Below are 112,667 nucleotides of genomic sequence, written 5' to 3' on the forward strand. Positions count from 1 at the left end.
CCCCGCGCCCACCCTCCGGCGGCGAGCACGGGCCTAGCCGCCAATCCGGCTCCAGCCGTCGCTACCGCGCCGCGCGCGTTGGCGGGTGGCCTGCCGCAGCCCCAGACCCTGGAAGACCTCGTCGCGCTCGCCTCGCGCCAGCGCGACATCACCATGAAGCTGGCGCTGGAGCGCGATGTCCGGCTGGTCAAGTTCGAGCCGGGCCGGATCGAGTTCGCGCTGGCCAATTCGAGCAACCGCCATTTCGCCACCGACCTGTCGAAGCGGCTGAAGGACTGGACCGGCCAGACCTGGTTGGTCGCCCTCGCCAACACCGAAGGCGCGCCGACCCTGCGCGAGCAGGCCGAGGCCGCGCGCGACAAGCGCGAGAGCGATGCCGCCAGCCACCCGGTGGTTCGCGCCGTTCTGGAACGCTTCCCCGGCGCCCGCATCGTCGACGTCCGCGACCCGCGTGCCGCCGAGGCCGAGCAGCAGGCGAGCGCGACGGCCGGCGACGAGTATCTGCCCGAGGCCGAGCCGCTGTTCGACGACAGCGAGCCGGATTTCGAGGGCTTCGAGTTCTGGACGGACAACTGAGCAAGAGGGAGCGCCGCGATGCGCGACATGATGGGCCTGATGAAGCAGGCGCAGGACATGCAGAAGAAGATGGCCGACATGCAGGCCCAGCTCGACACGCTCGAGTTCGAGGGCTCGGCCGGCGGCGGGCTGGTCACGGTGGTGATGACCGCCAAGAACGTGCTGAAATCGGTGAAGATCGACCCGAGCCTGATGGTCGCCGGCGAGCAGGAGATCCTCGAGGACCTCGTGATCTCCGCCTGCAACGACGCCCGCAACAAGGCCGAGCGCGCCGTCGCCGACCGGATGGCCGAGGTGACGCGCGGCCTGCCGATCCCGCCCGGCATGAAACTGTTCTGAGTCCGGCTCGCGCACCGTCATTCCGGGCAAGCGCAGCGACGTCCCGGAATCCATCGTAGAGCGCCGCGCCCCTCAATGGATTCCGGATCGGCGCCGCTTGCGCGGCTTGTCCGGAATGACGGCGCTATTCCCTATTTAGGCTCGCCATGTCCCGCACCATTGCCGGCCCCGAAATCGAGCGCCTGATCCAGCTCCTGGCGAAATTGCCGGGCTTGGGGCCGCGCTCGGCGCGGCGCGCGGCGCTGCATCTCGTCAAGAAGCGCGAGCAGTTGCTCGGCCCCCTGGCCGAAGCGATGGCGGTGGCGCGCGAACGAATCGTCGTCTGCTCGAGCTGCGGCAATGTCGACACCAGCGACCCGTGCGGGCTCTGCCGCGATCCGCGCCGCGACGACAGCGTCATCGTGGTCGTCGCGGACATCGCCGATCTCTGGGCGCTTGAGCGCTCCGGCGCGGTCGGCGGGCGCTATCACGTGCTCGGCGGCGTGCTCTCGGCGCTCGACGGCATCAGGCCGGAGAATTTGACGCTCGACGCGCTCGTCGCCCGCGCCTCGGAACCGGCGGTGAAGGAAATCATCCTAGCGCTCAACGCCACGGTCGAGGGCCAGACCACGGCGCATTTCATCACTGACCTTCTGGCGCATCTTGAGGTCAAGGTGACCAAGCTCGCCCATGGCGTGCCGGTCGGCGGCGAGCTCGACTATCTCGACGACGGCACGCTGGCAGCGGCGATCCGCCAGCGCACGGGGTTCTGAAGGCCCAGGGCGACATTCTCGGCGGGAGCGCAGCGTAGAGCCGGGAAACTCGCAACCACGAGCGGACCCTGGCGGGAGCCTCATCCGGGGCGAAATGGTCGGCTCAAGCCGACCATTACCCGCCCCCCGTCGCTCAGACCGAGCGCATCAACCCGCCATCGACGCGCAGATTCTGGCCGGTGATGTACCCGGCGCCCTCCGAAACGAGGAAGGCGACCGTTGCGGCGATCTCCTCGCTGGTGCCGTAGCGCTGCATCGGCACGCCGGCGCGGCGTTCCTCGGTCTGCGGCAGCGAATCGATCCAGCCGGGCAGGACATTGTTCATCCGGACATTGTGCTCGGCATACTGGTCGGCGAAGAGCTTGGTGTAGGCGGCGAGCCCGGCGCGGAACACCGCCGACGTCGGGAAGGTCGCTGCCGGCTCGAAGGCCCAGGCCGTCGAGATGTTGACGATCGCGCCGGATTTCTGCGCCGCCATCACCGGGGCGACGAGGCGTGTCGCGCGGATGACGTTCATCAGATAGACGTCGAGCCCGGTATGCCATTGCTCGTCGGTGATCTCGGTGATCGGCGCGCGCGGGCCATGGCCGGCGCTGTTGACGAGCGCGTCGATCCGGCCCCAGCGCGCCATGGTCTCGTCGACGAGGCGCTTGAGGTCGTCATTCGACTGGTTCGAGCCGGTGACACCGAGGCCGCCGAGCTCCGCCGCCAGCGCCTCGCCCTTGCCCGAGGAGGACAGGATCGCGACCCTAAAGCCGTCCTGAGCCAGCCGCCGCGCCGCGGCGGCACCCATGCCGCTGCCGCCTGCCGTGACGATCGCTACTTTTTCTGCTGCCATCGCGTCCACCATTCGTTTTACAAGCGGCTCCATGCACAAAGCCAGCGCCATGCACACCCTGTTCTTGGCAGCAGGCACGAGCCTTGGCCAGCGAGTTCGTCACCGCTCAGACTGTAGGAAATCTACTGGCTGATGGAACCTTCACGCCGCCTGCCCTCGCTCAATGCCCTGCGCGCCTTCGAGGCCGCCGCCCGCCATCTCAACTTCCGACTGGCAGCGGAGGAACTTGGCGTGACGCAGGGCGCCGTCGCACAGCAGGTGCGCGGCCTCGAGCGGGACCTCGCCATGCAATTATTCGAGCGGCTGCCGGGCGGTCTCGCCCTGACCAGCGCCGGCCGGGGCTATGCCGCGCAGCTTGCCCGCGCCTTCGCTGTGATCGCCGAGGCGACCTCGGCCTTGCGCCCGCAGCCGCTGCGGCTGACGATCAGCGTGACGCCGAGCTTCGCCTCGAAATGGCTGATTCCGCGCCTGCCGGCGTTCACCGCCGCCCATCCGCAGCTCGACCTGCGCATCCTCGCCAGCGACAGCCTCGCCAATTTCCAATCCGACGGGGTCGACATCGCGGTGCGGCAAGGCCGGCCGCCCTTTGGAGCCGGGTTGGTAGCCGATCTGCTGTTCCCGCAGGATGTCGTCGCCGTCTGCAGCCCCAAGCTCCGTGCCGGCGCCGCGGCCACGCTCGACGATGCCGAACTGGCGCAGCTGGTGCTACTGCATGACGGACATGACCTCTGGCCGGAATTCATCGAGCGCGCTCTCGCACGGCCGATGCCGCCGGGCATGCGGAGCATGCGCTTCAACCAGACGGCGCTGGCCCTCGATGCCGCCCTCGCCGGCCAGGGCCTGGCGCTCGCCAGCCGCTTCCTCGTCGAGCCCGACCTCGCCGCCGGCCGGCTGGTGCAGGCCTTCCCAGCGACGATGCGCGGCAGCCTCGACTTCCATGTCGTCTCGGCGCGCAAGCCGCGCCATCCGGAGCCGACCGCGATGGTCAGGTCCTGGCTGCTGGCGCAGCGCGGCCGAAGCGACGAGCCGTGAAGCCTGCGCGCATTCAGGCGACAACGCGCAAACAGGAAGGCCGCGCTTGCGGCGCGGCCTCGTCGATTCCCGGAGTGGGCGGCGGATCAGAACTTGTAGGCGACGCTGGCGCGGACGGCGTGCGAAGTCGGCTCATGCTCGGCAGTCAGGCCGAGATAGGCGTTTCTCGCGACGAAATCGAAATTGCCATAATCGGTGTAGCGATAGTCGAGGCCGAAGATGAGATTGTCGGTCCAGGCAAAGTTGACGCCGCCGCCGACGGTCCAGCCGGTCCGGGAGAACCTGCCATTCTCGCCGAAGCCGAGCGCCGGGTTGAAGTAGCCGTATTCGAAGCGGCTGAAGGCGGCGCCGGCGGCGCCGTAGATCATGAAGCGGTCGAAGGAATAGCCGATGCGGCCGCGCACCGAGCCCTGCCAGTCCTGCTCGACCCTGAACAGCCCGCTGCGCTGATCGCGACCATTGATCGCCTCGATATCGCCTTCGACGCCGAGGACCACCGAGCCGATCTGGTAGTTGAAGCCGGCATGGACGCCGCCGATGAAGGAGGACGGGCTGTAGTCGAAGGAGATACCGACCGGCACGCGGCCGACCGTGGTGTAGAGGTTCTGTCGATCGGAGCCCCAGGAGTAGCCAGCCTGGCCGCCGACATAGAAGCCGGTCCAGCTGTAGAGCGGCGGCAGGGCCGGAGCGAGCGGCAGGTACTTGCTCGACGGCAGATCGGCGGACAGAGCAGCACCGCTGCCGAGCAGGAGGAAGGTCGCGACGGTGGCTTTGAGGAGCGTCTTCATCGGGCACTCTGGTCGTAGAAGGAGATGGGGCAGTTCGCCCCGCCTTTCGCGCCGTTTAAGACGCGCTGGCCTGCCACGATAAGAAACCGTTAAGGTTAACAAAGCTCTAAGCAGATTATTCGAGCGTCAGGAGCTGGAACGATCCGGGTCGCCCGGCGTTCCCGGCAGGCGGGGCCGCATCGATCGGCGGAGACGGGCATGGCGTATCTGAAACGAATCACCGGCGCTGCCGGATTGGCGGCGCTGGCGCTCGGCTATGTCCACGCGACCTTCACCCGTCGCGTCCGCGATCCCTTGCGCCAGGCGCGCCGCGGCCGCGGCGCCGCCTCCCCGATCGCCCTCCCCTGGCGCGGCTGGAAGGACGTGCTGGGCCGCTTCATCGTCCGCATCCAGGAGGCGCGCGTGCTCTCGCTCGCCGGCGCCGTCGCCTTCTTCACCTTGCTCTCGCTGGTCCCGGCGCTGTCGCTGCTGGTCACGATCTATGGCGGGATGACAGATCCCGCGACCATCGCCGCGCAGCTCGACGATCTCACTTTAGTCTTCCCGGAAGCAGCGCGCGAACTGATCCGCGAGCAGGCCGTACGGCTTGCGGGCCGCGATGCAGCAAGCCTGTCGCTGACCTTCCTCATCAGCTTTGCGGTGGCGACCTGGAGCGCGAATGCCGCGGTGAAGGCGATCTTCGACGCGCTCAACATCATCTATGGCGCGCGCGAGCAGCGCGGCTTCCTGAAGCTCAACCTGATCTCGCTGGCGACCACGCTGAGCGGGCTCCTGCTGCTCGTCCTGGCGCTGACCGCGATCGCCAGCCTGCCGGTGGTGACGGCCCTCTTCCCCTTCGGCCACGAGCTGGAGACCATCGTGCGCCTCGCCCGCTGGCCGGCCTTCTTCGTGATCGGCACGATCGCGATCGGCTGCCTCTACTGGATCGGCCCCGACCGCAAGCCGCCGCGCTTCGCCTGGGTCCTGCCCGGTGCGGCAGTCGCCTCGCTGCTCTGGGCGGCGACGTCGAGCGCCTTCTCCTGGTATGTCAGCACGCTCGGCAACTACACCGCGACCTATGGCTCGCTGGCGACCGTGGTGGTCTTCATGACCTGGCTCTGGCTCTCGGCGACGATCGTGCTTGCCGGCGCCGAACTCAATGCCGAGCTGGAGCAGCAGAGCCGGCATGGCGCCGCGATTCCGCCGACCGCGCAACTGGCGCGGAGGGTCGCCGGGCGCGGCCGCTGAGGGCTCCGAAGCGGACCGTGCGCCCGCGAAAGGCGGAGCTGGCGCAAGCTTCGATTGCAACTGCGCAATCTCGGATTTGCCGCGCCCGGGGACGACAAGAGGGGGCTGAAGCACCATTTTAGGCCTAGGCGGCATTGGCCGCAGTCATTTCGGAGCCCGCCATGGCCGTCACCACAACCACCCAGCCCCGCGCCAACGAGTCCCTCGACGCCCCCGTCCATATCGGCACGGTCAGCCTGCGCGTGCGCGACTTGCCCGGCCTGACCGCCTTCTATCGCGACGCGATCGGCCTTTCCGTGATCAGCGAGAATGAGCGGGAAAGCGTGCTCGGGGCCGGCGGGGTGCCGCTGGTCAGGCTGGAAGCGGGCGCGCAAGCGCCCTCCTCAGCCGCGGGCCTGTTCCACCTCGCGCTATTGCTGCCCTCCCGAGCCGATCTCGCCAACTGGCTCGGCCAAGCCGCAAGCCGGCGCCTGCCGCTCGAGGGAGCCTCAGATCACCTCGTCAGCGAGGCGCTCTACCTTTCCGATCCAGAGGGCAACGGCATCGAGATCTATCGCGACCGCAGCCGGACGGAATGGCCGCGCGGACCGGGGGGCGAGATCAAGATGGCGACCGACCGGCTTGATCTCGACGCCTTGCTGCGCGAGGCCGACGCTGGCGACTATGCCGGCATGCCCGCCGGAACGGTGATGGGCCATATCCATCTGCGCGTCGGCGACGTCGCGGGCGCCGAGGCCTTCTATCGCGACAAGCTCGGCTTCGAGGTGATGGTGCACTATCCCGGCGCGGCCTTCATGGCGACCGGCGGCTACCACCACCATATCGCGGCCAATATCTGGCACAGCCGAGGGGCCGGGCCGCGCCGGGCGAATGAGGCCGGGCTTTCGCGCTTCGAACTCGTGGCCCGTGACGATGCGGCCTATGCCGGCCTGCGCGAGCACATTCTGGCGGCCGGCGGCGACGAGGCCGGCGGCGCGCCGGGGATCGCCGACCCCTGGGGCAACCGGGTCGAACTCAGCCGCTGACGAAAAAGGGCGCCTTCCCTCTCCGGAAAGGCGCCCTGCTTTCGTTGGGAAGCGTCTCAGAGACCTTCGAACAGCGCGCTCGAAATGTAGCGCTCGGCGAAGGAAGGGACGATCACGACGATCTTCTTGCCGGCGTTCTCCGGCCGGGCGCCGATCTCGAGCGCGGCGGCGATCGCCGCACCCGAGGAGATGCCGGCCGGGATGCCCTCGCTCTTGGCGAGCGCACGCGCCGTCTCGAAGGCGGTCTGGTTGCCGACGGTCACGACCTCGTCGATGACGCCGCGGTCGAGGATGCCGGGCACGAAGCCGGCGCCGATGCCCTGGATCTTGTGCGGGCCGGGCTGGCCGCCGGAGAGCACCGGCGAATCCTCGGGCTCGACCGCGACGATCTTCACGCCGGGCTTACGCGCCTTCAGCACCTGGCCGACGCCGGTGATGGTGCCGCCCGTGCCGACGCCGGAGACGAAGATGTCGACGTCGCCATTGGTGTCGTTCCAGACCTCCTCGGCCGTCGTCTTGCGATGGATCGCCGGGTTCGCGGGATTCTCGAACTGCTGCGGGATGATCGCGCCGGGAATCTCGGCCTTGAGCTCCTCGGCCTTGGCGATGGCGCCGCGCATGCCGCCGGGGCCGGGGGTCAGCACCAGCTCGGCACCGAGCAGGGCGAGCATCTTGCGGCGCTCGATCGACATGGTTTCCGGCATGACCAGGATCAGCCGGTAGCCGCGCGCGGCGGCGACGAAGGCGAGCGCGATGCCGGTATTGCCGGAGGTCGGCTCGATCAGCGTGCCGCCGGGCTTCAGCGCGCCGGAGGCCTCCAGCGCATCGACCATGCTGACGCCGATACGGTCCTTGACGCTCGAGATCGGGTTGAAGAATTCGAGCTTGGCGAGGATCGTGGCCTTGACCCCGCGCTCGGCAGGAAGCCGGTTCAGCCGCACCAGCGGCGTATCGCCGATCGTGTCGGTGATCGAGTCATAGACCCGGCCACGGCCGGGTGTCGGGACTGGGTTGAGCTTCTGCGCGGCGTCGGCCATGGCGGCCTCCCTGAGTCAAGATCAGTAGGTTCGACGACAGGCTAGCATCAAATTACAGAATCTGTCGAGAAACAGATAAATTTACATTCTATATTGTAAAATCTGCGCCAATATCCTTGCCGGCCGCCGCGGCGAGGCTTTCAGCCTGCTGGCAGAGCTCGGCCACGGTGACCGCGTCGAGCGCCGCAAGGCACGCGTCGAGCGCGCTCTGGACAGCCGGACCGACGACGCTCTCGACCAGGGGCGAGCGCGGCAGCGGCGGCAGGTTCTCCTCAGAATTGGCCTGCATTGCGGCACGGACGATCGCGCCTGCAGTGATGCGCCTACGCTCTCGGGCGAGTTCATAGCCGCCGCGCGGGCCGCGCACACCCTTGAGGATGCCGGCCTTGACCAGCGCCTGCAGCATCGTCTCGAGATGGCGCGGCGGCAATTCGTGGCGGGCAGCGAGCGCCTTGGCCGCGACCGGAGCCGGGCGGGCATGCAGCGCGATATCGACCACCGCTGCGATGGCGAGCAGGCTGCGGCGCGAGAGCTGGATCATGACCGGGCCTCGCGGGCAGAGGAGGCCACCGGATCCGTCACCCCGGTCGAGCCGAAGCCGCCGGCACCACGAACTGTGTCGTCGAGCAGTTGCACCTCGACGAGCCTGGCCTGCGCCACCGGCGCGACGATCAGCTGGGCGATGCGGTCGCCATGGCGGATGATGAATGTCTCCTGCCCAAGATTGACGAGGAGGACCTGAACCTCGCCGCGATAGTCGGCGTCGATCGTGCCGGGCGCGTTGAGGACGGTCACGCCATGGCGCAGCGCCAGCCCCGAACGCGGCCGGACCTGTCCTTCGCTGCCCGGCGGCAGCGCAAGAACCAGTCCGGTCGGCACAAGACCGCGCGCACCCGGCGCCATTTCCAGATCGCCGGCCGGCAAGGCGGCCCGCAGGTCGAGCCCGGCGGCGCCTTGCGTCTCATAGGCCGGCAGCGGCAGATCCTGCGCATGCGGCAGGCGCTTTATGCGGACGGGCTCCATCGGCGCTCAGCCCTTGTCCGCCAGCAGGGCGGCGAGATGCTCGACCAGCCGCGCCGCGACCTCGGCCTTGGGCAGGGTCGGCCAGCTCTCGACGGCATCGGCGGTGACGAGATGGACGGTGTTGGCGTCGCCGCCCATGACGCCGGTCCCGCCGACATCATTGGCGACGATCAGGTCGCAACCCTTCTTCGCCAGCTTGGCGCGGGCATAGGCGATGACGTTCTGCGTCTCGGCCGCGAAGCCGACGACCAGCTGCGGCCGGTCGATCTCGCGGGCCGCGATGGTCGCGAGGATGTCGGGATTTTCGACGAGGGCCAGGCTCGGCGTGCCGTGCTCGCCCTTCTTCATCTTCTGGTCGGCTGCCCCGGCGACGCGCCAGTCGGCGACGGCGGCCGCGAAGATCGCGATATCGGCCGGCAGCGCCTGTTCGGTGGCGTCCAGCATGTCGCGGGCACTCTCGACATGGATGGTCGTGACGCCCGCAGGATCGGGAATGCCCACCGGACCGGAGATCAGCGTGACCTCGGCGCCGGCAGCGGCCGCGGCGGCAGCGATGGCGTGGCCCTGCTTGCCGGAGGAGCGGTTGGCGATATAGCGCACCGGGTCGATCGGCTCATGGGTCGGCCCGGAGGTGACGAGCACGCGCTTGCCCGCCAGCGCCCGGCCAAGCGCCGTGCCCTGGCCCGGCAGGCGGCCGAGAAAGCCTATCGAAGGCGGCTGGCGCTGCTCGCCGGCCAGTGCCTGCTCGATCGCCGCCAGGATCTCGTGCGGCTCGGCCATCCGGCCCGGCCCGCTCTCGCCGCGCTCGGCCATGGCGCCGGAATTCGGGCCGACGACGAGGACTCCATCCTTCTGCAGCAGCGCCATGTTACGGCGGGTCGCCGGATGCTGCCACATCCGCGGATTCATCGCCGGGGCGATCAGGATGCGCTTGTCGGTCGCCAGAAGCCCAGTGGAGGCGAGATCGTCGGCATGGCCGTTCGCCATCTTGGCGATCAGGTCGGCGGTGGCGGGGGCGACGACCAGGAGGTCGGTCGAGCGCGACAGCGCGATATGGCCGATATCGGCCTCGTCGGTCAGCGAGAACAGGTCGGTGAAGCAGCGCTCGCCGGCGAGCGTGCCGACCGCGAGCGGCGTGACGAACTGCTCGCCCGCGCGCGTCAAGATGCAACGGCTGGCGATGCCGCGATCCTTCAGCCGCCGGATCAGTTCCAGGCACTTATAGGCGGCGATGCCGCCACCGATGATCAGCAGGATGGAGCGGGAAGCAGACAAGGGCGGGCTCCTGGGCCAGGACGGCCCGTGTCGTAGCATCCGGCGGGCCGGGATGTCATCGGGGCGCCGGGGCGGAGGAAGCTCCCAGGGCTGCCGCGCTGACCGCTCCCGGTACCGGACTCGCGGCCGCATCATCGGCGACCGCGCAGTCCCGGCCGCCCGCCTTGGCGAGGTAGAGGCGGCGGTCGGCACGGGTAAAGAGCTCGGAAAGCGAGTCCCCAGGCTGGTGTTCCGCGATCCCGAAGCTCGCCGTGACCGCGCCACCGCTCGGCGCAAAGGAAACGACCAGGCCGGACAGTCCGCTGCGCGCCCGCTCCGCCAACGCCTGGCCGGCGGCTTCTGCCGCTCCCGGCAGCAGGATCGCGAATTCCTCGCCGCCGATCCGCGCGACCAGATCGTTCTCGTGGCTCAGACGGCGCAGGAGCCTTCCGAACGCGCTCAGCACCTCGTCGCCGGCGCCATGGCCATGGCTGTCGTTGATCCGCTTGAAATGGTCGAGATCGCAGACGAGCAGCGCACAGGGCGCATCTCCCGTGGCAGCGAGCACGGCGCCGGCGCGCTGCTCGAAGGCGCGTCGGTTGAGCAGGCCGGTCAGGCCGTCGCTGTCGCGCTCGCGGCGCAGATCGTCGATCACGTCGGACAGCGTCGCCGCCAGCAACGCCGTCGCCAAGGCGGCGCCGAGCACGGCAAGCGACAAATGCATCGCCTGCCAGAACAGCGAGTCCTGGAAGATCCTGACATCCCCCGGCGCCTCCACGCCGATCGTCAGGATGGTGCGTGGAAAGAAGTGCAGGCCGAAGACGAACAGCACCCAGAACAGCACCCGGTCGACCGGTCGGCCACGCATCAGAGGTGTCAGCTGCAGGCTCGAGACCAGGAGGACGAAACCGTAGCCGAAGTTCTGCAGATAGACGCGCGCCAGCAGGTTCGGCACGAGATAGGCGAAATACCAGAGGCCGCCCATCACCGCTGCGAAGGCGCACAGATGCCAGGCCCGCCCGAGCCGCTTGCCGGAGCGGCGTAGCACGCCTTCGGCTGCGACCTGGACGGCCAGCGTGTAGAACACTCCCGACAGAACGGCGTTCGCCGGCACCGATGGCGGCCAGAAGAAGACCTGGATCGTCACTGCGATCGCGAACAGCGCCGGAGCCGCGGCCAGCAGCAGGAGATAGTGGCGCCTCCGCTCGATCACCCAGGCCCAGAGGAAGGCGAGACTGAAAACGCATAGAACGGCCGGCCCGATCAGGGCCATCGTCACTCCGGACTCCAATTCCCCTGCGATCCTTCCTGCAAGCGGCGAAGCGTGCGGCGGCTATGGCTTGCGCGAGAAGAAATGCCCAGCGATGGCGATGCGGGGCAGCCCTGCGCCCCGCGCCGACACGATCGGCCAGCAGGCCGCCACTCTCAACGGAAGGGCGGCTCGTCGAAGCTCCTGAGCTTGCGCGAATGGATCGAGGAGCCGGCCTCTTTCAGGCGTTCCAGCGCGGCGAGGCCGATCTTCAGATGCTCGCTCACCGCCCGCTCATAGAAGGCGTTAGCGGCGCCGGGCAGCTTGATCTCGCCATGGAGCGGCTTGTCGGAGACGCAGAGCAAGGTGCCGTAGGGCACGCGCAAACGGTAACCCTGGGCGGCGATGGTGCCCGATTCCATGTCGACGCCGATGGCGCGAGAGAGGTTGATGCGCTTGCGCTCCTTGGTCCAGCGCAGCTCCCAGTTGCGGTCGTCCTGCGTCACCACGGTGCCGGTGCGCAGGCGCTGCTTCAGCCGGTCGCCCTTCTCGCCGGTGACGGCGGCGGCGGCCTCCTGCAAGGCGACCTGGACCTCGGCCAATGCCGGGATCGGGATGTCCGGCGGGACGAGCTCGTCGAGAATGCCGTCCTGGCGCAGATAGGCGTGGGCGAGGACGTAGTCGCCGATGATCTGGGTCTGGCGCAGGCCGCCGCAATGGCCGACCATCAGCCAGCAATTCGGCCTGAGCACCGCGAGATGGTCGGTGATATTCTTGGCGTTGGAAGGACCGACGCCGATATTGACCAGCGTCACCCCCTCCCCCTTCGCCCGGATCAGGTGATAGGCCGGCATCTGGAAACGGTGCCAGGGCGCGGACATCACCCGCTCGGCGGCGCTGACGTCGATGCCCTCACGCTCGATGCGGACGCCGCCCGGCGCAACCAAGGCCAGCGCCGTGCCGGCCTCGATCTCGGCCAGGGCCAGCCGGACGAACTGGTCGACATAGCGGTGATAATTGGTCAGCAGCACCCAGGGCTGGACCGCGCGCCAGTCGGTACCGGTGTAGTGGACAAGGCGGCGCAGTGAATAGTCGACCCTGACCGCATCGAAGAGCGAAAGCGGGCGCGGCTCGCCCTCGATGATGTCGAACGAGCCGTCGGCGACCTCGTCGCCGACCAGCGAGAGCAGCGGCGTCGGGAAATGCCGGGCCAGCTCGGCCGGGCTGACCTTGCCGCGACCGAGCTCATCGCCGCCGTCGAGGGCGTAAGGGTACGGGATCTCCTGTGCGCTGACACCGGTCTCGATGGTGGCGCCGTATTCCTCGACCAGCGGCCGGAGTTGATCGAGCAGATAGGCGCGGAACTCGGCCGGATGCGTCACTGTCGTCGAATAGACGCCGGGCATGGCGAATTTGGCGTAGCCGCGCCGCGTCGCCGCCGGAAGCTTCGACGGCTCGTAGGTGACGCGCAGCATCGGATAGCGGTAGAGCGCGCGCTCTTCCGGCGTCGGCGGCTCCTGCGTGGTGAAGAAGCGCTGCAGGTCGTCGCACAGAGCCTGCTTCGCCTGGCTGTAGAGCGCCTCGAGCCGGTCGACGGCGGCTTCGGGGGTGGCGGCGATCTCGAATGTCATGTCGCGGGAAAGTCTCCGGTTCAGGTGCCCGTCGCAGCGACGGGCGGCCGGCCTGCTGACGAGGCCTGTCTTGCGATCCTGCCACGCTCCGCGCTTCGCAGCCATGCCGGCGATGCGCGCCGGCCAGAGATACACCGGGAGGATGACGATGAAACTTGCGAGCTATCTTCTCTTCGACGGCCAGTGCGAAGCCGCCTTCACCGACTACCAGCGGATCCTCGGCGGCCGGATCGAGGCCATGCTGCCCTATGAAGGCTCGCCGGTCGACGTCGCGCCGGAATGGCGCTCCAAGATCATGCATGCCTGCCTCGAACTCGCCGATGGCCAGATGCTGATGGCCTCCGACGCGCCGCCCGGTCAGAGCAGCGGGCCGATGCGGAGCGTCTATGTCAGCGTCACCGTGAAGGAGCCCGCCGAGGCCGAGCGCATCTTCGCCGCGCTGGCCGAAGGCGGAATGGTAATGATGCCGATGGCAGAGACCTTCTGGGCGCCGCGCTTCGGCATGCTGGGTGACCGCCACGGGGCGCTCTGGATGATCGGCTGCGAACCCGCGGCCGCCTGAGCCGAACCGACGGGCAAGGCGCCGCTGCGGCGCTCGACTACGGGCTGCATCGCTGTGCACTTGGAGCGGTAGGATTGCATCGATCGAATAATTGGATACAATTATTCGATGAACACTCCTCCCCTATCCGCCACGACCACCGCCGCCGCCCTCGCCGCGCGCCTGCGTCAGGAGATCGACCAGGGACGCTGGCAAGCCGGCGAGCTGCTCCGCCAGGAGCAACTCGCTTCCGAGTTCGGCGTCAGCCGGATCCCGGTGCGCGAGGCGCTGGCGCAGTTGCAGAGCGAGGGCCTGCTTCGGATCGAGCATTATCGCGGCGCCCGCGTGAGCTGGCCGACGCCGGCCGAGATCGACGAGATCTTCGATCTGCGCCTTCTGGTCGAAAGCGATCTCATCGCCCGGGCCTTGCCCCGACACGGCGAGCGGTCCTGCCGCGAACTGGCGAGATTGCAGGACCAGCTCGAAGACGCGCAGGACCGGCTCGGCTGGATCGGCGGCGACATCGCCTTCCATGAAGCGCTCTACCGTCCGGCCGAACGCCCGCGCAGCCTTGCGCTCTATCGGCAGCTGCGCGCGCCGATCGACCGTTTCAGCGTGCAGCAGCTCGGCCCGGAAGCCCGCAAGCAGGGCTGGGCCGAGGAGCACCGGCAACTGATCGCAGCCGCGGCGTCCGGCGACGCTCCGGCTGCACTGGCGACATTGGCGGCACATCTCGACGCAACGCGCATGGTCGTCCTAGCGGCCTGCGCCGACCTCGGAGACAGATGATGGCGAATCACGGCGCGACGATCGAATGGCAGCGCGGCGATCAGGATTTCCTCGACCGGCGCTATAGCCGGGCGCATCGCTGGCGCTTCGACGGCGGGGCGGAGGTTGCGGCCTCGAGCTCGCCGCATGTGGTGCGCGAGCCCTTCTCGAACCCGGCCAATGTCGACCCCGAAGAGGCCTTTGTCGCGGCGCTGTCGAGCTGCCACATGCTCTGGTTTCTCGACCTCGCCGCGCGGGCTGGCTTCCGGATCGACAGCTATCGCGACGCCGCCGAGGGCGTGATGGCGAAGAATGCCGAGGGCAAGGAGTGGATCGCTCGTGTGATCCTGCAGCCGCATATCGCGTTCAGCGGGCCGTTGGCGCCAAACGAGGCCATGGTCGAGGCGCTGCATCACGAGGCGCATGAAAACTGCTTCCTCGCCAATTCGGTGCGCAGCACGGTCGAAACCCGAGGCAGCTGGGAATATAGCGCCGACAGCTGAGGGCTGAGGCCGGTCGCATGCTGTCACGCAGTACGGCAGTCTGCCGTCAGGCTGCCGCGAACTCCGCTTCCGCGGCGAGTTGCATGACGAAACCGAGCTGCCGATCGACGCAGGCCTCGCGCTCATAGCCCCTGACGATGGTGCGCCGCGCCTCCTGCCGCAGCGCCGCCAGGCCGGTTGTGCCGGAGAGCCCGGTGAGGACGCGGTCTGCCAGTGCCGCCTCGTCGAAAAAGGGCGCGAGCAGGCCGTTGACGCCATCCCGGACCACCTCGCGAACCGGCGGCGTCGCCGAGCCGACGATCAGGCAGCCGCAGGCCATCGCTTCGAGCAGCGACCAGGACAGGACGAAGGGCACGCTCAGATAGACATGGGCGGCCGAGACCTGGAAGAGTCGCACCAACTCGGCATGGGCGAGCCAGGGGATGTGGACGATGCGTTCCGCCAGCCCGGTCTCCGCCAGCATGACCTCGCGCCAGAGCCGGCCATCGGGCCGCGGGCGGCCATAGCCCGGCCCGTCGCCACCGACGGCGACGAAGACCGTATCAGGCCGCTGGCGCGCGATACGGGCCGCGGCGCGCATGAACTGCGGATAGCCGCGATAGGGATCGAGATCGCGGGCGGCGAAGGTGACGACGGGGTCGCCTGCCCGGAGCACCCGGCCGTCGGGCAAGGTGAAGACCGCCTCCGGATCGGGCCGGCAGGCCGCGACGTCGATGCCGTCATGGCAGAGCGCGATGCGCTCGCGGACCGAGGCCGGATATTGCTGGCGCTGCCAGCGCGTCGGCGCATAGGCGAAATCGAGCGCCTCCAGCGTCAGCAGCTGGGCGGCGTTGCGCATCCTGATGCGCCGGCGCTCGGCCTCCGTGACCTCGGAAGCAGATCCGAAATCGAGATCGGAGCCGGTGGCGTTGTAGAAATACTCGCAATAGCCGAGCAGCGGCACGTCCGGCAGAACGTCCTTGGCGAAGAGCAGGCCGCCCCAGCCGGTATGGCCGACGATGACGTCCGGCCGGTCATGGCGAGGCAGGCGCGAGAGCTCTGCCGCCACCGCCTCGCCGGTGCGCACATGATACTCGGTCGCCGCCAGGGCGGGATGCGTCGTCGCGGTCTCCCCGACGGCATAGGCGATCTGATGGACGCCCGGCTGAGCAGGCTCGGGCCACTCCGTGACCAGCGTGACCTCGGCGCCTTCGGCGGCGAGGCGCGCGATCAGGTGAGCGAATTGACCAGATCCTGAACGATGAACGAATAGGACGTGCATGAGGCGAGCAGAATCCCTCCATAGCGCAGCGCGTCACCCCAGCTCTGTTCGAGCCGGCGCAGGGTATCGTGGGTGGTCTGGAGATCGGCGACGAGATCGCTGTCGAGCCCCTGGCCGAACTGGCTGCTCTCATCGAGCATGCGCAGCCGCTCGACCAGCAGCTGTCCTTTCGGCGAGAGCGAAATCCGGGCAAGCCGCCGATCGCGCGGCGAGGCACCCCTGTCGAGATAGCCGCTCTCGACCAGCTGCTTGAGATTGTAGGAGGCGTTCGAGCCGACATAGTGGCCGCGGTCGAGCAGGTCGCGCACGGCGACTTCGCCGCTGCCGATGGTGAACAGCACCATCACCTGCGAAGGCGAGATGTCGTCGACGCCGAGCCTTCCCAGCTCGAGCCGGAGATAATCGAGGAAGCGCCGGCTGGCCCGCTCGATCATGCGGGCGAGCTCGAGTTGCGAGACCAGCGCGCGCCCCGGAGCCGAATCAGGATCGCTTCTTTCGACCCCCTCTCCATGCTCTCCATTGAAGGTCTGGCCGAGGAATCTATCGCCGACATGCGGTTTGAAATGCATTCCCTACTCCGCCTGATCTCGAGATGGGCAGCCTACCCCTGCGAACCACTCCGCACGTCGAATAGCCTAGACGCAAAGCACATGCCACCTCAAATAGCAGCGGATTAATATTTTAACAGTTGCTCTATAGTCATAAACTGTTTCAAATTTTGAAATAGCACACTTTTTCGCCATACTCTGAGATATTTTCTAGCATTTCCAAAGACGTATTCTGTCATACTATGGACACGTCTTTCGTGGCACGCTGATCATCATCCAATCACCTACTGCTTCGTTCACAGGCGCGCAGCCGCCGCTTCCGCGCCGGAGAGATGCATGAAGATTCCGACAGCGAAAACCGATGCCCTGATCCGGGACCTGCAGCGCTCGTTCGCCGGCGGCCTGGCCTATGCCGGCTTCCTCAGCCTGTGCGTCAACGTCCTGCTGCTGACCGTGCCGCTGTTCATGCTGCAGGTGCAGGACCGCGTCATCGTCAGCCGCAGCTACGACACGCTGACCATGCTGCTGGTGATCGCCGTCGGCGCGCTCGTGCTCTATGGCGCAATCGAGTTCATCCGCTCGCTGACCTTCCAGACGATGGCGAGCATTTTTGCACGTCGGCTCAATTTGCCGGCACTTCAAGCGGCTGTGTCAGCCGCGCTGGAGAGCGGCTCGGGCCAGGCGACGCAGGCGATCCGCGATCTCAACGACATCCGCACCTTCATCGCGAGCTCGGCGATCGCAACGCCGCTTGAAGCGGCCTGGTCGCCGATCTTCCTTGCCGTGCTCTTTGCGTTCCACCCGGTCTACGGGCTGGTCGGCGTCGTCTCGCTCCTGATCCTGCTGATCCTCGGCGTGCTCGCCGACGTGCTGACGCGGCGCGTCCTGAAGGAGGCCAATGAGGAGGGCGTCACCTCGATCAACGAGGTCGGCGCCAGCCTGCGCCATGCCGAGACGATCGAGGCCATGGGCATGCTGCCAGCCCTGGCGGCGCGCTGGCGCACCGGGCAGATCGCGATGCTGGAGCATCTCGACCTCGGCATGGCCCGCGGCAAGTTCATCGCCGCGCTGACCCGCTCCAGCCGGATGACGATGCAGCTCGCGATCTACGCCACCGGCGCCGTGCTGATCATCCGCAACGAGGTCTCGATCGGCACGCTGATGGCGGCGAGCATCCTGCTCGGACGCCTGCTCGCGCCGTTCGATTCGATGATCACCGACTGGCGGCAATGGGTCACCGCCGCTCAGGCCTGGAAGCGGGTGCGCGAGCTCCTGCAGTCGCGCGCCTCGCAGCGCCAGAGCGTGCCGACCCCGGCGACGCAGGGCGACCTCGTTGTCGACCGGGTGATCTATGCCCCGCAGGGGTCTGAGCAGACGATCATCAAGGGCGTCTCCTTCAGCCTCGAGCCCGGCGAGGTGCTCGGCGTCGTCGGCCCGTCGGGAGCCGGCAAATCGACGCTCGCGCGGCTGCTCGTCGGCGTGCTCAAGCCCAATGCCGGCGGCGTCTATCTCGACGGCCACAACGCCTATCTCTGGGAGCGCGGCTCCTTCGGCGCGATGGTCGGCTATCTCCCGCAATCGGTCTCGCTGCTCAACGGCACCATCGGCGAGAACATCGCAAGGATGCAGAAGCCCGATCCGCACGCCATCCTCGAAGCGGCCCGGATCGCGGGGGTGCACGAGCTGATCGGCCGGCTGCCCCTCGGCTACGACACCAATGTCGCCGATGGCGACTTCAAGCTTTCCGGCGGCCAGCGCCAGCGCATCGGCCTGGCGCGGGCGCTCTACGGCTCGCCCCGGCTGATCGTGCTCGACGAGCCCAACGCCAATCTCGACGCCGAAGGCGAGCAGAGCCTGATCCGCGCCATCAACGCGGCCCGAGACAGCGGCGCCATCGTCGTGCTGATCGCCCATCGGCCTTCGGTGATGCAGACGGTCGACAAGATCCTGGTGCTGCGCGAGGGCCGCGTCGCCCAGTTCGGTCCGCGCTCGGCCATCGCCGGCATGATCACCCCCGGCGGCGTGGTCGAGCTCGAGCCTGCGAAGCAGCCCACCCCCATTCGCGAGGCCAGCGCATGAGCAAGCTGCCGATGCTCCGCAAGCCTGGAACCGCCCTCGTGCCGCTCGCCGCCGAAGCGGAGCCGGCCGAACGGACCCCCTCGCTGCGCAATCTCGTGCTCGCCGGCGTCGCAGCAGTGGCGATCGGCTTCGGCGGCTTCAGCGCCTGGGCGATCACGGCCCGGCTCGACAATGCCGCCGTCGCCGCCGGCACCGTCGTCGTCGACAGCAAGCGCAAGACCGTCAGCCATCTCGAAGGCGGCATCCTGAAGACCCTGCTGAAGGCGGAAGGCGAGCGCGTCGGGCAGGACGAGCCCCTGCTGCGGTTGGAGGATGCTAGAGCGCGCGCCGAATTGCAGCAGCTGCAGGGCAAGCGCGTCGGCCTCGAAGCCCGTCTCGCACGCTTGCGGGCGGAACAGGGCGACCTCCAGGAGATCACCTTTCCCAAGGACATCGGCGAAGGGCACACGCCGATCGCCCGCGAGGTGGTGACGGCCGAGCGCACCCTGTTTCGGGCCCGTGCCAAGGTCCATGCCGGCAAGGTCGGCATTCAGCAGCGCGTCATCGAGCAGCATCAGGCCGAGGCCGAGGCGCTCCAGGCCCAGATCGAGGCGGTGCGCTACCAGCGCTCACTGATCGACGAGGAGGTCAAGGTGATGACCGACCTCTACGAGAAGCGCTACGCAAAGCGCTCGCAGCTCGTCGAACTGCAGACCAAGCAGAGCGAACTCAGCGGCCGCGGCGGCGAGATCGCCGCCCGCAAAGCCAAGGCGGAGCAGCAGGTCGCCGGCGCCAATCTCGAGATCCTCTCGATCAGCCTCGAGCGCCAGAGCGAGATCGCCAAGGACCTGCAGGACAGCCAGCTCCAGCTCTCCGAGGTGGTCGAGCGCATCGTCCAGGCCGAGGACGTGCTGCGCCGGCTCGTCGTGACCTCGCCGCAGGAGGGCATCGTCGCCAATATCCGGATGCGGACCGCCGGCAGCGCGATCGCGGCCGGCGAGGCGATCCTCGACATCGTGCCCGAGCAGGAGCCGCTGATCGTCGAGGCGCGGGTCGACCCGCGCGACATCGATTCGGTGCGGGTCGGGGCCGAGACGCGGATCCGGCTGACCGCCTTCAACGCCCGGCTGATGCCGCCGCTGCTGGCGAAGGTCAGCTATGTCGCGCCGGACCAGCTCGTCGACGACAAGACCGGCGTGCCCTACTTCATCGTCCGCGCCGAGATCACCCCCGAGAGCCTGGCCGAGAACAAGGTCACCCTCCATGCCGGCATGGCGGCCGAGGTGCTGATCGTCAACGGCCGGCGCTTCGCCGCCGACTATCTGCTGTCGCCCTTCAAGGACAGCTTCAACCGCGCCTTCCGGGAGGATTGATTTCACGACGCCGATCAAGCGTTTGCGCCTGCTTGCCCGGATTTGAATCGAAACCTGAAACGAAACAATCGTATAAATAGGTCAAAAATCGAAACAACATCGAATATAAATCTACGCTTAGACAATACATATAAGCATAAAATCGATTTTGCATCGCAAAATGGTCACAATAAATTCCTTGCTGCGTCGCACATATTGAATAATCTCCGACCGTCGAGCGATGATACGTCTTTCGACTTCATCGGAAACGCACCTTTTATCCAGCATCCATTGCGACGCTGATCCGCGATGCTGGTGGTGCCCCAAACTGCCTAGGAGGTGACGAATGGCCACGATCGAAGGAAGCGCATTCGACGACTTTTTGATTGGTACCCGGTTCAGCGACGTGATCATGGCGGGCGCCGGCGACGACATCGTCAAGGGCGGCGACCAGGTCGATTCCCTGTTCGGCGAAGAAGGCGACGATCTGCTTTACGGCGACGGCGGCAACGACTTCCTGTCCGGCGGCGAAGGCGATGACGCCCTGTTCGGCGGGCTGGGCGACGACGTCCTGGACGGCGGCGTCGGCAATGACGCGCTGTTCGGCGGCGAGGGCAACGACGTGCTCTCGGGCGGCGACGGCAACGACATCCTGCGCGGCAATGCCGGTGACGACGTGCTGCGCGGCGGTGAAGGCAACGACATCCTGCAGGGCGGTCCGGGTGACGACATCCTGCAGGGTGGCAATGGCGACGACCTGCTCCAGGGCGGCGATGGCAGCGACGTCCTCCAGGGCGGCGACGGCAACGACGTCCTCCAGGGCGGAGCGGGTGACGACCTGCTCTTCGGCGGTGCCGGCGACGACGTTCTTGCCGGCGGTGCCGGCAGCGACGTCTTCGTCTTCACCGGCGGCGGCGGCAACGATGTCGTGCTCGACTTCGAGGCCGGTCAGGACGTGCTGCAGATCGCCTCGGGCATCAACGGCACCGATATCGGCTCGGCCGAGGACGTGGCGGCCCGCGCCACCACGGTCGGCGGCAACACCGTCATCGACCTCGGCGATGGCGACACGCTGACCTTGGTCGGCGTCACCGCAGACGACATCCAGGCCGATCCGAACTCCTATTTCACGGTCGCCTGACGAACTGCGGCACCGGCCTTCCGGCCGGTGCCGCCCCTTCCCCCTGCCGGATCATCCACGATGCTCACCCTCGCGCCCGCGCCCGTCGCGGAGGGCCTGAGCCCGCAGCTGCATCTCTCGCGGCTGAGCGGCTCGGTCTTCCTGCTCAGCTGGACCATCGACGCCCCCGTCGTCAGGCGCCCGACCATCGCCTTGTCGGCCAGCGGCAAGAGACTGGCCGCGGCATCGCTGGCGCTCGGCCTCGACGACGGGCGGGTCCGTCTCGTCGTCGCCTTCCGCCATGGCGGCCCCGGAGAGCTGGTCGCGACGCTGGCGGATCACGGCCCGGGAGGTGACATCACCGCCCGCTTCGATCCCGGCCTGGTCCATGCGATGGCCGAAGCCGGCGAGGTCGCGCGCGACACCACGCCCGCAGCCCGGCGGATGCTCGCCAACGCGCTGATCGGCCATTGGCCGAGCCTGTTCGGCCTCAGCGAGACCGCAAGCTACCTCACCTTTCTGCGGCAATTCCTGCTTCTGCTCGCCCGCAAGCCCACCCCCGCCAATCCGGTCGCCAAGCTCGGGGACGGCAAGATTCTGATCGAATCCTCCGCGCCCGGCCGCCTCTCCGGCATCCGCGCGGCCTACCGGCTCGACCGCGCCGGCCTCGCCCGCCTCTCCTGCCGACAGCGGCTCGGAGCAGCCGACCGTACCGGCGCGCGTGCCCTGCACCTGATCGTCGACGAGTTTCCGGCACAGGCCGGCGGCCTCCTGATCCTGCAGGGCGATTCCGGCCTCGTCGTCCGCAGCGTCCCGGCGCGCCCCGCGATCCCGTCTCTCGGCCGCTGGTGGAACGGCAAGGCAAGCGCGCGCGACGGCCTGCGCAGCTGGCTGGTCGAACAACTCTCCGAATCGTCCGAGCAGGGCCGGCTTCTGGCCATCGAGATGCAGCGCCGCCTGCCACTGGCGGTGCAGAACATCAGGCGCAATGACGACCTGCCCTCGGCGGAGCTCGACCTTGCCGTCTCGACCCCGGCCGGGCTGCTGCTCGGCGGCTGGTATCGCGATCCCGAGGGCCTGCTCGACGAGATGCTGCTTCATCGCAGCGAAGGCGATCCGACACCGATCCTGGGCCGCCTCGAACGCTTTCCGGCGCTGCTGCCCGGCGCGACGGCGGGCGAGCGGAAGCCGGCGACCGGCTTCGCCGCGCTGGTGCCGGGCTATGCCGGGGGCTCGCCCGTGCTGCAGCCGCGCGCCGAGCTGCGCCTGAAATCCGGCACCTCCCTGTTCCTGCGCCCGGCACTGCAGCCGGCCGATGCCGCCACCATCAGGGCGCGGGCGCTCTCAGCCATGCCGCCGCAACATCTCACGTCCGAAATCCTCGAGCGGACGTTGGCGCCGGTGCTCGCCGCCTGCCAGCAGCAGTTGCGCGAGGCCCTGCCGGAGCCGCGGCTGAAGCGCTTCGGCAAAGCGCCCGCCAACCCTTCCGTCTCGGTGGTTATCCCGCTCTACCGCGTCTACGATTTCCTGCGGGTGCAGGTCGCCGCCTTCGCCGCGGACCCCATTTTCGCCGGCGAGGCCGAGCTGATCTACGTGCTCGATTCCCCCGAGCACGAGGCCGAGGTCGCACATCTCCTAGGCGGGCTCTTCCTCGCTTACGGCCTGCCGATGCAGCTCGTGGTGATGGGCCGCAATGGTGGCTTCTCCGCCGCCTGCAATGCCGGCGCTGCAGCCTCTCGCGGCGAGGCACTGGCGCTCGTCAACTCCGACGTGATCCCGACCGGGGATGGCTGGCTGCCTGCATTGGTGCGCAGGCTCGACCGCGGCAACCGCATCGGCGCGGTCGGCCCGAAGCTGCTCTATGACGATGGCTCGCTGCAGCATGCCGGGCTTTTCTTCAAACGCGACAGCAAAGGCACCTGGCTCAACCATCATTACTTCAAGGGCATGCCGAGCCATTACGGTCCGGCCAATGCCGAGCGGCCGGTGCCCGGCGTCACCGGTGCCTGCGTGGTGCTGCCGCGGGCCCTTTTCATGGAGATCGGCGGCTTCGACGACGGCTATGTCATCGGCGACTACGAGGACAGCGACCTTTGCCTGAAGATCGGCCGGGCCGGGCTCGGCGTCGTCTATGTGCCCAGCGTAGCGCTCTACCATCTCGAGCGGCAATCGATCTCGAAGAGCACCGATTACACCCGCGGCGTCGCCTCCCAGCACAATGCCTGGCTCCAGACCCGGCGCTGGGACCGCCAGATCGAGGCGCTGATGGCGGCCTTCGACGGCCCAGCCGCAGAGCTGCCGGAACAGGCGCTGCCAGAGCAGAGCCTGCCGCGCGAGCCCCAGTTCTTTTCCCGCGCCAACCTCCGGAGAGCGACAGCGGCATGACGGCGACATTGGCCCTGAGACAGAATGCGCCGGAGCCGGCGCCGGTGAGCGAGCGCGCGCAGCGCGAGCTCGACTTCCTGATGCGCCAGATCCAGAGCAACCGCTTCCTGCCGCATCCGCCCCCGGATTCGATCTTCGTCGGCGACGGCGACTACCGCGCCATCGGCGCCGAATTCCTCGGCCATTTCGTCAGGCTCGGCCGGCTGCAGCCGCATGAGCGGGTCTTCGACATCGGCTGCGGCATCGGCCGCATGGCGGTGCCGCTGACGCAATATCTCGACCCCGAGCGCGGCAGCTATGACGGCGTCGACCCGGTCATGGACGGCATCCTCTGGTGCGCGCAGACGATCACGCCGGCCTATCCGCGCTTCCGCTTCCAGCGGCTCGACATCGCCCATCCGCTCTATAATCCGCAGGGCTCGCTGCCCGGGATCGAGGTGCGCTTCGGCTTCCCGAACCAGAGCTTCGATTTCATCATCATGACCTCGGTGGCGACGCACCTGCCACCGGACGAGCTCGTGGTCTATCTCAACGAGGCCGCGCGTCTGCTCGCGCCGGGCGGACGGCTTTTCCTGACCGCCTTCGCGCTCGACGGCCAGAGCACCGGCCAGGAGCGATTGAAGTTCCGGCGCTGGGGCGAGGGACCGGGCTGGTACGCGATCGAAGAGGCGCCGCTGGCCGCCGCCGGGATCGACGCCGGCTTTCTCCTGGAGCATGCCACCCAAGCTGGACTTGCGGTCGAACGGCTCGGCCAGGGCCATTGGCGCGGCGTCAGCGCGGCGCATTACCAGGATCTGCTGATCGCGGTGAAGCCGGGAGAGGCGCGATGAGCCGGCGCATCCTGGTCGTCGCGCACAACCACCCGTCGCTGCATCCCGGCGGGACCGAGATCTTCGCCCATGATCTGACGCAGGCCTATCGCGACGAGGGTTGCGAGGTCATGTTCCTCGGCGCGACCAATGCGATCCACCGCGAGCCGCATCCCGGCACGGCCTTCCAGGCGACCGGGGAGAATGGCGACCTCCTGTTATGGAGCGGCCATTTCGACCGCTTCCATCTCAGCCAGATCGACCATTACGGCACCTTGCAGGATTTCGGCACGCTGCTGACCGAGTTCCGGCCGGACGTGATCCATGTCCACCATCTCGTGCTGATCGGCGCGGAATTCCTGGCGCTGGCGCGGCGCCTCCTGCCGCAGGCGTCGATCGTGATGACGCTGCACGACTACTACCCGATCTGCCATCATGACGGGCTGATGCTGCGGCCGAGCGACAAGCAGCGCTGCACCGGCGCGACGCCCGCCGCCTGCCATTCCTGCTTCCCCGAGATCGGCGCCGACCGCTTCCTGCTGCGCGAGCGCTTCCTGAAGACGCATCTTGCCGCCGTCGACCGCTTCGTTGCGCCGAGCCGCTTCCTGCGCCAGCGCTACATCGACTGGGGCATCGCACCGGGCAAGATCGAGGTCATCGCCAATGCACGCCCGGCGCAGGCGGCAGTGCCGCATCGCCACACCCATGGCGCCCGCACGTGCTTCGGCTATTTCGGCAACCTCAACCCGTGGAAGGGCATCCTTCCCCTGCTGCAGGCGGCGAAGCTGCTGCACGGCGCCGGCGAGACCGGCATCGAGTTGCGCATTCATGGCGGCGCGCCGTTCCAGAGCGAGGCTTTCACCACCGCCCTCGACAAGGCTCTGGCCGAGGCCGCCTCAAACGTCATCCATTGCGGCCCCTATCGCCGCGACGAGATGGGGGAGCTGATGGCCGAGGTCGACTGGGTGGTGATGCCCTCGATCTGGTACGAGAACGCGCCCCTCGTCATCCAAGAAGCCTTTCAGCATCGCCGGCCGGTGATCGCCAGCGGCATCGGCGGCATGGCCGAGATGGTCCGCGACGGCGTCGACGGGCTGCATGTCCGGCCGGGCGACCCTGCCGCCCTCGCCGCCGCCCTGCGGCGAGCGGCCGGAGACAACGGACTCTGGCAACGGCTCGTCGAGAACATCGAACCCTCACCCGGCATGGAAGACTGCGCCCGGACGCACCTGGCGCTGTTCGACCGGCTCAAACTGGCGGAGGCGGCATGACGATGGCGCAGAATTCCGAAGGCGCGGCCGTGACCGAAATCGCGCCCGCAAGGCTCAACGGCCGCGTCGATGCGCTCGACGGGAACCGGCTGCATGGCTGGATCTGGGACGAGGCGAGGCCGGAAGAACGGCTCACCGTGCGCCTCGTGCGCGACGGCGTCGCCGTACAGGAGGTGGTGGCCGATCAGAGCCGCGTCGATCTGCGCCGCAACGGCATCGGCGATGGCCGGCACGCCTTCGCCATGGAGCTCGACGACAGCGTGGTCGCGGCGCGCGCCGATCTCGTCATCATCGGCGTCTCGCCTAGCACCGGCGTCGCGCTCGAACTGCGCCTGCCGCCGCCGGCGGAACTCGCCGCGGAAGCCGCGATCGCCGTGCCGCTGGCGCGCTTCTTCGACCGGGTCGAGGCACTGATCGTCCTGCAAAGGCGCTCGCAGCTCACGCAGAAGGAGCTGCTCGACAAGGTCGGCGAACTCGGCGTGCAGCTGGCGCAGCATCGTCAGCGCGAAGCCGAGACAAGGCAATCCGAGGAGGTCGAGGGCAATGGCGCGATCGCCGCCCGTCTCGCCGAGATCGACGTCTTCCAGCTGCGCTTCGACCAGACGCTGAAGAGCTTCGACGACCGGCTGGTCGCGATCCGCAAGGAGGCGCGGGCGCCGCTCCGGCAGGTCACAGTGATCCTCGGCTTCCTTTCCGGCCTCGCCGCGCTGCTTTCCTTCGCCACGCTCGCCGTCACGCTGGTCGGAGGCTGAGCGGTGAACGAGGTCATCATCCCCCAGCAGACGAGGCTCAGCCCGGCGCCGACCGTCGCCTGGACCCCGCTCGGCGAGAACGCGATCCTGGTGATGAGCGCCTGCGACGCGATCCCCGGCAAGGTGCCGGTCGCGGTCGACGGCAATCCGCGCAACAAGGCGCAGACCATGGCGCTGACCTGGCGCCGGCCGCAGGCGGATGCCTCGCAGGCCGTCGGCTTCCTCTGCCTGGCGCCCGCCCCCTCGCATGACCGAGCCGGCGGCGGCGCGATCCTGCTCGGCCGGCCCGGCCGGCCGTTGCGGCTGATCCTGGCGCCGAAACCCCTGCCCCTCCAGGCCTTCCTCGCCGCACTTGCCGACGAGGCCGGCCAGTCTTTCCCGACCGTGGTCGACGGGCTGCTCGAAGTGCTGCTCGCCGGCAAGTCGAACCCGCGGCGGCTGCGCGCCGTCGGCATGCTCCTGCAATCGGTGGCCAAGCCCGGCGGCTTCGTCGAGGTGATGGGACCGCAGGACGACAGCATCTTCGTGCAGGGCTGGACCGCGAACTTCGCCGCCGGCCGGACCCAGCTGCTGATCGCCCATGGCGGCCTCTCCTCGGCCATGCTGGAAGCCGGCACCTTCGAGAGGGACGATCTCGGCGAGGGCGCACGCGGCTTCTTCGGCCTGATCGAGGAATGCGAGATCCGTCATCCCAGCGAGATCGAGCGGCTGTTTTTCCGCGGCAATGACGGCTGGCGCGCGCTCGAAGTCTATGAGCGCCACGTCCTGCTCGAGCCGGTGACGGTGCCCGGCCATCTGCGCGACGGCCTGCAACGCGGCAGCGCGCCGCCGGCGACCGCCGAGAAGCTGAAGCGCGCCTCCCAGCGCTTCGACGGACGCGACACGGTCTGCCTGCTCGAACAGCCGGTCCGAGCCGGCATCGACGATGCGACCGTGGTTGAGGGCACCGGCGTGCTGATCATCGGCTGGCTGTTCGACCGCGAGAACAAGGTCGTGGCCGCGACCCTGCGCACCGGCAACCAATCCTGCACGCTCGACAAGAGCTGGACGCGCACGGCGCGCCCGGATGTCGCTGCCGCCTTTCTGGAAGATCCGCGCTTTGGCCCGGCATTGGCCGGCCGGCGCAACAGCCACGGCTTCATCGTCTTCGCGCCGAAGCTCGCTCCCGAAGCGGGGCAACCGCTCTATATCGAGTTCGAGATCGAGGGCCAGGGTCCGGCCTTCCTGCCGTTGTCCCCGGGGCGCGCGCCGGCCCGGCGGGCACTGGAGCGCGTCTTCGGCCTGCTCGACCCGCGCTCCTCGACCGCAAGCTCCGTGGTCGAGAAGCAGATCGCCCCGGCTTTGCAGGCGGCCGAGATCGCGCCGCCGCGGGCGATCGAGAGCCATGATGTCGGCAGCTTCAATGCCGATGCGGCGCTCGGCCTCGTCATCGGGCTCGACCATCGCCAACGCGAGCTTTCTAGCCTGTTCGCCCTGCTCGCCATCGATCCCGAAGTGCGCAGGCTGCCGATCGTCGTGGCGGCACCGGGCGAGAGCTTCGACCGGCTCGGTGCCGAGGCGCGGCGGCTGGCGCGCTTCTACGGGCTGTCTATCCGCCTCGTGCTGGTCGAAGGGGTCGAGGACAGCTGCGACGCGCTGGAGGCCGGGCTGCACGCCTGCCGTTTCCAGACCGCCGCCCTGCTCTCCGGCGCGGCGCAGATCCGCATGCCCGGCTGGCTCGGCCGGCTGGAGCGGGCCTATCGCGGTCGCGGCGGGCACTGCGTCGCCAGCCCGACCTTGCTGTTCGAGGACAATTCGATCCGCTGGGCCGGCGCCTGGCTCGAAGGCGAAGGGCCCGAGCGCCGGGTCTACAACCGCTTCGTCGGCTATCCGCTGGAGGCGATCGGCAGCCTCGGCCCGATGGAGGTCGCGGCCGGTGCGACGGAATGCTGCGTGCTCTCGCGCGCCGCCTTCATCGAGGCCGGCGGCTTCTCGCGCAACTACTTCACCACCGGCGAAAAGGGCCTCGACCTCTGCCTGAAGCTCAGGATGAACGGCGCGCCCTCGCTCTGGGTGCCGGAGGTCGAGATCTATGTCGTCGAGGACAATGAGGCCGCGCGCGCGCCGGCCGGTGTCCTCGCCAGCCTCGCCGACCGCACTTCCTTCGACCGGCGCTGGGCGCTGGCCATCTCCAACATGAGAGGATGAGCATGCGTATCCTCGTCGTCTCGCACGGCCACCCCTCCTTCTCGCTCGGTGGCGCCGAGATCGCTTCCTACAACCTGCACAAGGGCTTCCAGGCCAGTGCCGAGGTCGACACCCACTACCTCGCCCGTGTCGGGGCGCCGACGCCGCGCCATGCCGGCACGGCGCTGATGAGCCTGCGCCAGCGCGGCGGCGAACTGCTCTACTACGCCGAGGAATACGACCACTTCCTGATCTCCAACCGAGCGACCGAGGAGATCGAGCGCGATTTCGTGCGGGTGCTGCGCGACCTGAAGCCCGACGTGGTGCATTTCCACCATTTCATCGGGCTCGGGCTGGAATGCCTGTTCGCGGTGCGCGACACGCTGCCGGACGCGCTGATCGTCGTGACCTTCCACGAATATCTCTCGATCTGCCACCACCATGGGCAGATGGTGAAGACCGGCGCCTTCAAGCTCTGCTACCGGTCCTCGCCGAGCGATTGCAACGCCTGCTTCCCGGAGATCGCGCCGGCCCGCTTCCTCGCCCGCGAGACCTTCATCAAGGGCATCCTCAACCTCGCCGACCATTTCGTCTCGCCGAGCCGCTTCCTGGCCGAGCGCTACCAGCAATGGGGTCTGGCGGCGGAGCGCTTCTCGGTGATCGAGAACGGCATCGACGTTGCCGAGGTCGCGCCGCCGCGGCCGTTGCCGGACAGCGAGGGCCGGCGCTCGCGCTTTGCCTATTTCGGCCAGCTCACGCCCTACAAGGGCGCCGACATCCTGCTCGACGCGGTGACCCGCATCCCGGACTCGGTCTGGGGCGAAGACAGCGTGCTGCTGGTCTATGGCGGCAATCTCGAGCGGCAGCCGGAGGCCTACAAGAAGAAGTTCGCCGACCTCGTCGAGGCCGCCGGCCGGCGGGTGCGCTTCTGCGGCGCCTTCCAAAACCACGAAATGCCGAACCTGATGCGCTCGGTCGACTGGGTGGTGATGCCCTCGGTCTGGTGGGAGAACTCGCCGATCGTGATCCAGGAGGCCTTCTTCCACGGCCGGCCGATCCTCTCCAGCAATCTCGGCGGCATGGCCGAGAAGATCACCGACGAGGTCGACGGGCTGCATTTCCGCTCCGGCAGCCCCGAGGATCTCGTCGACTGCATGACCCGTGCGCTGAGCGAGCCCGGGCTCTGGGAGCGCCTGCGCTCCGGCATCAAGAAGCCGCTCAGCCATGTCGACTGCGCCAACCAGCATCTCGCGCTCTACCAGCGCCTGATCGCTGCACGGGGCATGCCGGCTCCGGCCAATCGCGCCGCCGCGCCGATGATCGCGTGAGCTGCGCGAAGACAAGAAGGGAGAACGCAACCATGGCCCGCATCCTCGTGATCAGCCCGTCGGGCGAGGTCTACGACCACGACAATGTTCGCTGGTACAGACACGCCGACCTGCAAAGCCACATCAACCACTATCACAACATCGGCGACGCCTTCGTCTTCGATTCCTCGCTGAAGCTGCTCAACTTCGAGAAGCTGGAGGAACTGCCGATCACGCGCATCGACCCCCAGCAGATCGACCGGCTCAACGCCGAGTTCGACTATGTCTTCCTGCGCGGCTCCAACTATGTCCACGCCGAGATGAACTGGAGCCGGACCGCCGAGGTGCTGCGCCGGCTCAAGCTGCCGGTGATCGCCTTCGGCATCGGCGCGCAGGCCCCGGTCAGCGGCAAGCTCGAACTCAGCGAGGACAGCAAGACCGTCCTCAAGCTGATCGCCGACTCCACCGCTTCGGTCGGTGTCCGCGGCACCTATTCGGCGGAGGTGATGAACGAGCTCGGCATTCGGAATGTCAGGATCATCGGCTGCCCGACGGCTTTCCGCAACAACCGGCCCGATCTTGCCATCCGCCTGCCGGCGCTCGATACGGTGAAACAGGTCGGCGTCACGCTGCGCCGCGAGGTCTCCAAGCACTACGCCAAGGACATCAAGCGCTACCTCAATGTCCACCGCGACCTGGTGAAGGCGATGGCGGAGCGCTTCGAGGTCACGCTGATGTCGCAGGGCGAGGTCGAGGAGAAGAAGCTGGCACTCGGCACGCCCGAGCAGAAGCAGGAGGGCATGGCGGCGCTACGCGAGAACGGCTGGGCGACCGCCTGGTATCTCGACGAGCGGATGGAGGAGCTCTACCGCGACCGGATGTTCTATTCGGACGTGGTCGCCGAATATGAGCAGCTTGTGCGCCGGCTCGACCTCGTGCTCGGCTACCGTCTGCACGGCAATCTGATGGCGCTCGCCAACGGCACGCCCTCGATCTACTTCACCTATGACAGCCGGACCGTCGAGTTCGCCGAGACCTTCAGGATCCCGAGCGTCGACGTCTTCGGCGACAAGCCGTTCACGCTTGAGGAATACTGGGACCAGACTCTCTTCGACCGCTTCAACGCGGCCTATGCCCAGACCTACCGGGCAATGAGCGCCTTCCTCAGCGAGAACAAGATCGACCACAAGATGGCGAAGCCGGCTGTGGCCGCCCCCTCCGCGCCGCCGGCTCCCGAGCCGGAAAGGAAGGTGGCATGAGGGTGGCCCACCTCCGCCTCGCAGGGCTGCCGGCAGCGGTCATGCTGCTGGCCCTACCCTGCGCGGCATTCGCCCAGGCCCCGGCCTATCGCCTCGAGGTCGCGCCCGACGCGGCGGAAGAGACGGTCGTCTCCTGGGCGCGCGAGCGCTGCGAGGAATGGGACCTGCCGGATGCGCCCTTACGCGCCTTCCGCGACGACAAGGGCGAGGTCGTCGCCTTCGCCAGCCATTACCGTGGTCGCCCGCTGATCGGCCCCGCCCTGACCTCGGTCAGGAAGAGCTGCGCGATCTCCTTCCAGGCCAGGAACAGCGCCGATCCCGCCGAGTTCAGCGACAAGAGCTGGATCGCCGCGACCTGGACCGGCGATGGGCGACGGGTGCAGGCGCTGATCCATGCCGAGTACCACGCCGACAAGCATGCCGGCGCCTGCCGCTTCAAGGACGCGATGAGCTGCTGGTACAATGTCGTGACCGCCGCGCGGTCGAGCGATGGCGGACGCAGCTTCAAGGTCGACGAGCCCCATCCGCTGGTGGCCGCGCCGGCCTTCAAGCAGGATGTCGGCCAGGGCCGGCATCGCGGCTTCTTCAACCCCTCGAACATCGTCGAGAAGGACGGCGCCTGGTACGCGCTGATCGCGACGACCGGCGGCGAGGGCCAGAAGAGCGGCGTCTGCCTGTTCCGCACCGCCGACATCAAGGACGCCACGGCCTGGCGCGCCTATGACGGCAGCGACTTCACCATCCGCGCGCTCGATCCCTATCGCGAGGATGTCAGCCAGGCGAAGCCATGCAAGCCGCTGAAGCCGCTGCCGACCACGGTCGGCTCGGTCACGCGGCACGAGGCAAGCGGGCAGTGGCTGGCGATCTTCCATCTCGGCCCGGATCCGAGCCAGGGCATCGCTGGCGGCCGCGTCGCCTATAGCTGGTCGAGCGACCTCAAGCGCTGGTCGCCGCTGCAGACGCTGATGATCCACCCGACGATGTGGAGCAAGAACTGCGGCGACAAGCAGCGCTACGCCTATGGCGCCGTCGCCGACCCGGCCTCGCCCTCGCGCAATTTCGAGACGACCGGCGACGAGGCCTTCCTGTTCATGAGCAAGATGCGCGTCACCGACTGCAAGGTCGGGCCTGAGCGCGACCTGGTACGCGTCAAGGTTCGGTTCGTGCCTGAAACCCAGCGGAGCACGCCTTGAAGATCCTGCGCGCCACGACCAACGAGGTCGCCATTTCCGTCGCCCGCAAGCCCGAAGGCAGCTGGCCGGCGCTGAGCCTCAGGCTCGACGGACACGACTACGCGACGATCCATCCCGCTGCGCTGGTCGCCGGCGATGCGACACAGGCCGAACTCACCATTCCCCTGCCGAGACTGCCCGGCGGGCGCCCCCACTCGGTCGCGGTCGCAGACGCAGCAACGGGCGCGCTCGCCCCGGGCTCGAACCTGCGTCCGATCGCGACCGAGACCAAGCTCAGGGCGCTGGTAATCTACCCCGCCGGCGAGGTCTACGAGCACGACAAGGTGCGCTGGTATCGCGCCCCGATGGAGAAGCTGCTCGCCGATTATTTCAACATCGGCGACATGATCGTCTACGACTCGACGCTGAAGCTCCTGCGCTACGCGCATCTCGAGCCGATGAAGATCATGAGCCCGACCGAGGCCGACATCGAGCGCTATGCCAGCGAGTTCGACTATGTCTTCGTGCGCGGCTCGAACTTCATCCATGAGAAGATGGAGTGGTTCCGCGCCGTCGAGGTGCTGGAGAAGGTGAAGCTGCCGGTCTACGCCATCGGCGTCGGGGCGCAGGCCAGCCAGAACCGCAAGATCGAGCTTTCGGAAGGATCGAAGCGCTTCTGGTCGATCGTCGCCGAGCGCTCCGCCGCGATCGGCGTGCGCGGCGCCTTCTCGGCCGAGACGCTGCGCCAGAACGGCATCCGCAATGTCGAGGTCGTCGGCTGCCCGTCGATCTTCCGCACCCGCAATCGCGATCTCCAGATCCGCGTGCCCGACCAGCGCGAGATCCGAAAAGTCGCCTTCAGCCTGCGGCGCGAGGCCGACCACAGCTACACCGCCGATCCCGAGACCTATCTCCGCAACCAGAAGGCTGCGCTGCTCAAGGTCGATGGCCAGAGCGAGATGGTGATGTCCTCCCATGGCGAGCAGGAGGAGAAGGCCTTCTTCCTGCGCGACGAAGCGGCGAAGCAGAAGGCCGTCACGGAATTCGTCCGTACGAAATGGTGGGACGGGCCGGACGACCAGGCGATGCGGCGCATCTACGAGAAGCAGCTCTTCTCGTTCTTCGATGTCGAGCGCTATGACCAGTTCGCGCAATCGATCGACCTTGCCGTCGGCTACCGCGTCCATGGCGTCTTGCCGGCCGTCGCGCATGGTGTGCCGGGTGTGCTCGTCGCCTATGACACGCGCAGCCAGGAACTGGCCGAGACGCTGAAGATCCCGGTCGTGCCGGAGGCGGCGCTCGCCGAGGGCGGCTGGCGCGCCGTCTACCAGGAGGCGGCGCTGAACGGGCTCTCGAAGAGCTACGCCCAGTCCTACGACCGGATGCGGGACTTCCTCGAGAAGAACGGCGTTCCGCACCGGATGTGAGCGAGAGCCGGCGACGACCAAGCATGGGCGCAAGCGCGCCGGTCGCCGCCCCGAAAGGCGCCACGCCTTTCCAGCAGAAGGAGACGTAAACGATGAAGATCGAATACGATGCAGGCACGGCCCTCTCGATCATGCGCGCCAACCCGGCGCGCGGCTGGACCTCGGGAAAGCCGGAGCGCATGGCCAAGGAACGCCTGACCACAGGCGACTTCCTCAAGGTCGAGCACCGGCCGAAGTTCCAGATCGACCCCTCCTGGCCGATCTTCACCATGGGGTCCTGCTTCGCGCGCGAGGTCGAGAACATCCTGATGATGCGCGGGCTGCCGCTGCTGCTGCGCGGGCATGGCGTGCCGGCCGAGCATTTCGAGAGCTGGAACGAGGAGAGCGGACGCGGCGGCGGAGCGAACCGCGGCGAGCTCTCCCGCGGCGCGCTCAACAAATACTCGGTGCGTTCGATGGCGCACGAACTGAAGCGCGTCCTCCTCGGGGAGAGCTATCCCGACGAGGGCCTGATCGAGCTTTCGCCGGGGCAATGGTTCGATCCGCATGCCAGCGGCCTCAGACTGCTTAGCCGCGAGGAGGCCTTCGCCAACCGGCAGCGCCTGACGACGGCGACCGCGACGATCAAGGATGCCCGCATCTGCTTCTTCACGCTCGGCCTGACCGAGACCTGGCTGGATTCGCAGACGGGACTGGCGATGAACATCCATCCCGGCCCGAGCTGGCTGGCAAAGATGCCGGAGCGCTTCCGCTTCGTCGACTACGGCTATGATGCGACGCTGTCGGACATGCTGGAGATCATCGGGCTGATCCGCGAGCACTGCAATCCGGAGATGCGCTTCATCGTCACCGTCTCGCCAGTGCCGCTCGGCGCGACCTTCAAGGAGGCCGATGTGATCGTCGCCAATAGCGGCTCGAAATCCGTGCTGCGTGCGGTCGCCGAGGAGCTCTACCGGCGCTTCGACTTCGTCGACTACTTCCCGAGTTACGAGATCGTGCTCAACTCGCCGCGCGCCATGGCTTTCGAGGACGATCAGCTCCATGTCGCCCGCGAGATGGTCGCCCAGGTGATGACGACCTTCCAGGCGAGCTATCTCGGCGCCCCCGCGCAGCCCCAGGCCGCCTGACGGTGAGAACCGTCTAGGCTGCGGCGGGCTGCCGCTGACGAAGATGGCGCGGTCGGCGACGGCCGCGGCCACGGATCGACAGAGGCTCCTTCCAGGCCTCGCCTATCGCCCGCGCGCCCGAACATCGAGACCGCCTGTTCTTCTACGGGAATACGTTTCCATACGAAGTAAAGCACACCCGCCGAGGTTAACCCGTAAGAGATATTGAACCTGCCGGGTCCGGCCTTCACTATTGCGCAACACTTCAACGGGCCGACCGCCGCAGCTGAACAGAACCGGATCTGCAATGCCCTCGGCCGAGCTGGGATCAGTCAAGTCCGCGATGCGCGTGCTCGACCTGTTCGAGTATCTGCGCCGCTGGAACGCCGGCCAGACCCATGCCCGGATCGCCGCCCAGCTCGGCATACCGAAAAGCAGCCTGACCCAGCTGCTCAAGACCTTGGTCTGCCGCGGCTATCTCGAATACGACCCGGTCAGCAAAGGCTACTTCCTCGGCCCGGCCGTGGTCGCGCTCGGCCAGCGCAGCGCCGAGACGCGCGATCTCGTCAGCATCGCCGAAGACGTGCTGGCCGACACCGCCCACGCGACCCGCGAGACCTGCGCCCTCAACCTGCTGAAGGGCGACGTCTCGGAGGTGGTGGCGACCGCAAGCGGCTCGCACCGCCTGCACTACACGATGCGAAAAGGCGACACCGCACCGCTTTACGCCACCTCAGGAGGCAAGGCGCTGCTCGCCCATCTGCCCGAGGAGATGCGCCGCGACTATCTCGCGCGCGTCAGCTTCGAAAAGATCACGCCGCGGACGATCGACTCCGTGCCGGCGCTGGAGGCGGAGCTGGCGGAGATCGCCCGGACCGGCATCGCCTTCGTGGTCGAGGAGTTCATGCCGGGCATCGTCGGCATGGCGCGCCCGATCCTCGGCCGCTCCGGCTTCCCGCTGGCGGCCGTCAACATCGCCCTGCCGATCGCGCGCTATGATGCCGCGCTGAAACGGCGCTGCCTCAACGCACTGGAGGACGCCGTCCTGATGCTCAGGGAACGTGCTGGCCTCGGGTGAGCGGCGTGCACCCTTTTTCCTGTTGAGCACCGCAGACGGCTTCTTCGGTGCGATTGCGCCCTGCAGAGCTAAACCGGCTTTCCCTCGAGAAAATCGACGATCAGCTCGCGCTGCGCCATGAACATGTTGACGCCAGTCTGGGTCTTGCAGCCGAGGCGGCGGCCAGCTTCCAGCAAGGGCGAGACCTCGGGCGCCGTGATGACGTCGCCGATGAACATGTCCGGTGCGAGCTTTTCCACCTCGACCGGCAGAGGATCGTCGGGGCGCATCCCCATCGGCGTGGCGTTGGCGATAACCCCGAAACCGGACGGGTCGGCCGATCCCGCCCGGACGCGCCCGGGATGGGCGGCGGAGAGCCGAGCGACCAGCGCATCGCGCCGGCCGGCATCCATGTCGTGGATTGCAAGCTCGGATGCGCCAGCGTCGAGCAGCTGCAGGCCGATGGCGCTGCCAGCCCCGCCCGCGCCGATCAGCAGGGCATGCTTGCCCTCCGGCTCACCGCCGGCCTGCCGCATGGCGCGCACGAAGCCGACCCCGTCGAGCATGTCGCCATGCCAGGCGCGATCCTTGCCGCGGCGCAGGACATTGGCCGAGTCCAGCAGCCGAGCCCGGTCGGACAGCGTCGTGCAATGCTGCCGGGCAGCGAATTTGTGCGGGATCGTTACGACGATTCCGTCGACGTTCAGCACCGGGCCGAGCGCCGCGATTAAGCCGTCGACATCGTCGGGCAGGACATGGATCGGGATCAGCGCCGCGTTGATGCCGCGCTCGACGAAGCCTCTGGTGATGCCGGACGGAGACTTCACCTGGGCGATCGGGTGGCCAATGATAACGAAGATCCGGGTCTCGCCGCTCAGCATATCCAGCATCGCATCCTCCATTCGGCCTTGGCGCCCGTTCGGCATCCATGCCCTTTCCTGCTTTCGGATCTCACGCCTGAGTCTGTTCTGCCGATCTACCGAAGGGCCGGCGCCGCTTTCCGATAGAAGGCGATGGTACGCGCCAGCCCCTCCACCAGCCCGGTTCGCGGCAATGGGCCGAGCACCGAAGGCAGGGTCGTATCGGGAGCGAGTTCCGGGGCGGTAGGCAGGCTCGGCCCGGCGGCGCTCAAACGCGCATCGGGAACCTGACGCCGGATCTCGGCGATGACTTCGTCGACGGTCGCGACCTCGCCGACCAGATTGAAGGCATGCGCGCCGGCAATGTCGCGTGCAACCGCCGCCTCGAAGGCAGCCGCGAGATCCTCGACATAGAGCAGGTCGGACTGGCCAGTGTAGATGAACTCATAGGCTTCGCCGGTCGCGGCCGCCTCGGCGGCGAGGCTCGGGCCGGCAGTGAGGCCGAGCTCGCGGCCGGGCCCGTAGACCACGAAGGGGCGGAAGCCGACGCTGGCGATGCCGTGATCATGCCAATAGGCGCGGGCGCTGCCTTCGGCGGCGAGCTTGAAGGCGCCGTAATGGGTGATCGGCAGCGGCCTTGCCCCATCCTCCGGGCCGAAGACGCCGGCCGAGCTGGCATAGACGACCTTGGCGATGCAGTGCCGGCGCGCAGCCTCGAAGACGTTGAGCGTGCCGATGACGATGACCTCGGCACCGAGGACCGGCTGCTCGCGACAGGCCGGCGTCAGGATCGCCGCGAGATGGACGATGGTATCGCAGCCCTTGGCGGCGGTATGGACGGCCTCACCGTCCCGGATGTCGCCCATGCGCCAGTCGATCCCGGCGGCCGCCTCGCCAGCCAGCGCCCGCACGAGCCGGCTGTCATCCTTGATGTCGAAGATGCGGACCTTGTGGCCGGCCGCAAGCAGGCTGCGGACGATCCAGGCGCCGATGAAGCCGGTGCCGCCGGTGACGAGGATCTGCATGGAAAATCCCGTAGCTGTTGCTGAGGAAAGGACAATGCACGTGATGTCGGAGCTTTGCCGGCGCCGGTCAATCCTAGGCCACGCCTCGTTCAACCTCTCTGCCGGGGCTTCGGCGGCCTGCCCGCCAGGTGTAGCGAGATCAGCCCACCGGCGACGATCAGCGCGGCGCCGACGACGGTGAAGACATCCGGCACCTCGCCGAAGATGGCGAAGCCGAGCAGCGTGGCGGTCAGGAGCTGGGCGTAGGAATAGGGCGCGAGGCGCGAGGCGGTCGCCCGGGCATAGGCGGCGATCATGGCGAACTGACCGGCGGCCTGGCAGATGCCGGACAGGCCGAAAAGCAGCCATTGCTCGCCGGTCGGAGCCTGCCAGAAGAAGGGCAGAGGCAGCGAGGACAGGGTGAGCGCCACCAGCATGGTGTAGAGCAGCACGGCGCGCGAACTCGCCCTTTGCGCGACGATCCGGGTCATGACCTGGCCGGTGGCGGCGAAGAGGCCGCCTAGCGCCGGGATCAACAGGGCCCACGAAAAGGCGCTCCCGAAAGGGCGCATGATCGTCAGCACGCCGAGGAAGCCGAGCAGCACCGCGAGCCAGCCCCAGCGATTAACCGGCTCCCCGAGCAGGAATTTGCCGAGCGCCATGCTGAGCAGCGGCGCGATGAAGAGGATGGTGGTGACCTGGGCGAGCGGCACATAGGCCATCGCGACGATGACGCAGATGCCGCCGAGGAAGGGAAAGATCGAACGCAGCAGGAGGAGCTTGACCGGGCCGCGCGTCAGGGCGGCCCGCCATTCTCCGGGCCGGAGGATGAACAGGAAGAGGGCAGCGAAGACCACGCTGCGCCCCCACATCGCGATCACGGGATTCGTCTCGACGACGACGAGCTTGGAAGCGGCGTCGCCGACAGCAAACAGGCTGAAGGCGGCCAGAGCCAGCGCCAGCGCGGCAAGGCCACCATCGGAATGCGTGGCTTTAGGTAGCGGAGGACTCACCTTGCGCGCTCGCCCCGCAGCCCAGGCGGGGGATGCTCGATATCGGAGATGGTCATACCGGGCGCGATCTCGCGGCTGCCCCCAGGCGCTTTGCTTCGTCGCTGCCGAACATCGCCTTCCCCCCAGGGGCCGGGGCCCGTCCTGCCGCGTGCCGAATGGCGCGCAGGCGGAAGGCTTCCGACGGTCGCCGCGATAGGCGCGACGACGATCCGGCTATAGGCAACGCAGCGTCAGGCGACAATCAGGCTCGCCCTGCGGCCAGTGCAGGGCCGCCCTCCATGCGCGGCCGGGCTCAGTAGCTGATCCGAGCAACCGCCCGCAGATTGTCCGGCGTCGTCGTCGGAAAGCCGAAGAATTCAAGATAGGCCGGGATCTGCTCGAACAGCATGTCGGTGCCGACCTGCGTCTGGCAGCCTTTGGCCTGGGCGGCCGCGAGGAAGGGCGTGACCTCGCTCTTCAGCACGACCTCGCCGACGAAACTCTCCGGCGCAATCCGCGAGACGTCCATCGGCAGGGGATCGCCATCGTTCATGCCGAGCGGCGTCGTATTGACGACGATATCGTAGCCCTCGGGATCGCGCGTGCCGAGCTCCAGCGCGAGCACCGGATAGTGCGCGCGCAGGCGCCGGGCGAGCCCTTCCACGGCAGCGCTGTTGAGATCGAAGAGACCGAGCGCGGCCGCACCCGCTCCCGCCAGCGAAGCGGCGATGGCCGCGCCGACACCGCCGCTGCCGACGACCAGCGCTCGCGCGCCCGCCACCTGACGGCCCTTGCGCAGCACGCCGCGAACGAAGCCTTCGCCATCGAACATGTCGCCGCGCAGCGTGCCGTCCGGCCTCAGCAGAACTGCATTGCAGGATCCGGCGATGCTCGCCGCGGTCGAGAGTTCGTCGACGAGGCCCGTGGTCGTGACCTTGTGCGGCATCGTCACCAGCGCGCCGCGGATGTTCTTCAGGCGGAAGAGCGCGGCAAGCACCTGCGGATAAACATCGGCCTCGACCGCCATCGGCATGACCACCGCATTGACGCCGATCGACTCGAAATAGGGATTGTAGATCAGCGGCGCCTTGAAGGTCGTCGTCGGGTAGCCGAGATGGGCGATCAGGATGGTGTTGCCGTCGATCATGATCAGCCGATCGTGACGACGGCGCCGGTGCTGGCGGCCTGCTTGACGGCCTCGATCACCTTCAGCGTTTCCAGCCCCTCGCGACCGGAGACGATGGGCCTGGCCTCGCCGCGGATGACCTCGCCGAAATGGCGCACCTGGACGCGCAGCGGATCCTCGGCGACGAAAGGCACGCGCTCGCGGCGCAGCGGCTCCCACCAGCTGCGCTTGCCCGGATTGTACCAGAGCTCGAGCTGCGGCACGGTCAAGGATCCATGGGTGCCGCCGAGCTGGTAGCAGGACTGATCCTGCTGCTGCGGGTAGACCGGGTTCTCGCCGGTGGTCATCTCCCAGCTCCAGGGCGCGACGACCGAGTCGGAGACGTTGACCGTGCCGAGCGCGCCATTGACGAAGCGCAGGATGATCACCGCCGTCTCCTCGACGGCATTGCCGCGGACGATGTTCGATTCCTGCGCCTGCACCGAGGCGATCTCGCCGCAGAGATAGCGGAACAGGTCGATGTCGTGGCTGAGGTTCATCATCACCGGGCCGGCGCCCTTCTCGCGCCGCCAGGCGACGTCGAAATAGTCGTCCGGCTTCATCAGCCAGAAGCTGCCATGCAGCGTCAGCAACCGGCCGAGCCGCCCGGCCTCGACGATCTCCTTGGCCTTGCGGATCATCGGGTTGTAGCGCCGGTGATGGCCGGCGAGGAGCGGGATTCCGGCCTTCTCGAACGTCGCGACCAGTTGCTGCGCCGCCGCGACGCTGTCGGCGAGCGGCTTCTCGATGATCGCCGGGAGACCGGCTGCGGCGGCTTCGAGGCCATTGGCGAGATGCAGGTTGTTCGGCGTCGCGATGACGACGCCGTCCGGCCGGGCACGCGCCAGCATCTCGGCGAAGCTCGGGAACCAGTTCGTCCCGAGCGACGAAGCGAGCGACGTGGCGCTCGGCGAGGGATCGACGATCGCAGCGAGCTCGAGGCTCGGCTCGGCCGCGATGTGCTGGGCATGCCGGTTGCCGATCAGACCGGCACCGATGACTGCTAGTCTGACTGGCTTCATCGGCTTTCCCCTATTTGCCGTCGATCAGCGTGGCGAGGCGCCGCAGGGCAAGCGAGTAGCCCTGGGTGCCGAAGCCGGCAATGACACCGTCCGCCCGCAGCGAGACATAGGAATGATGCCGGAAGGCCTCGCGCTTGTGGACATTGGAGATGTGGACCTCGAAGACCGGTCCGTCAAAGGCATTGAGCGCGTCGAGCACGGCAACCGAAGTGTGGGTGAAGGCGGCCGGGTTGATGACGATGCCGCCGGCGGTCTCGCGGGCCTCGTGCACCCAGTCGATGATCTCGTATTCGCGGTTGCTCTGGTGGAAGCGCAATTCGAGCTTCAGCTCGTCCGCCAGCGCCCGGCACTCGGCCTCGACATCGGCCAGGGTGGTATGGCCGTAGATGTGCGGCTGGCGCTTGCCGAGCAGGTTGAGGTTCGGACCGTTCAGGACATAGACGAGGCGGCTCACGGCGGGTTTCCCGGGCTTGCGGATTGCGGTTCGCGGTCGCGCTGCCACCGGCGGCGGCCACGCCTCTCATCCCTAACCTTGCGGAGGGGCTTGGTGAAGGGCCGAGAAAGAACCGCGCCGGCCCGAAGCCGGACCGGCGCGCAGTTTGGGAGGTGGCGGTCGGCCCAACGCCGGCGTGGTCAGGAGGTCAGAGCCCCCGCCGTCATGCCCTGGACCATGTAGCGCTGCAGGAAGATGAAGGCGACGACCAGCGGCAGGCTCGCCAGCACCGAGAAGGCCATCATCGCGTTCCAGTCGGTGACGAACTCGGCCATCAGACTGTAGATCGCCATGGTCAACACGCGGTTCTCCCAGGACTCGATCAGGACGACCGCGAAGAGGAACTCGTTCCAGGCGAGCAGGAAGGTGTAGAGCCCCGCGCCGACGAAGGCCGGATAGGAGATCGGCACCAGGGTCCGGAAAATCGCGCCGAGGCGCGAGCAGCCATCGACCATCGCGGCTTCCTCGATGTCGCGGGGAATGTTGATGAAGTAGCTGCGCAGCATCAGGATGCAGAACGGCAGGGTGAAAGTCAGGTAGACGATCACCAGCGAGGTCCGCGTGTCGTAGAGCCCGAAGGTGATGAAGATCCGGAAATAGGGAATGCAGAGCAGCACCAGCGGGAACATCTGCGTGGTGATGAGGAACATCAGCACGGCGCGCTGCCCGGCGAAGTTGAAGCGCGCCAGCGCATAGGCGGCCATCGCGCCGAGCACGAGCGAGAGCAGGGTGACGACGAGCGAGATCACCATCGTGTTGAGGAAGACGACGAGATAGCGCGGCGTCGTGAAAATCTTCTTGTAGCCGTCGAGCGTGAAGATCTGCGGCAGCCAGTCCGGCGGCATCTGCATCACCTCGATGTTCGGCCGGAAGGAGACCGAGAGCATCCAGGCGAGCGGGAAGAAGACGATCAGGATCGCCAGGATAAGGAGGGCGTAGGCCGTGGTGTTGAGCAGGCGCTCGCGCCCCCGCTGGCCCAGCCTGCCCGAAATGACCATAGGCATCGCTTTTTCCCGTAGAGCTTAGACGTTGCGCATCGTGCGGCGCACATAGATGGCGCTGACGATGAAGAGCACGACGAACATCACGACGGCCTGTGCCGAGGCGTAGCCGAACTTCAGCTTCTGGAAGCCGTCGAAATAGATCGCCGTCGCCAGCACTTCCGAGGAATGGGCCGGGCCGCCGCCGGTCATGACGTAGACCGGATCGAAGGCGCGGAAGGTCCAGATCGAGTCGAGCAGCACGATGGTCGTCATGACGCCGCGCAGCTGCGGCAAGGTAATGTGCCAGAACTGCTCCCAGAGCGTCGCGCCGTCGATCTCCGCGGCCTCGTAGAGCTGCTTCGGGATCGCCTGCAAGCCGGCGAGCAACATCACCATGAAGAACGGGAAGGCGCGCCAGACGTTCATCGCCGTGACCGAGCCGAGCGCGGTCGAGGGGTCGCCGAGCCAGGAGATCGTGCCGTTCGGATCGAGCAGGCCGAGCGAGACAAGCAGGCCGTTGAAGACGCCGAAAGGCTGCAGCATCAGCACCCAGATCATGCCCGCGACGGTCGGCGCCAGGAGCCAGGGCACGATCAGGAGGCCGCGCGCCAGGCTGCGAAAGGTGGCGTTGAGATGCATGTTGAGCAGCAGCGCGAGCGCCAGCCCGATCACCAGATGCAGCACCACGCTGAAGAAGGTGAAGACGACCGTCTGGATGAAGGCCTTCCAGAACAGCGGGTCGTTGAACAGCGCGACATAGTTGCCGAGCCCGACCCAGACCTCGCGCTGGAGGTTGCTGTCATAGAAGCTCAGGCGGACGACGTCGCCGAGCGGATAGACCAGCAGCGCGACCAGGATCAGCAGCGCCGGCCACAGGAAGGACAATGCGAGGAGCTCTTCGCGATACTTCTGTTTGAAAGTCAGCATGGCACGCCGATCATGCGGGGCCGCTACCCGTCTTTTTCGGGCAGGCGGCCCCTGTACGATGGGAGAGGGGCGCGAACGCCCCTCCCGGACGGATGGGCGTTACTTCGCGGCCGCGGCGAAGATCTTGTTCCATTCGGCGGCGGCATCATCCAGAGCCTGCTTGGCGGTCTTCTTGCCCTGCACGACGTTCTGGATTTCCGTGCTCATGATCTTGTTCATCTGCACGGCGTTGGGCATCACCAGGAACGGCGAGCTGGCGTTGGCCGCCGCCATCTGGGTAACGAAGGCCTGGAAGAGCGTGCGCTCCTTGAACCAGTCCTGACTGGAGACGTCGGTGCGGGCCGGGAAGGCGCCCGTGCCCTTGGCCCACATCTCGATGCCCTTCGGACCGGACATCCACTTCATGAAGGTCCAGGCCGCGTCCTTGTCCTGAGCCTGGGACGAGATGGTGTTCAGCGAGCCGCGCACCATGGTGCCGCTGGTCTTGCCGACCGGCAGCGGGGCGATGTCGTAATTCAGCTTGGGATTGAGCTGCTTCTGGATCGCGATGCCCCAGGGCCCCTCGAACATCATGGCGACGTTGCCGGAGGCGAAGTTGGCGCGCTTCTCCTTCTCGCCATTGCTGAGCACGCCGGGAACGGAGACCTTGTCCTTGTTGATGCGGTCGACATACCACTCGATGGCGGCAACGCCTTCAGGGCTGTTGAACACCGCCTTGTTGGTCTCGGCGTCGATGATCTTGGCGCCGGCCTGCAGCAGCAGCGGGTATATCTCGTAGGTCATGTTGGTCGGCGGCTCACCCTGCAGCGTTCCGGTGATCGCGAACTGGCGCTTGTCGGGATTGGTCAGCTTGCGGGAGTATTCCGCGAACTCGTCCCAGGTCTTCGGCGGGCCAGAGAGGCCGGCGGCCTTGAACAGGTCCGTGTTATAGAACAGCGCGACCGCGCCGCTCTCGATCGGCAGATAGTACTGCTTGCCGCGCCACTTCTGGTGGAAGGTCACGGGGATGTTACCGAAGAACTCCTTCGGCTCCTTGGCGATGCGCTCGTCGATCGGCTCGATCATGCCGAGATCGGCGAACTCCGCCACCCAGTCGACCTGCACGAGCAGCACGTCGGGCAGCTTCTTGGCCTGGTGCAGGACGATGGCGCGGTCATGGAAGCCGGAGAAGGGGGAATCGACCGGCGTCAGCTTGATGTCGGGATGGTCCTTCTCGAAGGCGGCCTTAAGCTCGCCCATGAACTTCTCGCCGACCTCGGTGCCCTTCCACTGGCCCCAGCGCACTTCCTTCTGCTGGGCAAGCGCCAGCGTTGGCAGGCTGATCATCGAGGCGAGCGACAGCGCCGCGAACTTCAGCAAGGAAGACCTACGTTGCAGATCCATGATCGTTTCCTCCCGGGTTGATTATCATTGTCCGCGAGCGCCGTTCGGCGCCTTCGGGTAGCGGGCGCGCCCGTCGTTGCGGGCGCGCCGTCGTCCATCGTCCTCCTTCAGGCCGCGCGGGCCTTGCGCAGCGCCTCAGGCACCGGCGGCGCGACCTTCACGAGCGTCGTGTTGTCGGTGACGAGCTTGCTCGTTGCGCCGACATTCATCCAGGTGAACATGTTGCGGAACATGTCCTGGAGCGACTTCATGATGTCGGCCTGGGCCTGGGCCGGCATCTCCCAGAACGGCTTCTTCATCACCTTCCAGGACTTCTTGCGGGTGTTGTAGAAGAACTGCGCGTCGGTCTCGCCCTCGGCCCGCTCATTGGCGTGGTTGGCGAAGGTGTATTCGCGGATCTGGTCGCGCAGCGCCTGCGGCAGGCTCGGGTGGTCGAAGATCAGGTTGTTGAAGCCGAGCGCGAGGTGGACCTCGACGGTTTCCGCTTTCGGCAGCATGGCGAGCTGCTCGCCCGGCAGGGTCGAGGCGCCGTGCTGGACCGCGCCGGCCATGTTGTAGTCCTGGCGGCAGATGGTCGAGATCGTCTTCAGCAGCTCGTAGTCGACATTGACCGCGGCCAGCGTGCCGTCCGGCAGGACCTTGCCGCCGTGATAGGTGCCGGAATTGATCGAGATCTTGCTGACGATCGGCAGCTTTCTGCTGCGCTTGGCCATCTCCTCGAGATAGACCTTCATGAAGGAGCGCAACTCCTCCGGCGTCGTGTTCTCGTGGCCGACCTCGCCGATTTCGGCGCCGAGGGAGATCGTGATCCCTTCCGGCTCGATGCCGCGCACGAACTCGGTGAAGTGGGCGGTCAGCTCGGCGTTGACGCGCTGCTGGTCCTCGACCGTCGCCAGGGCCAGGTCGACCACGGTCGAGGCGTCGATATCGATGCTGTAGAGCCCGGCCGCGACCTGCTCGCGCATGATGTTCTCGAGCTTGCGCACCTCCGCCTTCGGGTCGGCGAGATAAGCCTTGGCGTTGATCTGGTCGTGGTCGGCCTGCAGGAAGACCGGGCCGACATGGCCCTCGCGCAGGGCCGCGGCGAGCACGCCGGCGGCGTATTCGATCGGCGGCTGCTGGGCATAGAGCGCCTCGCCGACGGCCTGCTCGAAGATGAACAGCTTGGAGTCGAGTTCCTTAGCGGCCCGGAACACGGCCCGGCAGGTATGATAGGTCCAGCCGCGCAGGTTCATCGCCGGCACGGTCTTGCCCGACCATTTTCCTGCGGCGCAGGCGAGATAGAGCTCCTGCACCGAGGAGGGCACGATGCCGGCGGCGAGCGCCGCCTCACGGATCGCCCAGATCGCGACGGCGCGCGTCTCCGGCTCGGCGATCGCCGCGGTCTCGGCCCAACGGTCGATCATCTCGTCCGGCGGCCGTTGGCTCTTCGAGAAATCAGGGTTGGGGCCCGAGAGGTCGACCTTGATCGCCTTCAGATCCGCCAGGAGTTCGGTGATTGAGGAGCACGCCATGAATGCTGTTTCCTTAGCCGGCTATAATCACAGGTTCGCGCCGTCGCAGACAGGCGCCTGCAGCGTCCGATCGATCGACCGATGCGTCGCAGCTCCGCCGCCTAGAACAGGCGACACGCAGCGATCGCCGCCAGGGCAGCGTCCGCAAGGCCCGCGCACTTTTCGCAAGCCCTGCCGCACCCGGCCGATGATGAAGGTCGAAAGATCCGGCCTCCCGAAATTCTTCTTTTCTGCGCCTAGTGATGCATGCGCGTTTCGATATCGCAAGCGCTATTTTCGTTTTCTTACATATCTCGGCCAGAGCCAAGCACGCCTCGACCTTTCGCGCCTGGCTTGAAAGCGCCAGCGAGAATCCTTGCGAGCGCAATCAGGGCCTTCGGGCTCGGATCAGACCGGATGGACCGCGCCGGATGCCAGCATCGCCTCGATCGCGGCGCGATCGCCCATGCCGTCCCAGCCGCGGCCGCGCTGCGCCTTCACGGCCGCCGCAGCCGAGGCGAAACGGGCGGCTGCGATCGGATCACGCCCCTCGCTGAGCCCGAGCGCATAGGCGCCGTGGAAGGTGTCGCCACAGCCAGTGGTGTCGGCGACATCGACCCGGAAGGCGGGAACCGCGACGATTTCGCCGTCGATCAGCCAGAGGCTGCCGCTGGAGCCACGGGTGACCGCGACGACCCTGGAGGCGTCGCCGGCACATTGGCGCAGCAACTCTTCCGGGCTGCCCTCGCCGGCATGGTCGCGCAGGCCTTCGCTGGAGAAGACGACATGATCGGCCCGGTCGATCAGGGCCTGATTGTCGGCGGTTGTACCGCCATCGGCGTCGAGCACGGTGACGACGCCGGCGGCTCGCGCGCGATCGAGCGCGATCAGCGCCCCGGCCGGCCAGCGGCTGTCGACGAGCACGGCTCCAGCCTCGTCCAGCCGATCTTCCGGCAGCACCGAGCCATCGAGCGACAGGCCGTGCCGGTCCGAGACGATGCTGCGCTCGCCCCTTGCGTCGACCATCACGATGGCGCGCAGGGTCCGGCCTTCGGGGAGGACGGCGACGCCGCCGCAATCCACGCCATGCTGGCGCAGCGCGGCGATGCCGGCCTCGCCGGCAGGGTCGTCCGCCACACGCCCCCAATAGGATGCTGTGCCGCCGAGGCGGCAGATCGCCACCGCCGCCGTCGCAGCCGGCCCGCCATAGCGCTTTTCATAGGCGAGAACGCCGGTCTTGATGCCGGAAGCCGGCAAGGAGGCAACCTGGAAGACCTCGTCGAGGACGAGGTTTCCGACGCAGACGATCTTGCGTTTCATCGAACCGGGATTCCCGCTTGCGGCGACCGCCGGGCCGGCGCCGGCAAATCCCGGATGCTCGACGGACAGGTCGACCAGGATGGCGACGAAGCGGGATGATGCAGCAATCTTTCCTTTTCGCAACCTCGATATTCGAAAACGCGCATTCCGCTTGACGCGGGACGAAATGTGCTCCTTACCGCTTGTCATGGCCCAGCTGAGCAAACGCCATAGCGAGATTCTCGACATCCTCTCCCGGCGCGGATACGCCGCGATCGAGGAGTTGGCGGCGGCGTTCAACGTCACCCCGCAGACCCTGCGGCGCGACCTGCAGGACCTGTCGGACCGCGGCTACCTGCGCCGCCACCATGGCGGGGCCAGCGCCAATCTCAGCACAGTCAACGCCGATTACGATTTCCGGCATGTCGAGACCGCCAGCGAAAAGGCGGCGATCGCCCGCGCCGCGGCGGCCTTGGTGACGCCGGGCAGCTCGCTGTTCCTGACGCCCGGCACCACGGTCGACGCGCTCGCAAAGGCCATCGCCGAGAAGCGGCCGCGCGGCCTGCGCGTCGTCACCAACTCGACCGCGGCAGCCTCGATCCTCGACAAGTGCCCGGAGATCTCGATCCTGATCACCGGCGGCATGTGGCTCGGCCAGAACCGCGCCATGGGCGGCATGCACGCCGCCGCCTTCATCGAGAATTATCGCTGCGACCTGCACATGACGAGCATTGGCGGCATCGATTCCGAGGGCAATCTGCTCGAATATCGCGACGACGAAGCCGTGGTCGGGCGCGCCATGCTGCGCAATGCCAGGCGCGCCGTGCTGCTGGCCGACCACACCAAGTTCAGCCGCGCCGCCATGTCCCGCCTCGGGCATCTCAGCGAGATCAACACCCTGGTGACCGATCGACAGCCACCGGCGGGAACGACGCGGATGATCCGCGAAGCCGGCTGTGAACTCATCGTCGCGAATGACGAGCCATAGAGTCAGGCCCGCCGCCGCCGGGGACCGACCAGCCAGGAAAGGGCCAGCCGAACCGTGTTCAAGCTCGCGATCATCGACTTCGACGGCACCATCTGCAGCACGCATGGCGCGGTCCGCCATGTCATCGATCTGACTTTCGCCTCCTTCGACCGGCCGGCGCCCGACGCGGCCGTGGTCGACGTCGCGATCGGCAGCGGCGCGGTCGCGAGCGACCTCTTCGGCGGGCTGCTCGGGCTGGAGCCGGACGATCCGCAGCGCGCGGCCTGGGCCGGTCGCTATCGCGAGATCTACAATGGCGGCGAGGGCCTCGCCCTCACCGAGCTCTTCCCGGGCGTGCGCGAGGGGCTGGAAAGCCTCTCGGCGGCGGGCTGCCGCAGCATCGTGCTCTCGAACAAGGGCGAGGCGTCACTGGCACCCGCTCTGGAGCATTTCGGCATAGACGGGCATTTCGAGATGGTGATCGGCGATGCCCCCGGTTTCGTCCGCAAGCCCTGCCCCGACAGCTATCACAGTCTGATCGCGCCGCGCTTTCCCGATATTCGCCCTGAGCAGACCTTCATGCTCGGCGATACCGAGACCGATATCCGCTTCGCCCGCAATATCGGCGTGCCCGCCTTCTGGGCCCGCTACGGCTTCGGCAATGCTGCAACCTGCGAGGCGCTGAAGCCGGAGCGGACGCTCGACGCCTTCAACGAGGCCGCGGATTTCGCGACGGCTGCGGCCTGAAGAGTGTTCAGCTCCGCCCGGCCGCAAGCGCAGTGTCGATTTCGGCGGCGACCGGAAGATCGGCACCGCGGCGGGAGACGGTGATCGCGGCCGCCGCGGCCGCGTAGCGCAGCAATTCCTCGATCTCGGGCAGTGCCAGCGCCGCGATGGCATCACGCCGCAGCCTTCCGGTCTGCGAAAGCTGCGCCAGCAGCGCGGCATGGAAACTGTCGCCGGCGCCGACCGTGTCTCGGACTTCTGCAGGGCGGGCCGCGACGGCGACCGTGCCGGCGCGCGAAAATGCAACCGCGCCTTCGGCACCGCGCGTGATCACGACCAGCGCCGCACCGCAATCGAGCCAGTACCGGGCGGCATCGTCGAGCGAGAAGCCGCCCTCCCAGGCGAGGCGGACATCCTCGTCGCTTGCCTTGACGATGGTCGCGCAGCGGCAGAAGCGCTCGCCCATGGCGCGCCAGCGCGCCATGTCGGGCTCTACGCCGGGGCGCAGATTGGGATCGATACTGATCACCCGCCTTCCGGCCTCGCGCTCGGCGAGGGCCGCCAGCGCCGAGGCTGCCGGCTCGGCGACCGTCGAATAGGAACCGAAGGTCAGCGCCTCGACCTCCGCAGGCAGGGTTTGCGGCATCTCGGCCGGCGTGAGCGAGCGGTCCGCCGCGCCCTCCCCATGGAAGGCGTAGTTCGGCTGGCCATCGGCGCCGGTGGCAACGACCGAAATGGTCGACAGCCGCTCGCTGCGAACGAGAAAGCCCGTATAGACCCCTTCCGCTGCCAGGCGCCCGGCCAGCATCTGCCCGAAATGGTCACGCGAAACCCCGCCGAGAAAGCCGGCCGCCACACCGAGGCGGGCAAGACCGATCGCGACGTTGAAGGGCGAACCGCCCGCGACGGCGCGGGCCGGGACCTCGCCGCCTTCGGCGGCACCGACGAAGAGATCGACCAGCGCCTCGCCGCAGACCAGAATCATGGCTGGCTCCGTCCCGAGCGCTCAGGCGACGCCGCGATCTCCGCGCCGATCTGGTCGGCGACGACGCTGAGGCTGCGCGAGGGATAGCGCAGGGCGATGTCGAACGGATTCAGCCCGGCGCCGAGCGATGCCGCCTCGGCCTTCAGGATGCCGACGACGCCCGGCAGGCGCTCCTCGCCGAGGCGCTCGGCCAGGGTACCAACGCTGAGCGCCGCGACCGCTCGCCCTTCGGCATCGAAAACAGGCACGCCGACGCCGGCCATACCCTGGATCAGGCCCGTATTGAGATTGACCCAGCCCTGCTCGCGCGCCTTCGCCAGCGCCATGCGCAGGCCGGCTTCATCGAGGAAACCACGGTCGAGCAGGCGCGGGATGTTGAAGCGGATCACCGCCTCGCGCTCGGCCTCGGGCAGATGGGCGAGGATGGCGAGGCTCCCCTGCCCCAGGCCGAGCGGAACCTTGCCGCCGATATCGCCGGTGAAGGAGCGGATCGGGAAAGGTCCCTCGATCCGGTCGAGGCAGACGGCGTCGTAGCCATTGCGGACCAAGAGGAAGATCGTGTCGCTCAGCGTCGCGGAAAGGCGCAGCAGCACCGGCCGGGCGAGCTCGCGCAGGCCGCCGGCCTGCCCGGCCCGCGCCGCCAGTACGAAGAAGTCCAGCGCCATGCGGTAGCGCTTGCCGCCCGCGACCTGCTCGACGAAGCCCTCGGCGATCAGGTCGCGCAGGGCACGATGGACGGTCGGCTGGCTGCTGCCGGCCATGTCGGCGAGGTCCTTCAGACGGATACCAGCCGGATCCCCGCCGGCGAGCAAGCGCAAAAGGCCGAGCGCGCGGCGCAGGCTGGAGACGGTCTCGGGCGAATCGCTCATCGCGACACGATAATTTGCGAGCACCTCTAAGCCAATTAATTTCATATAACGGAATTATTAAAACAAAAATTCTCTTCAATGAAATTCCAGATTGACGAAATTGGTACCCTGCCGCCTTTTTTTCGCCATCGCGTTCACAAGCCCCGGCCGATAACGGGGCACACCATGCGGGAGTGGTGATGGGCTTCCTGACGCTGGAGAAGCTGAGCAAGATCTACGGTGATCTCGCTGCAGTGCAGGATGTCGACCTTGCCGTCGACAAGGGGGAATTCGTCTCGCTGCTGGGCCCTTCCGGCTGCGGCAAGACGACGACGCTGCAGATGATCGCCGGGCTGGTCGAGCCGAGCGCCGGCACGATCCGGCTCGATGGCCGCGACATCACCCGGCAGAAGCCCAATCATCGCGGGCTCGGCATCGTCTTCCAGAGCTACGCACTGTTCCCGCACATGACGGTGGCGCAGAACGTCTCCTTCGGCCTCGAGATGCGCAAGGTCGGCAAGGCCGAGCGCGACGAGCGGGTGAAGACCATGCTCGGCCTCGTCCATCTCGCCCGGTTCGCCGAGCGCTATCCGCGCCAGCTCTCAGGCGGCCAGCGCCAGCGCGTCGCCATCGCCCGCGCCCTCGTCATCCAGCCGCCGGTGCTGCTGCTCGACGAGCCGCTCTCCAATCTCGACGCAAAACTGCGCGAGGAGATGCAGTTCGAATTGCGCCGCATCCAGCAGAGCGTCGGTACCACCACGATCATGGTCACCCATGACCAGGCCGAGGCGCTTTCGATCAGCGACCGCGTCGTGGTGATGGAACAGGGCCGGATGACGCAGATCGATGCGCCCTACCGGCTCTATGAGCGCCCAGCGACTCCGTTCATCTCCTCCTTCGTCGGCAAGATGAACCGGCTGGAAGGCGTCTGGCGCAAGGGCGCCGCGGAGGTCGCAGGCGTGACGCTCCCGACGGAAGCCGGCGGCTTCGCGGAGGGACAGGCGATCGCGCTCTCGATCCGGCCGGAGAAGATTGCCTTGCGGCCGCAGGGCCAGGGCCGGCTCGACGGCACGATCCTGCATCGCTTCTTCCTCGGCAGCTACTGGCTGTTCACCGTCGAAACCCCGGCCGGCCCGTTCTCGGTCTCGGTACCGAACGATGGCGACGAGCCGGCACGGCAGGGCACGGCAGTTTCCCTCGACTGGGCGCCGGCCAGCCTGCGCGTCGAGGCGCTGGCGGCCCGGGGAGCCGCGGCATGAGCAGCGCGCGCGCCACGAGCACGCCCTGGCTCCTGGTCGGCCCCGGCGCCCTGTTCTTCCTGGCGCTGGTCATCCTGCCGCTGGTGCTGACGGTGATCCTCAGCTTCCATGCCTTCGACCACAGCACTGGCATCAAGAACGAGTTCACCCTCGCCCATTACGCGGCGGTGCTGTCGGACGACTACTATCTCGGCATCTTCTGGCGAACGTTGCGCCTCGCCGCGCTGACGACCCTGATTTGCGCGCTGATCGGCGCGCCGGAGGCCTACATCCTCTCGCGGATGCGCGATCCATGGCGCTCGGTCTTCCTCCTGGTGATCATCGGGCCGCTCTTGGTCTCGGTGGTCGTCCGGGCCTTCGGCTGGAGCATGCTGCTCGGCTCGACCGGGCTGGTGAACCAGGCGCTTCAGGCGCTGGGTTTCGGGCCGGCACGACTGCTCTACACGGAGACGGCGATCGTCATCGCCCTCGTCCATGTGATGCTGCCCTTCATGGTCATCCCGGTCTGGACGGCGCTGCAGAAGCTCGATCCGGCGGTCGAGGCTGCGGCCTGGAGCCTGGGCGCCTCGCATTTCACAGCGCTGCGCCGGGTCGTGCTGCCTCAGGTCTCGCTCGGCATGCTCTCGGGCAGCCTGATCGTCTTCGGGCTCTCGGCGTCGGCCTTCGCCATTCCCGGCCTGCTCGGCGGCCGCCGGCTGAAGATGGCCGCGACGCTGGTCTACGACGAATACATGCACGAGCTGAACTGGCCGCTCGGCGCCACCATCGCGATCATCGTGCTCGCCGCCAACCTCCTGATCATGCTGGCCTATAACCGCGTGGTCGAAGGCCGCGCCCGCCGGACCCTGGGGTGAGCGCCATGCACAGGAACGGCCCCGTCGCGCTCCTCTTCCACGGCCTCGTCGTCGCCTTCGTGCTGGCGCCGCTCGTCGTCATCTGCCTCGTCGCCTTCACCCCGGAGAACACGCTCTCGATCCCGACCACCAGCCTCTCGCTGCGCTGGTTCCGCGAGATTTTCGCGCATCCCGATTTCGTCGCCTCCTTCGTCAACAGCCTGTGGCTGGCGACGCTGGCCGCGACGCTCTCGGTCGCGATCTCGGTGCCGGCGGCGCTCGCCATCGACCGCTACCAGTTCCCCGGCCGTGATGCGCTGAACGCGCTCTTCCTCTCGCCACTGATCATCCCGCATCTCGTGCTCGGCGTCGCCTTCCTGCGGCTCTTCGCACTCATCGGCGCGACCGGCAGCTTCGCCTGGCTGGTCGCAACCCATGTCATCATCGTCACGCCCTATGTGCTGCGGCTGGTGATGGCCTCCTTCACCGGGCTCGACCGCTCGGCCGAGCAGGCGGCAATGACGCTCGGCGCCTCGCACTTGACGGTGTTCCGGCGCGTCACCGCGCCGATGATCCTGCCCGGCATCACCGGCGGCTGGCTGCTCGCCTTCATCAACAGCTTTGACGAGCTGACCATGTCGATCTTCGTGACCTCGCCGCAGACCGTGACGCTGCCGGTCCGGATGTACATGTACGCGACGGAATCGATCGATCCGATGATGGCCGCCGTCTCGGCGCTGATGATCGCGCTCACCGCCGGCGCCATGCTGGTGCTCGACCGGGCCTTCGGGCTCGACAAGATCCTCGTCGGGCAGAAGTGAGGCGCGCCATGCCGCTGCTGCACCGCATCGCCCGCAAGGACCACCGGCCGATCGGCTTCGTCCTCGACGGCGCGCCCTGCGAAGGCCGCGAGGGCGACACGCTGCTGACCGCGATCCTGGCGCAGCGCGAGCATCTGCGCACCAGCGACTTCTCCGGCGAGCCGCGCGCCGGCTTCTGCCAGATGGGCGCCTGCCAGGATTGCTGGGTCGCGCTCGAGAGCGGCGAGCGCCTGCGCGCCTGCTCGACGGCGCTCGTCGCCGGCATGCGCATCGTCACAGGCCATCGGAGGGCAGCATGAGCGAGCGCCCGCAGCCGCTGATCGTCGGCGCCGGCCCCGCCGGCATCCGCGCCGCGCAGGCGCTGGTCGCGGCCGGCCTGCGCCCGCTCGTCGTAGACGAAGCGCCCGCCTGCGGCGGCCAGATCTATCGCCAGCGGCTGGTGCCGGATGGCCGCAGCAGTCGTGATCTCTACGGCTCGGAGGCGGTGAAGGCGGAGGCTCTGCATCGCGATTTCGCGGCGCTGGCGGGACGGCTCGACTACTGGCCGCAATCCCTGCTCTGGAACCTGCGCGACGGCCGCGCCGACATCATGGTCGAAGGCACGAGCCGGCAGGTCGCCTATGACGGGCTCGTCCTCGCCACCGGCGCGACCGACCGCATCCTGCCGATCCCCGGCTGGACGCTGCCGGGTGTCTTCACCCTCGGTGGCGCGCAGATCGCGCTGAAGAGCCAGGGCTGCGCGATCGGCAGCAGGATCGTCTTCCTCGGCTCGGGGCCACTGCTTTATCTCGTCGCATGGCAGTACATGAAGGCCGGCGTCGCGGTCGCGGCCCTGCTCGACACCGCCCCCTTCTCCGCCAAGCTCGACCTTCTGCGCGGCTTGCCGCTCTTTCCGGAGATCGTGCTGCGCGGCCTGCGGATGACGGCCGAGCTCAGGCTTGCCGGGGTCGCACTGCATTACGACGTCCGGAATGTCCGGATTCTCGGCGGCGACCGGGTCGAAGGCGTCGGCTGGGGCGCTGCGGACAGCGAACGCCGCCTCCCCTGCGATGGTATCGGCTACGGCCTCGCGCTGCGCTCGGAAACCCAGCTCGCCGATCTCGCCGGCTGCCGCTTCGCCTTCAATGAGCGCGACCGCGCCTTCCTGCCTGAGCGCGACGCGGCAGGGCGCACCAGCATGCCCGGCGTCTATCTCGCCGGAGACGGTGCCGGCATCGCCGGCGCCGACGCAGCCGAGCGAGCGGGCGAGCGGGCGGCGCTGGCCTTGCTGGAGGATCGTGGCCTGCCGCATGACGCGGCCCGGTCGCAGGCTCTGGAAACCGAACTGGCGCGCATCGGCCGCTTCCGCGCGGTGCTGGAAGCCGCCTTCCCCTTCCCCGCGCATTGGGCGACGGCGATCGCCGACGACACCACCCTCTGCCGCTGCGAGGAGATCCGCGCCGGCGAGGTCCGCCGCGCCATCGCCGGCTTCGGCGTGCACGAGCTCAACCGGCTGAAGGCAGTCAGCCGCATCGGCATGGGCCGCTGCCAGGGCCGCATCTGCGGCGCCGCCGCCGCCGAATTGCTGGCGCATGAGACCGGGCGCGAGCTTGCGGCGATCGGGCGCCTGCGCAGCCAGGCGCCGGTCAAGCCGATCCCGCTGACGCTGGCGCTCGATGCCCATCGCGAGGCGGCGGAATGAGCAGGCATCTCTCGATCGATGTCGCGATCATCGGCGGTGGGCTGGTCGGCTCTTCGGCCGCGCTGGCGCTGCGCGGAATGGGCTTTTCCGTCGCCCTGCTCGACAAGGGCTATTGCGGCGCGCAGGCCTCGGGCGTGAACTATGGCGGGGTGCGCCGTCAGGGCCGTCCGATCGAGCAATTGCCGCTGTCGCAGCGCGCCCATGCGGTTTGGCCCAAGCTCCAGGCGCTGATCGGGATCGATGGCGAATTCCTGCGCTCCGGCCATCTCAAGCTCGCCCGCAACGAGGCCGACATGGCGACGCTCGAAGCCTATGCCGGCGAAACCGCCGAGCAGGGCCTCGATCTCGAACTGATCGGCCATAACGGCCTGCGCGAACGCTTCGGCTGGATCGGCGACGGCGTCGTCGGCGGCTCGTTCTGCGCCGGCGACGGCCATGCCAATCCGCGGCTCGTCTCGACCGGCTTTGCCGCCGCCGCCCGGCGCGCCGGCGTGCATGTGCTGGAGAACACTCCGGTCCGAGGCGTCGCGCGCCGCGGCGAGGGTTTCGCGCTCGAAGCGGGCGAGGGTCTTTCGCTCGCTTCGCGCTTCGTCCTCAACTGCGCCGGCGCCTGGGCAGGGCCTTTCGCCGAGAGCTTCGGCGAGCCTGTGCCGCTCACACGCATCTACCCGTCCATGGTCGTCACCGAGCCGACGGAAAAGGTGATGTCGGTCAACATCGGCATGGAAGGCGGCGGCATCTATGCCCGCCAGGTCGAGCGCGGCAATCTCGTGGTCGGCGGCGAGCGCGCCCTGCCGCTGGCGAATGCCGACTTCTCGCGGCCGCGCGGCGAAGGCGCGCTGGCGATCATGAACAATGCCGCCGCCCTGTTTCCGGGGCTGCGCCATGTCCAGGCGATCCGGTTCTGGAGCGGCACGGAAGGCGCGATGCCCGACCGGAACCCGGTGATCGGCCCGAGCCTGACGACGCCGGGCCTGATCCACGCCTTCGGCTTCACCGGCGCCGGCTTCCAGATCGCGCCGGGGGTCGGCGAGGTGCTCGCCGAGCTCGTCCGCGATGGGCAGACCCAGACGCCGATCGCGGCCTTCTCGATCGGCCGCTTCGCAGCAACTTCCGCCCGCACCGACGCTGGCTCGGGTGCGGGGCAAAACCAAGAGCCAAACCAAGCAGGGGAGATCAGATCATGACGAGCTATCGCAGCATCCTGGCGGCCGGCGTCGGCGCCCTCGCGCTTACAGCAGCCGGCGCCGCCAGCGCCCAGACCAAGACGCTCTATGTCGGCATGAACGGCGGCAATTTCGAGAAGACCTTCACCCAGTCGGTCTTCCCGGAGTTCGAGAAGGCCAACAACGTCAAGGTCGTGGTCGTGCCCGGCACCTCCTCCGACATCCTCGCCAAGGCGACCGCGGCCAAGGACAAGCCGCAGATGCACGTCATCTTCCTCGATGACGGCGTCATGGTCCGCGCCATCGGCGGCGGCCTCTGCGAGAAGCTGAAGAGCGGCCCGGAAATGGCCGAGCTCGCGCCCGGCACCCGCATGAAGGACGACATGGCCGTCGGCATCGACCTCGGCATGACCGGACTCGGCTACAACAAGAAGCTGTTTGACGAGAAGGGCTGGGCCGCGCCGACCTCGTGGATGGATCTCGCCGACCCGAAGTACAAGGGCAAGGTCGTGTTTCAGTCGGCCTCGGCCTCCTCCTTCGGCCTGCACGCCTTCCTGATGTTCAATCGCATCCAGGGCGGCACCGAGGCCAATGTCGAGCCGGGCTTCAGCAAGTTCCGCGACACGATCGGCAAGAACGTGCTCGAGTTCATCCCGAGCTCGGCCAAGATCGCCGAAATGGCGCAGACCGGCGAGGCCGCGATCTTCCCGCTGACGCCGACGGCGATCTCGACGCTGAAGGAGAAGGGCATCGGCGTCGAATACGCCCAGCCCAAGGAAGGTTCAGTCGTGCTGATGGTCGCACAGTGCGTGATCGCCAACAATTCCGAGCCGGAGCTCGCCCAGAAGCTCGCCGCCTACCTGCTCTCGGCCGAGGCGCAGTCCAAGGCCCTGGCCGCCGGCAACATCGTGCCGTCCAACACCAAGGCCAAGGCCTCGACGCCGGAAGCCGAGAAGAAGCTCGAGACCTTCCACGCCAATATGAAGACCGCGGTGACGCTCGACTGGGACGCGATCAATGCGAAGCGGCCCGAGTGGAACAGCCGCTGGAACAAGATGATCGAGCGCTGAGGCAGCCAGGTCGGCCGGGCCAGCCTACCGCTCGATCCTGGTCGAGAGAATGATCGAGGACATGGTGCGCTCGACGCCGTCGAGCGCACCGATCCGGTCGATCAGCGCGTCGAGCTCGCCGATCGACGGCGCGACCACCACGGCGATCATATCGAAATGCCCGCTGACCGAATGCAGCGTGCGCACTTCCGGAATCCGGCGCAGCTCGGCCTCGACCTTGGCGGCGAGCTTGGTCACCGCCGTGATCAGGATATGGGCCTTGACCTGGCCCTTCTCGTAATCCTCCGACAGCCGCGCCGTATAGCCGCCGATCACGCCGCGGCGCTCCAGCCGCTCGATCCGGCTTTGCACCGTCGTGCGGGAGAGCCCGAGCTTGCGGCCGAGCTCGGCCACCGGCGCGCGGGCGTTCTCGGTCAGCAGGATCAGGAGCTGTCGGTCGGTCTGGTCTATCGGCATAATGCGCATAGCTTACGGCGTATCGCCGAAAATTCCCATATGAATCGTCGCGAAGCCTACTTCTATCTGACGAAGGCACCGGCCAAGCTTGGCACCGAAATTCGTTAGGAGAAGTCTCATGAAGAACGTCGTCGTCATCGGCGCCGGCAAGATCGGCGCGACCATCGCCGACCTGCTGGTCGCCACCGGAGATTACCGGGTCACCGTGGCGGACCGTTCCGAGGAACAGCTCGCGGCGATCCCGGCCGGCGCCGCGCTCGCGACCCGCAAGCTCGACATCACCGATCCCGCCGCGCTGCGGCAGGCGCTTGCCGGCCAGTTCGCCGTGCTCAGCGCCGCCCCCTACGACCTGACGACGCGCATCGCCGAAGCGGCGGCCGAGCTCGGCGTGCACTATCTCGACCTGACCGAGGACGTCGCCTCGACCCGCCGGGTCAAGGAGCTCGCGCTCGATGCCAAGGCAGCACTGATCCCGCAATGCGGCCTGGCGCCCGGCTTCATCTCGATCGTCGCCGCAGATCTCGCGCGCGATTTCGAGCAGCTCGACAGTCTGCGCCTTCGTGTCGGCGCCCTGCCGCAATACCCGTCCAACGCGCTGAACTACAATCTGACCTGGAGCACGGACGGGGTCATCAACGAGTATTGCGAGCCCTGCGAGGCGATCGTCAACGGCGAGCGCATCCTCGTCCCGGCGATGGAGGAACGCGAAGAGTTCTCGCTCGACGGCATCACCTACGAGGCCTTCAACACCTCGGGCGGGCTCGGCACGCTCTGCGACACGCTGGCCGGCAAGGTCCGCACGCTGAATTACCGCACCATCCGCTATCCCGGCCATTGCGCGATCATGAAGGCGCTGCTGCAGGATCTGCGCCTCGCCGACCGCCGCGACGTGCTGAAGGATATTTTCGAGAACGCCCTGCCGAGCACGCTGCAGGACGTGGTCGTGATCTTCGTCACCGTCAGCGGCAGGATGAACGGCCGGCTGACCCAGCAGACCTACGCCAACAAGGTCTACAGCGCCGTGGTCGGCGGCAAGATGCGCTCCGCCATCCAGATCACCACCGCCTCCGGCATCTGCGCCGTGCTCGACCTGCTGGCCCAGGGCAAGCTGCCGCAGAAGGGCTTCGTCAAGCAGGAGGATATCGGCCTCGACGCCTTCCTCGCCAACCGCTTCGGCCGCGCCTATGCCCGCGCCGAGGATGTCGGCCAGCAGCTGGACGCGGCCTGCGCCGCCTGAGGCGCGCGAAGCATAATCGACGCAAGCTCGCAAGCGTGGGGAACGCTGGGGAAACATGACGGGTTCGGGCTGGCAACGGCCCGGGCCCACGCTACAAAAAGAAAAATAGTTCCAGGGGGGACGAAACCGGAATGGCCAAGCGCGTTCTGATCGCGGAATTCATGCACGAGACGAACACCTTCAGTGTTCAGCTCACCGATGAGGCCGTCTTCCGCCATCATGGCGTCTTCCGCGACAATGAGGTGCCCGCCGCCTTCCAGGGTACGCGCACCTCGATGGGCGCCGCCTTCGAAGCCGCCGAGAAATTCGGCTGGAGCCTCGTCCATCCGCTCGTCACCGGAGCTAACCCCTCAGGCCGTGTCACCGACGCAGCCTTCGACGTCTTTGCCGGCATGATCCTTTCCGCCTGCGAGGGGCTGGACGGCGTGCTGCTGCATCTCCACGGCGCGATGGCGACCGAAAGCTCGGACGATGGCGAAGGCGAATTGCTGAAGCGCATCCGCGCCAAGGTCGGTGAGGATGTGCCGGTGGTCGCAGTGCTCGATCTGCACGCGACGCTGACGCAACTCATGGCCGACAACGCCAACGCGCTGATCTCCTACCGGACCTATCCACATATCGACCAGTACGAGCGGACCTGGCAGGCGGCCGAACTGCTGGAGCGGGCGATGCAGGGCGAGATCAAGCCGCGCGTCGCCGTGGCGCGGCGGCCGATCCTCTATGCGCTCGATGGCGGGCGCACGACCTCGCCACCGTTCAAGGAGCTGCTGCGCCGTGGCGATGAGCTGGAGGCGGCTGGGGACGCGCTCGTGGTCAGCGTGCAGGCCGGCTTCTCCTCCGCCGACGTGCACGATATCGGCCCCTCCATCGCCGTAACTCATGACGATCGCGGCAAGGCGCAGGCCATCGCCGAGGAGTTGATGGACTATGCCTGGGAGCAGCGGCGCTTCTCCTCGATCCATTTCGCGCCGCTGAAAGAAGCGATGGCCAAGGCCAAGGCGGGCGAAGGCACGCTCGGGCCGGAGGCCGGCGGCAAGCCGCTGGTGATCTCCGACTATTCCGACAATCCGGGCTCCGGCGCCTATGGCGACGCGACCAACCTGCTGCGCGCCGTGCTCGACGCGGGCCTCAAGAATGTCGGCTTCCATGCGATCCGCGATCCGGAAGCGGCGCTCGCGGCGCAGGCCGCCGGCGTCGGCAACCGGGTGAAGCTGAAGCTCGGCGGCAAGGTCGACCCGAACACTGGTGGCGCGCCGCTCGACCTCGACGCCCATGTCGTGGCGCTCACCGACGGGCACTTCATCTGCTACGGGCCGATGGGCGGCGGCGTCTGGCGCAATTACGGGCTCTCGGCCCTGCTGCGCGTCGACGATGTCGAGATCATCGTCATCACCCATAACGGCCAGGCGACCGATACGGCACAGTTCACCTCGCTCGGCGTCGAGCCGACGCGGAAGTCGACCCTGATCGTCAAGTCGATGCAGCATTTCCGCGCCGCCTTCGAGCCGATCGCCCGCGAAGTGCTGGAGGTCGACAGCGGCGCGCTCTCGACCCGCAACTTCAAGGATCGGCCTTATCGCAAGGTGCGCCGGCCGATCTTCCCGCTGGACGACATCTGAGCAGGCTGCAAGGTTTCATGCCGACCGGCCGTGAAGCGCCGGCGGCGACAAGACGGAGGAAGGCATGAAGGCGATCGGGAGCAGGCTGGCGGCGGGAGCCGACGCATGAGCGTCAAGGCGGACATCGTGCTGCGTGGCGGGCCAATCTGGTGCGGCCGAGAGGAAGGCGTCGTCGAGGCGCTGGCGATCTGGGGCGACAAGGTCCTGGCCGCCGGCAGCGAAGCCGAGATCGCCGGTCTCACCGGAGCGCAGACCAAGATCATCGACCTCGCCGGCCGGCTGGCGACGCCGGGGCTGAACGATTCCCATCTGCACCTGATCTCGCTCGGCATGACCATGGACTGGGTCGATGCCCGCCCGGCCAATGCGCCGACGCTGGCAGCCCTGCTCGCAGAGATCGCCGCCCGCGCCGCGCGGCTGAAACCCGGCGAATGGGTGCTGGCGCGCGGCTATGACCAGACCAAGCTCGACACCGGCCGGCATCCCCGGCGCGAGGAGCTCGACCGAGCCTCGCCGGACAATCCGGTGATGCTGGTCAGGACCTGCGGCCATATCTCGATCTGCAACTCGCTGGCGCTCAAGCTCGCCGGCATCGACGAGGCCTCACCGACCCCGCCGGGCGGGCTGATCGAGCAGCAGAACGGCAAGCTCACCGGCCTGCTCGCAGAGAATGCCCGCGCGCCCGTCACGGCGGTGATCCCGCCGCCGACGGAGGAAGACCTCGTCTCCGGCATCGAGCGCGGCGGCCATTACCTGCTCTCGCTCGGCATCACCTCCTGCATGGATGCCGCCGTCGGCCAGAAGGGCGGCTTCGGCGAGATCGCCGCCTACCATCGCGCCAAGCGCGACGGGCGCCTGCCGGTCAGGACCTGGCTCGCCTTGCTCGGCGACGAGGGCCGCTCGATTGTGCCGCAATGCCATGCCGCCGGGCTGATCTCCGGCACCGGCGACGAGATGCTGATGGTCGGCGCGGTCAAGATCTTCCTCGATGGCTCCGCCGGCGGGCGCACCGCCTGGATGAGCGAGCCCTATCTCGGCGAGGACAAGACCACTGGCGTGCAGATGCTCTCGAACGAGGATCTCGAACGCCAGGTGCTGGATGCCCATGCCAAGGGCTACCAGCTTGCCTGCCATGCGATCGGCGATGCGGCGATCGAGCAATTGATCACCGCCTATGAGAAGGCTCTGGCGGCCTATCCCGATCCCGACCGGCGCCACCGCGTCGAGCATTGCGGCTTCTCGACGCCGCAGCAGCATGAGCGGATGGTCAAGGCCGGGATCTATCCCTGCCCGCAGCAGGTCTTCATCCATGATTTCGGCGACGCCTACGTCAAGGTGCTCGGCGAGGAGCGGGCGCTGCCGAGCTATCCATTCCGGACCTGGTTCGACCTTGGCCTGAAGCCGGCGACCGGCAGCGACGCGCCAGTCTGCGACCCGAACCCGTTCCCGAACTTCCACACCATGCTGACCCGGCAGACCTGGCGCGGCACCGTGATGGATGCCGGACAGCGCGTCTCGATCGAGGAAGCGCTGCAGGCCTACACCGAATATGGCGCCTTCTCGCAGAAGCAGGAGACGGTGAAGGGCAAGCTGGCACCGGGCTTCCTCGCCGATGTCGCGGTGTTCTCGCGCGATCTTCTTGCTGCCTCGCCGGAGGATATCCTCAAGGATACGCGCTGCGACCTCACCATCCGCGGTGGCGAGATCGTCTACGACCGCGCAAGCGCCGGCTGACGGCGCTCCGCAAAGAGAAGGGGGAGACAGCGGCCGAAAGCCAGCTATGGTTCGTATACAAATGGTTCGTGCAAGAAGCGGGCACCAAGCCGGAAAACCGGCAAGCCCGCCGCGATTTCAACCGAATTTGGGAGGATTCTACGTGTTGAACAAATGGTTTCTGACGACCGCGCTGACGCTGGCGGCCTTCACCGTGCAGGCGCAGGAACAGCCGCGCCGGGGCGGCACGATCCGCTTCACCGCGCCCTATGCGACGTCCTTCACCAGCAATGACAGCCATGTCTCGCCGCAGATCCAGGACGAGATCTACACCTATGCGCTGCACCGCTCGCTCTATCGCTGGAACGCGGCGGAGAACAAGCCGGAGCTGGAGCTCGCGACCGCCGTCAGCAAGTCGGCGGACGGGCTGACCTGGACCTACAAGCTGCGCGACGACGCGATCTTCCACAATGGCCGCAAGATGACGGCCGACGACATCATCTGGAGCTATACGCGCATCATGGACGGCTCGAAGAGCTATCCCGGTGCCCGCCATATCCGGCGCATCAAGGGCGCGGTCGAGGTCGAGAAGGGCCAGGCCAAGGAGATCTCCGGCCTGAAGAAGGTCGACGACCAGACCATCGAGATGACGCTCGTCGAGAAGGCCGATCCAGGCTTCTTCCTCTATTACGGCCAGACCGCGATCTATCCGGCGAAGGAAGCGCAGGAGCCCGATTTCTTCAACAAGCCGATCGGCCTCGGCCCGTTCAAGTTCGTCGAGCACGTGCCGGGCTCGCGCATGGTGCTCGACCGGTGGGAGAAGTACTTCAAGCCCGGCAAGCCCTATGCCGACAAGGTGGTGATCTCGCCGATGGGCGAGGCCGCCTCGCGCGACATCGCCTTCCGCAACAAGGAGATCGACGTCTCGATCCTCGGGCCGACGCAGTATGTCGCCTACCGGGCCGACCCCAACCTGTCGAAGGGCATCTTCGAGGTCGCCGAGGTCTTCACCCGCAATATGGGCATGAACCCCACCTTCAAGCCCTTCTCCGACAAGCGCGTGCGTCAGGCGATCAACCACGCGATCGATTCCGAGCTGATCATCAAGCGCCTGGTTCGCGACAAGGCCTACCGCGCCACCGGCTGGCTGCCGCTCTCCTCGCCGGCCTATGACAAGGAGATGAAGCCCTACGCCTTCGATTCCGACAAGGCGAAGAAGCTCCTGACCGAGGCCGGCTATCCCGACGGCTTCGAGTTCGAATGGACGGCAACGCCGAACGAGAGCTGGGGCGTGCCGATCGTCGAGGCGGTCATCCCCATGCTGGCCAAGGTCGGCGTCAAGGTGAAGATCAAGCCGATCGAGGGCTCGGCGCTCGGCGGCACGGTCCAGAAAGGCGACTTCCAGGCCTATATCTGGTCGAACACCTCCGGGCCGGACCCGCTGACCATCCTGAAGTGCTACCACTCCGCGACGCCGCAGAGCGCCTGCAACTACACGACCTACAAGAATCCGGAGGTCGACAAGCTGATCGACGAGGCCAGCAACACCGACGATCCGGCCAAGCGGAACGATCTGCTGAAGAAGGCCAATGCGATCATCTATGACGACGCACCGGTGTGGTTCTTCAACTACAACAAGGCCGTGATGGCCTATCAGCCCTGGCTGAAGGGCCTGCAGCCCAACTCGACCGAGCTCGCCCTGCAGCAATATGACGAGCTCTGGGTCGACGCCTCCTCGCCGGCGGCGAAGTAGACCGAACCTGCGCGCATGTCCGGCGGCGCCAATGCCGCCGGACACCCGCCAGCAAGCGCCTTGCCGCCCGGATCTACCCGATCCGAGCGGAACCGGCCCAGGAACCCGGCATGCTGCAATTCGTCTTCCGGCGCCTGCTGCAGGCGATCCCGATCCTGCTCGCCGTCGCGGGCCTGATCTTCCTGCTGTTCAGCGTCATTCCCGGCAATTTCGCCTCGACCCAGATCTCCGATGGCCGCGCCGTCATGGACGCCGAAGCGGTCGAGCGGATGAACCGTCAGTTCGGCCTCGACCAGCCGCTGGCGACGCGCTTCGCGAACTATGTCGGCAAGCTCGCCATGCTCGATCTCGGCACCTCGTTCCGGACCCGCCAACCGGTCTGGACGCTGATCGGCGAGCGGCTCTGGCCGACCATGCAGCTCGCCTTCGCCTCGATGATGTTCGCGATCCTGATCGGCGTACCGCTAGGCTTCCTCGCGGCGTTGCGGCCCGGCGGCGTCGTCGACACCGTCTCGATGGTGACGGCCGTCTCCGGCCTGTCCCTTCCGAAATTCTGGCTCGGCCTGATGCTGATGTATCTCTTCGCGCTGCAGCTCGGCTGGCTGCCGAGCTTCGGCTATGGCGACGGGGCGCTGCGCAACCTGATCCTGCCCTCGATCGCGCTCGGGGTCGCGCCGCTGGCGCTGCTCGCCCGCACCACGCGCGCCGCGGTGCTCGAGATCATGAACGCCGATTTCGTGCGCACCGCCCGGGCCAAGGGCATGAGCGAGCGCCGCGTCGTGCAATGGCATCTCGCCCGCAACGCGCTCGTCATCGTCCTGACCACGGTCGGCCTGCAATTCGGTTCGGTGATCGGCCAGGCGGTGGTGATCGAGAAGCTCTTCGCCTGGCCGGGCCTCGGCTCGCTCCTGGTCGACAGCGTCTCGCTGCGCGACATCCCGGTGGTTCAGGGCTGCATCCTGGTGATCGTGCTGTTCTTCCTGGTCGTGAACATGCTGGTCGACGTGCTCGCCGCGATCATCGACCCCCGCATCCGCTACAGCTGAGGCCTGCGATGAAGCTCAGAGCCAATCTCGTGATCGGGGGAGCGCTGTTCGCGACCGTGGTCGTCGCCGGCGCGCTCGCCCCCTTCCTCGCCCATACCGACCCGGTGATGGACGCCAATCTGATGAATGCCGAGGTCGCGCCCGGCAGCGAATTCTGGTTCGGAACCGACGCGCAGGGGCGCGACATCTACAGCCGCGTGCTCTACGGCGCCCGGATCTCGCTGACCGTCGGCATCGTCTCGCAACTGATCAACACGGTCATCGGGGTCTGCCTCGGCCTTTCCGCCGCCTATTGGGGTGGCTGGTGGGACGATTTCGTCAACGGGCTGACCAATCTGATGCTGGCGATCCCCTCGCTGATCTTCGCGCTGGCGATCATGGCGATCCTGACGCCGGGGCTGACCAGCCTGCTGATCGCGCTCGGGCTGACCAACTGGTCCTATACCTGCCGGCTGTCGCGGGCCTCGGCGCTATCACTCAAGAGCCAGGGCTATGTCCAGGCAGCCAAGGTGCTGGGCTATGGCGACATCCGGATCATGCTGACCCAGATCCTGCCCAATATCCTCGGACCGATCATCGTCATCGGCACGCTGGGCATGGGCGGCGCCGTGCTGGCCGAAGCCTCGCTCTCCTTCCTCGGCCTCGGCATCCGCCCGCCCTTCCCGAGCTGGGGCTCGATGCTCTCGGACGCCCGCGACCAGATCACCACCGCGCCCTGGATCTCGATCTTCCCGGGGCTCGCCATCTTCATGACCGTGCTCGGCCTCAACCTGCTCGGCGACGGCCTGCGCGACGTGCTCGATCCGCAATCGCGGGCGCGCACGGCATGAGCGACGAAGCGCTCCTCAAGGTCGAGAATCTCAGGCTCGACCTCGTCGTCGGCAGTCGCCGTTTCGGCGCGGTCAAGGACGTGAGCTTCAGCATCGGCCGCGGCGAGACCTTCGGCCTGGTCGGCGAGTCCGGCTGCGGCAAGAGCATCACGGCGCTCGCCCTGATCGGCCTCTTGCGCGCGCCGCTCGCCTTCGGCGGCGGGCGTATCCTGTTCAAGGGCCGCGAGATTCAGAACCTGCCCGGCAGCGAAATGCGCAAGCTGCGCGGCAATGCGATCTCGATGATCTTCCAGGAGCCGATGACGGCGCTGAACCCGCTCTCGCCGGTCGGCCGCCAGATCGCCGAGATGTTCGTGCTGCACAAGGGCGCGACCTGGCACGAGGCCGAGCGCAAGGCGGTCGAGGCGCTCGCCAATGTCCGCGTGCCCGCCCCGGACCGGCGGGTGAAGGACTACCCGCACCAGCTCTCCGGCGGCATGCGCCAGCGCGTCATGATCGCGATCGCCCTCGCCTGCCGGCCGGACCTCCTGCTCGCCGACGAGCCGACGACCGCGCTCGACGTCACCGTGCAGGCCGAAATTCTGGAGCTGATCCGCGACCTCTCGGCCGCGCAGGGCACGGCCGTGCTGATGATCAGCCATGACCTCGGCCTGATCGCCAATATGTGCGCCCGCGTCGGCGTGATGTATGCCGGCCGCCTGGTCGAGGAACGGGCGGCGCAGGAGGTCTTCCGCGCGCCGAGTCATCCCTACACTGGCGGGCTCGTCGCCTCGCTGCCTTTGCTCGGCGCCAGAGCGAGCCATGGCCGCAGCCGGCTGAAGGAGATCTCCGGCGTCGTGCCGGCGGTCACCGCCTTCCCCGAGGGCTGCCGCTTCAACCCGCGCTGCCAGGCAAGGACCGAGATCTGCATCGCGGAAGACCCCGAAGAGACTGCGCTACCGCGCGGCGGCAGGGTGAGGTGCCACCACCATGCCTGAGACCGACCAGATGATCCTGAGGGTCGAGGACCTCGCCGTGCATTTTCCGCTCGGCGGCGGTCTGCTCGGCGGCAAGCGGCGCACCGTCCATGCCGTCGACGGCGTCGACCTCCATCTCAGGAAGGGCGAATGCCTCGGGCTGGTCGGCGAATCCGGCTGCGGGAAGTCGACGCTGGCGCTCTCGATCCTCGGCCTTCAGGCGCCGACGCGCGGGCGCGTGCTGCTCGACGGCGTCGACATCGCCGCGCCCGGCGTCGACCGCAAGGCGCGGGCCCGCATCGTGCAGATGGTCTTCCAGGACCCGTACTCGTCGCTCAATCCGCGCCAGACCGTGCGCCGGACGCTGGAAGACCCGCTGCGCCTGCACGGGATCACGGACAAGGCCGAGGTCGACGGCCGGATCGAGGAGATGCTGCGCCATGTCGGCCTGCGGCCCGAGCAGGCAGCGCGCTATCCGCATGAATTCTCCGGCGGCCAGCGCCAGCGCATCGGCATCGCCCGGGCGCTGATCCTGAAGCCGAAGATCGTGGTGCTCGACGAGCCTGTCTCGGCGCTCGACGTCTCGATCCGGGCGCAGATCATCAACCTGCTGCTCGAGCTGAAGGAGACGATGGAGCTCTCCTACATCATGATCAGCCATGATCTCGGCGTGGTCGAGCATATGAGCGACCGCGTCGCGGTGATGTATCTCGGCCGCATCGTCGAGACTGGCGGCTGGCACACGATCTTCACCGCCCCGCGCCACCCCTATACGCGCGCACTGATCGCGGCGATTCCCGACCCGTTCGGCGAGCGGCCGGGCGTCAAGATCTCCGGCGAGCTGCCGAACCCGCTCGAGCCGCCTTCCGGCTGCCGCTTCCATCCGCGCTGCCCGGAAGTGCGCGACATCTGCCGAAAGCCGCCGACGCCGGCGCTGGGCGAGATCGCGCCCGATCACGAAGTGCGCTGCCTGCGTGCGGCGGAGCTGGTTTGAACAACCGACCCGACCAACTGAGAGACCGACCTTGACTGCCATCGACCTCGACGACGGGCCGCTCGAAAGCGTGCGCTTCACCGGGCTGAAACCCGGCCCGAAACTGATCGTGCTCGGAGCCGTTCACGGCAATGAACCCTGCGGCCCCACCGCGATCCTGCGCGCGATCGAGGATTGCCGCGCCGGGCGGCTCAAGATCCTGCGCGGCGAGGTCACCTTCGTGCCGGTCGCCAACCCCAAGGCCTGGCGCCAGAAGACGCGCGAGGGCGACCGCAACCTCAACCGCGACCTGCGCGAGAAGCCGCTCGCCAATGATTACGAGGACCGGATCGGCAATCATCTCTGCGCGCTGCTGCGCCAGCACGATGCTCTGCTCGACATCCATTCCTTCCGCGGCGAGGGCGAGCCCTTCGTCTTCTTCGGGCCGCAGAACAATCGCGGCGAGCTCGAACCCTTCGCCCGGGCGGAGGAGGAAGCGGCGCTCGCCGGCTGCCTCGGCGTCGCCATCGGCATCCATGGCTGGCTCGACAACTATGCCCGGCTGCTCGCGATCCGCGCCCGCCTCGACGTGCCCCGGCTCGCCGTGACCGAGGGCTATGGCACGACCGAGTTCATGCGCTTCTGCGGCGGCTATGCAGTGACGCTCGAATGCGGCTCGCATGACGATCCCACGGCTGGCGAGATCGGTTATGCCGCGATCCGCAACACGCTGGCGCAATTACAACTGGTCGATGCCGAAAGTCCGGCCGTCGCCCTCAGGGATGTGATCGAAATGGTCGACGTCCTGGTTTGCGAGACGCAAGGCGACGCGGCCGAAGGCCCCTGGCGGACCGGCGATGCCGTGCCGACCGGCGCGATCATCGCCCGCCGCGCCGACGGCACGCCGGTCACCGCGCCGCGCGACGGCTTCGTCATCTTCCCGAACAAGGCCCCGAAGCTTGGCGAGGCGATCTGCCACTTCGGCATCGCGGGCAGGCGCGGCCTCGGCACGGCGGGCTGAAGTCCACCCGGCAAGCCGGCCCGCCGTTCAGCGGGCGGCGACCTCGACGAAATCATCGCCATCCCAGCTCAGCCGCTTATGGCAGGGCTGGTAACCGGCAAGATCGCAATAGCCGCCATGCAAGCTAAGCTCGAGCACGGGCTTGCCTCTCGCCTGCTTGATCGACCAGGCGCGGACATTGTCGCCGTAGACCTGGCGATAGCCGCCCGCGCCCGACATGAAGATATCGAGCGTGCAGCCGCCGGAGCCGCAGAACCGGTTGACCTTGTTGCCTTCGCCACAGACCACCGCGCCGTAGTCGAGCAGATAGTCGGGCAGTCCGTCGCCATTCAGATCGGCCACGCTCTGGAAGCGCTGCTTGAAGCTGGCCTTGCCGTCGCATTGCTGCCGAAGCTCCTCCCGGACGGCGGCCACCTCGGCCGGGACCTCGGCACGCTGGGCCAAGGCCCCGCCGCCCGCCAGCAGCATCGCGGCGAGCGACAGAACGACGAAACGCAAGAGCATGGGAGACTCGGCCTGGGAGGGAAACGCCGCCACATGTTGCCCCGCGCCGTCGCGGAAACAAGTCGCCACGGGGAGTTGTCCGCAGGGCGAATGTCGCAGGCTGCCGGCCCAGTCACAGCCATTCGAAACGGCTGCAGAATCGCGGATGGACAGCCTCAGATTAGAATTAATACAGTAAACATCCAATCCAACGACCCGACAACCTAACCTCAAATCAGTGTTCGCGGTAGACAGTCACGTCCATTGCGCTAGAAGAGCGCGACCGCTTCACACGACCTTCCTTGCCGACCCCCGAAAACAAGTCCGACATCATGCGCAACGCCAGCACTATCTGCTCGACCGCCATTCTCGCCGCTGCCTTCGCCTTGCTGGCCGGCCCGACGCTTGCCCAGCAGCGCGAACCGACCCGGCAGCCTGCCGCGCGGCCTGCGACCGCCCAGGCCGCCCCTGCGGTGAACCAGCCGAAGCCGGCCGCGGCGACGCTGCCGAACGGCGCCTCGGCGATCAACGAGGTCTATGGCGACTGGACGGTCGATTGCCGGATCACCGACGGGCAGAAGCTGTGCCTGCTGACCCAGACCCAGGGCGACAGCCGGACCAATCAGCGCGTCTTCGCGATCGAGCTACGCGCGCCGAAGGACGGCAAGGCCGAAGGCACGATCCTGATGCCGTTCGGCGTCAAGCTCGAGAACGGCGCCGTGCTCAAGCTCGACGAGAAGGATCTCGGCCAGGGCCTGCGCTTTTCCACCTGCGTCCCCTCCGGCTGCCTCCTGCCGATCTCCTTCCCGACCGTCGCGACCGACGCGATGAAGGCCGGCAAGACGCTGACCGCCGCGGCGCTCAACCTCTCCAGCGGCGAGGTCATCAGCTTCAACATCCAGCTTAACGGCTTCGGCCCGGCGCTCGAGCGGATCAGTCAGCTCGGCGGCTGAACGCTCGCGAGACCGGGACTGCTCTTTCGCGCCGGCCCGGCTTCGGCAGCAATCAGGGTCGCTTGGGGATCTCCAGACCACGCTGGACAGCCGGCCGCGCCAGGCCGCGCTCGAGCCAGGCCGGCACGCGCTTGAGCTTGTCGTATTCGACGAGCTCGCCGGCGCCATAGAAGCCGACGAGATTGCGGACCCAGCCCAGCGTCGCAATATCGGCGATGGTGTATTCGCTGCCCATCAGCCAGTCGCGGCCGGCCAGCCTGGTCTCGAGCACGCCGAGCAGGCGCTTGCTCTCATTGGCGTAGCGGTCGCGCGGGCGCTTATCCTCGTATTCGCGCCCGGCGAACTTATGGAAGAAGCCGAGCTGGCCGAAGATCGGGCCGATCGCGGCCATCTGGAAGAAGACCCATTGCAGCGTCTCATAGCGCTCGGCCGGGTCCTTCGGCAGTAGCTTGCCGGTCTTCTCGGCGAGATAGACCAGGATCGCGCCGGATTCGAAGAGCGCCAGCGGCTTGCCGCCGGGACCGTCGGGATCGAGGATCGCCGGGATCTTGCCATTGGGGTTGAGCGAGAGGAACTCCGGCGTCCAGGTCTCGTTCTGACCGATATTGATCGTATGCGGCTCATAGGGCAGGCCGATTTCCTCGAGCATGATCGAGACCTTGACGCCGTTCGGCGTCGGCAAGGAGTAGAGCTGCAAGCGGTCGGGGTGCTGCGCCGGCCAGCGCAGCACGATCGGGAAGGCGGAGAGATCGAACATCAGCGGGAACCTCGGATGGCAGGCGGCCGGCATAGCGGCCGCGCTCTGGCAGGACGCCGCTGAGACGACTCGCGACGCTGCCGCAAGCTTGGTTCGGCCGCAACAGCGGCGCAACCGTCATCACCGTGCAGAAGTGCCAGCGCCTGCCGGCATGAACGATAGCACCAAGCCCCTGTGGCGCCTGAGGGCTTGGTAAAGGCCGCAAACCGCCGATTAACCAGCGCTTAACGCCAGCGCCAAACTTATACCGCCCGTGGCTTCCCGGCCGCAGCCGGTCAATAAACCGTTCATCCAACGCCTCGCATTTGATCGATATGCGTCGCGTTCATCTCGCCCTCCTCGTGCTTGGCGCCATCGGTGTCGGACTTGCCGGCTGCGGCAAGTTCCAGAAGCCCCAGCGCGCCGCCTGGCGCGACCAGGCGGAAGCCCAGTGCCTGGCCTCCCGCCAGGTGCAGTTCTCCTCCTATGTCAGCCTGCGCGAGAAGCCGATCGACGGGCCCGGGACCTGCGGCATGGAAAGGCCGCTCAAGGTCTCGGCCTTCAGCAATGGCGGCATCGGCCTGACCAGCAATGCGACGCTCGCCTGCCCGATCGTCGCGACCACCGACAAATGGCTGGCCGAGGTGGTGCAGCCGGCGGCCCAGAACGTGCTCGGCGCGCAGGTGATCGAGCTTCGGGCCGGCTCCTATTCCTGCCGCGCGATGAACAACGGCTCCGGCACGCGGCGGACCTCCGAACACGCCTTCGGCAACGCCGTCGACGTGTTCTCCTTCCGGCTGAACGACGGCCGCAACATCACCGTCAAGGATGGCTGGCGCGGCTCGCCCGAGGAGCAGGCCTTCCTGCGCGAGGTCTTCGTCGGCGCCTGCCAGATGTACTCGACCGTGCTCGGCCCCGGCGCCGACGCCTTCCACTACGACCATTTCCATATCGACCTGGCCCGCCATTCCAAGGGCCGGCAGATCTGCAAGCCGGCGATCAAGTACGAGCCGAACTACAACCTCCCGCCGCCCGACCCGGCGCGCAGCGTCGCGCTCGCGCCGGCTGCCTCGCAGCCACGCTACGAGGGCCTGCCGGCACAGCTGGCGACCCGGCCGGCTCCGGCGCCAGGCGGATTGCGCCCGCCAGGCGGCATCGGCCACGGCACCTATGCGATGGCCGGTCCGGGCCTCAGCGCGCCCCGCTACAACACGCCCCAGCCGCAGACCTATCGCCCGGAGCCGACGCCGAGCGAACAGCGCGGGCCGCTGATGCTGCCGGGCTCCGTGCCGCCGACCGAAGAGCTGATCCTCGGCGACGAGGAGGGCAATGGCATCCTCGACGAGATGCAGCAGGGCGAAGGCGAGGCGGGGATCACCCCGCAGAACGACCCGTTCGCCTACCGCCCCGGCCAGCAGACCGGCTCGATCAGGCGCTAGCGCACCCAGACCCGGACATGCAGGGCGTCAGCCCTGCGCGACCTCCTTCGCCGCCTCGTCGATCAGCGCCGCGACCTCCACCGGCCGCGAGGCGAGCGAGGCGTGGCTGGCATCGAGCGTGAGGATCCGGCGCGGATTCATCCGCTCGGCCATGCGCTTCTGATTGTCGGGATGGATCATCCGGTCCTGGCTGGAAAGCTGGTACCAGCTCGGCTTCTTCTTCCAGGCCGGTGCGGTGACGGCATCGCCGAAGGTGCTGGCCAGCGGCGCCTTCTGGCCGACCGCCATGACCAGTGCCTCGTCGGCCGAGAGGTCCGGGCAGAAGCTCTCACGGTATTTGTCGAACTTGATCCAGAGATAGCCGTCGCTATCCGGCGCCAGATTGGGGAAGGCCGCGGGCGGGAGCGCCTGGCTGATCCCGCCGGGACTCTCGCCGGCATCGGGCGCGAAGGCCGCGATGTAGACCAGACCGACGACATTGGGCAGGTCGCCCGCTTCGGTGATGACCGCACCGCCATAGGAGTGGCCAACCAGCAGCACCGGCCCGGGCTGCTGCTTCACCATCTTGCGGGTCCGCTCGGCATCCTCGGCGAGCGAGGTCAGCGGCATCTCGACCGCCCGCAGATCGGCATAGCCCTTGCGGGACAGCTCCAGGATCACCTTGCCCCAATGGGCCGCTCCGCCCCAGAACCCATGGACGAGGACGATCGTCGGCTTGACGCTCATTGCTTCCTCCCTCTCGCTGGCTGACGGCTCAGGCTAGGCGCAAACGCGGCGACTGGCCATGGGACGGAGCAAAGCGCGCAATAGCCTCCCTGCTCCCGCCAGCTCAGGGACGAGCTTGAAATTGGAGCCTTGCGACGACCTCAGCGCGAGACCAGAACCTGCCGGCATTCCTGTGGCAGGGCGTCGAGCGACATGGGCGGCTTGGGCTTCGGCTTCGGGCCGGGCTTCGGCTTGGGCGGATTGAAAATCGCCTGATGCTGGCGCTCGATCCAACCGCTCAGCTCCTCGCCGCAGCCATCCCCGAAATTCGGCGGCTCCTGGCCCGAGCAGCCTTCGACACCCGGCGGGCAGCTCATCCTGATGTGGAAGTGGTAATTGTGCCCCCAGATCGGCCTGACCTTGTTAAGCCAGCTCCGGTCCGAACCGGCCTCGCGGCAGAGCGCGACCTTCAGCGCCGGGTTGACGAAGATGCGCTCGACCCGTGGCTCGCTGGCGGCGGCCTTGATCAGCCGGGTATGCGCCGGCGTCCAGTTCTTCGGGTCGACGTCGCGCCAGTCCGCGCGGGCCATGTTGACCGCCGGCATGTTCTCCAGATCGTCGGCATCGAGGCGCTTCCTCGGCATCGGCGTCAGCCAGATATCGGCATCGAGGCCGATCTGGTGCGAGGCATGGCCGGTCAGCATCGGCCCGCCGCGGGCCTGGGAGATGTCGCCAACCAGAAGCCCAGCCCAGCCGGTGATCTTCGGCACCTCGCGCGCGAATTTTTCGAGATAGTTGATCAGCTCCGGGTGGCCCCAATTGCGATTGCGGGCCCGGCGCATCACCTGCCAGTTCTCGCCCTCGGGGACCAGAGCCTTGCCGCCGGCGAGGCAGCCCCGGGCATAGGAGCCGATGGCGCGCGCCCTCATCGCCGCGGCAGGCGTCGTGACCTGGCCGAAATGGGCGCGCGCCGCATCCGGGAAGGCTGCGATGTTGGCAGCGCGGCGCCTGGCCTCGTCCTCGGCAGTGGACTGGGCGTGCGCGGCGCCAGCCATGAGAGCGACCGGCAGCAGAATCAGCAGGGTGAGACGACGGAAGCGTGACATCGGAGCAGACTCGCAAGCTCCGCCAGGAAAGGTCAAGCGCGCAGCGGGCGAACGAGGGCAGCGAGACGGAAACGACCCGGCGCTCTGCCCCGGCAGCCGAAGACGGAACTTCCGCCGGCAGCCTGACGTTCTTTGGATGCGCTCCCGTCGATCGGCGACGGTGCCGCGCTGACCCGAAGGAGGCGCATCATGTCCACCGTCCTGATCATCGTGCTGCTGATCATCCTGCTCGGCGGCGGCGGCTATTACGGCCATCGCAGCTATGGTGGCGCCGGAGTTGGCGGCGTCGTCGGGCTGGTACTGGCGATCGTTCTCGTGCTCTGGCTGCTCGGGGCGCTCGGCGGCGCGCCGGTGCGCGTCTAGGCGTCAGCGAAGCCAAGGCTCGCGGAAGGCGCAGTTCGCCTTCCGCCGTGATGCCGGCGTAGAGATCAGTTGGCGAGCTGCCAGACCAGGATCGCAGCAGCGAGGTCCTCGAGCGCCGTCCCCACCGACTTGAACAGCGTGACGTCGTCACGCTCGGCGTCGGTATCGTACTCGCCGCGGCAGAGCCCAGCCAGCGTGCCTGCCACCTTGCTCGCCTCATAGGTCCCGGCCTTGATCGCCACCGCGACATCGCCGCCCTCATGCAGGGCCGCTTCGGTATCGACGAAGACGTGGGCGCGCTGCAACGCCTCGTCATCGGCCTCGCGCATCGACATGTTGAAGGCGCCGACCAGATCGAGATGGGCGGTGCGCTTCAGCCAGCGTCCCTGGACGATCGGCTCGCGCGAGAGCGTGGCGCAGGAGATCAGGTCGGCCTGGCGCGCTTCCGCTTCGAGGTCCTCGGCGACCCGCGCCTCGATGCCGTCCGCTGCCAACTCGGCGACGACCTCGGCGGCCGCCTCCGGGCGGCGGGCCCAGATCGCGACATCCTCGAAATGCCGGACGCTGCGATGCGCCTTGATCAGGAAGGGCGAGAGCGCACCGGCTCCGACCATCAGCATCCGCTTGCTGTCCGGCCGCTCCAGCATGCGCGAGGCGAGCGCCGAAGCCGCCGCCGTGCGCCACAAGGTCAGGCGCGTGCCGTCGAGCGCCGCCAGCGGCTGCCCGGTCGCGCCGTCCATCAGGAGATAAGTGCCCATCACGCTGGGCACGCCCTTGGCCGCGTTGCCCGGATAGACCGTCGCGACCTTGGTGCCGACATAAGCCGGAACGACCTCAGGCCCGGTCCAGGCCGGCATCAACAGCAAGGTCCCGTCGGCATCGGGACGCGCGATCTCGTGGTGGTGGCGGGTCGGGGTTACGACATCGCCGCGAAACGCGGCACCCAGGGCATCGACGAGCGCAGGAAAGGTGAGCAGGCCGTCGATCTCGGCGGCGGAGAAGAAACGCATGAGGAGGTTCAGACTCGGCTGGTCAGCGCGGGCAGCGCGGAATCGGGGACGGCGGCACGCAGCGACTGCGCCTCGCCGCGCAGCTTCTCGGCCTCGCGCCGATTGATGCGGGCGGCCTTGCGATGCTTGCCCTGGGCGAGCCAGGAGGCACAGCCGCCGATCAGTACGCCGAGAGCGATAGCAGCCAGGATGACGGCGAAAAGCGGCAGGTCGAAAGCGAGGACGGGCGCGTCACGGCTGATCGGATCGAAGGAAACGCGCACCGGCGCACGGTTCGCGACCGAGAACAGGACGATCAGCAGCGCCACCGGGACAAGCACGAGCGCCTTGAAGAAAGCCTTCATTCGGTAACCTCCGCTTGCGCCGCTCAGGCCTTGCCGTTCAGCCGCAGGCGCAGTTCCTTGCCGGTCTTGAAGACCGGCACGAGCTTCTCGTCGACCTCGACGGAATCGCCGGTGCGCGGGTTGCGGCCGACCCTGGCCTCGCGCTGCTTGGTCGAGAAGGCGCCGAAGCCGCGCAGCTCGACCCGGTCGCCGCGCGCCAGTGCCTTGACGATCTCGTCGAGGATCGAGCCGACGATATTCTCGATGTCGCGCTGATACAAATGGGTGTTGCGCTCGGCAATGCGCTGGACGAGTTCAGATTTTATCATGGCGCCAATATAACCGCTTGTAAGATCGTCACTTTTCGCCGGCAGGCTGCCAGAGCGCCAGAGGCGCGTCAAGCCGCAGGCCGACAGGTTGCTCGGCGGCGCGGGCGATCAGCACGGCCAGGCTTTCCAGCCCCGCCGCGCGCGCCAGCGCTTCGCCCGCACTCCAGATTCCGAAGGAGGAACTTTCGCTGCGGCGGCGCCAGTCACGCACCGGCAGGGACTTGCCGACGCCCTTCTCGCGCTCGAGCCAGGCAATGGCCTCGCTTTCGCCGCCGATCTCGTCGACCAGCTTCAGACCGACTGCCTGACGGCCGGAATGGACGCGGCCATCGGAGACCGCGGCGAGCTCGGGATCGTTCAGGTGGCGGCGGTCGCGCACCAGCCGCTTGAACCAGTCGTAATTGTCTTCGACCACGCGGCGGAGCGCTGCGATCGCCTCCGGAGAAGCCGGCTCGAAAGCGTTCGGCGCCGCCTTGAGCGGGCTCGACTTAACCTCCTCGACCTTGACGCCGATCGTATCCATCAGCTTGGAGAGGTTGGGAAACTGGAAGAGCACGCCGATCGAGCCGACGAGCGAAGTCTGGCGGGCGACGATGCGGTCGCTGCCGAGCGCGACGATGTAGCCGCCCGAGGCGGCGAGCCCGTCGACCACGGCGACGACCGGCTTCTTGGCGGCGAGCTTGCGCACCGCCTCATGCACGGCTTCCGAGCCGGTGGTGGTACCGCCGGGGCTGTCGATCCTGAGCATCACCGCGCTGGCGCGGCTGTCCTCGAGCGACTTGATCAGGTCGAGGGTGCGCCTGTCGCCGGAGATGAAGCCGGAAATGGTGACGCGGGCGATATGAGCCTGGGCAGTGCTGCCGGGCAGGCGTCCGCTCCAGGCGAGCGCGGCGCCGACGAGCATGACGACGACACCCGCCAGCGCCAGCAGGCGCCAGAGCGAAAGCTTGCGCCTCAGGCTGCGGCGGTCGGCGAGCAGATCGGCATCAGTCGACATGTCGGCGGCTCCGGTAGGCAAGGCCAGTGGTGTAGCCGCGCCATGGCAAGCGGGCAAGGCAGCAAATGCCGCACAAGCCGCCGGGGATCGGTTCAGGCGGCGATCTCGGCACGCTCTCGGTCGAGCGCCAGCAGGGCGAGCCCGCTCGCGACCGAACGGAAGGCATCGCCGATATGGATGCGCTGCGCCCCGAAGCGACGGTCGAACAGAGCCCTCACCGCCGGCACGTGCGAGGTGCCGCCGGTCATGAACACGGCCTCGATGCTGCCGGCCTCGATCCCCGCCTTGGCGAGGGCCTCGTCGAGCGCCTGTTCGATCGCCGCGACATCCTCGGCGATCCAGCCCTCGAAGGCGGCGCGGGTGACGGTGCGATCGATCTCGACACCCATCTGGCTGAAGCTCAGCCTCGTCTCGTCCTGACTCGACAGAGCGATCTTGGTGGCGGAGACGGCGCGATAGAGCTCGTAGCCGAGATCGTATTCGATCACGGTCATCAGGTCCTCGAGCCGGCCCGGCTCGACAGCGTCGCGGATCAGCGCCTTGAGCTCGGCCATGGTCTCGCGGCTCTTCATCAGCGAGAGCCGGTGCCATTGCGCGAAGGCGGCGTGGTAGTGCGCCGGGATCGGCAGGCGCTTGCCGAAGGACAGGTAGTCCGTGCCCTTGCCGAGCCGCGGCGAGACAGCGTGCTCGATGATGCGGTAGTCGAAAGTGTCCCCGGCGACGCCGACGCCGGAATGGGAGAGCGGGATAGCCTCGAGGCGCCCGGTTCCGCCCGGCTCGAAGCGCATCACCGAGAAGTCGCTGGTGCCGCCGCCGAAATCAGCGACCAGCATGGTCTGCGCCTGCTTCAGCTCGCGGGCATACCAGTAGGCGGCGCCGAGCGGCTCATAGGCGAAGTCGACGCGCGGCATGCCGGCCTTGGCATAGGCGGCCGAAAGGCGGCCGAGCGCCAGCTCCTCGTCCGGGCGCTCGCCGGCGAAGACGACCGGGCGGCCGGAGATCAGCGGGCGTTCCGCCAGCCCGTCGAGCCCGGCCGAGAGATCGCTCAGGAAGACCGCGATCAGGTCCTCGAGCTGGAAGAGCTTGCCGAAGAGCCTGGTCTCCTGGAAGGCGCGGCTGGAGAGATGGGTCTTCAGCGACTGCAGGAAGCGATGCTCGGTCGTCATGCCGAGCGCCATGTCGAGGGCATCCGGGCCGCTGACATGGGCGACATGGGTCTTGGGCGGCCGGCCCTCCCGCCAGAACATCAGGGCCGAGCGATAGGCATCGACCGCGCCCTGCTTCGTCGCGAAGCTGCGGGTCGAGACGCTGCCATCGGCGCGCGCGAGCGCGACCACGCTGTTGGTGGTGCCGAAATCGATGCCGATCGCCGCGTGGTCCATGCCCGTCTCCTGCTCATCTCGTCATGGTCGGGCTTGCCCCGGCCATCTCGGAAACCTGTGTTCTCTGGTCCCGAGATTCTCGGATCGACGCTTCGCCCGAGAATGGCGAGCGCGGCCGAAACAAAAGCCCGCGCGGATTTCTCCGCGCGGGCCGGTGGTCTGGTCAGGCCGCGAGACGCGGCCTGAAGATCACTTCTTGTCGGTGCTGGCCTTCTTGAGGGCCGCGCCGAGGATGTCGCCGAGCGAGGCGCCGGAATCGGCGGAGCCGTACTGGGCCATCGCCTCCTTCTCCTCGGCCATTTCCAGGGCCTTGATCGAGACCTGGATCTTGCGGGCCTTCTTGTCGAAGAGGATGACGCGGGCGTCGACCTTCTCGCCGGCCGCGAAGCGCTCGGGGCGCTGCTCGGCACGATCACGCGCGATTTCGGCGCGCTTGATGAAGGTGGTCATGTCCGTGCCGGCGATCTTGACGTCGAGACCGCCTTCCTTGACGTCGATGATCTCGCAGGTCACGACCTGGCCCTTCTTGAACTCGCCGGCATCCACGAAGGGATCGCCGCCAAGCTGCTTCAGGCCGAGCGAGATGCGCTCCTTCTCGACGTCGACATCGAGAACGACAGCCTGGAGCATGTCGCCCTTCTTGTACTCCTCGATCACCTGCTCGCCCGGACGGTTCCAGTCCAGGTCCGACAGATGGATCATGCCGTCGATGTCGCCTTCCAGGCCCAGGAACAGGCCGAACTCGGTCTTGTTCTTGACCTCGCCCTCGACCACCGAACCGGACGGATGCTGCTCGGCGAAGACCTCCCACGGATTGCGGAGGGTCTGCTTGAGGCCGAGCGAGATGCGGCGCTTGACCTGGTCGACCTCGAGGATCGCGACGTCGACTTCCTGGGAGGTCGAGACGATCTTGCCGGGGTGGACGTTCTTCTTGGTCCAGGACATCTCGGAGACGTGGATGAGGCCTTCGATGCCCGGCTCCACTTCGACGAACGCGCCGTAGTCCGTGATGTTGGTGACGCGGCCCTTGAGGCGCGCACCGACCGGGTAGCGCGCCGCGATGCCATCCCACGGATCGGCAAGCAGCTGCTTGATGCCGAGCGAGATGCGGTGCGTCTCCTGGTTGATCTTGATGATCTTGACCTTGACCGACTGGCCGATGGTCACGACCTCGGACGGATGGTTGACGCGACGCCAGGCCATGTCGGTGACATGGAGCAGGCCGTCAATGCCGCCGAGATCGACGAACGCACCGTATTCGGTGATGTTCTTGACGACGCCGTCGATGACCTGGCCTTCTTCGAGCGAGGCGACGAGCTCGGAGCGAGCCTCGGCGCGGGTCTCTTCGAGGACGGTGCGGCGCGAGACGACGATGTTGCCGCGGCGACGATCCATCTTGAGGATCTCGAAGGGCTGCGGCTGGCCCATCAGCGGGCCGACGTCGCGGATCGGGCGGATGTCGACCTGCGAACGCGGCAGGAAGGCGACGGCGCCGTCGAGATCGACGGTGTAGCCACCCTTAACCGTGTTGAAGATGTTGCCCATGACCTTCTCACGGGCCTCGAACGCCTTCTCGAGCTTGACCCAGCTCTCTTCACGGCGGGCCTTGTCGCGCGAGATGACGGCTTCGCCGAGCGCGTTCTCGATCCGATCGAGATAGACCTCGACCTCGTCGCCGACCTTCAGCTCCTGGTCGCGACCAGGGCCGGTGAATTCCTTCAGGGCGACGCGACCTTCGGTCTTCAGACCGACGTCGATGATCGCCATGTCCTTCTCAATGGCAACGACCTTGCCCTTGATGACGGTACCTTCGAGGGCCTCGTTCCGGGTGAACGATTCCTCGAGCAGAGCGGCGAAATCCTCGCGGCCCGCGTGATAGCTTTCGACAGCTGACATGTATGCTCCTGAACGCCGGCCGCGTATCCCGCGGATGTCCGGCTGGGCGCCGTTTGGGTTGGTGTTGCACGCCGGACCGGGCCAAATGGCGCTCCGTTGCCGAAGCTTGCCGTCCCGCAGGACGGCGGCGCCAGGCCACTGGGGCCGATCCGCATCCGAGAGACGTGCGCCAAACACAAAACGGGAGCCGGCCGGTGGCCGCCCCCGGCTGTGATCGATCACGGCCCTTCGGACGAGGCGGATGTAATCGATCCCCGCCCCTGCGACAAGGGCAAAAGGGCAGCTCTACCCGCCGGATGGCTGGAATCCGGCCGCCGGCGCCGCCTTACCGCAGAAGAGGTACCTCTTCCGGACCGGCGGCCAGATTGCCGCAACGTCACCACCGTGCCAGAAAAGCCGCGACGCCGTGGCCGCGCCGAGCCGCCCCCGCGCCCCTGCCCTGCCTCCCGCTGCCGCGTAGCCCGTCCCGGGACAGTCGCGCTTCGAGATCGGCTGCACCTGTCCGATGCCGGAAAGGAACCACCCGCGATGCAAAGCCCGCTGCCCCTCCTGGCCCTGGCCGGCGCCGCCCTGCTTTCGACTTCGCTCGCCGAGGCCCAGACGACCGCGCCGCGCGAACGCGTCAAGCGCGGCGAATATCTCGCCGCGATCATGGATTGCGGAGGCTGCCACACGCCGGGCGTCTTCCTGGGCAAGCCCGACATGGCGCGCAAATTCGCGGGATCTGAGGTCGGCTTCAAGATCCCCGGGCTCGGAACCTTCTTTCCGCCAAATCTGACGCCGGATCGCGAGACCGGGCTCGGCGCCTGGAGTGAGCAGGACATCATCAAGGCGGTACGCACGGGCGTCAGGCCCGATGGGCGCATGCTGGCCCCGGCCATGCCCTATAGCAGCTATGGCAAGCTGAACGATGCCGACGCCCTGGCGCTGGCGAGCTACTTCAAGAGCCTGCCGCCGGTCCGCCATGCGCCGCCCGTGCTCTCGGGTCCGACCGAAACGCCGAAAGGCCCCTTTTTGACGGTCGTGGCGCCCTGAACGGAACACCGACCTGAGCGGGAGCCCCTCGCGGGGCGCCGGGCGAGCATGCGCCGCGCCGGACTTGTACCGCGCCGCCATGGGGCCAATCTGGAGGGCGAATGCCGGCTGCGCCGGCGCCTTTCCAAGGGATCAGCCGCATGCTTCCCCTCTCCATCCTCGACCTCGCCTTCATCACCGAAGGCGCGACGGCGGCCGACGCGCTGCACAACAGCCGCGATCTCGCGCGCCACGCCGAAAAGCTCGGCTACACCCGGTTCTGGCTGGCCGAACACCACAACATGACCGGCATCGCCAGCGCCGCGACCTCGGTCGCGATCGGCTATGTCGCCGAAGGCACTTCGACCATCCGCGTCGGCGCCGGCGGCATCATGCTGCCGAACCACTCGCCGCTGGTGATCGCCGAACAGTTCGGCACGTTGGAGGCGCTCTATCCCGGCCGCATCGACCTCGGCCTCGGCCGCGCGCCCGGCACCGACCAGCGCACCTGGCGGGCGCTGCGGCGCGAGGCCGACTCGGCGGAGCGCTTCCCGCAGGATGTGCTCGAACTCCAGGCCCTGCTCGGCCCGCTCCAGCCGGACCAGGTGATCCAGGCGGTCCCCGGCACCAACAGCAACGTCCCGCTCTGGATCCTGGGCTCCAGCCTGTTCGGCTCGCAGCTCGCCGCCGTGCTCGGCCTGCCCTACGCCTTCGCCTCGCATTTCTCGCCGGATGCGCTGATGGATGCGCTCGCCGTCTATCGCGAGCGCTTCCAGCCCTCGGCCCAGCTCGACAAGCCCCATGCCATGGTCGGCTGCAACGTCGTCGTCGCCGAAACCGATGCCGAGGCGCAGCGCCTGTTCACCTCGGTGCAGCAGCGCTTCACCGACATGCTGCGCAACCGGCGCGGCCTGCTGCCACGGCCGATCGACGACATCGAGACCTACTGGTCAGGCCCGGAGAAGGCGCAGGCGCAGCGCATGCTGGCCTGCTCCTTCGTCGGCTCGCGCGACAGCGTGCGGTCGCAATTGCAGGCCTTCATCGAGAAGACGAAGGCCGACGAACTGATCGTCGCCTCGGCGATCTTCGACCATGCCGCCCGCAAGCGCTCCTACGAGATGCTCGCCGAAATCCAGCCGCAGCTCGGGCTGGCGGCCGTCCCGGCCTAACCAGCCGGGACACGGCGCCGGCACGGCGAATTGGCCTCAGATCCGATCAATAGGTCGCCCGCAGAGCCGGGCGACAGCTTCCCCTGCGTCGGCCTTCATGCGAGGTTGCGGCAACTGTGCCTGCGCCAGAGGAGAACGCCATGGGTTGGGCCGTCCTGGGACTGATCGTCGTCGTCGTGGTCTATCTGATCATGACCTATAACGGCCTCGTGGCGATGCGGCAGCGCGTCAACCAGGCCTTCGCCGACATCGACGTGCAGCTGAAGCAGCGGCACGACCTGATCCCCAATCTGGTCGAGACCGTGAAGGGCTACGCCAGCCACGAGAAGGAAACCTTCGACGCGGTGATCAAGGCGCGCAACCAGGCCCAGGCTGCGACCGGCCCGCACGATCAGGCAGTCGCCGAACAGCAGCTGACCGGCGCCGTCGGCCGGCTGCTCGCGCTCGGCGAGGCCTATCCCGACCTCAAGGCGAGCGCCAATTTCCAGCAGCTCCAGCAGGACCTCGGCAATGTCGAGGACAAGCTGGCGGCGGCGCGGCGCTTCTTCAACAATGCGGTCGGCGAGTTCAATGCCGCGATCCAGGCCTTCCCGGCGGTGTTCTTCGCGCCGCAGATGGGCTTCACCCCGCGCGAATTCTTCGATGTCGGCGAAGAGACGCGGGCGCAGATCGAAGTCGCGCCGACCGTAAAGTTCTGACACGCCGCGCGAGCGCGGAGCCGCTGTGATGCCGGGGGAAGCTTTCGGGCTCTATACCCACCAGCGCAACAACCGGATCAGGTCGAATTTCCTGCTCGTCGGGCTGTTCCTGCTGGTCTACCTGACCGTCTGGGGCCTGTTGCTGGTCGCCTACGGCTATGGCGGCGTGCCCCGTGGCCGCAGCGCCTTCAGCGAGGCCGGACGAACCTTCCTGTCCTGGCTGCCGGTGATCACGCTCGCCACGGTCGCCTGGATCTTCATCGGCTTCAGGATCAATGTCGCGCTCATCGGCGCAGTCTCCGGCGCCAAGGGGATCAGCCGCGAGGAAAACCCCAAGCTGTACCGGATGCTGGAGAATCTCTGCATCTCGCGCGGCATGGTGACGCCGAAGCTCGCGATCATCCAGAGCGATGCGCTCAACGCCTTCGCCAGCGGCGTCAACGACAAGCAGTTCACGGTGACGCTGACCACCGGGCTGATCGAGCAGCTCAACGATGCCGAGCTCGAAGCGGTGATCGCGCATGAGCTCACCCATATCCGCAATGGCGACGTCCGGCTGATGGTGATCGCGATCGTCATCGCCGGCGTGATCTCCTTCGTCGGCGAGGTGATGTTCCGCGGCCTCACACGGCGCAGCATCCGCTATTCCTCGTCTTCGGACGACAAGAAGGGCAACGGCATCGCGATCCTGATCGGCATCGCCGTGATCGCGATCTCCTGGTTCCTGGCCATCGTGGTCCGGCTGTCGCTGTCCCGGGCGCGCGAATATCTCGCCGATGCCGGCGCGGTCGAGCTCACCAAGAACCCCGACGCGATGATCTCGGCCCTGCTCAAGATCTCCGGCCGCGCCGATATCGAGGGCGTGCCCTCGGGCGTGATGGACATGTGCTTCGAGAACGACCCGGACGATTTCGCCGATCTGTTCTCGACCCACCCCTCGGTGACCAAGCGGGTGCAGGCGCTGGTGCAGACGGCCGGCGGGCGGATGCCGCTCGAAGCGCCGCTCGGCCCGCCCAAGGTCGCCGAGCGCCAGCCTCTGCCCGAGATCGCCGAGACCTCGGCCTCGCATGGGCCGTGGGGCCGCAAGCCCCAGGGCTGACACTCCGATCCTCAAGTCGCACCCCGCTCTGACGGCACAGCTTCGACCGCGGGTAGCTCGACTTATTTTATGCAATCTTAAGTTGCATAAAATAAGTATTGCACGCATTGATAAGGGCGCTCGCTAACCCACGAGGCGCCCATGAAACTCAACGAGAGGTCCGAGAAAAATCTGGTCGGCGTTCATCCCGACCTAGTGAAGGTGGTTCGGAAGGCGGCGGAGTTGACCGCCGTCTCCTTCATCGTCACCGAAGGCGTGCGCACCCTGGAACGGCAGCGGCAGCTCGTCGCCAAGGGCGCGGCCCAGACCCTGAGATCCCGCCACATACCTGAGAATAATCAATCTCGAATGAGCTGCGCGGTGGATCTTGCCGCTCTCGTCGGCGGGCAGGTGCGATGGGACTGGCCACTGTATGAGCGCCTCGCCGTAGCGATGAAGATGGCGGCTCAAGCCGTCGGCGTTCCGCTGGAATGGGGCGGTGACTGGCGCAGCTTCAAGGACGGGCCGCACTTCCAGCTGCCCTGGCAGACCTATCCCTGAGCGAAGAATGGCGCGCGGCCGCTCTCAGCGCCCGTCGCGGGCCCAGTCGAGCGCTTCCTCGAGCCGGTCGTCGCCCCAGAACAATTCGCCATCGCCGGTGACGAAGGTCGGCGCGCCGAAGATGCCGAGCGATTTGGCGAGCTCGGTCTCGGCCTTGAGCCGGCCCTTGACCTCCTCGCTGCGCGAAAGCGGGAATGCGGCCGAGGCATCGGCGCCGGCCTCGCGCAGGGCCGTGGTCAACACCGCCTCCTCGGCGATGTTGCGGCCTTCGCAGAACTGGGCCCGGAACAGCGCCTTGGTGAAGCCAGGCATCCAGCCGGCCTCTCGGCCGGCGAGCGCGAGGCGCGCGGCGATCAGCGAGTTCTGCGGGAAGATTTCGGGACGTACGATGGCCAGCCCGGAGCGGCCGGCGCGGCGCGTCACGTCGCGCCACATATAGCGTCCCTTGTTGGGGTAGAGATTGAAGGGCGAGCTGGTCCAGCCCTGCGCGGCGAAGATCGGAGCGAGAAGAAAAGGGCGCCAGCGCAGATCGACCCCCGCCGCCTCGGCGGCAGCCTCGATTCGCAGAGCAGTCAGGCAGGAATAGGTCGAGGCGAACTCATACCAGAAATCCAGAACAGGACGTTTCGTCATCAGCCCCCCCGGCGGAACGAAGTCGGGTCCCGCCACATCCATCACATGATCCACCGGCCTGGCCCCCAGGCCGGCTGTACGCTCCCCGGTTCAGGCGCCCTTGCGACGATCCATCACCGGAAGACGCCGCATCGATCAGAAGGTTCCGATTGCGTCGCCCTTAGCCCTGCGATAGTGCGCCCTTACGTCCGAAATGCGGCCGTCAGAACCGCATCCGTCTCCCAGGCATGAGCGGGGCTCATGCAGCCGCAGCAGGAAGATCAGCCTATGGCCGACAAGCGCGTGAACAAGGTCGTGCTCGCCTATTCCGGGGGCCTCGACACCTCGATCATCCTGAAATGGCTGCAGACCACCTACAACTGCGAGGTCGTCACCTTCACCGCCGATCTCGGCCAGGGCGAGGAGCTCGGCCCGGCGCGCGACAAGGCGCTGCTGCTCGGCATTAAGCCCGAGAACATCTTCATCGAGGACCTGCGCGAGGAATTCGTGCGGGACTACGTCTTCCCGATGTTCCGCGCCAACGCCGCCTATGAAGGCGTCTATCTGCTCGGAACCTCGATCGCGCGGCCGCTGATCGGCAAGAAGCTGATCGAGATCGCCGAAAAGGTCGGCGCCGACGCCGTCTCGCATGGCGCCACCGGCAAGGGCAACGACCAGGTCCGCTTCGAGCTGACCGCCTATGCGCTGAAGCCCGACGTGCATGTGATCGCGCCCTGGCGCGAATGGGACCTGCGCTCGCGCGAGCAGCTGATCGCCTTCGCCGAGCAGCACCAGATCCCGATCGCCAAGGACAAGCGCGGCGAAGCACCGTTCTCGGTCGATGCCAACCTGCTGCACGCCTCCTCGGAGGGCAAGGTGCTGGAGGATCCGGCCGTCGAAGTGCCGGACTATGTCTACTCGCGCACGATCTCGCCGGAGGACGCGCCGGACAAGCCGACCGTGATCACCATCGACTTCGAACAGGGCGATGCGGTCGCGATCGACGGCCAGAAGCTCTCGCCGGCGACGCTGCTGGCCAAGCTCAACGAGCTCGGCCGCGACAACGGCATCGGCCGGCTTGACCTGGTCGAGAACCGCTTCGTCGGCATGAAGAGCCGCGGCATGTACGAGACGCCCGGCGGCACGATCCTGCTCTCGGCGCACCGCGCCATCGAGTCGATCACGCTCGACCGCGGCGCCGCCCATCTCAAGGACCAGCTCATGCCGCAATATGCCGAGCTGATCTATAACGGCTTCTGGTTCTCGCCGGAGCGCGAGATGCTGCAGGCCCTGATCGACAAGAGCCAGGAGTTCGTCACCGGCCAGGTGCGCCTGAAGCTCTACAAGGGCGGCGTCCACGTCATCGGCCGTTCGAGCCCGTATTCGCTCTACGACCAGGACCTCGTCACCTTCGAGGAAGGCGCCGTCGCCTACGACCACCGCGACGCCGCGGGCTTCATCAAGCTCAATGCGCTGCGCCTGCGCACGCTCGGCCAGCGCAAGAAGAAGCTCGGCCTCTGATACCACCCAACTAAAAAGCGCTGGTCATCCCGGGTCTCCCTTCGGTCGCCCGGGATGACCAGCGTTTTATGGCCGGAGAGGCCGCGGCAGGGTGATCAGATCTCGATCTCGACCCCGACCTCGACGACCTGCTTGGCCGGAATATGGAAATGCGCGGCGGAACGCTCGGCGTTGCGCTGCATGAAGGCGAAGAGCGCCTCGCGCCACATCGCCATTCCGGCGATCTCCTCGCGAGGGATGACCGTCTCGCGGCCGATATAATACGACATCCCAGCGAGATCGACGCCAGCCAGCAGGCCGCGCTCGACGCCGCAGCGCAAGCCGTCCGGGATGCGTGGCGTCTCCATGAAGCCGAAATGGATGATCACGCGCGTGACACTGGGCGCGAGCTCGACCAGCTCGATCCGGTTCTCGTCGGAGACGCGCGGAATCTCCTCGAGCTTGCCGGTCACCAGCAGAATGCGCTCGTGCAAGGCGTGGTTGTGGCGGACGAAATGCGTCAACGAGATCGGCAGCCCACGCGCGGCCGAGGCCAAGAAGGCGGCCGTCCCCGGCAGTCGCAGCGGCGGATTCGTCGCCAGCATGTCCAGGAACCCCTTCTCCGGCTCGCGCTGGCGCGCGCGCGCCGCCTCCACCAAAGCGAGGCCACGCCGCCAGGTCAGCATGATCATCGTCAGCACCAGGGCCAGCAGCAGCGGGTACCAGCCCCCCTCGTGCAGTTTCGGCAGGTTCGCCGAGAAGAAGGCGAGGTCGATCAGCAGGAAGAAGCCGTTGACCGCCACGACGAGGATCGGGTTGTAGCCCCATTTCAGCGCGATCAGCGCCGCCAGCCCAGTGGTGATGGCCATCAGCAGCGAGACGGCGATGCCATAGGCGCCGGCCAGCGCGTCGGAGGACCGAAACATGAAGACCGAAGTCAGGGTCGCCAGGCAGATCATCCAGTTGACGATCGGGATGTAGATCTGCCCCTTCTGGTCATCCGCCGTATGCTGGATGTGGATGGCGGGGAAGAGACCGAGTTGCACGGCCTGCCGGGTCAGCGAGAAGGCGCCGGTGATCACCGCTTGCGAGGCGATGACGGCGGCCGCCGTCGCGAAGAACACCATGGGATAGTGCGCCCAGTCCGGGGCGAGCTGATAGAACGGGTTGGCGATCGCCTCGGGATGGCTCAGCAGCAGGCCGCCCTGACCGAAATAATTGAGCATCAGCGCCGGTAGCACGACGACAAACCAGGCGATGCGGATCGGCACCGGGCCGAAATGGCCCATATCCGCATACATCGCCTCGCCGCCGGTCACGGCCAGGAAGGTGGCGCCCAGCACGACGAAGCCGATGATCGGGGCGGTGTGGGTGATGAAGTAGAGCGCGTTGAACGGGTTGATCGCAGCCAGGATGTCCGGCGCCATCAGGATGCCCCGGATGCCGAGCAGCGCGAGGGCGATGAACCAGAGCAGCATGATCGGCCCGAACAGCTTGCCGATGAAGCCGGTGCCCTTGCTCTGCACGAGGAAGACGCCGATCAGGATCATCGCGGTCAGCGGAACGATGGCCGGCGCCAGGAACGGCGCATCGACCTTGAGGCCTTCGATCGCGCTCAGCACGGAAATCGCCGGCGTGATGGCGCCGTCGCCATAGAGCAGAGCGGCGCCGACGAGGCCGACCACCAGCACATAGGCCCGTGCCGAGCCCGGCTTGGCATGGCGCGCCTTGAGCAGGGCCAGCATCGCCATGATGCCGCCTTCGCCGCGATTGTCGGCGCGCATGATCAGCAGCGAATATTTGAGCGAGATGACCAGGATCAACGCCCACAGGATCATCGAGACGCAACCGACGACGGCGGCCGGCTGCAAGGCCCCGCCGGCGCTCGCGGCACGGGCGGCCTCCTTGAGCGCATAGAGCGGGCTGGTGCCGATATCGCCGTAGACGACGCCGAGGGCGCCGAGCGTCAGGGCAGGGACGGAGCCATGCTGCTCACCATGAGACGGCGAGCTGCTCTGTGACAGAACCCCTTGGGTCATGCGCCACTCTCCCGCTTTTGTAGGAGTAGCGCATGCGCCGGTCGCGACAGCAAGATGCCTGTCGGCTGATGCTCCTTCCAGCAAGGCGAGCCGTCATTCCCGCCGCAGCGAACCCGCGTAGCGCCGGGATGACGAGGTCGCTTGATGCAGCTGGAGATCGAGCCCGCCAGCCTTGTCTTGCAGGCCTACTTTCCGAGCTTGCCGAAGGCGAAGAACTGGGTCTCGCCGGAGGAATCGTCGACGCCGTCATTGTCGGTGACGACGAAGAGGTTGCCCTCCTTGTCGAGCGTCATGCCCTCGACCTTGTCGAGCCCATAGCCGCCGAGCTTCATCAGCTCCGGCGTCAGATCGCGCAGCAGCTTTTTCTCGACGGTCGGAATATCGGCGGCACCCAGCGGAGCCGGCTTCAGGCCTTTCACGGAGAAGGTCGCCAGCGTCTTCACCGCTTTGGCCCCGAACTGGTTGTCGCGCTCGATCACGGCAAAGGTTTCGTCGCCGAGATAAGTCAGTTCCGAGAGGCCCATCCAGGCGCCAGCCGCCGGCGCGCTCAGCGGATAATGCAGCACGCCCCAGCTCTTGTCGGCCGGCTTGTAGCGCAGGATCTTGGTCTTGCCCTTGGGATCATCCTTCCATTCGCGCTGCACGGCGAGCCAAACCGTTTCGTCCGCGCCCGTGCCGGTGACGGCAACGCCCTCGAGCCCGAACCGCGACGCCTGGGCCTCGAGTTCCGCCGGCAGGAAAATCTCCTCCTCGATCTGGCCCTTGGCCGAAACGCGCAGGAGGATGTTCTTCGTCGGCTTCTCCTTGTGCTCGGGATTGCCCTCCGAGGCGAGCCAGAAGCCGCCGGCCGGGCGGGTCGCAATGCCCTCGATATCGTAGGCCGCGGGCTTGCCTTCGTTGCTGAGCGTCAGCGCGCCGGTGATCGTCGCCGGCTTGATCGTCGCGTCGATCTCGAGGATGCGCGAGGGCGAGTACGCGCTGTCGGTGACGGCAAATAGTCGACCTGCCAGCTCCGGATGGGCGGCGAGTCCGGACAGCGCCCCCCAGCCGAGCGGGACGCCATCGACGTTAGCCGACTGGATGGTCGGATAGGCGGCCGGCGCCTCGCTGCGCTGATAGATCGTCACCGCCGAACGCGGGCCGCCTTTCTCGCCTAGATCGGCCTCGGAAGCCGAGACGAAGAGATTGCGCTGCGGAAGCGCAAGCAGCCCTTCCGGCGCGATGCCGCCCGGCAGCGCCTGGAGATAGCGCGGCACGCGGCCCGGCCCCTCATCCTTGAAGACGAGCACGAGGGAAGCCCGCTCCAGCCCGACGAAGATCAGCCGGTCATTGCCGTAGGTTCCGACCTCGATGCCCTCGGGCTCGCTGCCCTTGGCCGCCGAACGGCGCTCCGGATAATGCCCGAGCCTGATGGCGATATGGTCGACCAGCGAGCCGGAATCGAACTCGACCGTGCCGTCCTTGCGAAAGATCGTGAAGCCGCGCGAGCCGCCCTTCCAATCGCCCTCATTGGCGGTGACGAAGCGGTCATTGTCGAGCCAGCGCACGGCGTCGGGCTCGCGCGCAACGCCCTTCAGTTCCTCGACAGGGCTGATCTGGCCGTCGCGGGTCTTGTCGATAGCCTTCAGATCGACCGCACCGGCCGGGAAGTGCGCGACAACCTTGCCAGTCCTGGTGTCGACAATGGCGAGATGGTTGTTCTCCTGCAGCGTCACCACGGCGAGCCCGTCCTGGTTGACGTCGACGAATTCCGGCTCTGGATCGGTCGGCTCGACCGCGGCGATGCCGGTGAGCTCGACGACCTGCTTCGACGCGCAATCGGCTTCGCCGTCCTTGAGACCGATCAGGGTGAGGTTACCAGCCGGGAGTTGCGGCAGCGCGCCCTTGTTCAGCTTCTCGTCGCGCTCGTTCTCGATGGCGATGACGAGCTTGCCCTTGTCCTTGCTGAGCGTGATCGAATCCGGCTGACCACCGAGCTCGCAGGTCGCCGTGACCTGCTTCGTCTTGAGGTCGATGGCGGCGAGGTGCCCGGCCGGCTGCTTGAAATTGTCGCCCGAGGTGACCACGGCGGCGAAAGCCCGCTCGCCGAGGATGACGACCGAGGTCGGTTCTCCCTCGACCGGCACGAAGCCGGCAGGCCTTGGCGCGCTGGCCATGGCGATGTCGATCAGGCCGATGCCCTTCTGCTCCGCATCGGTATAGGCGAGCAGCGTGCCGGCCTCGTTGGCGGCGATGATCTCGGCGACGGTTTTCTTCTTGAGATCGCGCCCGGCCGGGAGGTTGTCGGGCACGGAGAAGGTCGCGATGCGGTTGAACGTCGGCTCGGCCATGGCCGTGCCGCCAAGCAGGAGCGTCGCGAGGGCCGCAAGAGCGAGGGGTTTGCGCATCGGGCGGGTCCTGTTCCGCGTGAGCCGGGAAAGCGGCGGACTTTCCGGCTAGTCAGCGCAGACGACAGTTTCGTGACAACGGAAACGACGACGCCCCGCCGCGGCGTCAAGCCGACGGCGGGGCCCCTGCAGCACAGGCATCAGAGCCGGGCGGTACCGGGCTGGATCTCTTCGGCCACCGACTTCTTCAGCCCGATCACCTCAAGCTCCGTGACGACGGCGACGACCGCTGCCTGAGCCAGAACGAAGGCGATACCGAGCATTGTCGGCTGGAACCAGCCCGCGACCAGGATCAGGATGCTGTCGGCAACCCAGAGGATGTTGATGCCGATCACCGCGTAGACGGCCAGGCGCGGCAGGCGCACCCGGCTGGCGAGGAAGGCGAGCGCCGCGGCGCAGGGCAGCAGCACGAGGCCGGCGCCGCGCAGGAACTCGGCCGGGAAGCCGAGCAAGCCGGACAAGGCCCCGGCGCCGAAACTGAGCAGCAGGCCGGTCGCGGCGCAGGCGGCAGCGTCGAGGGCCAGGACATTGCGCAGGAAGCGGGAGGGCTGGATGAAGGCCATGGCTGTTCTCCGGTTTGGCCCCTTGTCTCGAACTGGGCCGTTGCTGATGGAGGCCATGCTGACGGACGACAGGAGGGCCGTCGATTAAGCCGGAGGTAATTGGAAGCCAGATCGCCCGGCGCTAGCTTGCCTGACATGAACAAGCACCAGCAGCCCACGGTCGGGCATCTCATCCGCGACTGGCGCCAGCTCCGCCGGCTCAGCCAGCTCGATCTCGCCCTCGAAGCCGAGATCTCCCAGAAGCATCTCAGCTTCATCGAAAGCGGCCGCTCGGCGCCGAGCCGGGACATGGTCCTGCATCTCGCCGAGAATCTCGGCGTGCCCCTGCGCGAGCGCAATGCGCTGCTGCTCGCCGCCGGCTATGCGCCGGTCTATCTTGAACGCTCGCTCGAGGATCCCAGCCTGCAGGCCGCCCGCAGCGCGATCGACCTCCTGCTGAAGGGGCACGAGCCCTATCCGGCGCTGGCGGTCGACCGGCACTGGACGCTGCTCGCCGCCAATGCCGCCGTGGCGCCGCTGCTCGCCGGCGTGATCGAAGCGGAGCTGCTGCGGCCGCCGGTCAATGTGCTCAGGCTCAGCCTGCATCCCGGCGGCCTCGCACCGGCGATCGTCAACTTCGGCGAATGGCGCGGCCATTTGATCGCCCGGCTGCGCCAGCAGATCCGCGCTACAGCCGACCCGGTGCTCGCCGAACTGCTGACGGAACTGCTGAGCTATCCGACGCCGGAAGCACCCGCGCGCAAGGGGAAGGCCAGCGAGGAGAGCGAGCCGCCGGTCGTCGTGCCGCTGCAGATGCGCTTCGGCGACAGCGTCCTGTCGCTGATCTCGGCGACGACCGTGTTCGGCACGCCGGTCGACGTCACCTTGTCGGAATTGGCGCTGGAGACTTTCTTCCCGGCGGATCAGGCGACGGCGGAAGCGCTGCGGGCGATAGCCGGTTCGTAGCCGACGCGTCGGCGCGCCCAAGCGTCGTTGCGTCCCGGGAACCTTCCTCGCGTCCGGCCGTTCATTGGGCATCGCCGCTGCGGCGGCACGTGTTCAAGTGAGGAAACGACCCATGGGCAGCACCGCCGACAAGATCAAGGGCATGGCCAACGAGGCCGCGGGCAACGTCAAGCAGGCCGCCGGCAAGGCGCTGAACAAGCCCGGGCTGCAGGCCGAAGGCATTGCGCAGGAGCGCAAGGGCGAAGCCCAGCAGGCCGTCGGCAAGGCCAAGGATGCGGTCAAGAAAGTGATCGACAAGGCCTGACCGTAAGGTCCGGTCCCGATCGACAGGGCGGGCACCGAAAGGTGGCCCGCCCTTTTCCGTTCTGGAACCGGATCGGTCGGAGAAGATCAGGCGGCGCCGCCGAGTCCGCCGAGGAAGTCCTTGACCCGGCCGAAGAAGCCGGCGCTTTCCGGATGGGTCGCGCCGGAGCTCTCGCGCTCGAATTCGAGCAGAAGCTCGCGCTGGCGGGCGGTGAGCTTCTGCGGCGTCTCGACCAGGACCTGGATGTAGAGGTCGCCGGAATCGCGCGAGCGCAGTACGCTCATGCCCTTGCCCTTCAGGCGGAACTGTTTGCCGGTCTGCGTTCCCTCGGGGATCTTTACCCTGGCCTTCTCGCCGTTGAGCGTCGGCACCTCGATCTCGCCGCCGAGCGCCGCCGAGGTCAGGCCGATCGGCACGCGGCAGAACAGATCGGCGCCGTCGCGCTGGAAGATGGCGTGCGGCTTGATCGAGAGGAAGATGTAGAGATCGCCCGCAGGACCGCCGCGCAGGCCGGCCTCGCCCTCGCCGGCGAGCCGGATGCGCGTGCCGTCCTCGACACCGGCCGGGATATTGACCGAGAGCGTGCGCTCGCGCGTGACGCGGCCGGAACCGTGGCAGCCATTGCAGGGATCGTCGATGACCTCGCCACGACCGCCGCAGGTCGGGCAGGTGCGTTCGACCGAGAAGAAGCCCTGATTGGCGCGGACCCGGCCATGACCACCGCAGGTCGGGCATTGCCGCGACTTCGAGCCGGTCTTGGCGCCGGTACCGGAGCAGACCTCGCAGACCACGGAAGTCGGCACGCGAATGGTCGCGTTCTTGCCGGTATAGGCCTCTTCCAGGCCGATCTCGAGATTGTAGCGCAGATCGGCGCCGCGTTCGCGGGCATTGGCACCGCGCGGGCCGCTGCGGCCGCGCCCTTCGCCGAAGAAGGATTCGAAGATGTCCGACATGAAGTCGGACATGTCGGCCGGGCCGCCACCGCCGCCCTGCTCGAAGGCCTGATGGCCATAGCGGTCATAGGCGCCGCGCTTCTGCCCGTCGGAAAGGACCTGATAGGCCTCGTTCAATTCCTTGAACTTGGTCTCGGCCGCCTTGTCGCCGGGGTGCCGGTCGGGGTGGCACTGCATGGCGAGCTTGCGAAAGGCGCTTTTCAGCTCCGCATCGCTCGCGGTCTTCTGCACGCCGAGAATTTCGTAATAGTCGCGCTTGGACATCAAACAGCCGCCCTTTCGCCCTCCTGCGCGTCACCGCACAGGAGGGCGAGCTTTTCCTTCAGGGGCCATTCCGCGAATGCAATGGCCGGGTCAAGCCCGGCCATCACATTCCTCAGGATGGCGAACGCGCTCAGGCGCTCTTCTTCTTGTCGCCCTTGTCGTCGCTGACGTCCTTGAAGTCGGCGTCGATGACGTCGTCCTTCTTGGCGTCGGCGTCGTCGGCTGCGCCTTCGGCGGCACCGGCCTCGGCCTGGCTGGCGGCATACATCGCCTCGCCAAGCTTCATCGAAGCCTGCATCAGGTCGGTGGTGCGCGAGGCGATCGCCTCGGCGTCCTCACCGGCCAGCGCCGTCTTCAGCGCGTCGAGCGCGGTCTCGATCGCGGTCTTGTCGGCCGCCGAAACCTTATCGCCATAATCCTTCAGCGACTTCTCGGTCGAGTGCACGAGGCTCTCGGCCTGGTTCTTGGCCTCAACCAGCTCGCGGCGCTTCTTGTCCTCGGCGGCGTTGGACTCGGCATCCTTCACCATCTTCTGGATCTCGGCCTCGGACAGACCGCCGGAAGCCTGGATGCGGATCTGCTGCTCCTTGCTCGTCGCCTTGTCCTTGGCGGTGACCGAGACGATGCCGTTGGCGTCGATGTCGAAGGTCACCTCGATCTGCGGCATGCCGCGCGGGGACGGCGGAATGCCCATCAGGTCGAACTGGCCGAGCATCTTGTTGTCGGCCGCCATTTCGCGCTCGCCCTGGAAGACCCGGATCGTCACCGCCTGTTGATTGTCCTCGGCAGTGGAGAAGACCTGGCTCTTCTTGGTCGGGATCGTGGTGTTGCGGTCGATCAGGCGCGTGAACACGCCGCCCAGCGTCTCGATGCCGAGCGAAAGCGGGGTCACGTCGAGCAGCAGCACGTCCTTGACGTCGCCCTGCAGCACGCCGGCCTGGACCGCGGCGCCGATAGCGACGACCTCGTCCGGGTTGACGCCCTTGTGGGGCTCCTTGCCGAAGAACTGCTTCACGACTTCCTGGACCTTCGGCATGCGGGTCATGCCGCCGACCAGAACGACCTCGTCGATGTCACCGGCGGTGAGGCCGGCATCCTTGAGGGCCTTGCGGCAGGGCTCGATGGTGCGCTGCACGAGATCGTCGACCAGGCTCTCGAACTTGGCGCGCGAGAGCTTGATGGCGAGGTGCTTCGGACCCGAGGCATCGGCCGTGATGTAGGGCAGGTTGATCTCGGTCTGGGCCGTGGTCGAGAGCTCGATCTTGGCCTTTTCGGCGGCTTCCTTCAGGCGCTGGAGAGCGAGCTTGTCCTTCTTCAGGTCGATGCCCTGCTCGCGCTTGAATTCGTCCGCCAGGTACTCGACCAGGCGCATGTCGAAGTCCTCGCCGCCGAGGAAGGTGTCGCCATTGGTCGACTTCACCTCGAAGACGCCGTCGCCGATCTCGAGGATCGAGACGTCGAAGGTGCCGCCGCCGAGGTCATAGACCGCGATCGTGCCGGTCGACTTCTTGTCGAGGCCATAGGCGAGCGCAGCCGCGGTCGGCTCGTTGATGATGCGCAGCACCTCGAGGCCGGCGATGCGGCCGGCATCCTTGGTGGCCTGGCGCTGGGCGTCGTTGAAGTAGGCGGGAACGGTGATGACCGCCTGCGTGACCGGCTGGCCGAGATAGGCCTCCGCGGTCTCCTTCATCTTCGTCAGCGTGAAGGCGGAGATCTGCGAGGGCGAGTAATCCTTGCCGTCAGCCTCGACCCAGGCGTCGCCCGAGGGGGCCTTCTTGATCTTGTAGGGGACGAGATCGATGTCCTTCTTGGTCATCGGATCGTCGAAGGTGCGCCCGATCAGGCGCTTGATGGCGAAGAAGGTGCGCTCCGGATTGGTGACGGCCTGGCGCTTGGCCGGCTGACCGACAAGACGCTCGCCGTCATCCGTGATGGCGACGATGGAAGGCGTGGTGCGCGCGCCCTCCGAATTCTCGATGACCTTGGGCGTCGAGCCTTCCATCACTGCAACGCAGGAATTGGTCGTGCCGAGGTCGATACCGATAACTTTACCCATGGAAGGGATCCCTTTCGATTTAGCAGATCGCCGGAACGCCGCGCCGTGACGCAGCCCTCCGGCCCATGGTCCCGCCCCGTCCCCACCTTCTGCGGCGAACGAATGCAGGATATCCACGTCTGGCAGGCGTTTCCGGATCCGAGGGCTGATGCCCCGGCCCGGCAACCGTCCGCCGGTTCAACAAAGCGAACCGGGAATCCGCCAAGAGCTTGGGAGCCATGGCATTCCGGTTCCGGCAGTGGCGAAAACCACCGCTTCGCGGCGTATATAGGGAGGGTGCCGCCCCCCTTGCAAGGCGCGAAGCCGGATTAAGAAGCAAGTCCCAGCGTAGCCCGCACAGTATTCGGGGCTCCGCATGATTAACGCATGGTGTTGCTCCCGCGCCCTTGCGCGCAGAGCCTCACCATTCCATGCAGAAAGACCGCCTTTCGCCGGAGAAGGAACAGCCGTGACGCCGACCTGCCGCCCCGCCGCAAGCCGCCTCGTCGCCACCGGCGCCGCGCTGGCTTGGCTCGGCTGCACGGCAATGGCGCAGCCGCTGCAACTGCCCGGCGCGCAACCCTTCAATGCGCCCGGCACGCAACAATCGGCGCCGGCCTCGGCCGCTCCTTCAGCGCCCCGGCCGCGCACCATGCCGGCGATCAGGATTCCCGGCGAGGATTCGCTGCTCGGCAAGACGGTGCGGCGCAATGGCGGTGCGGGCGAGGCGACGCTGGAGAAGACCGCTACCGGCTTCGGGCTGAAACTGCGTGCAGAGGGCTTCCAGGCCCAGAACCTGGTCGAGCCCTGCGCCATCTCCTTCGGCGAGACTCCGGTGCCGCTGACGTCGCTCGGCAAGCCCGCCGGCCTGCCGCGCTACAAGCTCGAGGCCTCGGCCTGCCCGATCGTGTTCGACGTGCTGGAGGGTGGCTTCCTCGTGGTCGAGCCGGCCGAGCCCTGCGTGATCGAGGCGGCTCAGTGCCGGATCGACCCGCGCGGCGTCTGGGGTCCCGATGCGCGCACGCTCGTGGCGCGGGCCAAGGAGATCGAGGCCGAGCGTGGCAAGGCGGAAAACGCCGTGCGCGAAGGCTACAGGGCGCTGTCGGCCAAAGCCGAACTGCCTGAGCAGCGCAGCATCGCCCGCGAGCAGGCCGCCTTCTCCTCCGAGCGCGCCCAGATCTGCCGCGACTTCCAGAGCGAGGGCAGCCACAGCTTCTGTGGCGCCCGCATCACCGAGGCTCGTGCCGCCTCGATCCGCGCGCGGCTCGGCCTGCCAGAGCCGAAGCCGGAAGCGGCCAAGCCTGCCCGCCCGGCGACGGCGAGGCGTACGCCGGCCGCCGCGCCGCCCGCCCCGGTCTCGCAGTAGCGCCTTCGCCCTCAGGCGGCCTGACCGCCCGAGAGCTGCCCCGCTTCCCAGCCAAGGATGGCGCGCTTGCGCGTCAGCCCCCAATGGTAGCCGGTGAGCGCGCCGGACTTGCCGATCACGCGATGGCAGGGCACGACGAAGGAGATCGGGTTCTTGCCGACCGCCGCACCGACGGCTCGGGCAGCCGAGGGCTTGCCGATATGGCCTGCGACATCGCCATAGGTGGTGGCGCAGCCGACCGGGATCTTCAGCAGCGTCTCCCAGACCCGCACTTCGAAATCGGTGCCGATCAGCACGACACGCAGCGGCGTCTGCGGCGACCAGCGCTCCGGCTCGAAGATGCGGCCGGCATAGGGCTTGGTCGCCTGCGGATCGAAGCGGTAATCGGCATGCGGCCACCGGCGCATCATGTCGGCCAGCGCCTCGGCCCGGCCGCCGACGACCTTGCCGCCATCCTGGCCGTTCGAGACCCAGCCGAGCCCGGCAAGGCCACGCTCGGTGACCACGATCAGCGCCTCGCCGAAGGGCGAGGCATGGAAGCCGTAGGAAAGCCGCAGGCCCTCGCCCCCAGTCTTCCATTCGCCCGGCGACATCGCCTCATGAGTGACGAAGAGGTCGTGCAGCCGGCCGGGGCCGGAGAGGCCGACCTCGTAGCTGGTGTCGAGGATGCTGGCGGAGGAGGCCAGCAGCCCCTTGGCGTTGTCGAGGGTGATCGCCTGTAGGAAAGCCTTCGGCGTCAGCCCGCACCAGCGCCGGAACAGGTGATGGACGTCGGTCGGGGTCGCGCCGGCGGCTTCCGCGATCGCCTCGATCGTCGGCTGCTGACGCCAGTTGTTGGTGATGTAGGCGAGGATGCGGCGCACCGTGTCGTAGTCGGAGCCGGGCGCGGCCGCCGGGAAATCGGCTTCCGAGGGGATGGCCTCGGCGGCGCGGGCGAGCACGGCATTGGACAGGTTGATCGGTTTCATCGCAGTTCGGAAGCCGGGGTGAGCGTTCATCGTTCTGTCCTCGCGATCTGATCTCATGGTCGCGAAGCTAGTCCTGTCAGCATGCGTCTCCCACCCGAAAGCTGACAAGCTCGTCTTCTCCACCCGGCGCGCTTAGAATTCCAAGGATGACCGATTCCGCCGACGCCATCATCTCGCTCTATCAGCGTCATGCCACCGCCTATGACCGGCAGCGCGGCCGCAAGCTGATGGAGGCACGCTGGCTCGACCGTTTCCTGTCGCTGCTGCCAGCGGCGCCTTCCGTTCTCGACATCGGCTGCGGCATGGGCGAACCGATTGCGCGGCACCTTATCGAACGCGGCTGCGCGGTGACCGGCATCGATTCCTCCGAACCGCTGATCGGGCTCTGTCGCGAACGCTTTCCGCAGCACTCCTGGCAGGTCGCCGACATACGCAGTCTCGCGCTCGGCAGGCGCTTCGACGGGCTGATCGCCTGGGACAGCTTCTTCCATCTTCGCCAGGCCGACCAGCGCCTGATGTTCCCGCGCTTCCGTGAGCATGCGGCCGAGGGCGCCGCCCTGCTCTTCACCAGCGGGCCCGGCCATGGCGAGGCGGTTGGTACCTTCGAGGGCGAGCCGCTCTACCATGCCAGCCTCGCCCCGGAGGAATACCGGCGCCTGCTCGACGAGAACGGCTTTGCCGTCGTCGACCATGTCGTCGAGGATGCGGCCTGCGGCGGCCACACGATCTGGCTGGCGCAGCGGCGCTGACGCCTCAGGCGAGGATCGGGCCAGAAACGAAACGCCGCAGCTTCTCGCGGGTCAGGCGCTGGTTGTTGCGCTGCCATTCGTCGTTGGTGGCAAAAACCGGCGAGGTCTCGTCCCAGCCGCTGCAGCTATAATCCGACTGCTCGGCGAAGAAGGCGACGAAATCCTCCCTAGCGGTCCACTCGGCGATCGCAGTCCCGGCATGATGGCCGTCGAGGATATCGCAGAGCTTGATCCCGGCCTGCGTGCGGATCAGGCCATGGCCGCAGAAATCGCGATGGAACTCATGGATCAGGCCGCGTTCGACCGGGTGCTGCATCACCCTGTCCCAGACCTCCCCGGCCAGCACCGGCCCGAACAGGGAATGATCGAGCCGATCGCGCAATTTGAGCGCATAGGCACGGCGCGAGGCCTCCCCGCCCTCCTGCGGCGGCAGGTTTCCGCGCGGGCCGCGATTGGCGCGAATGGCTGCCACCAGCACGAAGACGATCACCCCGAGCGCGATCAACGGGATGATCGTCGCCGCCATGCGCGTCAGACGGGTTCGTAATCGGGCCCGCGCCGGGCTTTCGTCAGGGCGGCCGAGAGTGCCGACGCGAAACCCTCGCGCTCCTGCGGCGACAGGGCCGCGGCGAGCGCAACCTTGCGGCCGCGCGAGACGAGCGCCAGACGCATCAGCCCGTAATCCTCGTCATGCTCGCGCTCCAGCTTCGTCCAGGCCGGATTGGAGCGCCAGACCGCTTCCTTGCCGCGATGGGAGACCTGGCGCAGCACGATTTCGAGCGGCGTCACCACGATGCGCTCGAAGGCGCGCGCGGCGTTGAAATTGACCTTGAAGGCGATGAACAGTGCCAGGATATCGAGCCCGAAGAAGCCGGCGACGGGCCAGGCGCCGAGCAGGACGAAAGGCACCGACGCGACGATGCTGGTCAGGCAGACCAGGGTCATCACGAGCCGGAACCCGCTTTGGCCGAGCGAGCGATGCGGCGTGATCGTCGCGTCGAAGACAGGGCGCTCCGCCACAGCGCCGAAGGCCGCGGCCGCGCTCTCGGGATCGGGCTTGCTCAAGCTCATCCTGCGATTATAACGCCGCCATGAGCGAAGCGAACAGGGGCCAGCAGCGCACGCCGGCGCGCAAGCGGATCACGAATCCGAAGCCCCGCAGCACCGCAGAAATCCGCGAGATCTTCACGCGCTTCCGCACGGCAAGGCCGGAGCCGAAAGGCGAGCTCGACTATGTCAACGCCTTCACGTTGCTGGTCGCGGTCCTGCTCTCGGCCCAGGCGACCGATGCCGGGGTCAACAAGGCGACGAAGCGGCTGTTCGAACTCGCCGACACGCCCGAGAAGATGCTGGCGCTCGGCGAGGACCAGGTGCGCGAGCTGGTCAAGACGATCGGGCTCTACCGCACCAAGGCGAAGAACGTCATCGCACTCTGCGAGAAGCTGATCGCCGAATTCGGCAGCGCCGTGCCGACCACGCGCGAGGCGCTGGAGAGCCTGCCCGGTGTCGGCCGCAAGACCGCAAACGTCGTGCTCAACATCGCTTTCGGCGAGATCACCCACGCGGTCGACACCCATGTCTTCCGCGTCGCCAACCGCCTGCGCATCGCGCCGGGCAAGAACGTGCTGCAGGTCGAGTTCGGGCTGGAGAAGGCGATTCCCGCCGAGTTCGGGCGGCATGCCCATCACTGGCTGATCCTGCACGGGCGCTATACCTGCAAGGCCCTGCGCCCGGCCTGCGAAAGCTGCATCGTCGCCGATCTCTGCGACTCCGCGGACAAGCGGATCGCCTGAAGCTTCAATTGATCGCGAGGCGGGCCTCGCGGATGATCCCGGCCCAGCGGCGTGATTCCGCCTCCATCATCGCCGCGAACTCCTCGGGCGCATTGCCGATCGGCCCGGCGCCTTCGTTCTGCAGCCGCTCGCGGATCAGCGCGCTGTTGATCGTCTCGACGGTCGCGTTCCGCAGCCTGGCCGCGACCTGCTTCGGCGTCCCCTTCGGCACGACGAAGCCGTACCAGGCGGTCGCCTCGTAATTCGGCCACCCGCTCTCGGCCACCGAAGGCACTTCGGGGAAGAGCTTGGCCCGGGCCCTGCCGGTCACCGCCAGCGCCCTGACCTTGCCGCCCTCGATCAGGCCGAGCACCGAGGGCACGGTGGTGACCATGAAATCGGAATTGCCGGCGAGCAGATCGGTCAAGGCAGGACCTGCGCCGCGATAAGGCACATGCACCGCGTTGAATTGCGCCGTCTGGGCCAAGAGCACGGTGGCAAGATGACTGGCCGAGCCGTTGCCGGCAGAGCCATAGGTCAGCTTGCCCGGGTTCTTCTGCGCCTGGCCGACGAGCTCGGCCAGCGACTTGTGCGGCGAGCCAGCCGCGACCACGACCACCAGCGGCGCGGCCGAGATCAAGGTCAGCGGGTCGAAGGCGGACAAGGGATCGACCCGGACGTTCTTGAACAGATGCGGGTTGACCACCATCGGCCCCTGATTGGCCATCAGCACCGTGTAGCCATCGGCCGGGGACGAGGCCGCCTGCGCCGTCGCGAGATTGCCGCCCGCCGAGCCGTTGTTCTCGACGACCAGCGACTGGCCGAGCCGCTCGCCGACGCCCTGGGCGACGAGCCGCGCGATCGCATCGGTGCCGCCGCCGGCGGCATAGGGCACGAGCAGCCGCATCGGCCGCTCGGGGAAGACCGCCTGCGCGGCCGCGGCCTCAGACAGGCAGGTGCCGGCCGCGAGGCTCGCCATTAAGGTACAGAATTGACGGCGCGTCGTGGTCATGGCTGCGATTTCCTCCCGTTTCCGCCCTCTCTGCAAGCGCGAACATCGCGTTGGCGGGGACGATTACGTTTCCTTCGAAGATGCGGCGCGCGGTCCGAATGAGGCTCGCACGCACGATCTCGCCGGCTTCGTCCAGCGCGAGATCAACCTGGATGGTGCCGCTCGGATGCTCGATCGTGACGAGCGAACCCGGATGCGGCGAAAGCACGTCCTGGGCGACGCTGCCGGCGAGCCTGCTCGCCGCGGCGATGCAGAGCGCTCCGGTCACGGCATGGCTGCGATGGCAGCGGTCCGGCGTGAAATAGCGCGATGTCAGGCTGCCGCCGCGGCGGGCGGGCGAAAGCAGCCCGATCTTGGGCAGGACATGGCCGGCGACATCGCCGAGGCCCATACGCCGGCCAGCTTCGCGGCGGATCGTTTCGAGACGCGCCAGCAGATAGTCATCGGCATCGAGTTCGGCCGGCGTTTCGTCGCCCGCAAGACCGAAGTCGACAGCCCGCAGCAGCAGCATCGGCGTAGCGTAGTCGACCAGGGTGACCGGGACGCCGTCGATGGTCTCGCGGACCTTGCCGCTCGGCAGCAGCGCGCCGGTCTTGGAACCGACGGCGCGCAGGAAGTTGAGCTTCACCGCGGCCGCCGTGCCGGCGACGCCGTCGATGGCGGTCGTACCGTCATATTCGACGATGCCACCGGGGGTGTTGACCAGGGCCTCGACCAGCGCACCGGTATTGCTGTTGTAGACGCGTACCGGCGTCTCGCCTTCCCTGGCGGGGACCAGCCCGGCCTCGATCGCGAAGGGACCGACGGCGGCGAGCATGTTGCCGCAGTTCGGACCGAGATCGACCAGCGCGCGGTCGACCGCGACCTGAGCGAAGAGATAATCGACATCGGCGTCGGCCCGGGCCGAGCGACTGACGATCGCAACCTTGCTGGTCAGCGAGTTGCCGCCGCCGAGCCCGTCGAGCTGCAGCATATGCGGCGAGCCCATCACCGCGAGCAGGACGCCGGCGCGAGCTGCCGGCTCCGCCGGCAGATCGGTTGCGAGGAAGAACGGGCCGCGCGAGGTGCCGCCGCGCATCAGCACGCAGGGAATGCGCAGGGGCTTGGCGTGCTGAAGCTGGAAGGGAGCGGACAAGGGCGAGCCCCGGCAATTGCGACGCCTCTGTCATCCCAAATCCGATAACCGCTGTGAAATGCAGAGATCGACGCTATTGATACGTGATGAGCATCAATTTCGAAGCACTGGACCTGCGCGCCTTCGTCGCCGTGGTCGAGCTCGGCGGCTTCCACCGGGCGGCCGAAGCCCTGAACATGTCGCAGCCGGCGCTGAGCCGGCGGATCCAGCGGCTCGAAGCGGCGGTCGGCGCCGCCCTGCTCGAGCGGACGACGCGACGCGTGGCGCTGACCATGGTGGGGCGCGAGATGCTGCCCCTGGTCCGTCGCATGCTCGACGAATTCGACACCTCGATCTTCGCGATGCGCGATCTCGGCAGCCGACGCGCCGGGCAGATCGCGCTGGCCTGCATCCCCACCGCGGCCTTCTACTTCCTGCCCTCGGTGATCGCGCGCTTCAGCGAGCAATACCCCAACATCCGCTTCCGGATCCTCGATCTCTCGGCGAATGACGGGCTCGAGGCGGTGGCGCGCGGCGAGGTCGAATTCGGCATCAATCTGCTCGGCGGCTCGGATGCCGAACTCACCTTCGAGCCGTTGCTGGAGGACCCGTTCGTGCTGGCCTGCCGACGCGACCATGCACTCGCCGACCGGCCTGCTCTGGCCTGGACTGATCTCGAGGGCCATCCGCTGGTCACGGTCAGCCGGGCGAGCGGCAATCGCGCCATCCTGGATTCAGCCCTGGTCAAGGTCGGGGTCAGGCTCGACTGGTCGTTCGAGGTCACCCACCTCTCGACCTCGCTTGGCCTGGTCGAGGCCGGGCTCGGCATCTCGGTGCTGCCGCGGCTGGCGACGCCCGGCCAGAATCACCCGACCATCGCGACGCGGGCGATCCGCGATCCCGAGATCTCGCGCACGATCGGCGTGGTCAGGCGGCGCGGCGTCAGGCTGGCGCCGGCCGCCGAGCGTTTCCTCGAAATGCTGCTCGGGACCTGGCGCGGCCCCGTGCCGGCCCCAGCGTGACCTGCCTCAGCCGAAGACCCAGAGCCCGGCGAGCCCGGCCGAACCGACGACGATCCGCCACCAGGCGAAGGGCGTGAAGCCACGCTTCGAGACGAAGTCGAGGAAGGAGCGGACGACGATCAGCGCCGAGATGAAGGCGGTGACGAAGCCGATGCCGATCAGCAGCGTGTCGCTGGCAGTGAGCTCCTTGTAGTTCTTCATCAGATCGTAGGTGAAGGCGCCGGCCATGGTCGGCATCGCCAGGAAGAAGGAGAATTCCGCGGCAGCGCGCTTGTCCGCCCCGAGCAGCATCGCGCCGACAATGGTCGAGCCCGAGCGCGAGACGCCCGGGATCATGGCGAGGCACTGGATCAGGCCGATCTTGAAATACATCGCCAGCGGAAAGGCGGTGGCGTCATGATGCTTCACCTCGAGCTCCAGCTCGTCGACGACGAGCAGGACCAGCCCGCCGGCGATCAAGGTTGTGCAGACCAGGAAGGGGTTGAACAGCACGCCCTTGATGAAGCCATGGGCGAGCGCGCCGATCACCGCCGCCGGCAGGAAGGCGACGAGCACGCCGAGCACGAAGCGGCGCGCCGCCGGGTCGGTGCGCAGGCGCAGGGCGATGTCGAGCAAACGGCGGAAATAGACCAAGAGGATCGCCAGGATCGCGCCGAGTTGGACCAAAATCTCGAAGGATTTGCCCTTGGATTCGAAGCCGAGGAAATGGCCGAGCAGGAGCAGGTGTCCGGTCGAGGAGACCGGCAGAAATTCGGTCAGCCCCTCGACGACGCCGAGGATGGCGGCCACCAACAGGTCACTCATCGGAAGGTCCTTCTCAGCCGGCAGGCGCGGCGCAACCATGCGGCGCCGCGGGCGTTAAAGCTATGGCGCAGGCTCTTTGCGAATTGGTTACCAATTGGCGAAGGAAAAGCGCCGATTCCGCCGCATAGCCGATAGCCGGGTTGTTAGCCACCGCAGCCGAGCCTATACGGATTTTGCCTCCGCAAGGCCCGCGACCGCGCTTCAGGTCGCATTTCCAGCCCAATTCTCCGTTTCAAGCAACCGATGGCCACGCTTCATCATTATCCGCTCTGTCCCCATTCGCGCTTCGTCCGGCTGGTGCTGGGCGAGTTCGGCCTCGATGCCGCAATGGTCGAGGAGCGGATATGGGAGCGCCGTCGCGAGTTCCTGGAGCTCAATCCGGCCGGCACAACGCCTGTCCTGCGCGAGGATAGCGGGCTCGTCATCCCCGGCGCCGGGCCGATCGCCGAATATCTCGACGAGACGCGCGGACTAGCCCTCGGCGAGCGCCGCCTCCTGCCGGAGGGCCCGGGCGAGCGCATCGAGGTGCGCCGGCTGCTCGACTGGTTCAACATCAAGTTCAACGAGGAAATCACCGCTCCGCTCGTGCTGGAGAAGGTGATGAAGCGCTTCATGAGCCGCGACGAGGGCGGCGGACCGCCGGAAATGAGCGCGATCCGTGCCGCCCGCGGCAATGTCCGCTATCATCTGCGCTATATCGCCTGGCTGACGGCAAAGCGGAACTGGCTCGCAGGCTCGGTTCTGAGCTATGCCGATCTCGCCGCCGCGGCGCATCTCTCCTGCGTCGACTATCTCGGCGACGTGCCCTGGGAAGAGGACGAGGCCGCCCGCGCATGGTACGCCATGATAAAGTCCAGACCGAGCTTCCGGCCGCTGCTCAGCGACCGGATTCCGGGCATGGCGCCGGCAGCCCATTACGACGACCTGGACTTCTGAGCGGCGAGAAGCTTAAGGCCATCGTGCTGGCCCGGGCGGAAAGCGAGGGCTTTTCGGCGGTGCGCGTCGCCTCCGTCGATTCGATCCCGCAAGCGCCGGCGCGCCTCGCCGGCTGGCTCGACGCCGGCAACCATGGCGACATGGCATGGATGACCGAACGCACCGCCGAGCGCGCCGCGCCGGGCGTGCTCTGGCCCGAGGCCCGCTCCGTCGTGATGCTCGGCATGAGCTATGCCGGTGAAGGCGATCCGCTCGCAGTGCTGGGACAGCGCGACCGCGGCGCGATCTCGCTCTATGCCCGAAGGCGCGACTATCACGACGTCATCAAGGGCAAGCTGAAGAGCGTCGCCGGCGTGCTCGCGGCGCGCGGCGAGGTCGACGTCAAGGTCTTCGTCGACACCGCCCCGGTGATGGAGAAGCCGTTGGCGGAAGCCGCCGGGCTCGGCTGGCAGGGCAAGCACACCGTGCTGGTCTCGCGCACGCACGGCTCCTGGCTCTTCCTGGGAGCAATCTACACCACCGCCGAACTGCCGCCCGACGCGCCCGAGCGCGACCATTGCGGCTCCTGCACGCGCTGCCTCGACATCTGCCCGACCGCCGCCTTCCCCGCCCCCTACCAGCTCGATGCCCGACGTTGCATCGCCTATCTGACGATCGAGCATCAGGGCCATATCGACACCGAGTTCCGCGAGGGTATCGGCAACCGCATCTTCGGCTGCGACGATTGCCTCGTAGTCTGCCCTTGGAACAAGTTCGCTCAGGCGGCGCAGGAAACCCGCCTCGCGCTCAGGGATGAGCTCGACGCTCTGCCGCTCGCCGAACTCGCCATGCTGGACGATGCCACCTTCCGGAAGCTCTTTGCCGGCACGCCGGTGAAGCGGACCGGCCGCGACCGCTTCATCCGCAACGTGCTGATCGCGATCGGCAACAGCGGCGAGCCGGCCTTGGCGGCGAGTGCCGAGGCGCTCATCGACGACCCCTCGCCGCTGGTGCGGGCGATGGCGGCCTGGGCGCTGCTGCGCCTCGCCCCGGAGCGGGCAGCGGCACTCGCGCCGGGCAGGCTCGCCTGCGAGCCCGATGCCGATGTCCGGGCCGAATGGGCAAATCCCGATCTCAGAAAGCTGGAACCTGCATGAAGCTCGTCATCCTCGGCCTCGGCTATTCTGCCGGCTTCTTCGCGCGCGCCGCGCTGGCGCAAGGCTGGGAGGTCACCGGCACGGTGCGCTCGGCCGAGAAGGCAGCGAGCCTCAGCCGCGACGGGCTGCGCACGCTCGTCTTCGGCGGCTTCGCGGTGTCCTCGCCTCTGGCCGCCGCGCTGGCGGAAGCCGATGCCGTGCTCGTCTCGGTCCAGCCCGACGAGGAGGGCGATCCCGTACTGCGGACGCTGGCCGACAGGCTCGCGGCGGCCCCCAATCTGCGCTGGATCGGCTATCTCTCGACGATCGGCGTCTATGGCGACCATGGTGGCGCCTGGATCGACGAGACTGCCGAAGCGCGGCCGACCAGTCGGCGCTCGCGCCAGCGCCTCGACATCGAGCAGGGCTGGCTCGCCCTCGGTGAGCGCAGCGGCAAGCCGGTGCAGATCTTCCGGCTCTCCGGCATCTATGGACCCGGCCGCAACGCCATCACCAAATTGCGCGCCGGCACTGCCAACCGGCTGATCAAGCCCGGCCAGGTCTTCAACCGCATCCATGTCGACGACATCGCCCGGGTGCTGCTGGCCTCGCTGGGCAAGCCGCAGCCCGGGGCGATCTACAACGTCACCGACGATGAGCCGGCGCCGCCGCAGGACGTGATCAGCTTCGCCGCCGAACTCGCCGGGCTGGCGCCACCGCCTGAAACGCCCTTCGACTCCGCCAAGCTCTCGCCAATGGCGGCAAGCTTCTATGGCGAGAACAAGCGGGTCTCGAACGCGCTGGTGAAACGCGAACTCGGCTACGGCTTCCGTTATCCGGAGTACCGCCAGGCGCTGCGCGACCTCGCGGCGAACGGCGAATAGAATCGCCTCAGGCGGCGTAGCGCCCGGCCTCGCCGTCGAGATAATCGAGATAGCGCTGGTCGATCGAGGCCACCGGCACGATCACCAGCACGTCGGTCGTGCCGAACTGGCGGTCGATCACGGCGCCGGCGCCGAAGCGGGCGCCGAGGCGCAGATAGCCCTTCACCAGCGGCGGCAGGCTCTTCAGCGCAGCCTTGGCGTCGACCATGCCGGCAGGCAGACGGTCCATCGCCACATAACGCTCCGGCTTGGCGACGACGCGCCATTCGCCCTGAGCGGTGGCGTGATGGTGCAGGAAGGAGAGCGGCAGCGCCAGCGTATCGGGGTCGACGCCGTCGAAGCTGGCGCAGCCGAACATGGCGTCGATGCGGTGGTGGCGGACATAGGCCCAGATGCCGTGCCAGAGCAGCTCCACCGTCTTCTTGGTGCGGTAGGGCTTGAGCACGCAGGAACGGCCGAGTTCAAGGAAGCGCAACTGGGGATGGCGCGCGATCATCGGCTCGATGTCGAATTCCGACTGGCTGTAGAAGCCGCCGAGCCGCCAGGCCGCCTGCTCGCGCATCAGCCGGTAGGTGCCGACGACCTTGGGCTTTATGCCGCCGAAGCGGCCCCGCGCGGCGTGATCTATGACCAGGAGATGGTCGCAGGAGGCATCGAACCGGTCGGCATCGCGCCGGAACATGCGCGAGACGACATCGGGCTTCGCCGACATCTCCTGGTAGAAGACACGGTAACGCAGGCGCTGCGCCCGCCAGATTTCGCGCGGGCCGCGCGCCAGACGGACCTCGAGCGAGCCCGAGCGGCCGAGTGTCCCCGACAGCGCATCGGGGCCGGGATAGGAGAAGACGCTGCGCTGCCTGGCGCCGGCCATCAGCCCGAAAGGCGAGAAGCGGCCGCGCTGCGGCAAGGCTCCCGGCTTCTGCTTTGCCGGCTGGCGGAGACCTAGGAGAACGTCGAACGCCATTTGCGGTCTTATCCCTGTGAGGCCTCGGCTAGGCGCATGACACCACTGCGCCGAACGTCTAACGGGATCGCGACAGAACTACGACAGAGATATGACCAAGAGATAGCCGATCGCCGGCGCGATGGCGACCCCCCTTTGCGACATCGCCCGGCGCGGTCGATAGTCTCAGGCGGAGCGCGCGGACGTCTTTGCCGCGCTGGCAAGCTTCTCGACCCAGGCGCGCAAGGCGTCGCGCGAAAGCGGCTTAGCCAGACAATCATCCATGCCGCCCGCGAGTGCGGCGCGCCGGTCCTCGTCGGAGGTGTTCGCTGTCACCGCCAGGATCGGCAGGCGGGCGGCCCCCCGCGCACGTTCCGCCGCACGGATGCGACGAGCCACGGCGATGCCGTCGAGGACCGGCATCCGGATATCGAGCAAGGCAAGATCGAAGGCCGGCCGCTGCCCGGCGAGAGCTGCCTCGGCCAGGCGTATCGCCTCACTGCCATCACGCGCCCAGGTCGGCACACAGCCAAAATGCTCCAGCGTCCGCGTCACCAGCAGCGCGTTGATCTCATTGTCCTCCGCGACCAGCACCTGTAGCCCGTTCGCGAGCGCTGGCGTCGCCACAGGGTTGGCCGTGGCCGCGGTCTCCGGCGGGCGCCGTGTCCCCCCGAGGCGCTCCTGCAGCGAGCGGGCGCGAACCGGCTTGACCAGGAAGCCGGTGAACCCTGCCGTAAAGGGCGAGCCGTAGCCGCGGCGTTCCGCCGGCGACAGCATGATGACGATCTCGGCGACGCCTGCTTGCCTTGCCGCCTCGGCCAGCCCCTCGACATCACCGCCGGGCAATGCCCGGTCGACCAGTACCGCCGTCAGCGCGGCGTCCTCTTTCAGTCGGGCGAGCGCGGCCAGCCGATCAACAGCGAGGATGACGGTGGCGCCGTGACGCCGGGCCAGCTCGGCGAGATGGCCGGCGCTGAAGGGGGCTCCGGAGGCGACCAGCAGACGCTTGCCGCGCCAGTCCGGCCCTTCGGTTGCAGGGGCTGCCTCTGCAACCGCACGAAGCGGCAGGCCCAGCCTGAAGGTCGCGCCCTGCCCCAACGTGCTTTCAACCTGAATCGTGCCGCCCATCGCCGCTGCCAGCCGGCGCGCAATGGCGAGCCCGAGCCCTGTACCGCCCGTCGTCGGCACGCCCGCGGATTCGACCTGTTCAAATTCCTCGAAAATGCTCTCGAGACGCTCGGCGGGAATGCCGGGGCCGGTATCGGCGACCGCGACGAGGATCGCCTCGCCATTGCGCTCCGCCCGGATGCCGACTCCGCCGTGTTCGGTGAACTTCACGGCATTGCCGACGAGATTGAGCAGGATCTGGCGCAGGCGCTCGGCGTCACCGCGGATGAACTGCGGCAGGTCGGCGGCGAGCAGGGCCGAAACCTCGATGCCCTTGGCCTGGGCGCGCGGCGCCATCAGTTCGGTCACGTCCTCGATCAGCAGAGCGAGATCGAAGGGATCGTCCGCCAGTTCGAGCTTTCCGGCTTCGACCTTGGCGAAGTCGAGGATGCCGTCGACCAGGCCGAGCAGCGCCTCGCCCGAAGTGCGCAGCGCCCGGACATAGGTCGCCTGCTCCGGCTCGAGCCTGGTGTCGCCGAGCAGGTCGGCCATGCCGAGAATGCCGTTGAGCGGGGTTCGGAACTCGTGGCTGACCGTGGCGAGGAAGCGCGACTTGGCGGCACTCGCCTCCTCCGCCCGGCTGCGCGCCTCCTCGAGCGCGCGCTCGCCGGCGATGCGGGCGCTGATGTCGCGACCTACTCGCTGCAGCACGGCCTGCCCCGCCGCGACCGGAACGACGGTCTCGACCCAGGAAATCCAGCGCTCGCCGGCCTCGGTCTCGATGCACTCGTCGAAGATGCGGACGCCGTCCGCCAAGGCCTGGGCTGGCCGGGTGATGCGGACCTGCGGCCGATGCAAGCTGCCGACTGCCGCATTCTCGTCGAGGCCGAGCAGCGCCGCATAGGCGGCATTGGCATAGACGATCCGGCCCTCGCTGCGGCGGACGATCAGATCGCCCTGCGCCTCGATCAGGCTGCGATAGCGCTCCTCGCTATCGGCCAGTTCCCAGAGCCGGTCGTTCAGGCGCTCGACATCGCCGGCGATCGCCGCGGCCTGGCGCACGACGCGCCCCCGCTCGCGCAGCAACCAGAGAGCCGCGACGCCGCTGAGCACGGCGAGCAGCGAGGTTGCGACTGCGACGACAACAGGCAAGGCAGGCCAGGACTCCATGAACACCGATATAGCAGGGCCATGTTGAAGAAAGGTTCGCGCCAAAGCCCCGGATTGCGGCGGGTTCGAACGATTTCGTTAACCTTTTGGCATGGATGGGCGATCAGGCCGCCTGCGCCGCCTGATCGATCCGCGAGCGATAGGACAGCGCCTCGGCGAGATGGATGCGCCCGACCTTTTCCTCACCGTCGAGATCGGCGAGGGTGCGGGCGACCTTGAGCACGCGGTGGTAGCCGCGCGCCGTCAGCCGCATCGCCTCGGCCGCGCTGCGCAGCAGGGCGAGCCCGGCTGCATCGGGCCGCGCAACCTCGTCTAGCGCCGAAGACGGGCAGCCGGCATTGCTGGTGACACCTTCGAGCCCGAGCCGTTCGAAGCGTGCGACTTGGCGTGCCCGGGCCTGCGCCACCCGCACCGCGACCTCGGCCGAGCCTTCGGCGGCGGCGGGCAGGATCAGGTCCGAAGCCGTGACCGCCGGCACGTCGATGGTGATGTCGATGCGGTCGAGCATCGGGCCGGAGATGCCGGCCTGGTACTGGGCCATGCAGCGCTCGTTCGGCTGGCGGCGGCAGGCGAAGCCGGGCTCTGTCGCCTTGCCACAGCGGCAGGGGTTCATCGCCGCGACCAATTGGAACCGCGCCGGATAGACG

106 protein-coding genes and 2 pseudogenes (1 of these 108 running past the window's edge) are annotated in these 112,667 nt (G+C 67.5%); 59 read left to right on the forward strand and 49 right to left on the reverse strand.

Annotated features, from left to right (window positions below):
- From RKE40_RS00005 to recR, 3 genes and pseudogenes are all read left to right on the forward strand, one after another.
- Positions 1–576: pseudogene (locus RKE40_RS00005) on the forward strand (DNA polymerase III subunit gamma/tau); the annotation flags it as partial.
- A gap of 18 nt (positions 577–594) precedes the next feature.
- Positions 595–915 carry a YbaB/EbfC family nucleoid-associated protein gene (locus RKE40_RS00010; protein ID WP_066478747.1) on the forward strand — a complete coding sequence of 107 codons (321 nt, stop codon included), beginning with the start codon at positions 595–597 and terminating at the stop codon, positions 913–915.
- 146 nt (positions 916–1,061) lie between these two features.
- Complete coding sequence (recR, locus tag RKE40_RS00015; RefSeq protein ID WP_316016198.1) at positions 1,062–1,667, forward strand: recombination mediator RecR; 606 nt, start codon at positions 1,062–1,064, stop codon at positions 1,665–1,667.
- Between the two features lie 133 nt (positions 1,668–1,800).
- On the opposite strand, the gene RKE40_RS00020 is transcribed toward recR, so the two are convergent.
- On the reverse strand, positions 1,801–2,505 hold the full coding sequence (locus RKE40_RS00020) for an SDR family oxidoreductase (protein WP_316016199.1): 705 nt from the start codon (positions 2,503–2,505) through the stop codon (positions 1,801–1,803).
- Between the two features lie 129 nt (positions 2,506–2,634).
- On the opposite strand from RKE40_RS00020, the gene RKE40_RS00025 reads away from it, so the two are divergent.
- Positions 2,635–3,537, forward strand: a complete 903-nt coding sequence (locus tag RKE40_RS00025; RefSeq protein WP_449248170.1) for a LysR substrate-binding domain-containing protein — start codon at positions 2,635–2,637, stop codon at positions 3,535–3,537.
- Between the two features lie 86 nt (positions 3,538–3,623).
- Here the strand turns inward: RKE40_RS00025 and RKE40_RS00030 are convergent, their stop codons facing one another.
- Positions 3,624–4,325 (reverse strand): outer membrane protein, encoded by a 702-nt coding sequence (locus RKE40_RS00030; RefSeq protein WP_316016201.1) that lies wholly within the window; start codon positions 4,323–4,325, stop codon positions 3,624–3,626.
- A 198-nt stretch (positions 4,326–4,523) separates the two neighbouring features.
- Here RKE40_RS00030 and RKE40_RS00035 point away from each other — a divergent pair, with 198 nt between their 5' ends.
- Together RKE40_RS00035 and RKE40_RS00040 are read left to right on the forward strand one after the other, a co-directional pair.
- Positions 4,524–5,552, forward strand: a complete 1,029-nt coding sequence (locus tag RKE40_RS00035; RefSeq protein WP_316016202.1) for a YihY/virulence factor BrkB family protein — start codon at positions 4,524–4,526, stop codon at positions 5,550–5,552.
- A gap of 161 nt (positions 5,553–5,713) precedes the next feature.
- Positions 5,714–6,577, forward strand: a complete 864-nt coding sequence (locus RKE40_RS00040) for a VOC family protein (protein ID WP_316016203.1) — start codon at positions 5,714–5,716, stop codon at positions 6,575–6,577.
- Positions 6,578–6,633: 56 nt separating this feature from the next.
- Here the strand turns inward: RKE40_RS00040 and cysK are convergent, their stop codons facing one another.
- The 6 genes from cysK to RKE40_RS00070 form a co-directional block, all read right to left on the reverse strand.
- Positions 6,634–7,614 carry a cysteine synthase A gene (gene cysK, locus RKE40_RS00045; RefSeq protein ID WP_316016204.1) on the reverse strand — a complete coding sequence of 327 codons (981 nt, stop codon included), beginning with the start codon at positions 7,612–7,614 and terminating at the stop codon, positions 6,634–6,636.
- 88 nt (positions 7,615–7,702) lie between these two features.
- Positions 7,703–8,155: an RrF2 family transcriptional regulator gene (locus RKE40_RS00050; RefSeq protein WP_316016205.1), complete on the reverse strand. Its 453-nt coding sequence runs from the start codon at positions 8,153–8,155 to the stop codon at positions 7,703–7,705.
- Positions 8,152–8,637: a dUTP diphosphatase gene (gene dut, locus RKE40_RS00055; RefSeq protein WP_316016206.1), complete on the reverse strand. Its 486-nt coding sequence runs from the start codon at positions 8,635–8,637 to the stop codon at positions 8,152–8,154. Before dut ends, RKE40_RS00050 begins: the two co-directional genes overlap by 4 nt.
- Before the next feature lie 6 nt (positions 8,638–8,643).
- The gene (locus RKE40_RS00060; protein ID WP_316016207.1) at positions 8,644–9,951 is read right to left on the reverse strand and encodes a phosphopantothenoylcysteine decarboxylase domain-containing protein; all 1,308 of its coding nucleotides are present in this window, start codon (positions 9,949–9,951) and stop codon (positions 8,644–8,646) included.
- A gap of 16 nt (positions 9,952–9,967) precedes the next feature.
- A complete protein-coding gene (locus RKE40_RS00065; protein ID WP_316016452.1) occupies positions 9,968–11,164 on the reverse strand; it encodes a GGDEF domain-containing protein in 1,197 nt (398 codons plus the stop codon).
- A gap of 152 nt (positions 11,165–11,316) precedes the next feature.
- The gene (locus RKE40_RS00070) at positions 11,317–12,771 is read right to left on the reverse strand and encodes an AMP nucleosidase (protein WP_316016208.1); all 1,455 of its coding nucleotides are present in this window, start codon (positions 12,769–12,771) and stop codon (positions 11,317–11,319) included.
- 148 nt (positions 12,772–12,919) lie between these two features.
- On the opposite strand from RKE40_RS00070, the gene RKE40_RS00075 reads away from it, so the two are divergent.
- From RKE40_RS00075 to RKE40_RS00085, 3 genes are all read left to right on the forward strand, one after another.
- A complete protein-coding gene (locus tag RKE40_RS00075; protein ID WP_316016209.1) occupies positions 12,920–13,333 on the forward strand; it encodes a VOC family protein in 414 nt (137 codons plus the stop codon).
- Between the two features lie 108 nt (positions 13,334–13,441).
- Positions 13,442–14,101 carry a GntR family transcriptional regulator gene (locus RKE40_RS00080; protein ID WP_316016210.1) on the forward strand — a complete coding sequence of 220 codons (660 nt, stop codon included), beginning with the start codon at positions 13,442–13,444 and terminating at the stop codon, positions 14,099–14,101.
- The gene (locus tag RKE40_RS00085) at positions 14,101–14,583 is read left to right on the forward strand and encodes an OsmC family protein (protein WP_316016211.1); all 483 of its coding nucleotides are present in this window, start codon (positions 14,101–14,103) and stop codon (positions 14,581–14,583) included. Before RKE40_RS00080 ends, RKE40_RS00085 begins: the two co-directional genes overlap by 1 nt.
- 46 nt (positions 14,584–14,629) lie before the next feature.
- On the opposite strand, the gene RKE40_RS00090 is transcribed toward RKE40_RS00085, so the two are convergent.
- Positions 14,630–15,844 carry a glycosyltransferase gene (locus RKE40_RS00090; RefSeq protein ID WP_316016212.1) on the reverse strand — a complete coding sequence of 405 codons (1,215 nt, stop codon included), beginning with the start codon at positions 15,842–15,844 and terminating at the stop codon, positions 14,630–14,632.
- Positions 15,793–16,413 (reverse strand): MarR family winged helix-turn-helix transcriptional regulator, encoded by a 621-nt coding sequence (locus RKE40_RS00095; RefSeq protein ID WP_316016213.1) that lies wholly within the window; start codon positions 16,411–16,413, stop codon positions 15,793–15,795. The genes RKE40_RS00090 and RKE40_RS00095 overlap by 52 nt, the downstream gene beginning before the upstream one ends.
- A gap of 315 nt (positions 16,414–16,728) precedes the next feature.
- Here RKE40_RS00095 and RKE40_RS00100 point away from each other — a divergent pair, with 315 nt between their 5' ends.
- From RKE40_RS00100 to RKE40_RS00165, 14 genes are all read left to right on the forward strand, one after another.
- Positions 16,729–18,471 carry a type I secretion system permease/ATPase gene (locus RKE40_RS00100; RefSeq protein WP_316016214.1) on the forward strand — a complete coding sequence of 581 codons (1,743 nt, stop codon included), beginning with the start codon at positions 16,729–16,731 and terminating at the stop codon, positions 18,469–18,471.
- A complete protein-coding gene (locus RKE40_RS00105) occupies positions 18,468–19,823 on the forward strand; it encodes an HlyD family type I secretion periplasmic adaptor subunit (RefSeq protein ID WP_316016215.1) in 1,356 nt (451 codons plus the stop codon). Before RKE40_RS00100 ends, RKE40_RS00105 begins: the two co-directional genes overlap by 4 nt.
- A gap of 325 nt (positions 19,824–20,148) precedes the next feature.
- Positions 20,149–20,943 carry a calcium-binding protein gene (locus RKE40_RS00110; protein ID WP_316016216.1) on the forward strand — a complete coding sequence of 265 codons (795 nt, stop codon included), beginning with the start codon at positions 20,149–20,151 and terminating at the stop codon, positions 20,941–20,943.
- Between the two features lie 60 nt (positions 20,944–21,003).
- A complete protein-coding gene (locus tag RKE40_RS00115; protein WP_316016217.1) occupies positions 21,004–23,307 on the forward strand; it encodes a glycosyltransferase in 2,304 nt (767 codons plus the stop codon).
- Positions 23,304–24,137: a class I SAM-dependent methyltransferase gene (locus RKE40_RS00120; RefSeq protein ID WP_316016218.1), complete on the forward strand. Its 834-nt coding sequence runs from the start codon at positions 23,304–23,306 to the stop codon at positions 24,135–24,137. Before RKE40_RS00115 ends, RKE40_RS00120 begins: the two co-directional genes overlap by 4 nt.
- The gene (locus RKE40_RS00125) at positions 24,134–25,387 is read left to right on the forward strand and encodes a glycosyltransferase family 4 protein (RefSeq protein ID WP_316016219.1); all 1,254 of its coding nucleotides are present in this window, start codon (positions 24,134–24,136) and stop codon (positions 25,385–25,387) included. Before RKE40_RS00120 ends, RKE40_RS00125 begins: the two co-directional genes overlap by 4 nt.
- A complete protein-coding gene (locus tag RKE40_RS00130; protein ID WP_316016220.1) occupies positions 25,384–26,139 on the forward strand; it encodes a hypothetical protein in 756 nt (251 codons plus the stop codon). The genes RKE40_RS00125 and RKE40_RS00130 overlap by 4 nt, the downstream gene beginning before the upstream one ends.
- A gap of 3 nt (positions 26,140–26,142) precedes the next feature.
- A complete protein-coding gene (locus RKE40_RS00135) occupies positions 26,143–28,326 on the forward strand; it encodes a glycosyltransferase family 2 protein (RefSeq protein WP_316016221.1) in 2,184 nt (727 codons plus the stop codon).
- Positions 28,327–28,328: 2 nt separating this feature from the next.
- Positions 28,329–29,633: a glycosyltransferase family 4 protein gene (locus RKE40_RS00140; RefSeq protein WP_390893159.1), complete on the forward strand. Its 1,305-nt coding sequence runs from the start codon at positions 28,329–28,331 to the stop codon at positions 29,631–29,633.
- Between the two features lie 32 nt (positions 29,634–29,665).
- On the forward strand, positions 29,666–30,871 hold the full coding sequence (locus RKE40_RS00145; protein ID WP_316016223.1) for a polysaccharide pyruvyl transferase family protein: 1,206 nt from the start codon (positions 29,666–29,668) through the stop codon (positions 30,869–30,871).
- Positions 30,868–32,064, forward strand: a complete 1,197-nt coding sequence (locus tag RKE40_RS00150) for a hypothetical protein (protein ID WP_316016224.1) — start codon at positions 30,868–30,870, stop codon at positions 32,062–32,064. The genes RKE40_RS00145 and RKE40_RS00150 overlap by 4 nt, the downstream gene beginning before the upstream one ends.
- Positions 32,061–33,470, forward strand: a complete 1,410-nt coding sequence (locus RKE40_RS00155; RefSeq protein ID WP_316016225.1) for a polysaccharide pyruvyl transferase family protein — start codon at positions 32,061–32,063, stop codon at positions 33,468–33,470. Before RKE40_RS00150 ends, RKE40_RS00155 begins: the two co-directional genes overlap by 4 nt.
- A gap of 92 nt (positions 33,471–33,562) precedes the next feature.
- Complete coding sequence (locus RKE40_RS00160; RefSeq protein ID WP_316016226.1) at positions 33,563–34,597, forward strand: GSCFA domain-containing protein; 1,035 nt, start codon at positions 33,563–33,565, stop codon at positions 34,595–34,597.
- A gap of 286 nt (positions 34,598–34,883) precedes the next feature.
- Positions 34,884–35,654, forward strand: a complete 771-nt coding sequence (locus tag RKE40_RS00165; protein ID WP_316016227.1) for an IclR family transcriptional regulator — start codon at positions 34,884–34,886, stop codon at positions 35,652–35,654.
- 68 nt (positions 35,655–35,722) lie between these two features.
- On the opposite strand, the gene RKE40_RS00170 is transcribed toward RKE40_RS00165, so the two are convergent.
- From RKE40_RS00170 to RKE40_RS00220, 11 genes are all read right to left on the reverse strand, one after another.
- Positions 35,723–36,523, reverse strand: a complete 801-nt coding sequence (locus RKE40_RS00170; RefSeq protein WP_316016228.1) for a shikimate dehydrogenase family protein — start codon at positions 36,521–36,523, stop codon at positions 35,723–35,725.
- Positions 36,524–36,609: 86 nt separating this feature from the next.
- On the reverse strand, positions 36,610–37,518 hold the full coding sequence (locus RKE40_RS00175; RefSeq protein WP_316016229.1) for an NAD-dependent epimerase/dehydratase family protein: 909 nt from the start codon (positions 37,516–37,518) through the stop codon (positions 36,610–36,612).
- An 89-nt stretch (positions 37,519–37,607) separates the two neighbouring features.
- Positions 37,608–38,510: a DMT family transporter gene (locus RKE40_RS00180; protein WP_316016230.1), complete on the reverse strand. Its 903-nt coding sequence runs from the start codon at positions 38,508–38,510 to the stop codon at positions 37,608–37,610.
- Between the two features lie 292 nt (positions 38,511–38,802).
- Positions 38,803–39,636, reverse strand: coding sequence for a shikimate dehydrogenase family protein (locus tag RKE40_RS00185; RefSeq protein WP_316016231.1), 834 nt, complete (start codon positions 39,634–39,636; stop codon positions 38,803–38,805).
- Positions 39,637–39,638: 2 nt separating this feature from the next.
- Positions 39,639–40,676 (reverse strand): Gfo/Idh/MocA family protein, encoded by a 1,038-nt coding sequence (locus RKE40_RS00190; protein ID WP_316016232.1) that lies wholly within the window; start codon positions 40,674–40,676, stop codon positions 39,639–39,641.
- Positions 40,677–40,686: 10 nt separating this feature from the next.
- On the reverse strand, positions 40,687–41,130 hold the full coding sequence (gene aroQ / locus RKE40_RS00195) for a type II 3-dehydroquinate dehydratase (RefSeq protein WP_316016233.1): 444 nt from the start codon (positions 41,128–41,130) through the stop codon (positions 40,687–40,689).
- A gap of 179 nt (positions 41,131–41,309) precedes the next feature.
- A complete protein-coding gene (locus tag RKE40_RS00200; protein ID WP_316016234.1) occupies positions 41,310–42,173 on the reverse strand; it encodes a carbohydrate ABC transporter permease in 864 nt (287 codons plus the stop codon).
- An 18-nt stretch (positions 42,174–42,191) separates the two neighbouring features.
- Positions 42,192–43,079 (reverse strand): carbohydrate ABC transporter permease, encoded by an 888-nt coding sequence (locus RKE40_RS00205; protein WP_316016235.1) that lies wholly within the window; start codon positions 43,077–43,079, stop codon positions 42,192–42,194.
- Between the two features lie 99 nt (positions 43,080–43,178).
- Positions 43,179–44,462, reverse strand: a complete 1,284-nt coding sequence (locus tag RKE40_RS00210; protein ID WP_316016236.1) for an ABC transporter substrate-binding protein — start codon at positions 44,460–44,462, stop codon at positions 43,179–43,181.
- 107 nt (positions 44,463–44,569) lie between these two features.
- Entirely contained in the window at positions 44,570–45,976 is a 1,407-nt protein-coding gene (locus RKE40_RS00215; protein ID WP_316016237.1) for a hypothetical protein, read from the reverse strand.
- Positions 45,977–46,363: 387 nt separating this feature from the next.
- The gene (locus tag RKE40_RS00220) at positions 46,364–47,275 is read right to left on the reverse strand and encodes a PfkB family carbohydrate kinase (protein WP_316016238.1); all 912 of its coding nucleotides are present in this window, start codon (positions 47,273–47,275) and stop codon (positions 46,364–46,366) included.
- Between the two features lie 187 nt (positions 47,276–47,462).
- Here RKE40_RS00220 and RKE40_RS00225 point away from each other — a divergent pair, with 187 nt between their 5' ends.
- Both RKE40_RS00225 and RKE40_RS00230 read left to right on the forward strand, forming a co-directional pair.
- On the forward strand, positions 47,463–48,242 hold the full coding sequence (locus tag RKE40_RS00225) for a DeoR/GlpR family DNA-binding transcription regulator (protein ID WP_316016239.1): 780 nt from the start codon (positions 47,463–47,465) through the stop codon (positions 48,240–48,242).
- Positions 48,243–48,296: 54 nt separating this feature from the next.
- Positions 48,297–48,968 (forward strand): HAD family hydrolase, encoded by a 672-nt coding sequence (locus RKE40_RS00230; RefSeq protein WP_316016240.1) that lies wholly within the window; start codon positions 48,297–48,299, stop codon positions 48,966–48,968.
- Positions 48,969–48,975: 7 nt separating this feature from the next.
- On the opposite strand, the gene RKE40_RS00235 is transcribed toward RKE40_RS00230, so the two are convergent.
- Together RKE40_RS00235 and RKE40_RS00240 are read right to left on the reverse strand one after the other, a co-directional pair.
- The gene (locus tag RKE40_RS00235; protein ID WP_316016241.1) at positions 48,976–49,932 is read right to left on the reverse strand and encodes a carbohydrate kinase family protein; all 957 of its coding nucleotides are present in this window, start codon (positions 49,930–49,932) and stop codon (positions 48,976–48,978) included.
- Positions 49,929–50,801, reverse strand: a complete 873-nt coding sequence (locus RKE40_RS00240) for an IclR family transcriptional regulator (RefSeq protein ID WP_316016242.1) — start codon at positions 50,799–50,801, stop codon at positions 49,929–49,931. Before RKE40_RS00240 ends, RKE40_RS00235 begins: the two co-directional genes overlap by 4 nt.
- A 179-nt stretch (positions 50,802–50,980) precedes the next feature.
- Between RKE40_RS00240 and RKE40_RS00245 the strand changes: the two genes are divergently transcribed.
- Genes RKE40_RS00245 through RKE40_RS00275 form a run of 7 tightly spaced genes read left to right on the forward strand, consistent with a single transcriptional unit; the run spans position 50,981 to position 57,610 of the window.
- The gene (locus RKE40_RS00245; protein ID WP_316016243.1) at positions 50,981–52,039 is read left to right on the forward strand and encodes an ABC transporter ATP-binding protein; all 1,059 of its coding nucleotides are present in this window, start codon (positions 50,981–50,983) and stop codon (positions 52,037–52,039) included.
- Positions 52,036–52,893, forward strand: coding sequence for an ABC transporter permease (locus RKE40_RS00250; RefSeq protein ID WP_316016244.1), 858 nt, complete (start codon positions 52,036–52,038; stop codon positions 52,891–52,893). Before RKE40_RS00245 ends, RKE40_RS00250 begins: the two co-directional genes overlap by 4 nt.
- Before the next feature lie 5 nt (positions 52,894–52,898).
- Positions 52,899–53,693: an ABC transporter permease gene (locus tag RKE40_RS00255; RefSeq protein WP_316016453.1), complete on the forward strand. Its 795-nt coding sequence runs from the start codon at positions 52,899–52,901 to the stop codon at positions 53,691–53,693.
- An 8-nt stretch (positions 53,694–53,701) separates the two neighbouring features.
- Entirely contained in the window at positions 53,702–53,992 is a 291-nt protein-coding gene (locus tag RKE40_RS00260; protein WP_316016245.1) for a (2Fe-2S)-binding protein, read from the forward strand.
- Positions 53,989–55,374 (forward strand): FAD/NAD(P)-dependent oxidoreductase, encoded by a 1,386-nt coding sequence (locus tag RKE40_RS00265; RefSeq protein ID WP_316016246.1) that lies wholly within the window; start codon positions 53,989–53,991, stop codon positions 55,372–55,374. The genes RKE40_RS00260 and RKE40_RS00265 overlap by 4 nt, the downstream gene beginning before the upstream one ends.
- Entirely contained in the window at positions 55,371–56,561 is a 1,191-nt protein-coding gene (locus tag RKE40_RS00270) for an NAD(P)/FAD-dependent oxidoreductase (RefSeq protein ID WP_316016247.1), read from the forward strand. The genes RKE40_RS00265 and RKE40_RS00270 overlap by 4 nt, the downstream gene beginning before the upstream one ends.
- Positions 56,558–57,610, forward strand: a complete 1,053-nt coding sequence (locus RKE40_RS00275) for a polyamine ABC transporter substrate-binding protein (RefSeq protein WP_316016248.1) — start codon at positions 56,558–56,560, stop codon at positions 57,608–57,610. The genes RKE40_RS00270 and RKE40_RS00275 overlap by 4 nt, the downstream gene beginning before the upstream one ends.
- A 24-nt stretch (positions 57,611–57,634) precedes the next feature.
- Here the strand turns inward: RKE40_RS00275 and RKE40_RS00280 are convergent, their stop codons facing one another.
- Positions 57,635–58,066, reverse strand: a complete 432-nt coding sequence (locus RKE40_RS00280) for an Lrp/AsnC family transcriptional regulator (protein WP_066478608.1) — start codon at positions 58,064–58,066, stop codon at positions 57,635–57,637.
- 88 nt (positions 58,067–58,154) lie between these two features.
- Between RKE40_RS00280 and RKE40_RS00285 the strand changes: the two genes are divergently transcribed.
- The 9 genes from RKE40_RS00285 to RKE40_RS00325 all read left to right on the forward strand — a co-directional run bounded on the left by RKE40_RS00285 (position 58,155) and on the right by RKE40_RS00325 (position 69,214).
- Positions 58,155–59,303 (forward strand): saccharopine dehydrogenase family protein, encoded by a 1,149-nt coding sequence (locus RKE40_RS00285; RefSeq protein WP_316016249.1) that lies wholly within the window; start codon positions 58,155–58,157, stop codon positions 59,301–59,303.
- A gap of 131 nt (positions 59,304–59,434) precedes the next feature.
- Positions 59,435–60,922 carry a M81 family metallopeptidase gene (locus RKE40_RS00290; protein ID WP_316016250.1) on the forward strand — a complete coding sequence of 496 codons (1,488 nt, stop codon included), beginning with the start codon at positions 59,435–59,437 and terminating at the stop codon, positions 60,920–60,922.
- Positions 60,923–61,027: 105 nt separating this feature from the next.
- Positions 61,028–62,656, forward strand: a complete 1,629-nt coding sequence (locus tag RKE40_RS00295) for an amidohydrolase (protein ID WP_316016251.1) — start codon at positions 61,028–61,030, stop codon at positions 62,654–62,656.
- 145 nt (positions 62,657–62,801) lie between these two features.
- Positions 62,802–64,388, forward strand: coding sequence for an ABC transporter substrate-binding protein (locus RKE40_RS00300; RefSeq protein ID WP_316016454.1), 1,587 nt, complete (start codon positions 62,802–62,804; stop codon positions 64,386–64,388).
- A gap of 110 nt (positions 64,389–64,498) precedes the next feature.
- Positions 64,499–65,434 carry an ABC transporter permease gene (locus RKE40_RS00305; RefSeq protein WP_316016252.1) on the forward strand — a complete coding sequence of 312 codons (936 nt, stop codon included), beginning with the start codon at positions 64,499–64,501 and terminating at the stop codon, positions 65,432–65,434.
- 8 nt (positions 65,435–65,442) lie between these two features.
- Positions 65,443–66,264 (forward strand): ABC transporter permease, encoded by an 822-nt coding sequence (locus RKE40_RS00310; protein WP_316016253.1) that lies wholly within the window; start codon positions 65,443–65,445, stop codon positions 66,262–66,264.
- Positions 66,261–67,241, forward strand: a complete 981-nt coding sequence (locus tag RKE40_RS00315; RefSeq protein WP_316016254.1) for an ABC transporter ATP-binding protein — start codon at positions 66,261–66,263, stop codon at positions 67,239–67,241. The genes RKE40_RS00310 and RKE40_RS00315 overlap by 4 nt, the downstream gene beginning before the upstream one ends.
- On the forward strand, positions 67,234–68,214 hold the full coding sequence (locus RKE40_RS00320; RefSeq protein ID WP_316016255.1) for an ABC transporter ATP-binding protein: 981 nt from the start codon (positions 67,234–67,236) through the stop codon (positions 68,212–68,214). Before RKE40_RS00315 ends, RKE40_RS00320 begins: the two co-directional genes overlap by 8 nt.
- Positions 68,215–68,245: 31 nt before the next feature.
- Entirely contained in the window at positions 68,246–69,214 is a 969-nt protein-coding gene (locus RKE40_RS00325; protein WP_316016256.1) for a M14 family metallopeptidase, read from the forward strand.
- Positions 69,215–69,241: 27 nt separating this feature from the next.
- On the opposite strand, the gene RKE40_RS00330 is transcribed toward RKE40_RS00325, so the two are convergent.
- Complete coding sequence (locus RKE40_RS00330) at positions 69,242–69,718, reverse strand: hypothetical protein (protein ID WP_316016257.1); 477 nt, start codon at positions 69,716–69,718, stop codon at positions 69,242–69,244.
- Between the two features lie 281 nt (positions 69,719–69,999).
- Between RKE40_RS00330 and RKE40_RS00335 the strand changes: the two genes are divergently transcribed.
- Complete coding sequence (locus tag RKE40_RS00335; RefSeq protein ID WP_316016258.1) at positions 70,000–70,650, forward strand: invasion associated locus B family protein; 651 nt, start codon at positions 70,000–70,002, stop codon at positions 70,648–70,650.
- A 52-nt stretch (positions 70,651–70,702) separates the two neighbouring features.
- Here RKE40_RS00335 and RKE40_RS00340 read toward each other — a convergent pair whose 3' ends face one another.
- Positions 70,703–71,407 carry a glutathione S-transferase N-terminal domain-containing protein gene (locus RKE40_RS00340; RefSeq protein WP_316016259.1) on the reverse strand — a complete coding sequence of 235 codons (705 nt, stop codon included), beginning with the start codon at positions 71,405–71,407 and terminating at the stop codon, positions 70,703–70,705.
- A gap of 314 nt (positions 71,408–71,721) precedes the next feature.
- On the opposite strand from RKE40_RS00340, the gene RKE40_RS00345 reads away from it, so the two are divergent.
- Entirely contained in the window at positions 71,722–72,825 is a 1,104-nt protein-coding gene (locus tag RKE40_RS00345) for an extensin-like domain-containing protein (protein WP_316016260.1), read from the forward strand.
- A gap of 27 nt (positions 72,826–72,852) precedes the next feature.
- Here the strand turns inward: RKE40_RS00345 and RKE40_RS00350 are convergent, their stop codons facing one another.
- Together RKE40_RS00350 and mepA are read right to left on the reverse strand one after the other, a co-directional pair.
- A complete protein-coding gene (locus RKE40_RS00350; RefSeq protein ID WP_316016261.1) occupies positions 72,853–73,551 on the reverse strand; it encodes an alpha/beta hydrolase in 699 nt (232 codons plus the stop codon).
- A 140-nt stretch (positions 73,552–73,691) separates the two neighbouring features.
- Positions 73,692–74,636, reverse strand: coding sequence for a penicillin-insensitive murein endopeptidase (mepA, locus tag RKE40_RS00355; RefSeq protein ID WP_316016262.1), 945 nt, complete (start codon positions 74,634–74,636; stop codon positions 73,692–73,694).
- Positions 74,637–74,825: 189 nt separating this feature from the next.
- On the opposite strand from mepA, the gene RKE40_RS00360 reads away from it, so the two are divergent.
- Positions 74,826–74,999: a DUF3309 family protein gene (locus RKE40_RS00360; protein ID WP_316016263.1), complete on the forward strand. Its 174-nt coding sequence runs from the start codon at positions 74,826–74,828 to the stop codon at positions 74,997–74,999.
- Between the two features lie 65 nt (positions 75,000–75,064).
- Here the strand turns inward: RKE40_RS00360 and lhpI are convergent, their stop codons facing one another.
- From lhpI to rpsA, 6 genes are all read right to left on the reverse strand, one after another.
- Positions 75,065–76,009: a bifunctional Delta(1)-pyrroline-2-carboxylate/Delta(1)-piperideine-2-carboxylate reductase gene (gene lhpI, locus RKE40_RS00365; RefSeq protein ID WP_316016264.1), complete on the reverse strand. Its 945-nt coding sequence runs from the start codon at positions 76,007–76,009 to the stop codon at positions 75,065–75,067.
- 8 nt (positions 76,010–76,017) lie between these two features.
- Positions 76,018–76,353, reverse strand: a complete 336-nt coding sequence (locus RKE40_RS00370; protein WP_066467433.1) for a lipopolysaccharide assembly protein LapA domain-containing protein — start codon at positions 76,351–76,353, stop codon at positions 76,018–76,020.
- A 23-nt stretch (positions 76,354–76,376) separates the two neighbouring features.
- Positions 76,377–76,661 (reverse strand): integration host factor subunit beta, encoded by a 285-nt coding sequence (ihfB, locus tag RKE40_RS00375; protein WP_066467435.1) that lies wholly within the window; start codon positions 76,659–76,661, stop codon positions 76,377–76,379.
- Positions 76,662–76,689: 28 nt separating this feature from the next.
- Positions 76,690–77,658, reverse strand: coding sequence for a signal peptide peptidase SppA (gene sppA / locus RKE40_RS00380; RefSeq protein WP_316016265.1), 969 nt, complete (start codon positions 77,656–77,658; stop codon positions 76,690–76,692).
- A 92-nt stretch (positions 77,659–77,750) separates the two neighbouring features.
- Entirely contained in the window at positions 77,751–79,040 is a 1,290-nt protein-coding gene (locus RKE40_RS00385; protein WP_316016266.1) for an Hsp70 family protein, read from the reverse strand.
- A 189-nt stretch (positions 79,041–79,229) separates the two neighbouring features.
- Positions 79,230–80,936, reverse strand: coding sequence for a 30S ribosomal protein S1 (rpsA, locus tag RKE40_RS00390; RefSeq protein WP_066467438.1), 1,707 nt, complete (start codon positions 80,934–80,936; stop codon positions 79,230–79,232).
- Between the two features lie 528 nt (positions 80,937–81,464).
- On the opposite strand from rpsA, the gene RKE40_RS00395 reads away from it, so the two are divergent.
- From RKE40_RS00395 to RKE40_RS00415, 5 genes are all read left to right on the forward strand, one after another.
- Positions 81,465–81,971, forward strand: coding sequence for a c-type cytochrome (locus tag RKE40_RS00395; protein WP_316016267.1), 507 nt, complete (start codon positions 81,465–81,467; stop codon positions 81,969–81,971).
- Between the two features lie 140 nt (positions 81,972–82,111).
- Positions 82,112–83,119, forward strand: coding sequence for an LLM class flavin-dependent oxidoreductase (locus RKE40_RS00400; RefSeq protein WP_316016268.1), 1,008 nt, complete (start codon positions 82,112–82,114; stop codon positions 83,117–83,119).
- Positions 83,120–83,259: 140 nt separating this feature from the next.
- Positions 83,260–83,817, forward strand: a complete 558-nt coding sequence (locus tag RKE40_RS00405) for a LemA family protein (RefSeq protein WP_316016269.1) — start codon at positions 83,260–83,262, stop codon at positions 83,815–83,817.
- 28 nt (positions 83,818–83,845) lie between these two features.
- Positions 83,846–84,916: a M48 family metallopeptidase gene (locus RKE40_RS00410; RefSeq protein WP_316016270.1), complete on the forward strand. Its 1,071-nt coding sequence runs from the start codon at positions 83,846–83,848 to the stop codon at positions 84,914–84,916.
- 141 nt (positions 84,917–85,057) lie between these two features.
- The gene (locus RKE40_RS00415; protein WP_316016271.1) at positions 85,058–85,456 is read left to right on the forward strand and encodes a M15 family metallopeptidase; all 399 of its coding nucleotides are present in this window, start codon (positions 85,058–85,060) and stop codon (positions 85,454–85,456) included.
- A 24-nt stretch (positions 85,457–85,480) separates the two neighbouring features.
- On the opposite strand, the gene RKE40_RS00420 is transcribed toward RKE40_RS00415, so the two are convergent.
- A complete protein-coding gene (locus RKE40_RS00420; protein WP_316016272.1) occupies positions 85,481–86,089 on the reverse strand; it encodes a 2-hydroxychromene-2-carboxylate isomerase in 609 nt (202 codons plus the stop codon).
- A 267-nt stretch (positions 86,090–86,356) separates the two neighbouring features.
- Between RKE40_RS00420 and RKE40_RS00425 the strand changes: the two genes are divergently transcribed.
- Positions 86,357–87,589, forward strand: coding sequence for an argininosuccinate synthase (locus RKE40_RS00425; RefSeq protein ID WP_066467686.1), 1,233 nt, complete (start codon positions 86,357–86,359; stop codon positions 87,587–87,589).
- A 95-nt stretch (positions 87,590–87,684) separates the two neighbouring features.
- Here RKE40_RS00425 and RKE40_RS00430 read toward each other — a convergent pair whose 3' ends face one another.
- The 3 genes from RKE40_RS00430 to RKE40_RS00440 form a co-directional block, all read right to left on the reverse strand.
- Entirely contained in the window at positions 87,685–89,538 is a 1,854-nt protein-coding gene (locus RKE40_RS00430) for a potassium transporter Kup (RefSeq protein ID WP_316016455.1), read from the reverse strand.
- 254 nt (positions 89,539–89,792) lie between these two features.
- On the reverse strand, positions 89,793–91,994 hold the full coding sequence (locus tag RKE40_RS00435; protein WP_316016273.1) for an esterase-like activity of phytase family protein: 2,202 nt from the start codon (positions 91,992–91,994) through the stop codon (positions 89,793–89,795).
- 140 nt (positions 91,995–92,134) lie between these two features.
- The gene (locus RKE40_RS00440) at positions 92,135–92,557 is read right to left on the reverse strand and encodes a hypothetical protein (protein WP_316016274.1); all 423 of its coding nucleotides are present in this window, start codon (positions 92,555–92,557) and stop codon (positions 92,135–92,137) included.
- A 135-nt stretch (positions 92,558–92,692) separates the two neighbouring features.
- Here RKE40_RS00440 and RKE40_RS00445 point away from each other — a divergent pair, with 135 nt between their 5' ends.
- Positions 92,693–93,502 (forward strand): helix-turn-helix domain-containing protein, encoded by an 810-nt coding sequence (locus RKE40_RS00445; RefSeq protein WP_316016275.1) that lies wholly within the window; start codon positions 92,693–92,695, stop codon positions 93,500–93,502.
- Positions 93,503–93,614: 112 nt separating this feature from the next.
- Positions 93,615–93,806, forward strand: coding sequence for a CsbD family protein (locus tag RKE40_RS00450; protein WP_038118553.1), 192 nt, complete (start codon positions 93,615–93,617; stop codon positions 93,804–93,806).
- A gap of 86 nt (positions 93,807–93,892) precedes the next feature.
- Here the strand turns inward: RKE40_RS00450 and dnaJ are convergent, their stop codons facing one another.
- Both dnaJ and dnaK read right to left on the reverse strand, forming a co-directional pair.
- On the reverse strand, positions 93,893–95,023 hold the full coding sequence (gene dnaJ / locus RKE40_RS00455) for a molecular chaperone DnaJ (protein WP_316016276.1): 1,131 nt from the start codon (positions 95,021–95,023) through the stop codon (positions 93,893–93,895).
- A gap of 130 nt (positions 95,024–95,153) precedes the next feature.
- Complete coding sequence (gene dnaK, locus RKE40_RS00460; protein WP_316016277.1) at positions 95,154–97,079, reverse strand: molecular chaperone DnaK; 1,926 nt, start codon at positions 97,077–97,079, stop codon at positions 95,154–95,156.
- 448 nt (positions 97,080–97,527) lie between these two features.
- Here dnaK and RKE40_RS00465 point away from each other — a divergent pair, with 448 nt between their 5' ends.
- Entirely contained in the window at positions 97,528–98,424 is an 897-nt protein-coding gene (locus RKE40_RS00465; RefSeq protein ID WP_316016278.1) for a hypothetical protein, read from the forward strand.
- 11 nt (positions 98,425–98,435) lie between these two features.
- On the opposite strand, the gene RKE40_RS00470 is transcribed toward RKE40_RS00465, so the two are convergent.
- Positions 98,436–99,422 (reverse strand): methylated-DNA--[protein]-cysteine S-methyltransferase, encoded by a 987-nt coding sequence (locus RKE40_RS00470; RefSeq protein ID WP_316016279.1) that lies wholly within the window; start codon positions 99,420–99,422, stop codon positions 98,436–98,438.
- Between the two features lie 116 nt (positions 99,423–99,538).
- On the opposite strand from RKE40_RS00470, the gene RKE40_RS00475 reads away from it, so the two are divergent.
- On the forward strand, positions 99,539–100,141 hold the full coding sequence (locus tag RKE40_RS00475; RefSeq protein ID WP_316016280.1) for a class I SAM-dependent DNA methyltransferase: 603 nt from the start codon (positions 99,539–99,541) through the stop codon (positions 100,139–100,141).
- A gap of 4 nt (positions 100,142–100,145) precedes the next feature.
- Here RKE40_RS00475 and RKE40_RS00480 read toward each other — a convergent pair whose 3' ends face one another.
- Positions 100,146–100,667, reverse strand: coding sequence for a hypothetical protein (locus RKE40_RS00480; protein WP_316016281.1), 522 nt, complete (start codon positions 100,665–100,667; stop codon positions 100,146–100,148).
- Between the two features lie 5 nt (positions 100,668–100,672).
- Complete coding sequence (locus RKE40_RS00485) at positions 100,673–101,206, reverse strand: DUF2244 domain-containing protein (RefSeq protein ID WP_316016282.1); 534 nt, start codon at positions 101,204–101,206, stop codon at positions 100,673–100,675.
- 26 nt (positions 101,207–101,232) lie between these two features.
- On the opposite strand from RKE40_RS00485, the gene nth reads away from it, so the two are divergent.
- Positions 101,233–101,934 carry an endonuclease III gene (gene nth, locus RKE40_RS00490; RefSeq protein ID WP_316016283.1) on the forward strand — a complete coding sequence of 234 codons (702 nt, stop codon included), beginning with the start codon at positions 101,233–101,235 and terminating at the stop codon, positions 101,932–101,934.
- Positions 101,935–101,938: 4 nt separating this feature from the next.
- On the opposite strand, the gene RKE40_RS00495 is transcribed toward nth, so the two are convergent.
- Both RKE40_RS00495 and RKE40_RS00500 read right to left on the reverse strand, forming a co-directional pair.
- Complete coding sequence (locus RKE40_RS00495) at positions 101,939–102,925, reverse strand: Bug family tripartite tricarboxylate transporter substrate binding protein (protein ID WP_316016284.1); 987 nt, start codon at positions 102,923–102,925, stop codon at positions 101,939–101,941.
- Positions 102,858–104,060, reverse strand: coding sequence for a 4-oxalomesaconate tautomerase (locus RKE40_RS00500; RefSeq protein ID WP_316016285.1), 1,203 nt, complete (start codon positions 104,058–104,060; stop codon positions 102,858–102,860). Before RKE40_RS00500 ends, RKE40_RS00495 begins: the two co-directional genes overlap by 68 nt.
- An 86-nt stretch (positions 104,061–104,146) precedes the next feature.
- Between RKE40_RS00500 and RKE40_RS00505 the strand changes: the two genes are divergently transcribed.
- Positions 104,147–105,061, forward strand: a complete 915-nt coding sequence (locus RKE40_RS00505; RefSeq protein WP_316016286.1) for a LysR family transcriptional regulator — start codon at positions 104,147–104,149, stop codon at positions 105,059–105,061.
- A 6-nt stretch (positions 105,062–105,067) separates the two neighbouring features.
- Here the strand turns inward: RKE40_RS00505 and RKE40_RS00510 are convergent, their stop codons facing one another.
- On the reverse strand, positions 105,068–105,865 hold the full coding sequence (locus tag RKE40_RS00510) for an undecaprenyl-diphosphate phosphatase (protein ID WP_316016287.1): 798 nt from the start codon (positions 105,863–105,865) through the stop codon (positions 105,068–105,070).
- Between the two features lie 243 nt (positions 105,866–106,108).
- On the opposite strand from RKE40_RS00510, the gene RKE40_RS00515 reads away from it, so the two are divergent.
- Genes RKE40_RS00515 through RKE40_RS00525 form a run of 3 tightly spaced genes read left to right on the forward strand, consistent with a single transcriptional unit; the run spans position 106,109 to position 108,800 of the window.
- Positions 106,109–106,801 carry a glutathione S-transferase family protein gene (locus tag RKE40_RS00515; protein WP_316016288.1) on the forward strand — a complete coding sequence of 231 codons (693 nt, stop codon included), beginning with the start codon at positions 106,109–106,111 and terminating at the stop codon, positions 106,799–106,801.
- A complete protein-coding gene (queG, locus tag RKE40_RS00520; protein WP_390893163.1) occupies positions 106,699–107,937 on the forward strand; it encodes a tRNA epoxyqueuosine(34) reductase QueG in 1,239 nt (412 codons plus the stop codon). Before RKE40_RS00515 ends, queG begins: the two co-directional genes overlap by 103 nt.
- A complete protein-coding gene (locus tag RKE40_RS00525) occupies positions 107,934–108,800 on the forward strand; it encodes an SDR family oxidoreductase (RefSeq protein ID WP_316016290.1) in 867 nt (288 codons plus the stop codon). The genes queG and RKE40_RS00525 overlap by 4 nt, the downstream gene beginning before the upstream one ends.
- A gap of 7 nt (positions 108,801–108,807) precedes the next feature.
- On the opposite strand, the gene olsB is transcribed toward RKE40_RS00525, so the two are convergent.
- From olsB to RKE40_RS00540, 3 genes and pseudogenes are all read right to left on the reverse strand, one after another.
- Positions 108,808–109,764, reverse strand: coding sequence for a l-ornithine N(alpha)-acyltransferase (gene olsB / locus RKE40_RS00530; protein WP_316016291.1), 957 nt, complete (start codon positions 109,762–109,764; stop codon positions 108,808–108,810).
- A 165-nt stretch (positions 109,765–109,929) separates the two neighbouring features.
- Entirely contained in the window at positions 109,930–112,002 is a 2,073-nt protein-coding gene (locus tag RKE40_RS00535; RefSeq protein ID WP_316016292.1) for an ATP-binding protein, read from the reverse strand.
- 121 nt (positions 112,003–112,123) lie between these two features.
- Positions 112,124–112,667: pseudogene (locus tag RKE40_RS00540) on the reverse strand (YifB family Mg chelatase-like AAA ATPase) (it continues 997 nt past the right edge of the window).

It is taken from the genome of Allobosea rubneri, from assembly GCF_032464875.1.
Classification (GTDB): domain Bacteria; phylum Pseudomonadota; class Alphaproteobacteria; order Rhizobiales; family Beijerinckiaceae; genus Allobosea; species Allobosea rubneri.

Coding starts and splice junctions, on each gene's coding strand:
- RKE40_RS00080 (WP_316016210.1), top strand. CDS start 13,442: ATGAACACTCCTCCCCTATCCGCCACGACCACCGCCGCCGCCCTCGCC.
- RKE40_RS00220 (WP_316016238.1), bottom strand. CDS start 47,275: ATGAAACGCAAGATCGTCTGCGTCGGAAACCTCGTCCTCGACGAGGTC.
- RKE40_RS00205 (WP_316016235.1), bottom strand. CDS start 43,079: ATGCTGACTTTCAAACAGAAGTATCGCGAAGAGCTCCTCGCATTGTCC.
- RKE40_RS00445 (WP_316016275.1), top strand. CDS start 92,693: ATGAACAAGCACCAGCAGCCCACGGTCGGGCATCTCATCCGCGACTGG.
- recR (WP_316016198.1), top strand. CDS start 1,062: ATGTCCCGCACCATTGCCGGCCCCGAAATCGAGCGCCTGATCCAGCTC.
- queG (WP_390893163.1), top strand. CDS start 106,699: ATGGTACGCCATGATAAAGTCCAGACCGAGCTTCCGGCCGCTGCTCAG.
- cysK (WP_316016204.1), bottom strand. CDS start 7,614: ATGGCCGACGCCGCGCAGAAGCTCAACCCAGTCCCGACACCCGGCCGT.
- RKE40_RS00265 (WP_316016246.1), top strand. CDS start 53,989: ATGAGCGAGCGCCCGCAGCCGCTGATCGTCGGCGCCGGCCCCGCCGGC.
- RKE40_RS00150 (WP_316016224.1), top strand. CDS start 30,868: ATGAGGGTGGCCCACCTCCGCCTCGCAGGGCTGCCGGCAGCGGTCATG.
- RKE40_RS00250 (WP_316016244.1), top strand. CDS start 52,036: ATGAGCAGCGCGCGCGCCACGAGCACGCCCTGGCTCCTGGTCGGCCCC.
- RKE40_RS00215 (WP_316016237.1), bottom strand. CDS start 45,976: ATGGCGTGCTCCTCAATCACCGAACTCCTGGCGGATCTGAAGGCGATC.
- RKE40_RS00070 (WP_316016208.1), bottom strand. CDS start 12,771: ATGACATTCGAGATCGCCGCCACCCCCGAAGCCGCCGTCGACCGGCTC.
- RKE40_RS00030 (WP_316016201.1), bottom strand. CDS start 4,325: ATGAAGACGCTCCTCAAAGCCACCGTCGCGACCTTCCTCCTGCTCGGC.
- RKE40_RS00145 (WP_316016223.1), top strand. CDS start 29,666: ATGGCCCGCATCCTCGTGATCAGCCCGTCGGGCGAGGTCTACGACCAC.
- RKE40_RS00425 (WP_066467686.1), top strand. CDS start 86,357: ATGGCCGACAAGCGCGTGAACAAGGTCGTGCTCGCCTATTCCGGGGGC.
- RKE40_RS00450 (WP_038118553.1), top strand. CDS start 93,615: ATGGGCAGCACCGCCGACAAGATCAAGGGCATGGCCAACGAGGCCGCG.
- RKE40_RS00415 (WP_316016271.1), top strand. CDS start 85,058: ATGAAACTCAACGAGAGGTCCGAGAAAAATCTGGTCGGCGTTCATCCC.
- RKE40_RS00420 (WP_316016272.1), bottom strand. CDS start 86,089: ATGACGAAACGTCCTGTTCTGGATTTCTGGTATGAGTTCGCCTCGACC.
- RKE40_RS00225 (WP_316016239.1), top strand. CDS start 47,463: ATGGCCCAGCTGAGCAAACGCCATAGCGAGATTCTCGACATCCTCTCC.
- RKE40_RS00470 (WP_316016279.1), bottom strand. CDS start 99,422: ATGAACGCTCACCCCGGCTTCCGAACTGCGATGAAACCGATCAACCTG.
- dnaK (WP_316016277.1), bottom strand. CDS start 97,079: ATGGGTAAAGTTATCGGTATCGACCTCGGCACGACCAATTCCTGCGTT.
- RKE40_RS00295 (WP_316016251.1), top strand. CDS start 61,028: ATGAGCGTCAAGGCGGACATCGTGCTGCGTGGCGGGCCAATCTGGTGC.
- RKE40_RS00510 (WP_316016287.1), bottom strand. CDS start 105,865: ATGAGTGACCTGTTGGTGGCCGCCATCCTCGGCGTCGTCGAGGGGCTG.
- RKE40_RS00175 (WP_316016229.1), bottom strand. CDS start 37,518: ATGCAGATCCTCGTCACCGGCGGCACCGGCTTCATCGGCGCCTGGATC.
- RKE40_RS00475 (WP_316016280.1), top strand. CDS start 99,539: ATGACCGATTCCGCCGACGCCATCATCTCGCTCTATCAGCGTCATGCC.
- RKE40_RS00290 (WP_316016250.1), top strand. CDS start 59,435: ATGGCCAAGCGCGTTCTGATCGCGGAATTCATGCACGAGACGAACACC.
- RKE40_RS00235 (WP_316016241.1), bottom strand. CDS start 49,932: ATGATTCTGGTCTGCGGCGAGGCGCTGGTCGATCTCTTCGTCGGTGCC.
- RKE40_RS00260 (WP_316016245.1), top strand. CDS start 53,702: ATGCCGCTGCTGCACCGCATCGCCCGCAAGGACCACCGGCCGATCGGC.
- RKE40_RS00085 (WP_316016211.1), top strand. CDS start 14,101: ATGGCGAATCACGGCGCGACGATCGAATGGCAGCGCGGCGATCAGGAT.
- RKE40_RS00160 (WP_316016226.1), top strand. CDS start 33,563: ATGAAGATCGAATACGATGCAGGCACGGCCCTCTCGATCATGCGCGCC.
- RKE40_RS00050 (WP_316016205.1), bottom strand. CDS start 8,155: ATGATCCAGCTCTCGCGCCGCAGCCTGCTCGCCATCGCAGCGGTGGTC.
- RKE40_RS00315 (WP_316016254.1), top strand. CDS start 66,261: ATGAGCGACGAAGCGCTCCTCAAGGTCGAGAATCTCAGGCTCGACCTC.
- RKE40_RS00115 (WP_316016217.1), top strand. CDS start 21,004: ATGCTCACCCTCGCGCCCGCGCCCGTCGCGGAGGGCCTGAGCCCGCAG.
- RKE40_RS00405 (WP_316016269.1), top strand. CDS start 83,260: ATGGGTTGGGCCGTCCTGGGACTGATCGTCGTCGTCGTGGTCTATCTG.
- RKE40_RS00525 (WP_316016290.1), top strand. CDS start 107,934: ATGAAGCTCGTCATCCTCGGCCTCGGCTATTCTGCCGGCTTCTTCGCG.
- RKE40_RS00065 (WP_316016452.1), bottom strand. CDS start 11,164: ATGGCCCTGATCGGGCCGGCCGTTCTATGCGTTTTCAGTCTCGCCTTC.
- RKE40_RS00190 (WP_316016232.1), bottom strand. CDS start 40,676: ATGAAGCCAGTCAGACTAGCAGTCATCGGTGCCGGTCTGATCGGCAAC.
- RKE40_RS00280 (WP_066478608.1), bottom strand. CDS start 58,066: ATGCCGATAGACCAGACCGACCGACAGCTCCTGATCCTGCTGACCGAG.
- lhpI (WP_316016264.1), bottom strand. CDS start 76,009: ATGCGTTTCTTCTCCGCCGCCGAGATCGACGGCCTGCTCACCTTTCCT.
- RKE40_RS00170 (WP_316016228.1), bottom strand. CDS start 36,523: ATGCTGGATATGCTGAGCGGCGAGACCCGGATCTTCGTTATCATTGGC.
- RKE40_RS00125 (WP_316016219.1), top strand. CDS start 24,134: ATGAGCCGGCGCATCCTGGTCGTCGCGCACAACCACCCGTCGCTGCAT.
- dut (WP_316016206.1), bottom strand. CDS start 8,637: ATGGAGCCCGTCCGCATAAAGCGCCTGCCGCATGCGCAGGATCTGCCG.
- RKE40_RS00130 (WP_316016220.1), top strand. CDS start 25,384: ATGACGATGGCGCAGAATTCCGAAGGCGCGGCCGTGACCGAAATCGCG.
- ihfB (WP_066467435.1), bottom strand. CDS start 76,661: ATGATAAAATCTGAACTCGTCCAGCGCATTGCCGAGCGCAACACCCAT.
- RKE40_RS00100 (WP_316016214.1), top strand. CDS start 16,729: ATGAAGATTCCGACAGCGAAAACCGATGCCCTGATCCGGGACCTGCAG.
- RKE40_RS00320 (WP_316016255.1), top strand. CDS start 67,234: ATGCCTGAGACCGACCAGATGATCCTGAGGGTCGAGGACCTCGCCGTG.
- mepA (WP_316016262.1), bottom strand. CDS start 74,636: ATGTCACGCTTCCGTCGTCTCACCCTGCTGATTCTGCTGCCGGTCGCT.
- RKE40_RS00395 (WP_316016267.1), top strand. CDS start 81,465: ATGCAAAGCCCGCTGCCCCTCCTGGCCCTGGCCGGCGCCGCCCTGCTT.
- RKE40_RS00200 (WP_316016234.1), bottom strand. CDS start 42,173: ATGCCTATGGTCATTTCGGGCAGGCTGGGCCAGCGGGGGCGCGAGCGC.
- RKE40_RS00270 (WP_316016247.1), top strand. CDS start 55,371: ATGAGCAGGCATCTCTCGATCGATGTCGCGATCATCGGCGGTGGGCTG.
- RKE40_RS00245 (WP_316016243.1), top strand. CDS start 50,981: ATGGGCTTCCTGACGCTGGAGAAGCTGAGCAAGATCTACGGTGATCTC.
- RKE40_RS00305 (WP_316016252.1), top strand. CDS start 64,499: ATGCTGCAATTCGTCTTCCGGCGCCTGCTGCAGGCGATCCCGATCCTG.
- RKE40_RS00400 (WP_316016268.1), top strand. CDS start 82,112: ATGCTTCCCCTCTCCATCCTCGACCTCGCCTTCATCACCGAAGGCGCG.
- RKE40_RS00040 (WP_316016203.1), top strand. CDS start 5,714: ATGGCCGTCACCACAACCACCCAGCCCCGCGCCAACGAGTCCCTCGAC.
- RKE40_RS00075 (WP_316016209.1), top strand. CDS start 12,920: ATGAAACTTGCGAGCTATCTTCTCTTCGACGGCCAGTGCGAAGCCGCC.
- RKE40_RS00060 (WP_316016207.1), bottom strand. CDS start 9,951: ATGCTACGACACGGGCCGTCCTGGCCCAGGAGCCCGCCCTTGTCTGCT.
- RKE40_RS00240 (WP_316016242.1), bottom strand. CDS start 50,801: ATGAGCGATTCGCCCGAGACCGTCTCCAGCCTGCGCCGCGCGCTCGGC.
- RKE40_RS00440 (WP_316016274.1), bottom strand. CDS start 92,557: ATGGCCTTCATCCAGCCCTCCCGCTTCCTGCGCAATGTCCTGGCCCTC.
- RKE40_RS00185 (WP_316016231.1), bottom strand. CDS start 39,636: ATGATCGACGGCAACACCATCCTGATCGCCCATCTCGGCTACCCGACG.
- RKE40_RS00275 (WP_316016248.1), top strand. CDS start 56,558: ATGACGAGCTATCGCAGCATCCTGGCGGCCGGCGTCGGCGCCCTCGCG.
- RKE40_RS00010 (WP_066478747.1), top strand. CDS start 595: ATGCGCGACATGATGGGCCTGATGAAGCAGGCGCAGGACATGCAGAAG.
- nth (WP_316016283.1), top strand. CDS start 101,233: ATGAGCGAAGCGAACAGGGGCCAGCAGCGCACGCCGGCGCGCAAGCGG.
- RKE40_RS00095 (WP_316016213.1), bottom strand. CDS start 16,413: ATGCATTTCAAACCGCATGTCGGCGATAGATTCCTCGGCCAGACCTTC.
- RKE40_RS00210 (WP_316016236.1), bottom strand. CDS start 44,462: ATGGATCTGCAACGTAGGTCTTCCTTGCTGAAGTTCGCGGCGCTGTCG.
- RKE40_RS00330 (WP_316016257.1), bottom strand. CDS start 69,718: ATGCTCTTGCGTTTCGTCGTTCTGTCGCTCGCCGCGATGCTGCTGGCG.
- sppA (WP_316016265.1), bottom strand. CDS start 77,658: ATGTCGACTGATGCCGATCTGCTCGCCGACCGCCGCAGCCTGAGGCGC.
- RKE40_RS00435 (WP_316016273.1), bottom strand. CDS start 91,994: ATGCGCAAACCCCTCGCTCTTGCGGCCCTCGCGACGCTCCTGCTTGGC.
- RKE40_RS00495 (WP_316016284.1), bottom strand. CDS start 102,925: ATGACCACGACGCGCCGTCAATTCTGTACCTTAATGGCGAGCCTCGCG.
- RKE40_RS00120 (WP_316016218.1), top strand. CDS start 23,304: ATGACGGCGACATTGGCCCTGAGACAGAATGCGCCGGAGCCGGCGCCG.
- rpsA (WP_066467438.1), bottom strand. CDS start 80,936: ATGTCAGCTGTCGAAAGCTATCACGCGGGCCGCGAGGATTTCGCCGCT.
- RKE40_RS00035 (WP_316016202.1), top strand. CDS start 4,524: ATGGCGTATCTGAAACGAATCACCGGCGCTGCCGGATTGGCGGCGCTG.
- RKE40_RS00505 (WP_316016286.1), top strand. CDS start 104,147: ATGAGCATCAATTTCGAAGCACTGGACCTGCGCGCCTTCGTCGCCGTG.
- RKE40_RS00310 (WP_316016253.1), top strand. CDS start 65,443: ATGAAGCTCAGAGCCAATCTCGTGATCGGGGGAGCGCTGTTCGCGACC.
- dnaJ (WP_316016276.1), bottom strand. CDS start 95,023: ATGTCCAAGCGCGACTATTACGAAATTCTCGGCGTGCAGAAGACCGCG.
- RKE40_RS00350 (WP_316016261.1), bottom strand. CDS start 73,551: ATGAGCGTCAAGCCGACGATCGTCCTCGTCCATGGGTTCTGGGGCGGA.
- RKE40_RS00110 (WP_316016216.1), top strand. CDS start 20,149: ATGGCCACGATCGAAGGAAGCGCATTCGACGACTTTTTGATTGGTACC.
- RKE40_RS00370 (WP_066467433.1), bottom strand. CDS start 76,353: ATGAAGGCTTTCTTCAAGGCGCTCGTGCTTGTCCCGGTGGCGCTGCTG.
- RKE40_RS00340 (WP_316016259.1), bottom strand. CDS start 71,407: ATGTTCGATCTCTCCGCCTTCCCGATCGTGCTGCGCTGGCCGGCGCAG.
- RKE40_RS00410 (WP_316016270.1), top strand. CDS start 83,846: ATGCCGGGGGAAGCTTTCGGGCTCTATACCCACCAGCGCAACAACCGG.
- RKE40_RS00090 (WP_316016212.1), bottom strand. CDS start 15,844: ATGCACGTCCTATTCGTTCATCGTTCAGGATCTGGTCAATTCGCTCAC.
- RKE40_RS00360 (WP_316016263.1), top strand. CDS start 74,826: ATGTCCACCGTCCTGATCATCGTGCTGCTGATCATCCTGCTCGGCGGC.
- RKE40_RS00385 (WP_316016266.1), bottom strand. CDS start 79,040: ATGGACCACGCGGCGATCGGCATCGATTTCGGCACCACCAACAGCGTG.
- RKE40_RS00480 (WP_316016281.1), bottom strand. CDS start 100,667: ATGGCGGCGACGATCATCCCGTTGATCGCGCTCGGGGTGATCGTCTTC.
- RKE40_RS00140 (WP_390893159.1), top strand. CDS start 28,329: ATGCGTATCCTCGTCGTCTCGCACGGCCACCCCTCCTTCTCGCTCGGT.
- RKE40_RS00020 (WP_316016199.1), bottom strand. CDS start 2,505: ATGGCAGCAGAAAAAGTAGCGATCGTCACGGCAGGCGGCAGCGGCATG.
- RKE40_RS00165 (WP_316016227.1), top strand. CDS start 34,884: ATGCCCTCGGCCGAGCTGGGATCAGTCAAGTCCGCGATGCGCGTGCTC.
- RKE40_RS00345 (WP_316016260.1), top strand. CDS start 71,722: ATGCGTCGCGTTCATCTCGCCCTCCTCGTGCTTGGCGCCATCGGTGTC.
- RKE40_RS00105 (WP_316016215.1), top strand. CDS start 18,468: ATGAGCAAGCTGCCGATGCTCCGCAAGCCTGGAACCGCCCTCGTGCCG.
- RKE40_RS00255 (WP_316016453.1), top strand. CDS start 52,899: ATGCACAGGAACGGCCCCGTCGCGCTCCTCTTCCACGGCCTCGTCGTC.
- RKE40_RS00515 (WP_316016288.1), top strand. CDS start 106,109: ATGGCCACGCTTCATCATTATCCGCTCTGTCCCCATTCGCGCTTCGTC.
- olsB (WP_316016291.1), bottom strand. CDS start 109,764: ATGGCGTTCGACGTTCTCCTAGGTCTCCGCCAGCCGGCAAAGCAGAAG.